This window comes from Frateuria sp. GZRR35 (assembly GCF_051900415.1).
GTDB lineage: Bacteria > Pseudomonadota > Gammaproteobacteria > Xanthomonadales > Rhodanobacteraceae > Frateuria_A.
Genome location: NZ_JBHZGL010000013.1, coordinates 1 through 109910 on the forward strand (window position 1 = coordinate 1; position 109910 = coordinate 109910).

A 109910-nucleotide genomic window follows, 5' to 3' on the forward strand; every position below is an offset into this window, starting at 1 on the left:
TTTTTTGCCCCCCCCCCCCCGCCCCCCCCCCCCCCCCCCCCCGCCCCCCCCCCGGCCCGCTCCTACAATGAGCGACTAGTGTCCGCCGCGGTACTTTTTCTCGCCGGCGGTCACGGCGACATCCAGCCGATTCTCCGGCGGCGCCAACGGGCACGTCGCGAACGGCGTGAATGCACACGGCGGGTTGTATGCCTTGTTGAAGTCCAGCTCCACCTTGCCCGGGTGCGACAGGCCGCCCGCGGGCAAGGCCGCATAGAAGAAGCGCGCCGCGCCGTAGGTCTGCTTGCCGGAGGTGCGATCGGCGATGACGAAGAACAGCTCGCCGCCCGGCTCTTCCTGGTAGGGCATCAGCTCGAAGGTGTGGCCGTCGCGCTGGAACACCGCCTTGCCGGGCACGTCCACCGCCTCGATCGTGCCGATCACCGAACCGATTTCCAGCTTGTGCCCGGATGCGAACGGCACCCAGTCGGCTTCGATGCGCCAGGACGGATCGATCGGAAAATAATCGATGCCAGCGAAATGTGCGCGGGTGGGCGCTTCCGGGTCTTTCACGCGCAGCGCCTTGCGGCCGTCACGATCGATCACGTAGAAGCTCGCGCTGCCGAAACGCACGAGCGTGGGTCCCGCGGCGCCGGCGTGCATGTCGTCGACCAGCGTCGCCTCGGCCACCGGCTTGCCGTCGACGGTGGCACCGGCGTCCTTGTCCAGCGCGATGCGCGCGGTGCCGTCCTGGCCGAGGGTCACCGTGGCCAGATGTGCAGGACCGGCGGTCAGCACGATGTCATTGTCGGCGGCGCTGCCGATGCGGTTGGCACCCTCGTGCAGCCATTCCAGCCCGATCAGGCTCAGCCAGCCGTCCGGCGCGGTCAGCCGCGCGACGCGGTCGGCCCGCCACTGCTCGATCTGGCGGGTGTACGGATCGGTATCGGCGGCGTGCACGGCAACGGCTCCCAGGGTGATGGCGGCGACGAACAGGCTGGCGCGAAGCATGGGCTCTCCAGCGTGGGGGATGGCCATCGAGTATAGACGAGCCTGCATCCCGCCCCTGTAGGAGCGCAGCTGTGCGCGACCGCCATGCATCCGGTCGCGCACAGCTGCGCTCCTGCGACATCAGCGACCGCGCAGGAACAGACGATCGAGCTCGCCCAGCGACAGTTGCACCCAGGTCGGCCGGCCGTGGTTGCATTGACCCGAGCGCTCGGTCGCCTCCATCTCGCGCAGCAGCGCGTTCATCTCGGGCAGCGTGAGCCGACGCCCGGCGCGCACGGAACCGTGGCAGGCCATCGTCGAGAGCAGCTCATTCTCCAGTTCCTGCAGGCGGCGCGAACTGCCGTGCTGGGCCAGCTCCGCCAGCACGTCGGTGACGAGCTGGCTGACGTCGGCGCCCTCCAGCAACGCGGGGATGCGCCGCACCACCACGGTGGACGGACCGCTGCGCGAAAGCTCCAGGCCCCAGTCGGCCAGCGCCTCCGCGTGCTCCTCCGCGGCTGCCGCCTCCTTCGCGCTGACCGACAGGTTGAGCGGCACCAGCAGCATCTGCGAGCGCAGGTTGCTACAGGCGCGACCGGCCTTGAGCTTCTCGTAGGTGATGCGCTCGTGCGCTGCGTGCATGTCCACCAGCACTAGGCCGTGCGCATTCTCGGCGAGGATGTAGATGCTTTTGAGCTGCGCGATGGCGAAGCCCAGCGGTGGCGCCTCGCGCTCGTCGGCCTCGGGCATGGCCACGGCAGCGCCCATCTGCGCCGCAGGCTCGCCGAGCAGCGTGGCGTAGTCGGCCAGCGGCTCGTCACGCAGACCAAGGCTGAGCCGGCTCTGCGCGAACTGCGCGGGGCGCGAACCGCCAGGGCTGCCGTAGGCGTACGCCGGTGCCGGCGGGAGCGGCGATTCGGGCGACGGCGGCGGCACGGCCAGTCCCGCCCGCGTCTGCGCCAGCGCCTCGTGCAGGCTGCGGAACAGGAAGTCGTGCACCAGCCGCTGCTCCCGAAAGCGCACCTCGTGCTTGGCCGGATGCACGTTGACGTCCACCCCGGCCGGGTCGAGTTCCAGGTACAGCACAAAAGCCGGATGCCGGCCGTGGAACAACACGTCGGCGTAGGCCTGGCGCACGGCGTGGGCGACCACGCGGTCGCGCACCAGCCGTCCGTTGACGTAAAAGTACTGCCCGTCAGCCTGCGCGCGCGACGCGGTCGGCAGCCCGACCCAGCCGGAGAGCTGCATGCCCGCCGCAGCGTGATCGATGTGCAGGCTCTGCGCCGGGAACCCCTCGCCGAGCACCTCGGCCACGCGCGCCAGCGCCGAGGGCTGATCCGGGCAGGCCCTGAACAGGCGCAGCGGCTTGCCGTTGTGGCTCAGGCGGAACTCCACCGAGCGGCGCGCCAGCGAGAGGGACTTCAGCAGGTCATCGATGTGCGCAAGCTCGGTGCGCTCGGCACGCAGGAATTTCCGCCGCGCCGGCACGTTGAAGAACAGGTCGCGCACCTCGACGCTGGTACCGACCGGATGCTGAGCCGGGCGCACCGGCTGCATGCGCCCGCCGTCCACTTCCAGGCGGAACGCACTGTCGGCGTCACGCAACCGGGAGGTCAGCGCGAAACGCGCCACCGAGGCGACGGAGGCCAGCGCTTCGCCGCGAAAACCCATGCTGGCGACGTGCTCGAGGTCGTCGAAGCTGCCGATCTTGCTGGTCGCATGCGAGGCCACCGCCAGCGCCAGGTCGTCGGGGCCGATGCCGCCGCCGTCATCGCGCACGCGGATCAGCCGCGCACCGCCCTGCTCGATGTCCACCTCGATGCGGGTGGCGCCTGCGTCGAGGCTGTTCTCGACCAGTTCCTTGACCACCGAGGACGGGCGCTCGATGACCTCGCCGGCAGCGATCTGGTTGATGAGGTCGGGGGGCAGCTGGCGGATGACGGGCATCGCGCAAGCTTAATGGGTGGGGGCGAGGTTGCCCACGTCGCCAGGCACTCTGTAGGAGCGCACCTGTGCGCGACCCGGATGCGTACGGTCGCGCACAGGTGCGCTCCTACAGGAGTTTCGGTTTTGGGTCAGCCGGCGGGGATGGCCAGTACCGCGCCGGCCTGCACCGTGTCGCTGCTCATGCGGTTGGCACTCTTGAGCGCGTTCACACTGACGCCGTACTGGCGCGCGATGCTGCCCAGGCTCTCGCCGCGCGCAACCCGGTGCAGGTCGCGTACGTTGGCATCGGCGCGCGTGTCCGCCACTGTCGGGGCGGGCTTGCTGGCGGACGCCAGGATGCCGCTGCGACGCATCGCCTGCGCGGCGAACCAGGTGCCCGGGGGCGGGGTCGCCTCGAAGTAGTTGCGCACGCCGCCCATCACCGCTTCGGCCAGCTGGCGCTGATGGGCCGGATCGCGCAGCTTACGCTCCTCGGCCGGATTGCTGATGAAGGCGGTCTCGACCAGGATCGAAGGCACATCCGGCGAGCGCAGCACCACGAAATTGGCGTGTTCGACATGCCCGCGATGGGTCGGCCCCAGCTTGGCCAGCGCCTTGAGCACGTTGCCGGCAATCGACTCGCTGGCCTGGATGGCGTAGCCCTGCTGCAGGTCCAGCAGGACCGCGGCGAGGCTGTCGTCCTTGTCGTCCAGTGAGACGCCGCCGATCAGGTCGGCGCGGTTTTCGCGGTCGGCCAGCCAGCGCGCCGCCTCGGAGGTCTTGCCGCGCGGCGACAGCACCCACACCGAGGAGCCCTTGGCGTCGCTGCTGGTGAAGGCGTCGGCGTGGACCGAGACGAACATGTCCGCGTTCTGCTCGCGGGCGATCTGGTAACGCCGCTTGAGCGGGATGAAATAGTCGCCGTCGCGGGTCAGCACGGCCTTCATGCCAGGCTGGCGGTTGATCTCGGCGGCCAGGGCGCGCGCCACGGCGAGGGTGACGTCCTTTTCCTGCGTGCCGCTGGGTCCGTGCGAACCGGGATCCTTGCCGCCGTGACCGGCATCGACCGCAACGATCACCTTGCGCTCGCCGCCGAGCAGGGCGGCAGCCTGTCTGGCGCCCTTGCCCACGCTGGAGGTGGGCTTGACGCCGGCCAGCACGCCGGGCGTGAGGTCGTCCGCCGCGTCCGCGATGGCTCCGGCCTTGCCGGGGTAGAGATCCAGCACCAGGCGATAGCCGTGCTCACCCGCGGGCTTGAGCAGGAAGCTCTTCGGTTGTGCACCCGCGGCAGCATGCGCCACCAGATCCAACTCGCCAGCGGAAACCCGGCTGTCCAGGCTCTTGTAGAGACCCTGCGCCGCGGGCGCGTCGAAGCCCTGCGCCAGGTCGCTGCTGTGCAGTTGCAGTTCGATCGTGTTGCCGTCACGGCGCAGCTTGTAGTCCACCGGGCCGGACAGGTCGAACACCACGCGCGTGTACTCGGGGCCCGCCCAGACGCGCGCGCCCTGCACGTCGGCCGCCTGCGCAGGGCATAGCGGCAACGCGGCGGCAAGGGCCACCGCAGCCAGACTTCCCAGGCGCGCAAACGTACGTGTCATGGCGCCGCATTGAAGCGCAGCAAAAACGCGATTGCAAGCGTTTTTCCCTTGGATATCCATAACCTGCGTTGCTTTTGTCATGCAAACCCAAGGTACCGGAGGCTAACCGCGCTTCCCCCGCGCAAACGCGCTGGAGATGGTTTTTTCTTACAGAACCGTAACTTAGCTTTCGCCCAGGCGTCCCAGCAGGACGCTGCCGCGGTCGCTACGCGGGTCGGCGCGCGCGCGCCGCCCATCGCCGGCGTGCTCCAGTTCGAGCACCAGGTCCGGTGCGGGCAAGGCGCCGGTGCCCCGTTCGGGCCATTCGACCAGCACCAGCGCCGCCGGATCGCCCAGGGCGTCCAGCCCGAGCCATTCCAGCTCTCCCGGATCGGCGATGCGGTAGAGGTCCAGGTGCCAGGCCGTGAGATCGCCAGCGCGGTAGGACTCCACCAGGCTGTAGGTGGGGCTCTTGACCCGCTCGCCCACGCCGAGCGCGGTGAGCAGCGCGCGGGCAAAGCTGGTCTTGCCGGCGCCCAGGTCGCCATGCAGGTAGATCACCAGGCCGCCGTCGACCGCCGAGGCGAAGCGCTGGGCCAGCGCCGTGGTGGCAGTTTCGTCGGGGAGGGTCCAGTAGCTCATGCATCCAGTCCGTTCAGAAGGTGGCGCAGCGGGACGAACAGGTCGCTGGCGAGCAGGCCGCGCTCACCTTCGCGGGCGGCCAGGTCGCCGGCACGGGCATGCAGGCCCACGCCCAGGCGGGCGGCATCCCGGGCGCTGCAGCCTTGCGCCAGCAAGGCAGCGACAAGGCCCGTCAGCAGGTCGCCCATGCCGCCCGAGGCCATGCCCGGGTTGCCCCAGGGGCAGACGTCCAGACGGCCATCCGCGTCGGCCACCAGCGAACCGGCACCTTTGAGCACCGCCACCGTGCCGAAGCGTTGTGCAAGCGCGCGAGCGGCGGCGAAGCGATCATGCTCGACGTCGGCAACGGAACACCCCAGCAGCCGCGCCGCCTCGCCCGGGTGTGGCGTGATCACCACCTGCCGCGTCGGATCAAAGCGCCGCGGCTCGGCCGCCAGCAGGTTGAGACCGTCGGCATCGAGCACCAGCGGCAGCGTGCTGTCCAGGGCGGTCAGCCAGAGCGCGTGCCCCCAGGCGCCTTGTCCCAGGCCCGGGCCGACCGCCAGTACGGTCGCCCACTCGAGCAAGGGCTCCAGTGCCTGGGGACCGTTGACCGCATGCGCCATCAGTTCGGGGCGGGCGGCGTTGAGCGAGACCAGCTGCTCGGCCCGCGTCGCCACGCTGACCAGGCCCGCACCGCCGCGGAGGGCGGCCTCCCCGCACAGGCGGACCGCGCCCGCGGTGCCGTGGTCGCCGCCGATGGCCAATACGTGGCCGTTGCGCCCTTTGTGCGCATCGCGCGGGCGTGGCGGCAACGTTGCCGCTTCGAGCAGGTGCGCATCGGGCGCTTCCTGCCACAGGCTTTCGGGCAACCCAAGCGTGGCCAGCTCGATGCGCCCGGTATGTGCGCTGGCCTGGCCGGTATGCAGGCCACGCTTGGCCGCGATGAAGCTGACCGTGAGGCTAGCGCGGATCGCCACGCCCGGGCAGCGACCGGTGTCGGCGTTCAACCCCGAGGGCACGTCCAGAGCCAGGATGGGCCTGCCGCCTAGATTGAGTCGCTCGATCAGCGCGGCCGCGGCCGGCTGCGGCGGGCGGTTCAGGCCGGTGCCATAGAGCGCGTCGACGTACACGTCCGCTTCGGGCAACGGTGACATGCCGTCCCAGTGATGGACCGGTACGCCTCCCTGCTCGCAGGCGGTCCGGGCGCGGGCTGCGTCCCCCTCGCCCGCAGCCTCGGCCAAGGCCAGCACGTCGGCCGCCATGCCGGCTTCGTGCGCCAGCAGCGCGAGCAGATAGCCGTCGCCGCCGTTGTTGCCTGGCCCGCAGTACACCGCGATGCGCTGCGCGTGCGGCCAATGCCGGCGAAGGCTGGCGAACGCCGCGGCCGCCGCGCGGCGCATGAGCTCGTAGCCGGGAATCCCCAGCACCTCGATCGCACGCCGGTCCAGCGCGCGCACTTGGGCGACGGTGTACAGGGCGTGGCGATGTGGCGCGGTCATCGGGCGATTATAGGTGCGGGCCCGCACTTACAATGGATGCATGTCCGTCGTTCCCTCCCCCGACTACGCCGCCCTGGCCCGCGAGATCAAACAGTGGGCGCACGAGCTCGGGTTTGCGCAAACCGCCATCAGCGGCGTCGAGCTGGGCGAGGACGAGTCGCACCTGGAACGCTGGCTCGAGGACGGTCTGCACGGCGAAATGGACTACATGGCCCGCCACGGCACCCGCCGCAGCCGTCCTGCCGAACTGGAACCGGGCACCCTGCGCGTGATTTCCGTGCGCATGGATTACCGCGCGCCGGGGACCCGGCACGCCTGGGACGTGATTAACGACGGCGAGGCCGGCTACGTGGCCCGCTATGCGCTGGGCCGCGATTACCACAAGCTGATGCGCAACCGGCTGCAGAAGCTCGCCGAGCGCATCCGCGCGGCGATCGGCGAGTTCGGCTACCGCGCGTACGTGGATTCGGCGCCGGTCCTGGAGAAGGCGCTCGCGCGCAACGCCGGGCTGGGCTGGATCGGCAAGCACACCGTGCTCATCAACAAGGACGCCGGCTCCTACTTCTTCCTCGGCGAGCTCTACACCGACCTGCCGTTGCCGATCGACGCGCCCGCCACGGCGCACTGCGGCACCTGCACGCGCTGCATCGACGTCTGCCCCACTCAGGCGATCGTGGGTCCTTACCGGCTCGACGCGCGCCGCTGCATCTCCTACCTCACGATCGAACTGAAGGGCTCGATCCCCGAGGATCTGCGCGCGCCGATGGGCAACCGCATCTTCGGCTGCGACGACTGCCAGTTGGTGTGCCCCTGGAACAAGTTCGCACAGGACGCCACGGAGCCGGACTTCGCGCCGCGGCACAGCCTGGACGGCGCGAAGCTGGTGGCGCTGTTCGCGTGGAGCGAGGAGGAGTTCCTGCGCCGCACCGAGGGCATGGCGATCCGCCGTACCGGCTACGAAGGCTGGCTGCGCAACATCGCGGTCGCGTTGGGCAATGCGCCCCCGACGGCCGAGGTGGTCGCCGCCTTGCGTACGCGGGAACAGCACCCCTCGCCCGTCGTCCGCGAACATGTCGCCTGGGCACTGGCACGCCACGGAACCGCGCCGCTGTAGGAGCGCACCCTGTGCGCGACCGCCAGGCGGGCAACTACCGGGTGTGCGGCGTCACCGGTCGCGCACAGGTGCGCTCCTCCACGTCAGGTGCGGCGCTCGTGGATGGCGCCGATCAGTGCGCAGGTCGCCGCATCCAGCGGCGGCACGTCCGACTGCTCGCCACGCAACGCCGGCAGGATTTGCCGCGCGATGCTCTTGCCCAGCTCCACGCCCCACTGGTCGAACGCGTTGATGCCCCACAGGTGGCCGAGCAGGAACACCTTGTGCTCATACAGTGCGATCAGTGCGCCCAGGCTCTCGGGGGTGAGCGCATCGAGCAGGATCACGGAACTCGGGCGGTCGCCCGGGAAGGTGCGCTGGGCTGCCAGCGTCGGGCCGCCAGCGGGGTTCTCGGCCAGCGCCTCCTCGGTGGTCTTGCCCAGCGCCAGCGCGGCCGCCTGCGCGAGCAGGTTGGACAGCAGCGCGTCGTGATTGCCATGCAGCGGATGCGCCGGGTTGACGATGCCGATCAGGTCCAGCGGCACCACCTCGGTACCCTGGTGCAGCGCCTGGAAATAGGCGTGCTGCGCATTGGTGCCGACGCTGCCCCAGACCACCGGCACGGTGGGCTGGCCCACTGGCTGGCCTTGCGGCGTCACCGACTTGCCCAGGCTCTCCATTTCCAGCTGCTGCAGGTAGCTCGGCAGGTCGCCGAGCAGGTCCGCGTAAGGCACCACGCCGCGCGTCGGGTAGCCCAGCACGTCGCGGTTCCATATCTCGACGAGCGCCAGCAGCGCCGGCAGGTTCTGCTGCCAGGGCGCGCTGCGGAAGTGGTCGTCCATGCGCGCACCGCCGGCCAGCACGGCGCGAAAGCCCTGCGTGCCGATCGCCAGGGCCAGCGACAGCCCGACCGCCGACCACAGCGAGTAGCGCCCACCGACGAAGTCCCACATCGGGAAGATCTGCCTGAGCGGCACGCCCCAGCTGCCTGCGACCTCCGTGTTGGCGCTGACCGCCAGGAAATGCCGCGCCACCTCGCGCTCGTCGCCGTTGCAGGCCTCCAGGATCCAGCCGCGCAGCACGTTGCCGTTGAGCAGCGTTTCCTGCGTGGTGAAGGTCTTGGAAACCATGATCACCAGCGTGGTCCTCGGATCGAGGCGGGTGATCAGGTCGTAGGCAGCCTGGCCGTCGACGTTGGTGAGGAAATGGCTGCGCACTTTCGGCGTGCGGAACGGGGCGAGCGCGGCAACGGCAAGCCGGGGCCCCAGGTCCGAACCGCCGATGCCGATGTTGACGATGTCGGTGACCGTGTCGGGCAGCCCCAGGGCCGCCTGCTGGCCGCCATGGATGGCGTCGACAAGCTGGCCGATGCGCTCGAGTGTCGCCTCGATCTCGCGGCGTGCCCCGGCCGGTGCCGGCGAGGGCATCGACGAAGCGCCCGCCCGCAGCGCCGTGTGCAGCACCGCGCGGTCCTCGGAGGTGTTGATCGGCTCGCCGGCGAACATCGCGTCACGCGCCGCTTCCCAGCCGCTCGCTTCCAGCTGCGCACCCAGGGCATCGAGTGCCGGCACGTCCAGCTTCTGCCGGCTGAGGTCGAGCAGCAGCGGGCCGGCGCGGTGGCGCAGGCGCGCCCCGCGGGCCGCATCGGCGATCAGCGTGCGCAGGTGGGTCTGCGAAAGGCGACGGGCGTGGTCGGCGAACAGCGAAGCGTACGTCGGGACGTTGGCGGGCATGGGCAGACGCGCTGGCGAGGGAAGCCTTGCATCTTAAGCCGGGCGCGCGTGAGGAACACGTCGGGCGGCACCACGCACCCGAGCCTCGCCGCGAACGTGGGGGGTGGTGCCGAGAGGCGATGGTGCTTTTCGGCGCGATGCCTGGGCGAGCCTTTCGCAAGGTACGCCCTGCGGGCACCTTCCCCGTAAACGAGGGAAGGTTCGCGGGGCTACGCCGACGCGGCGTCCAGGTCCGACACGTCGGGTGGCATCACGCGTTCGAGCCTTCCCCGGCGAACGCGGGGGAAGAATCACGGCACGGGCGGACGCGGAGGAAGGATCCGGTCAGGCGGCCGCCATCTGCTTTGGGATCGAGCGGTTGGTGTGGCTGATGCGATTGTCCGCATCCACGTACACCAGCGTCGGCTGGAACTTCTCCAGTTCCGCCTCGCTGAGCCCGACGAAGGCGGCGATGATGATCAGGTCGCCGGCCTGCGCGCTGCGCGCAGCGCTGCCGTTGACCGAGATGATCCCCGAGCCTTCCTCCGCGCGCAGCGCGTAGGTCACGAAACGCTGCCCGCTGTTGATGTTCCACGCGTGGATCTGCTCGTACTCGCGGATGCCCGAGGCATCCAGCAGCAGGCCGTCGATCGCGATCGAGCCCTCGTAGTGCAATTCCGCGTGGGTCACGGTTGCACGGTGGATCTTGGCCTTGAGCATGTTCAGGTGCATGACAGATGTGTTTCCGGCAGGAACAGCCTGCGTCCGCCAATTATCGAACCCCTGACGCTGCGCTGCAACATCGCCCCGCCCCTCTGTAGGAGCGCACCTGTGCGCGACCGGGATGCGCGCGGTCGCGCACAGGATGCGCTCCTGCGAGGGCTTCTGCGCGTTCGGCCATCCAAACCCCCGTGCCATAATGTGCGATCCCGCCGGAACGCCTGCCCGCCATGACCCGCCGCCTGCTCGTCACCAACGCCTTGCCCTACGCCAACGGCCCGCTACACATGGGCCACCTGCTGGGCTACATCCAGGCCGACATCTGGGTGCGCGCGCAGCGCATGGCCGGCAACGAGGTGGTGTACGTCTGCGCGGACGACGCGCACGGCACGCCAATCATGCTCGCCGCGCAGAAGGCCGGCATGACGCCGGAGGCGTTCATCGAGGGCATCCGCGCCGGGCACGAGGCGGATTTCGCCGACTTCGGCGTGCACTTCGACCACTACCACTCGACGCACTCGGAAGAAAACCGCGAGCTGGCGACGCTGATCTACACGCGCCTGCGCGACGGCGGTTTCATCGCGCGCCGCGACATCAAGCAACTGTTCGACCCGGAAAAGGAAATGTTCCTGCCGGACCGCTACATCAAGGGCACCTGCCCGCGCTGCGGCACGAGCGACCAGTACGGCGACAACTGCGAGAACTGCGGCGCCACCTACGCACCGACCGACCTGATCGAGCCCTACTCCGTGGTTTCCGGCGCTGCGCCGGTGCTGCGCGACTCGGAACACTACTTCTTCGAACTGTCGAAGTTCGAGGCCCTGTTGCGCGACTGGTTCGCCGGCCGCTACACCGGCGGCAAGCCGGTGGCCAACGCGGGCGTGGCGGCCAAGCTGCGCGAGTGGCTGGACGGCGGTCTGAAGGACTGGGACATCTCCCGCGACGCACCCTACTTCGGCTTCCCGATCCCCGACGCGCCGGGCAAGTTCTTCTACGTCTGGCTGGACGCGCCGGTCGGCTACCTGGCCAGCTTCAAGGCGTTGTGCAACGCGCGCGGCCTGAAGTTCGACGACTTCCTCGCGCCGTCCAGCCGCGCCGAGATGCACCACTTCATCGGCAAGGACATCATCAATTTCCACGGCCTGTTCTGGCCGGCGATGCTGCACGGCGCCGGCTTCCGCACGCCGACCGCGCTGCACGTCAACGGCTACCTGACCGTCAACGGCGCGAAAATGTCCAAGTCGCGCGGTACCTTCATCCAGGCGCGCGCCTACCTGGACGTGGGCCTGAATCCCGAGTTCCTGCGCTACTACTTCGCCAGCATGTTGGACGACGCACCGGTGGACGTGGACCTGGACCTGAAGGCCTTCGAGGAACGCGTCAACTCTCACCTGGTCGGTAAGTGGGTGAACATCGCCAGCCGCACCGCGGGCTTCGTGCACAAGTTCTTCGACGGCCGCCTGGGTGCGCGCTTCGGTGCCGCCGAACAGACGCTGTGGAACACGCTGCTGGAGCACTACGACGGCATCGACGCGCTGTACGACGCCGGCGATTTCGCCGAGGTTACCCGCCGCTTCGTGCTGATGGCGGACCTGGTCAACGGCCACATCGCCGCCACCGCGCCCTGGACCATGGCCAAGGACGAATCGCGTCGCGCCGAGCTGCACCAGGTGTGCTCGTTCGCGCTCGCCGCCTTCCGCCTGCTTGCCGGGCTGCTCAAGCCGATCCTGCCGGCCACCGTGGCCGCGGCGGAAAGTTTCCTGCAGGCGCCGATCGCCGACTTCGACGACGCCCGCGCGGAACTGCACAGCCACGCGATCGGTCCGTTCGAGCCGCTGCTCGCGCGCATCGATCCGAAGCGCATCGAGGCCATGATCGACGCGTCCAGAGAATCGCTCGCGCCCGCGCCGGCGGCCGCGCCCAAGTCATCCAAGGAAACCCGCAAGCCCATGATCGAGCCAGCAGCACCCGCCACCGACACGCCCGCCACCATTGCCATCGACGACTTCGCCAGGCTCGACCTGCGCATCGGCAAGGTCACCACCTGCGAGTTCGTGGAAGGCTCGGACAAGCTGCTGCGCTTCGAGCTGGACGCCGGCCCGCTGGGCACGCGGCAGATCTTTTCCGGCATCAGGGCCGCCTACGGCGAGCCGGAAAAGCTGGTCGGCCGCAACGTGGTGTTCGTCGCCAACCTGGCGCCGCGCAAGATGCGCTTCGGGCTGTCCGAGGGGATGATCCTGTCGGCCGGGGATGGCGGCAGCGACCTGTTCCTGCTGGATGCCGACCAGGGTGCGAAGCCCGGCGCAACGGTCCGCTGACACGCTCTTTGTAGGAGCGCACCTGTGCGCGACCGTGAGGCTTCCGGTCGCGCACAGGTGCGCTCCTACAGTTAAACCCGTTAGCGCGCGTAGGTGACGAAGAACCCGACCAGGTCGCCGTTCTCGTTGTAGGCCGACAGGTCCACCACGTGATAACCGCGCGCGGCGTACTCGGCGTGCGACTCGGTGAGCTTCTTGGCCATGTGGTTCTTGCGGAAGCCCAGCGTGGCATCGACGAACACCGTGACGGTATCGCCTTGCACGGTCTCCGCCCGTGCTGGCGTGGCGTGAGTGAGCAACAACGTGCCGCTCATGCCGATGGCGGCAGCCAGCAACAGCGATGCAGCGCGGAGGGAAGGACGGAAACGGGTCATGTGAAGCTCCTGCCAAGTTGCGGGACAATAGGGCGCTGATTATGCCGATGCCCGCCCGGCACGGCGCCCGGAACATCATGAACGACGTCACCGATCTGGTTACCCGCATCGACGCCCTGCTGCCGCAAACCCAATGCGAGCAGTGCGGCTTCCACGGCTGTCGCCCATACGCCGAGGCGATGGCGCGCGGCGACGCGCCGATCAACCGCTGCCCACCCGGTGGGGCGGCCGGCATTGCGAAGCTTGCGGCGCTGCTGGGCACGCCCGTGCTGCCGCTCGATCCCGCACACGGCGTGGAGAAGCCGCGCACACTCGCGCGCATCGTCGAGGCCGACTGCATCGGCTGCACCAAGTGCATCCAGGCCTGCCCGGTCGATGCCATCGTCGGTGCGGCCAAGCTGATGCACACGGTGTTGCCCGATCAGTGCTCCGGTTGCGAGCTGTGCGTACCGGCCTGCCCGGTCGACTGCATCGTGCTTGAACCCATGCCCCTGGCGCAGGTGGAAGACCCCGCCCACGCGGAGGCTTGCCGCGCGCACTTCCAGCGCCGCGAAGTACGCCTGGCCCGGGAACGGGGCGAGCGCGAAGCAGAACTGGCCGCGCGCAAGGCGGCGGTCGATACACCCTCCACCCCGCAGAACCCGGTGCTGGCGGCACTCGCGCGCGCCCGCGCCAAACAGGGTTCCCGGGCATGAAGCGCGCCGACGTCGTCGAGCTGTTCACCCGTCTGCGCGAGCTCAACCCGCACCCCACCACCGAGCTGGAATACCGCACGCCGTTCGAGCTGCTGGTCGCGGTCGTGCTCTCGGCGCAGGCCACCGACGTGGGCGTCAACAAGGCCACCCGCAAGCTCTACCCGAAGGCCAACACACCGCAGGCGATCCTGGCGCTGGGCGAGGAAGGCCTGAAGCGCTACATCAGTACGATCGGGTTGTACAACGCGAAGGCGAAGAACGTGATCGCGCTGTGCCGGCTCCTCATCGAGCAGCACGGCGGCGAGGTGCCGCGCACACGCGAGGCGCTGGAAGCACTGCCGGGTGTCGGGCGAAAGACGGCCAACGTGGTCCTCAATACCGCCTTCGGCGAGCCGACCATCGCGGTGGACACGCACATCTTCCGTGTCTCCAACCGTACCGGCCTGGCGCCGGGCAAGGACGTGCGGGCGGTCGAGGACAAGCTGGAAAAAGTGGTGCCGGCCGAATTCAAGAAGGATGCCCACCACTGGCTGATCCTGCACGGTCGCTACGTGTGCAAGGCACGCAAGCCCGACTGCCCGATCTGCCCGATCCGCGACCTCTGTCGGTACAAGCACAAGACATTGCCGGCGTAGGGCGGGTTCCTCGCAAGGCCTCCCCCATCCGCCCTTCGGGCACCTTCCCCCGTCAACGGGGGAAGGATCGGGGGCGCGGCGCCACGCTGCCGCGCCATCCCCAGCGAGCGGGAAAGGGTCAAAGGCCGCGACGCCACGCTGCCGAGCCTTCCCCCAGCGAGCGGGAAAGAGGCAAAGGGCGCGACGCCACGCTGCCGAGCCTTCCCCCAGCGAGCGGGAAAGGGGCAAAGGCCGCGGCGCCACGCTGCCGAGCCTTCCCCCGCGAACGCGGGGAAGGTGCCGACAGGCGGATGGGGGCGTTTTTGGGCGTGATGCCCCGGTAAGGCTGGTTTGGCCGTACGCCGATGGGCGCATGCACGCCCGCCAATGCCGCCTCAAGCCGCGTGGGTCAGCGACCGGTAGAGCATGTAGATCGCCACCACCACGATCACGCCGGCAAACACCACGTTGAGCGCGCCACGTGTGCCTGCCAGGCGACGCGCACCCAGGGCACCCAGCCAGCCGCCGATCACGCCACCGCCGATGAACTCGGCCGCGACACGCCAGTCGACCAGGCCCGAGGCCGCGTAGTTGCCCGCGGTCGTCGCGGCAAAGGTCCCGACGGAAAACAACGAGGTACCGATCGCGTTGATGATCTCCATGCCGCTGGCGAACATCAGCCCGGGCACGATCAGGAAGCCGCCGCCAATACCGAAGAAACCGGCCAGTCCGCCTGCGCCGATACCGACCGCGCCCAACCGCGGCAAGGTATGGGGCAACGGATAGCGGTCCCCTGCCCCACTACGCCGCCCGCGCAACATCAGGAACGCCACCACCAGCATCAGCAGCGCGAACAGCGCCAACAGGCGGTGGCCGTCCATCGCCTTGCCCGCGCTCGATCCCAGCCAGGCGCCGAGTACGCCGGCCGCGGCGAACACGAACGCTGCGCGCCAGCGCACGTGCCCCGCACGCGCATGCGGCAGCAGGTTGGCGAAAGCATTGGCCGATACCGCCACCGCACTGGTGCCGATCGCCATGTGCGGGTCGCGTACGCCGACGACGTACAGCAGCAAGGGCGTAGCGAGGATCGACCCGCCGCCGCCGATCAGCGCGAGCGAAAACCCCACGGCCGATCCGCACAGCACCGCCAGCAACTCGCCAGCTCCCGGCACCGGCATCACGCGAGGAACCGGCAACAGCAGAGGCGATCGACCTGCATCCGCTCAGGCATGCCGCATCGCCCGCAGCCGCGGCGCAAGCGCAGCGATGTCGTAACCGGCATCGCCCGCCGTCTTCACGATCGCTTCGGCTTCGCCCTCACGGGCCGCCTGCAGAGCCCACAGCGTGGTCGAACGCGTGCCGGTACGGCAGAAGGCGAGCACCGGCGCGGGCATCTCATCCAGCGCCTGTGCCATCGCGTCGACGACGTCGGCGTCGTAACGCCCCGGCACGACCGGAATGTCCCGGTAGGCGAGGCCGTTCGCGGCGGCCGCCTGCGCCATCTCCGAACTGGAAGGCTGGTCGTCCGCCTCCCCGTCGGGGCGGTTGTTGATCACGCTGCGGAAGCCGGCCGCTTCGAGGTCGGCCATTTCGCCGGGCAGGATCTGCGGTGACACGCTGACCTGGTCGGTGAGCTTGCGGATGTGCATGGAGACCTCCTGGCAAGTCCAAGGGCAGCGCGACGATAGCAGCACGGCCGTGCCTGCTCCATGCCCTCGTGCAGCCGCGAAACCGCGCAGCACGGTGTTCATTCGAGCCTCGCAGACAAAGTTATGCGAGGCCAAAAAAAATAACGGCGGGCTTGCGGCCCGCCGTTGTCCCTCCCTGGGTAGAACTCCCTTCCGATAACCACTCCTTGACACGGGGCTAATGATCCACGGCCCGCGTGAAGGTTTGTTCAAGAGCAGGCAAACGCAGCGGCTGCCTAGAACGCGACCTCGCCGAACACGCCGATCTCGTTCGTCTTGACGTTTTGTACATGCGGCGGCACCGGATCGGCGACCGAGCGCTCGGCCTTTTCGTGCTTCCACACCGCGGCCAGCTTGAAGCCCTTGGTCACCTGGTACTGCAGGCCGAGGTTGTAGTAGACGTCCTTGGCTTCGTCGTCCAGGTCCTTGCTCAGTTTCGCGTTGTCGTAGCGGGCGAACAGGGCGATGTCATCGGTGAGCGCGACCGAGCCCCACAGCGAGTAGCCGTCCGCCTTGTCTTCGACCGGGCTCAGGACGAGGTTGCCCCAGTTCTTCGCGGTGAAGTATTCGGCGCCCACGCGCACCTTCTTGTCCGCGTAGGCGACCATCAGGTCGCCGCGCTGGGCGGTCTGGGGCGCATCGATGCTCTCGGTCTCCTTGCCGAGGTGACCGCTGTAGCCGCCGACGGCGACGATCATGCCTTCGAACGGCACGAAGCCCACGCGGCCCTCGATGTCCACGCCCTTGCTGCGACCCGGGTTCTTGTAGCCGCCGCCGTTGACCACCGACACCGCGTAATTGGCGGCCTTGTTGGCGCCCAGGTTACCGAACAGGTGCAGGCCCCAGTCGGCCGAGTTGGCGTACTTCAGGCGGTCGGTCAGGGTGTTCTCGACATAGCGGAAGCCGTAGTAGCTCTCCACGAAGGGAATCCACGGCATGTCCGCCGAACCGATGCGCAGCACGGCCGCCGGGTCGAACTTGCCCTGCACGTACGCCTTCTTGACGAACAGGTTGGTCTCGCCGTCATTACTGACGTAGTTGAAGTCCGTCGTGAGGTTGGCCGACCAGATGTCGTTGAACTGGTGGTCCACGCCCAGGTAGAAGCGCTTGACGTCCAGGCCCGTGCCCGAGGCGTCGGTCTTGCCCGTGTCGCTGTTCTTCTGGTCGATGTTCGAGAAGTCGAAATACATCTTGCCGGAGAAGCTGGTGTCGGCCAGCGCCTTTTCCAGCGAGGGCGCCGCGGCCTGCGACTTCTGCAGCGCCTCGATGTTCTGGCCGGTGCTCACGTTGATGTCGGACTGCGCGTCGGTGCGCTGTTCCAGCTCGTCCATCTTCGCCTGCAGGGCGGCCAACTGGGCCTTCAGTTGCTCGACCTCCGCACTGCGCGCAGCCGACTGCGCATCCTGCGGGGCCGGTGCCGCATGCACGCCGGCGCCTGCCAGGCCCAAACCGGCGGCGATCGCCACCACGAGCATCTTCGAACGCATGTGTCTCTCCACTGTTGGTAGGAACCCCTCGACCGCCCCCTTTCGATCCGGAAGGCCAAGCTGGGATGGAGGCAGGATGCGTCGCTTCGTTTACGGTTCCATGCCGGTTGCGTGACAGAACGAAGACACTACGCATCAGGGTGCAGACGCGGACTTCGCGAGCGCCCCACCGGGCGCTGATATGCTCCGTCGATGGAATACGTAAGCAACAGCATGGCTGCCCGGATGTGCCAGCGGTTCCGCGGCTTCATGCCGGTGATCGTGGACGTGGAAACCGGCGGTTTCGATGCCGAACACGACGCATTGCTGGAGATCGCCGTGGTCACCCTGGGGATGGACGGCGAGGGTTACCTGCACCCGCGCGCGCCCGTGTTTACGCATGTGGAGCCCTTCCCCGGCGCCCGCATCGACCCGCGCTCGCTGGAGATCACCGGCATCGACCCGGACAATCCGTTGCGCGGTGCGCTGTCCGAACGGCAGGCGCTGGACCATGTGTTCAACCCGGTGCGCCAGGCCATGCGCGAGAGCGAGTGCCAGCGCGCCGTGCTGGTCGGCCACAACGCGGCCTTCGACCTAGCGTTCCTCAACGCGGCCGTGCGCCGCTGCGGGCACAAGCGCAATCCGTTCCACCCGTTCAGTTGCTTCGACACGGCGACGCTGAGCGGCCTGGCCTACGGACAGACCGTGCTCAGCAAGGCGGTGCAGGCGGCCGGCCATGCGTTCGACGGACGCGAGGCGCATTCGGCCATCTACGATGCCGAGCGCACGGCGGAACTGTTCTGCTCGATCGTCAATCGCTGGCGGCGGCTGGAAACGCTCGAGCGCGACCAGGTCGGACTGACCCTGATCTGACCGCTTTTCATGACAGCCGGATGCGGCGTGTCATCACGCTGCAACATTCATCTCATTTCATTGCAACACGCCTGACCTCAAATGCGTCCGCCGGGAATCCGCCCGCGACGCACACTTCCAAGAGGACCGACCGTGTTGAAAGCAACCACCACCGTTTCCCGCTTCGGCACCGCCGCCGTGCTGGCTGCCGCCACGCTGATGGGCGCCAACGCCGCCCAGGCCACCGACATCACCGGCGCCGGTTCCAGCTTCGTCTATCCGGTGCTGTCCAAGTGGTCCGCCGCCTATGCCGAAAAGACCGGCAACCAGCTCAACTACCAGTCGGTCGGCTCCGGCGCCGGCATCGCGCAGATCAAGGAAGGCACGATCGACTTCGGCGCTTCCGACGCGCCGATGAAGGCCGAGGACCTCGCGAAGTTCGGCCTGGGCCAGTTCCCGGTCGTGGTCGGCGGCATCGTGCCGGTGGTCAACATCGCCGGCGTGCAGGCTGGCCAGGTCAAGCTCGACGGCGCGACGCTGGCCGACATCTTCCTGGGCAAGATCAGGAACTGGAACGACCCGAAGATCGCCGCGCTCAACAGCGGCCTCAAGCTGCCGGCGGGCAAGATCACCGTCGTGCACCGCTCCGACGGTTCGGGCACCTCGTTCAACTTCACCAACTACCTGTCCAAGGTCAGCCCCGAGTGGGCCAGCCAGGTCAAGTTCGGTACCTCGGTCGACTGGCCGACCGGCGTGGGCGGCAAGGGCAACGAGGGCGTGTCGCAGTATGTCAAGCAGATCAAGGGTTCGATCGGCTACGTCGAATACGCCTACGCGGTGAAGAACAAGATCAGCTGGGTGGACCTGAAGAACGCCGCCGGCAACGTCGTCGCGCCGAACGCCGACAGCTTCGCCGCTGCGGCCGCCACCGCCGACTGGGCCAGCGCCAAGGACTTCAACCTGATCATGACCAACGCGCCCGGCGCCAAGGCCTGGCCGATCACCGCGACCACCTGGGTGATCATGTACAAGCAGCCGAAGAACGCCGAGCACAGCAAGGTCGCCTTCGACTTCTTCAAGTGGGCGCTGGAGAACGGCCAGCAGCAGGCGGCCGCGCTCGACTACGTGCCGCTGCCGCCGAACCTGGTGCAGAAGATCGAGGCCTACTGGGCTTCGGAATACAAGCACTGACACCCAAACGGCAGTCATACGCCAGCCGGCCCTTCCCCCGCCCGCGGGGGAAGGTGCCGACAGGGCGACAGGGATGCCTTTTCGCCGAACGTTCCCTTCAGTCCTTCGGACACCATCCTCCGCGCGCGGAGGAAGCAACCACTGGAGCCCGGCTCCCTTCATGCGACCCACTTGATGTCCACCATTCCCGCCACCGATATGCCCGAGCAGCGCGCCAGGCACGACGCCCGCCACGACCGCCTGTTCGCCGGCCTGCTCAAGGCCTGCGCGCTGATCGTCCTGGCCGCGCTGCTGGGCGCCGCGTTCGCCACGCTGTGGGGCGGGCGCGAGGCGTTTGGCACGTTCGGCTGGCACTTCCTGGTCAGTTCCGCGTGGGACCCCAGCAGCCAGGAATACGGGGCGCTGGTGCCGGTCTACGGCACGCTCGCCACCTCGTTCATCGCGCTGCTGATCGCCGTTCCGGTGAGCTTCGGCATCGCGCTCTATCTCTCGGAAGTCGCGCCGCGCTGGCTGCGCACGCCGGTCGCCTCGGCGATCGAGCTGCTGGCGGGCATTCCCTCGATCATTTACGGCATGTGGGGCCTGTTCGTCTTCGCGCCGTTCTTCGCCGAGCACGTCAAGCCGTGGCTGACCAACTACCTCGGCAACAACCCGGATGACGGCAACCCCTCGTGGGTGGCCACGCACGTGCCGTTCGTCGGCAAGCTGTTCGCCAGCGACTACCCGTTCGGCGCAAGCATCCTCACTGCCGGGATCGTGCTGGCGATCATGATCATCCCGTTCATTTCCTCGGTGATGCGTGAGGTCTTTCAGACCGTACCCACGCGCCTGAAGGAATCCGCCTATGCGCTCGGCTCCAGCACCTGGGAAGTGTCCTGGGACATCGTGCTGCCGTACACGCGCTCGGCGGTGATCGGCGGCATCTTCCTCGGGCTCGGCCGTGCGCTGGGCGAGACCATGGCGGTGACCTTCGTGCTCGGCAACGCGATGGACCTGTCCGCCTCGCTACTCGACCCCGGCTCCTCGATCGCCTCGACCATCGCCAACCAGTTCAGCGAGGCGGTGGGGCTGCAGAAATCGGCGCTGATGGCGCTGGCGTTCCTGCTGTTCGTGGTGACCTTCATCGTGCTGCTGATCGCGCGGCTGATGCTGCGCCGCCTGGCCAGCCGGGAGGGCCGCTGATGGATCTGCTGTACTTCCGCCGCCGCCTGACCAACGCCATGGCGCTCGTCCTCAGCACGCTCGCCACGCTGATCGGCCTGGCCTTCCTTGCCTGGATCCTGTGGGAAACCCTGCGCCAGGGCATCGCCGCGCTCGATCTGAAGCTGTTCACCAAGATCACTGCCTACGGCGACCAGGGCGGCCTGGCCAACGCCATGGTCGGCAGCCTGATCATCAACTTCGTGGGTATCGCCATCGCCACGCCGATCGGCGTGCTCGCGGGCACCTGGCTGGCCGAATACGCCAACCGCACGCGGCTGGGCGAGACCATCCGCTTCTTGAACGACATCCTGCTGTCGGCTCCCTCGATCGTGATGGGCCTGTTCGTCTACACCATCATCGTGTTGCCGAGCACCGCGCTGACCCACGGCAACACCACCTTCTCCGGCTTCGCCGGCGGCGTGGCGCTGGCGCTGATCGCGCTGCCGGTGATCGTGCGCACCACCGACGAAATGCTGCGGCTGGTGCCTTCCACCTTGCGCGAGGCCACGCTCTCGCTCGGCGTGCCGCAGTGGAAGCTGACCTCGCAGATCCTGCTGCGCGCGGCGCGTTCGGGCATCGTTACCGGCGTGCTGCTGGCGCTCGCGCGCATCAGCGGCGAGACCGCACCGTTGTTGTTCACCGCCTTCGGCAACAACTTCATGACGCTCAACCCGCTGGACAAGATGTCCAGCCTGCCCCAGGTGATCTACCAGTACGCCAACGATCCGGGCGAGACGATGCATGCGCTGGCCTGGGCCGGCGCCTTCGTGGTCACGCTGTTCGTGCTGCTGCTCAGCCTCGCCTCCCGCCTGCTGTTTACCCGCAAGGTGTCCCATGACTAACGCTGCCGCCCTCGCCCTGGCCCCCTCGATGGCGCCACCCGTGGCCGAGCCCAAGCTCAAGGTCCGCGACCTCAATTTCCACTACGACGGCTTCCATGCGCTGAAAGACATCGGCATGGACATTCCCGAAAAGCAGGTCACGGCGATCATCGGGCCGTCCGGTTGCGGCAAATCCACGCTGCTGCGGATCTTCAACCGGATCTACGCGATCTACCCGAAGCTGAAGGCGACCGGCTCGATCGAGCTGGACGGCGAAAATATCCTGGACCCGCGCTACTCGCTCAACCGCCTGCGCAGCAAGGTCGGCATGGTGTTCCAGAAACCGGTGCCGTTCCCGATGACGATCTTCGAGAACGTCGCCTATGGCATCCGCCACCACGAGCGGCTGTCGAAGTCCGACATGGAGGCGCGCGTGGAGCAGGCGCTGCGTGGCGCCGCGCTGTGGGACGAGGTCAAGGACAAACTCAAGCAGAACGCGCTGGGCCTTTCGGGCGGCCAGCAGCAGCGCCTGTGCATCGCGCGCGCGATCGCGCTCAGGCCCGAAGTGCTATTGCTGGACGAGCCAACCTCGGCGCTCGACCCGATCGCCACCGGCCGCATCGAGCAGCTGATCGAGGAGCTGAAAAGCCAGTTCACCATCGTGATCGTCACGCACAACATGCAGCAGGCGGCGCGCGTGTCCGACCGCACGGCCTTCATGTATCTGGGCGAGCTGGTCGAGTTCGACGAAACCGAGAAGATCTTCACCAAACCCGGCAAGAAGCAGACCGAGGACTACATCACCGGCCGCTTCGGCTGACGCGAGCTGCCTGCTCTGCCCCGGCCTTTGTCGAGGATGGGGAGGAGCGCTGGGCGAGGGCTGGGGTTGCCGTGATGTCCTTGCTCTGCCCGCCTAACGAACTACCCGAGACGAACCCATGACCAAAGACCACATCATCAAGAGCTACGACAGCGAACTGGCCCGCCTCACCGGCGAGATCGTCCGCATGGGCGAGCTCGCCGCCGCGCAGCTGGAGGCGGCCATCGACGTGGTCGAGCGCCGCGACGATCGCGCGGCCCAGCGCGTGGTTGCCAACGACGATGCGATCGACGCGCTGGAACAGGAAATCAGCCACGACGTGGTGCGCCTGCTCGCCCTGCGTGCCCCGATGGCCGGCGACCTGCGCAACGTGTTTGCGGCCCTGCGCATCGCCTCCGACATCGAACGCATCGGCGACTACGCGGCCAACGTCGCCAAGCGCTCGATCCCGCTGTCGATGGTCGCGCCCGTGACCCCTACCGGCGGCCTGGGCCTGCTCGCGAAGCTGGCGGCCGCCGAGGTGCGCGACGTGCTCGGTGCCTATGCCCGGCAGGACGCCGAGCAGGGCTACCAGGTGTGGAAACGCGACGCCGGGCTGGATGAGGCCTACACCGGTTACTTCCGGCAGCTGCTGACCTACATGATGGAGGACCCGCGCAACATCACGCCGTGCACGCACCTGTTGTTCATGGCCAAGAACATCGAGCGCATCGGCGACCACGCGACCAACATCGCGGAGAACCTCTGGTACCAGGTGTACGGCGAGCCGCTGGACAAGCAGCGCGACAAGCGCGACCTCACGTCGAATCCGGAAATGCCGAAGCTGGGGGGCTGAGGCAAGGTCTTCCCCCTCCGCCCTTCGGGCACCTTCCCCCGTGAACGGGGGAAGGAACACACCCCTTGCGTCACGCTTTCCGAGTGAGCCTTCCCCGTTCCATGGGGAAGCGCGACAAGCGACCTCACGTCGAATCCGGAGATGCCGAAGCTGGGGCTGAGGCGCGGCTTCCCCCATCCGCCCTTCGGGCACCTTCCCCCATGAACGGGGGAAGGAACTTACCCTTGCGTCATGCTTTCCGAGTGAGCCTTTCCCCGTTCCACGGGGAGGCGCGACAAACGCGACTTCACGTCTAATCCGGAGATGCTGAAGCTGGGGGCTGAGGCGAGGCTTCCCCATACGCCCTTCGGGCACCTTCCCCCGTAAACGGGGGAAGGAACACACCCCTTGCGTCACGCTTTTCCGAGTGAGCCTTCCCCCGTTTCATGGGGGAGCGCGACAAACGCGACTTCACGTCGAATCCGGAGATGCCGAAGCTGGGGGCTGAGGCAAGGTCTCCCCCATCCGCCCTTCGGGCACCTTCCCCCGTGAACGGTGGAAGGAACACACCCCTTGCGTCACGCTTTCCGAGTGAGCCTTCCCCCGTTCCACGGGGGAAGGTGCCGACAGGCGAATGGGGGCGGCCTTGCGCGGAGCTACAGATCCGGCCCCACCGTCCTTTCAACCCGCCGCCGCCGCGCGCTACGCACGATGCCGAAGATGCCGATCGCCATCCACGCCACCTCCAGCGCGAACGCGGACACGTTGAAGCTGCCGAACAGCAACGAAAGCGTCACTCCCAACGCACCGAAGACGTTCATCAGCTGGTAGGTAAGTCCATTACCGTGCAGCTTGTGCGCCTGTAGCAAGAGAAACGCCAGCAGCACCAGCACCACGCCGATGAAACCGGCCCAGTCGTACCAGAACAGCGCGCTCATCGCTTCGCTCCACGCTGGCGCAACGCCTCGAACAGCACCACGCCGGTGGCGACCGATACGTTGAGACTCTCCATCGTCCCCGGCATCGGGATCTTCGCCACGAAATCGCACAGTTCGCGGGTCAGCCGACGCATGCCTTCGCCTTCGCTGCCGAGCACCAGCGCCACCGGCCCGCGGAAGTCGACCTCGTAGACGGACGTCCCGGTCTCACCGGCCAGCCCCGTGATCCACACGCCGGCGTCCTTGAGTTCGCGCAGCGTGCGCGCCAGATTGGTCACCGCCACCAGCGGCACGCGGTCGGCGCCGCCGGCCGAAGCGCGGCGCACCACCGGCGTCAGGCCCACGGCGCGGTCCTTCGGCACGATCACGGCCGTGACCTTCGCGGCTGCGGCCGAGCGCAGGCAGGCGCCCAGGTTGTGGGGATCGGTGATGCCGTCGAGCACCAGCACCAGCGTTTCCATGCCGTCGCGTTCGATAAGCGCCGCCAGCTCGTCCTCGTGCGTCATCGGCGGCGGCTCGTAGAGCGCCACGATGCCCTGGTGACGCGCCTCGCCCGCGATTTTGTCCAGTTGCTCGCGCGGACGGTGGTGTACCGGGATATGGTGGCTGCGCGCCTGGTCGACGAGGTCCTTGATGCGCGCGTTGCGCTGCGCGGTGGCGACGTCCACCAACAACTCGCGCACGCGCGAGGCATCGTTGGCCAGAGCGCCCTCGACCGGGTTGATACCGACGATCCAACTCTCACTCATGCCTTGCCCTTCGGTTTGCGCTGGCGACCTGTGCGCTTGGTGGCGGCAGAAGCGGCCTCCAGCGCCTTGCGCTTGCCGCCCGTCTCGCCGGCCGCGCCTGGAGCGCGCCTGGGACGATCGCCCTTGGCCTTGGCGCCACCGGCCTGCTCGTCCCTGACCTGGCTACCCTTGCCTTGCCGCCTTGCTTCGGGAGGGAGGGCCGACCGGCCAACCGCCTCGGACGCCACCTTGGCCGCCTTGTTGCGAATCTTCGGCCGGCCTTCCTCGGGGGGGAGTGCCTGCCGCCCCATGGCTTCGGATACCACCTTGGTGGCCTTGCCGCGGGGCGCGCGATTATCACCCATCACAGGCGCCGGGGGAGCGGGCATCTGCGGCTCCGCCGGTGCCGGGGCACCGCGCCCGAAGGCCCGACCCACCGCCCTTGCCGCACGGCCGAACATGCCCGGCGGCTTGGCGGCCGGCGCACTGGCCGGCTTGGGAAGCGAATAGCGTTCGCCGCTCGCGCTGTAGTCGTAAGCCTTGCGCGGGGCGGTCGCCGGCTCGGCCTGAGCGCGCCGCGGCACCAGCCGGAAATCGATCTTGCGATCCTCCAGGCTGGCGCGCAGCACCTGCACGCGCACGTGGTCGCCCAGGCGGAACTGATCGCCGGTGCGCTCGCCCTTGAGCAGCTTCCGGATGGGGTCGAAGTGGTAGTAGTCGTTGGCCAGCTGACTGATATGCACCAGGCCGGACACGCGCGATTCCTCCAGTTCCACGAACAGGCCGAACGAGGTCACGCCGGTGACTACGCCGTCGAACTCGCTGCCGACGTGCTTGGACATCCACGCGGTCTTGAAGCGCTCGTCGACGTCCCGTTCCGCTTCCTCGGCACGGCGCTCACGCTGCGAACAATGCACCGCCATCGAAGCCATGTCGCTGGGCGAATAGACGTAGTCCGAGGGCTTGCCACCGGTCAGCGCGTAACGGATCGCGCGATGCACGAGCAGGTCCGGATAGCGGCGGATCGGCGAAGTGAAGTGTGCGTACGCGTCGAGCGAGAGCCCGAAATGTCCGCGATTCTCCGGCTGGTAGGCGGCCATGCTTTGCGAACGCAGCAGCACCGACTGGATCAGCTCGCGCTCGGGGCGGTCGTGCACCATGCGGAGGATGTCGGCGAAGTCCCCGGGCGTCACTTCCTCCACCGGCGGCATGCGCAGCTTGAACTCGCGCAGGAACTGCTGCAGATCCTCGTACTTCTCCGCCGGCGGCGGCTCGTGCGCACGGAACAACGCCGGGATCTTCTTCTTGCTGAGGAACGTGGCCGCCTCGACGTTGGCGGCGATCATGCACTCCTCGATCAGCTTGTGCGCGTCATTGCGTTCGGTGGCGCCCATGGCCTCGACTTCGCCGCGCTGGTCGAGGCGGAACTTCACCTCGGGCGTCTCGAAATCGATCGCGCCGCGGCGCTTGCGCTGCGCGGCCATCGCCTTGTACAGCGTGTGCAGGTGTTCGAGTTGCGGCAGCACGTCGGCGACCTGATCGCGCGCCTCCGGGTCGAGCAGGCCGACCGCCTGCCACACGATGTCGTAGGTGAGGCGCGCATGCGAGCGCATCACCGCGTCGTAGAACTTCGACTTCACTACCTCGCCGTCGTCATTGATCTGCATGTCGCAGACCATGCACAGCCGCTCGACCTTGGGGTTGAGCGAGCAGATGCCGTTGGACAGCGTCTCCGGAAGCATCGGCACCACGAAGCCGGGGAAGTAGGTCGAGGTACTGCGCTCGTAGGCCTCGCGGTCCAGCGGGCTGCCGACCTTGACGTAATGCGAGACGTCGGCGATCGCGACCACCAGGCGCCAGCCACCACCGCGGCGTGGTTCGGCGAAGACGGCGTCGTCGAAATCGCGCGCGTCCGCACCGTCGATGGTGACCAGCGGCAGCTTGCGCAGGTCGGTGCGTCCCTGGCGCTCGGCCGAGGTCACTTCCGGCTCGACCTGTGCGGCATCGCGCAGCACTTCAGGCGGCCACTCATGCGGCAGGTCGTGGCTGGCGATGGCCATCTCGACCAGCAGCGAGGGCTGCAGGCGCTCGCCAAGCACCGACACGATCGTGCCCAGCGGTCCGCGATGCGGCGTGGGCGGATCGGTGATTTCCGCGACCACGATCTGGCCGGCGCGCGCGCCCTGTTCCTTGCCCGGCGGGATCATCACGTCCTGGTGCAGGCGCCGGTCATCGGGCGAGACCAGCGTCACGCCGTTCTCGATCACCACACGGCCGACCAGCCGGGGCGAACGCCGCTGCAGCACCTCGGCGATCGCACCCTGGCGTCGGCCGCGCCGGTCGATGCCGACCACGCTGGCGAGCACGCGGTCGCCGTGCAGCACCATGCGCATCTGCTGCGGCGAGAGGTAGAGGTCATCGCCGCCCTCGTCCGGCCGCAGGAAGCCGTAGCCCTCGGCATTGGCCAGCACCACGCCCGGGATCAGGTCCAGCTTGCGCACGGGCGCGAAATCACCGCGCCGGCCCTGCAGCAGCTGGCCGTCGCGCACCATCGCGCCGAGCCGCTTGCGCAGCGCATTGATATCGCTTTCCTCATGGAGGTCGAGTGCCTCGGCAATGCGCGCCTCGCTCAGCATCTCGCCGCGTTCGTCCAGCAACGCCAGGATCGCCTCGCGGCTGGGAATCGGCCGCTCATAGCGTTGTGCCTCGCGCTCGGCGAACGGATCGCGTCCGCCCTTCGTGTGGGCAGGCGCGCCGGCCGGCGGCGTACGCCGTGAACCGCCCCGTGCGCGTGGTTTGGGGGCGCGCGGGGCCGCGGTATCGCCGCCCTTGCCGCTGCGGGATGTCTTCTTTCTGGTCACAAAAGATCCTTGTGTTGGAGCGCCGCGCAGCATGCCGCGCGTTGCGATGAATTTCCTATCAACGAAGTGTTGACAAGCTGGGGGGACATGCCTACTCTACGCGGCTCGCGCAGCCCGAACGGCTCGCGCGACACCTGCCCAGGTGGCGGAATTGGTAGACGCACTAGTTTCAGGTACTAGCGGGTAAAACCGTGGAGGTTCGAGTCCTCTCCTGGGCACCAATTGTAGATGAAGCCCGCCGCAAGGCGGGCTTTTTCGTTTCCGCATTCTGCAGCGCGCGGGCCTCTCGCTTCTGCGCCCTCTCCCCTCCGGGGAAAGGGCCGGGGCGCGCAGGGATGGTTCGCCACTGCCTGCTCTTGAAAGAGCAATCCCACGAAGCCGGCCCGTCGCAAGAATCCCCCGTCACCCAACCTTCTCCCCGGAGGGGAAAGGGCTCAAACAGGCGGCCCCTTGAGCTCCACCATGTTGCCCTGCGGGTCGTAGCAGTAGATCGAAGGTCCCTCGCCCTGCGCGCCATAACGGGAGCCGATATCGCCCACGCGCACGCCATGCGCCTTCAGGTGCGCCACGATGGCTGCCTCGTCGTAGTCCGCCACGCTCAGGCACAGGTGATCCATGTTGTGCCCTTCCCAGCCTGGCCCGGCACCACCCAGGCGCCCGAGCTTCCCGTCGATCGGCACCAGGTCGATCAGCGAGCTGCCGGCGCGAAGCTGGTACAGGCCGATGGCCTCCTGGCGACGCTCCTCGGTACAGCCGAGCACGTCGCGGTAGAAGGCCAGCGTCGATTCGAGATCGTGCACGCGTAACACGACGTGGTCGATGGCGACGATTCGAATCATTCGGGACTCCTCGGTGATTGCAGCGGATCGAAGAACGGCCGACCTTCGAGCATGGGCGGACTCGCCCGACTAGAACGCATCGAAGCGCCGCCGGAGGCGCGCGTTCATCTTACAAGTCGCCACAGGGGCGCCCCTTCCTTTACAACCACTCGCGTCGTTGTAATCACGAATCATTCTCATTTACGATGTGCCGGCTCAGTGGCGCCGGAGACCCGATGCGCCAGTCCAGACAACGCATATCAGGGAATTTCGATGCTCCTTCGCCACCGTCCGGTCAGCGCTCTCCGCCTGTCCCTGCTTGCTGCCAGCGTCCTGCTGGCTACCTTCGAGGCATACGCCGTCGACAGGCCCCACCCGCCGCAGACCGCTTCTTACACGCCTGCGGACGTCACTACCCTGGGCCAGGTACTGGTCGTCGCCCAGCGCGCCGAGCGCACCAGCGTCGGGGCAACCAATCTCGACCTGGCGATCAAGGACACGCCGCAGTCAATCAGCGAGATCACCAGCCAGCAGATGGATGATTTCGGCACGCACAGCGTCAACGACGCATTGCGCCTGGCCACCGGCGTGCAGGTGGACGAGTGGGAAACCAACCGCACCAGCTATGGCGCACGCGGCTTCGACATCCTCAATACGCAGATCGACGGTACCGGGCTGCCCAACAACTGGGGTGTGTCGACCGGCGCGATGGACAGCTTCGGCTACGAGAAGATCGAAGTGATCCGCGGCGCCAACGGCCTGCTTACCGGCGTGGGCAACGCTGCCGGCACCATCAACTATGTGCGCAAGCGCCCGACCAATCAGCGGCAGGGTTCATTCGGCCTGCGCTACGGCTCGTGGGGTACCACGCGCGCGCAGGCGGACTACTCCACGCCGCTGACCGCCGATCGCCGCTGGGCCGGGCGTGTGGTGGCCGCGCGCGAGGATGGCGGCTCCTACTTGCGCGACAACCACAACACGCGCACCTATCTGTATGGCGTGGTCGACGGCCAGGTCGGCGACAACGGCACGCTGACGCTGGGCTATTCCTACCAGCGCGCCAAGTCCAACGGCATCATGTGGGGCGCGCTGACCTTCATGAATGATGACGGCACGCAACGCGAGTGGCCCACCAATGCCACCACCACGCAGGACTGGACCTACTGGAACACCACCAACCAGGCCGCTTTCGCCGAGTACGTGCACCTGCTTGGCGGGAACTGGACGCTGAAGGTCTCGTACAACTACCGTCGATCCACCGGCGACGAAAAGATGTTCTACGCCTACGACGCGCTCGGCACCGGGTTGGATCCGACCAGCGGACTGGGCCTGTACGGCTACCCGTGGGGCGGCATCGACAAGGCCAACGCGCACCTGGGCGCGATCACGCTCAACGGCCATTTCGATGTGTTCGGCCGCGACCAGGAAGCGGTGTTCGGCGCGAGCCTGGCCAAAAGCTCCACCGATGGCTGGGAGCAGAACGCGGACCCGGATTCGCCGGCCTGGGGCGCGCTGCCGCCTTTCCCGTATTCGACGCACGCGATCGCCGAACCCTCCTGGGGCGCACCCTCGCTCTACTCCGAGCTCGACCAGCGACTGAAGCGCGCCTTCGGCGCTACCCGGCTCGCGCTCACCGACCGCCTGAAAGCGATCGTCGGCGTCAACTACTCGCAGTACCGCCGGCAGGGCCGCTCCTATGCGCTGGGCTTTGACCAGACCACCCGCCACACCACTCCCTACGGCGGGTTGACGTTCGACGTCAGCGACCACGTGCTGGGCTATGTCAGCTATTCGGACATCTACCAGCCGCAGGACCAGGTCGACGCGAACGACCGCTACCTCGACGCCAGCAAGGGCGTGAATTACGAGGCCGGCCTCAAGGCCGATTGGCTGGACCATCGCCTGCTCACCACGCTGGCCGTGTTCAAGGCCGACCAGGAAGGGCTGGCCACGCCCACCGGCGCATTCAACGAGTTCGGCCAGACCATCTATGCACCGGTCGACGTGCAGTCCAGGGGCGTGGAACTGGAGGCGACCGGCAAGCTTGGCGACAACGTCGATCTGGTGATCGGCTACACCGCCCTGGAGATGGACGGGCTCAACGGCAGCGGCACCTACCCGTGGGTGCCGCGGCGCACCGCCAACCTGTTGCTGGGCGCCCACCTGCCGGGCTACCGCGCGATCTCGCTGGGCATCGGCGGGCGCTGGCAGAGCGGTATCTCCAACACCGAGAGCAGCGGCTTCACCGTGCGGCAGGACAGCTACGCCGTGCTCAACGGCTTCCTCGCCTGGCAATTCCTGCCCGACGCGACGGTGCGTTTGAACGTGCGCAACCTCGGCAACGAGAAGTACATCAACACGCTGCGCTACAGCGGCTACTACGGCGCGCCGCGCAGCTACACCCTGAGCCTGGACTGGCGGTTCTGACGAGGCAACGGAGTCACCGACATGACCGCAACCTACCTGCTTCTTTCCACGCTGGCGTCGCTGGGCTTCTACCTTGCCAGCACACACCAGCGGCTGTGGCCCGGTGCCCGCACGCGGGCACGCGGGCTGCGCTTCGCGGCCTGGGCGGCCACGGCGCTGGCCGTGGCGGCAGCGATCCTCGCGCTCGGCCCGTGGGCCGGCGTGTTCGCCTCGCTCACCGCGCTGATGCTGGTGCTGGTGCTGCTGCCCTACCTGGATGCGTGGTGGTCGGCGCCCCGGGGAGACGATCATGTGGGCTAGGTACCTGGCAGCCGCCCTGCTCGGCCTGCCGCTCACCGTCGGGCTGATCGGCTTGCTCGCGCTGGCGTGGCCAGGCGATCCGACGGTCACCACGCTGCCGTGGGTGATGATGGCGTTCCCGGTCTGGATTGCGACGATGGCGCTGGCGTTCGTGGTCTCGAGCGCCAGGCGCGCGTGGCTGTGCCTGGGAGGCGCGACGGTGGTCTGCTTTGTCCTGCTGCATGGCTTCCGGGCGCTGGACTGGATCGGGGGACCGGCATGAAGGCCGCGACTCTGCGCCGGTTCCTGTCGCTGCATACCTGGGTCGGCCTGCTCGCGGGCATGGCGCTGTTCATCGCTTTCTACGCCGGCGCGATCACCGTGTTCAGCCACGAGATCGCCGATTGGAACCGTACCGGCTCCGCCGCGCGGGCGCCGTCCGACCCGGTGGTACGCTCGCAGCAACTGCTCGACGACCTGTTGAAACAACACCCGCACGCGGCCGAGAGCGTGTACCTGGTTCTGCCGGGCGAACACGGCCCGCAGCCCTCGGCCTACTGGTTCGAGGCCAGCACCGGCCAATCCCGCCGGTTCACCTTCGAGCGACAAGACAGGCTGAAGGAAGACGCCTTCGGCCAGGACTTCATCGAGTTCATCTACGACTTGCACTTCACCGCCGGCCTGCCCAAGCCCTTCGGCACCTACCTGTTCGGGGTGGTGTGCCTGCTGTACGGGCTGGCGCTGGTCAGCGGCGTGGTGCTGTACGCGCCCACACTGGTGAGGAGCCTGTTCGCGTTGCGCGCCGGCCGCAACGTCAAGCGCCTGTGGCAGGACGCGCACAACGCCATCGGCATGCTCTCGCTGCCCTTCCACGTGATCTTCGCCTGGAGCGGCGCGGTACTGGCGCTGGGATTGGCGCTGCTGATCCCGTTCCAGTACCTGGTCTACCAAGGCAAGCTGCTGCCGCTGGTCGAGCGCGATTTCTACGGTGCGCCGCAGGTCGCCGCCGCGCATGTGGCCAAGCCCACGCTGCCGCTGGCCGAACTGTTGCGGCGTACCCATGCGGCGATGCCGGCGCTCGAGGTCGAGGGTGTGTCGCTGGTCAACGTCGGTGATGCGAACGCGCGTGCCACGCTGTACGGCACCGTCGAGCAGCGCCGGCTCAACCAGTTGGGCTCGGTGACACTGGACGCCGCCAGCGGCGCGCTGGTCGACCAGGTGGCGCCCCGCACCATGACGCCGGGCGTGGTCATGCTGCGCGGCCTGCAGACGTTGCACTTCGGCAACTTCGGCCACGACGCGGTGAAGTGGCTGTACTTCGTGCTGGGCCTGGCAGGCGCTTTCCTGTTCTACAGCGGCAACCTGTTGTGGATCGAGACCCGGCGCAAGCGTCGTCAGGCCGAGCAGCCGCGGCGCACGCGGGTGATGGCGGCGCTCACACTTGGCGTGTGCCTGGGCTGCATCGCGGGTGTTTCGGCGGTGTTCGTTGCCGGCGCGCTGGCGCCGGGCCTGGGCCGGCCGGTGTACTACGCGGTGTTCTTCGCCTGCGTGCTGTGGGCCTGCCTGCGCCAGCCGGCCCGCGCGGGGCACGAGCTTTTGTGGCTGTGCGCGCTGGCGACCTCGGCCATCCCGCTGGCCGGCTGGCTCGGCTACGGCGAATCGCTGCTCGCCGCCGTGTGGCACGGGCATTGGCATCGCTTCTTTGTCGATGTCGTTGCGCTCCTGCTGGCGATCGCCTACGGGCGAATGGCCCGGGCGACCTTGCGCCGGGGCCGCGAAGGCGATCCGAACAGCGTCTGGGCGCTGCACTGAGGCCGGCCGCCGTGGCAAGGTTGCGCCCGGTCCGCGTGCCCATGGCGTTGACCATGTGCGGCTTCGGCTGGCTGTATAATCGCCGCTTCACCCGCAGGGTGGGAGAAGTGCCGGGTCAGGCGGACCGGACACTGCCGAAGGCGCAACGCCCGTAATCGCTCAGGCCCCATACCATCCTGCGTAAAGCACTCTGGAGAGAGCGGTTCGATCCGCCGCCGAAGGGGCACGAGGCGCCAAGCCTCCAAACTCTCAGGCAAAAGGACAGAGGGGCGCTCAGCGTGCGGCTTGCACGCGCCTTCGGACGCCCTTCATGAGCCAGACCAAGAACCCCTCGCTGCGCGACCTGGAAAACCACGACGCCTTCATCGCGCGCCACATCGGCCCCAACGACGCCGAGATCGCGCAGATGCTGCGCACGATCGGTTACGACTCGCTCGAGGCAATGACCGACGCCATCGTGCCGGGCAAGATCAAATCGCCCGCCGCGCTGGACCTGCCTTCGGCCATCAGCGAGGTCGACGCGCTGGCCAAGATCCGCGCCATCGCCGACAAGAACCAGGTCTTCAGGAGCTTCATCGGCCAGGGCTACTACGGCACCCACACGCCCAACGTCATCCTGCGCAACATCCTGGAGAACCCTGCCTGGTACACGGCCTACACGCCCTACCAGGCGGAAATCTCGCAGGGCCGCATGGAAGCGCTGATCAACTTCCAGACCATGTGCGCGGACCTGACCGGCATGGAGATCGCCAACGCCTCGCTGCTGGACGAAGGCACCGCGGCGGCCGAGGCGATGACGCTGGCCAAGCGCTCGGGCAAGTCGAAGTCGAATGTGTTTTTCGTCTCCGACCGCGTGCACCCGCAGACGCTGGAAGTGCTCAAGACCCGCGCCGAGGCGATGGGCATCGACCTGCACGTGGGCTCCGATGCCGACGCCGCCGCCGTCGACAGCTACGGCATCCTGCTGCAGTACCCCGACACTTTCGGCCACATCGGCGACTACAAGGCGCTGGCCGACACCGTGCACGCGCGCGGCGGCATCGTCTGCGTGGCGACGGACCTGCTGGCGCTCACCCTGATCGCCGCGCCCGGCGACTGGGGCGCGGACATCGTGGTCGGCAACACCCAGCGCTTCGGCGTGCCGTACGGCTTCGGCGGCCCGCATGCGGCCTTCATGGCCTGCCGTGACGCCTACAAGCGCTCGATGCCAGGCCGCCTGATCGGCGTGTCGATCGACGCCGAGGGCAAGAAGGCCTATCGCCTCACCCTGCAGACGCGCGAGCAGCATATCCGCCGCGAGAAGGCGACCTCCAACATCTGCACCGCGCAGGTACTGCTGGCAGTGATGGCGAGCATGTACGCCGTCTACCACGGCCCCGAGGGGCTGACCCGCATCGCCCGCCGCGTGCATCGCCTGGCCGCGATCCTGGCCACCGCGCTGGGCAAGGCCGGCGTCGCCGTCGGCAAGGACTTCTTCGACACGCTGCACGTCACCGGCATCGACGCCAAGGCCGTGCTGGCCAAGGCCGAGGCCACGCACATCAACCTGCGCCGCATCGACGACACCAGCGTCGGCATCAGCCTGGACGAGACCACCACGCGCGCCGACGTCGTCGCGCTGGCCGGCCTGTTCGGCGCGCAGGCGGACATCGACGCGCTCGATGCGGCCACCTCGGACGCCCTGCCCGCCGCGGCCGTGCGCCAGAGCGACTTCCTCACCCACCCGGTGTTCAACACCCACCACAGCGAGCACGAGCTACTGCGCTACATGCGTGCGCTGGCCGACAAGGACCTGGCGATGGATCGCACGATGATCCCGCTGGGCTCGTGCACCATGAAGTTGAACGCCACCGCGGAGATGATCCCGGTGACCTGGCCCGAGTTCGGCCAGATCCACCCGCTGGCACCGACCTCGCAGACCACCGGCTACCAGGAACTGATCGACGGCCTGGAAGCGATGCTGGTCGAGTGCACCGGCTACGACGCGGTCAGCCTGCAGCCGAACTCCGGCGCGCAGGGCGAATACGCCGGCCTGCTCGCGATCCGCGCCTACCACCGCTCGCGCGGCGAGGGCCATCGCGACATCTGTCTGATCCCCGAATCAGCCCACGGCACCAACCCGGCCTCCGCGCAGATGTGCGGCATGCAGGTGGTGGTGACCAAGTGCGACGCCAACGGCAACGTCGACCTGGAAGACATGCGCCGCAACGCGGAGAAGTATTCCGACCGGCTCGCCGCGCTGATGATCACCTACCCGTCCACGCACGGCGTGTTCGAGGAAGACATTGTCGCCATCTGCGACATCGTCCACCAGCACGGCGGCCAGGTGTACACCGACGGCGCCAACATGAACGCGCTGGTGGGCGTGGCCAAGCCGGGCAAGTGGGGCTCGGACGTCTCGCACCTCAACCTGCACAAGACCTTCTGCATCCCGCACGGCGGTGGCGGCCCGGGCGTCGGTCCCTGCGCGGTCAAGTCGCACCTGGCGCCGTTCCTGCCGCGCAAGCTCGGCCAGGAGACGCCGGTGGGCATGGTCTCGGCGGCGAGCTTCGGCTCGGCCTCGATCCTGCCGATCAGCTGGATGTACATCACGCTGATGGGGCGCGAGGGCCTGCGCCGCGCCACCCAGGTCGCGCTGCTCAACGCCAACTACATCGCCAAGCGCCTTAGCTCCCACTACGAGACGCTCTACACCGGCCGCAACGGCCTGGTGGCGCACGAGTGCATCCTCGATCTGCGTCCGCTCAAGGACGCGACCGGCATCAGCGCCGAGGACGTGGCCAAGCGCCTGATCGACTTCGGCTTCCACGCCCCGACCCTGAGCTTCCCGGTCGCCGGCACGCTGATGGTCGAGCCGACCGAGAGCGAATCGCAGCAGGAACTGGACCGCTTCATCGACGCGATGATCCAGATCCGCGACGAGATCCGCGCGATCGAAGACGGCCGCCTGGACCGCGAGGACAACCCGCTCAAGCACGCGCCGCACACTGCCACCCAGGTATCGGCGACCGAGTGGACGCACGCCTACCCGCGCGAACTGGCGGCCTTCCCTCTGCCGAGTTTGAAGTTCCAGAAATACTGGTCGCCGGTGGCGCGCGTGGACAACATCTACGGCGACAAGAACGTGTTCTGCAGTTGCGTGCCGATCAACGACTTCAAGGAAGAGATCGAAGCGTTCAGCGAACCGAACGTGTCCTGATCGCGAAAGAAGGCCCCGCACAAGCGGGGCCTTCTTCGTTTGGGGTACGCAAGGGCCGCCTTCCCGGTCAGCCCTCTTCGTCATCCGGCGGCACGTCCGCCAGGTCGCCGGCATCGAACTGGTAGTCGAGCAGGTCACCGGGTTTGCACTCCAGTGCCGCGCACATCTTCGCCAGCGTGCGGAAGCGGATGCCCTTGACCTTGCCCGAGCGGAACAGCGAAAGCTGCGTTTCGCTGATGCCTACCCGGGCGGCCAGCTCGCGCGCCTTGATGCCCTTGCGGGTGATCACCTCATCGAGCGTCACACGGATCGGCATCAGAGGATCTCGTCCAGTTCGGCCTGCATGCGCCGCGCCTGTTCCACCAGTCGCGCCAGCAGCACCAAGGCGGCCCCGATGATCACCAGCATGATGCCGGAGAGGTCGAAATACGCGTAGCCGCCGCGCCCGTGCTGGATCACCCGCGTGAGGTTGGTCACCGCGAACAGGTTGAACAACGCGCCGACCATCACCGCCCAGCCGATCTGCCGCAGCGCGCGCGCCACCGCGGCAGCGAACAGGCGGCCCTGCGCCAGTTCGCCGAGCGCGTGGCGCACTGCCCACAGGCCCCAGAGATAGAACGCCCCTGGCACCACGTGCACACCGGCCAGCAGCAAGTCACGCCAGCCGTGGCCGCTCGTGTCGCCACGCGCCAGCAGCGACGTCAACGGCACGACCAGATAGGGCAGCACCAGCAGCAGCGCGAGGCAAACCCAGGCGACGCCCGCAACGTGCCGCAACAGGCGGCACTGGCGTTGGAAGCGGTTTGGTCCAGACATGGCAGGCTCCAGAAACTTTATGTTTGACTTAAAACAGACGACGAGGATAACTTTAGCTCCAACTTAAAAACCGGGACACCCCCGTGTCACTCGCGATCCAGACGCAAGGCCTCTCCCGCCGCTTCGGCGACCGCCTGGTGGTCGACCAGGTGTCCATGCACGTGCCCCGCCGCGCCATCTACGGATTCCTCGGCCGCAACGGCGCCGGCAAGACCACCACGCTGAAGATCCTTCTGGGCCTGCTCCGCGCCGACGGCGGACGCGCGCTGGTCGATGGCATCGACGTGGCGACCGACCGCCTTGCCGCGGCCCGCCGGATCGGCGCCCTGCTCGAAGCACAGGGCTTCTACGTGAACCTGAGCGGCGAGGCCAACCTGGATCTCACCCGGCGCCTGCTCGGTTGCCCGGCCAGCGAAATCGCCCGCGTGCTCGCGGTGGTCGAGTTGAGCGCGCACGCGCACCGCCGCGTGGGCGACTACTCGCTGGGCATGCGCCAGCGCCTGGGGCTTGCGCGCGCCCTGCTGGGCGCACCGCCGGTGCTGGTGCTGGACGAGCCGACCAATGGCCTGGATCCGGAAGGCATGGCCGACATGCGCCGCCTCCTGCGCGAGTTACCCGAACGCGCGGGCGTCACCGTGCTGCTGTCCAGCCACCTGCTGGGCGAGATCGAACAGGTCGCCACGCACGTGGGCATCCTGAGCCAGGGCCGGCTGGTCATGGAGGGCGAACTGGCCGCGCTGAAGGCCAGCCTGGCGGCGGATATCCGCATCCAGGCCGACGACCTCGCACGCGCCGCCGGCGTGGCACGCACGCACGGCTTCGAGGTGGAGGCCACGGACGACGCCCTCGTCGCCCGCCTGGCACCCGGTGCGGACCCGCGGCCCCACGCAGCCGCCCTCAACCGCGCGTTGTGTGCCGCGGGCGTTGGCGTGCACGCGCTGCAACCGGGGCTGCCCTCGCTGGAACGGCTGTACACCGCCGCTTCGCACTCCCCCGCCGCGATGGAGGCCACGCCATGAGCCTGCCCACCGCCTTGCTGGTCGAACACCGCAAGCTGCGCCGTTCGCTGGCGCTGCTGCTGGCCGTGAGCGTGCCACTGCTGATCGCGGTGTTCCTTTTCTTCAACCTGCTGCGCATGCACCAGCCACGTCCCTGGCAGCAATGCATGCAGATGGGCGCGGCGATCTGGGCCTTCTTCATGCTGCCGATGGGCGTGACCGCGCTGACCGTGCTGGTGGCGCAGGTCGAGCATGGGCCACGCAGCTGGGACCACCTGCGCGCCCTGCCCGTCCCCCGCTGGCACCTCTATTTCGCCAAGGCAGCCTGGGTGCTGGGCACGGTGGCGCTGATGAGCCTGGGCGTGCTGCTGGGCAGCGCCGCGGCGCTGTACCTGGCCGGCCGGGTCGACCCGGCGGTGGCGCCGCAGGGGCGCTTCGACCTGGCGTACGGCGCGCTGCTGTACGCGAAGATGTATCTGTCATCGCTGTTGCTGGTGGCGGTGCAGCTGTGGCTGGCGCTGCGCTACGCGAGTTTCGTGCCCGCGCTGGCCGCCGGTATCGGCGGTACGTTCTTCGCCGTCGTGGCCAGTTCCGCCAAGGTCGGCGTGGTGCTGCCCTGGCAGGTGCCCATCAACATGCTGGCGAGCGACCCGCTGCGGGCAAGGCTCGCGCTGCTGTGGGGTTGTCTCGGTGGCCTGGTTGCGCTGGCATGGATGCTCTTGCACCTGGCGCGGCGCGAGGTGCCCGGCTAGACAGCCCGGTGAGGGCAGGCTCAAGGCGACGCCCCCCCGCATCAAAGCCTGAAACGCCGCATCACGGGAATGCCCACCGTGCGACTGACCGCCCCCAGGCCCACCACGGCCGCGCGCGTGGGCCTGGGCATGTGCTCGACCAGCACGGCGCTGTACTCGATCGCCGGCTTGCCGCCGCGCTGGCGTTTGAAGTGGGCCACGCCGGCGCTCAGGTTCACCGCGCATCCCTGCTCGATGGCCCGGTGCAGCACCGTGGCGGAAAGCAGCCGGTAGAGCGCCGCCGAACGCGGCAACGAGGTGTCATAACCGACGATCGGCGAGGTGATCAATTGGCCCATGCGGACCATCCCGACCACCCCGGCCAGTGTTCCCTGTTCGTCGCGCAGGCCGGTCAGTTCAAGCAGCCCCGCTTCGTGCCAGGCGCGCATCAGCTGCCCGCTGTACACGGGATTGCACGCCGAATACTTGCCGACGTACAGCGCGGCATACAGCCGGGCCGCGAGTTCGAATTCGTCGTCGCCGGAGAGCCGCACCATTCGATCCGCCTGTTCGGCCCGAGCCCGGAGGGCAAGGTCGCGCTTCAGGTCGGTGTGACGTCGCGCCAGGTCCGCGACGTGATCGAAGAGATAGACCTGGCGACTGGGAACCAGGACGAAGCCACGCTGGCCCAGCGCATGGAGCCACTCGGCGTGGTGTACGACATTCAGCGAGCGGAACCACAACGCATGCGCAGGCCAACGCTCGCGCGCCTCGGCGATCACCCGGTCCAGCGCGATATCGCGCAATGCCGGATAGACATTGGTCGAGACCAGCCAGTTGTTGATGGCCACCGCGCGGTCGATGCGCGATCGCTTCAGCACCCATCCCGCCGCCCCGGCCAACCCCCGCAAGGGCGCGGTCAGCCAGGGCCGGCCCAGTCGCAGGATTTCTTCCTGTGCATAGCGGCCGTAGGTCGTCGTCGGCGAGCAGATCCAGGCGTTGTCCACCTCGGCGTCATTGACCGTGACCGGGAAACGCACGCCGCCAGTCTCGATGGCGTCGACCTCCGTGCGGAGGTTGGCCACGTAGGGTGGCGTGGGACGATGGCGATGTATCTGCAGGAAGGCGGCAGCGGCGTCATTGAACGCTTGCAGCGGCACGTCCGGGACGGTCACGGCATCTCCAGCGCGCGGCCATCCCACTCGATGTCGCGGGTCGATGCCTCGCGCACGGTGCATTTCGCAGTGACGGCCGTTCGCGCATGCAGGCAAACGTCCACCAGGCCACCCAGCACCGGACGTCGGTCGCCGGCTTCCGCGATCACGTCACGCGCACGGCGCGCATCACGCCACCACGAACCGGCGCCGCCGGCACGCAGCGCCTGCACGCCGCCGGCAAGCAGCATCACGGACGAGAGCATCCGCGGAGCATCGTCGGGTTCCGCGCATCCCCCGCCCGTGCCGGCGAGGGCCGCCGGCAGGGCCGCGTCAGGACCGAACAGGTGCACCCCGCTCACTGCACGTGGATTGCATTCGAGCGCGTGAACCTGGCCATCGGCGGCTTCGATCCAGTCGAAGGCAATCTGCCCCGTGTAGCCCGTCGCGCGCCCGATCGCCTCCACGCTGTCGCGGACCGGTGCCGAAGCGCGGGGTTCGAAATAGAAGCTCGAGCTTCCGCCAAGGCGATAGGTCGGTCGGTACGCGACATGCGCACGCAGCCGTCCCTCGTCCAGGATGCTGTACGAGCACAGCTCGGTGCCACGGCAGAAGCGCTGCACCACCCAGGCGCCCTGATGACCGTCCAGAGGCGCCGCTTTCGCAGGTATGCCTTCCGGGTACAACCGCACATGCACGCCGAACCTCGAGTACTCCGGCTTGATCGCGACAGGCCGGCCCGCGGCCCATTCCCGCGCCTGGGCAAGTGTGGTCACCAGTGCGCTGTCAGGGACGGTCACGCCACACTGGCGCGCCAGTTCCAGGAAACGCCACTTGCTGTGCAGGTTGCGCATCGTGCCGGCATCGGCGACGGGTATGCGCACCTGCGCCGGCAAGCGTTTCCGATAGTGCGAGAGAAAGAACGCCTCTTCGCAGGTAGGTACGACCAGCCCGATCCCGTGCGCGAGGATCACCTCCTGCAGGGCCTGCACATAAGCACCCGGGGCGAAACGCGCAGACGGCAGGCGGACGGCTGCATGCACGGAGCGGGACCAGCCGGTCATGCGGCAGGAGACGCTGTCCCCGATGATCACCCGCCAGCCCTGGTGGAAGAACCGGCGTGCGTGGTCCAGCGCCACCGGCGCGCGCGCGCCGAGAATAAGCACGTTAGGCATAGGCGTGTTCCACCGGGATCAAGCGACGCACACGGCGGGTCTTGATCACGGCCGGCTGCTGCACCAGAGGCGCAAATTCGATCCGTGGCGGCAGGGCGCCAGCGCGTTCGGCACACGCCCGCAGCGCACCGGCAACCACCGGAACCCGCGACGGATCGAGCTGCGGCGAGACCGCCACGCGCAGGTGCTCCGGCCCCGTCTGCTCGATCCGGTAATCCTCGATGTGGGCCGCTGCGTTGAGCAGCGCACGCGAAAGGAGATCGGCAAAAAGCGGCACGTTGCGGCCACCTGCCGCCGCCCCCAGCCAGACGATGTCGTCCTCGCGACCTTCGACGCGCTCCAGCGCCAGGCAGGGTGAACCGCAGGGACAGGGCTCGGCGCGCTCGACCAGCACGTCGTTGAGGCGGTAGCGGATGACCGGTTGCGTATGCCGGTAAAGGTCGGTGACGACCGGCGCGAAGCGACCCGTGGAGCGGTCGATCCAGTCGCGTTCGACCACCAGGCAATCCTCATTCAGATGGATGGCGCCGTGTCCGCAGCTATGCCCCAGGAAGCCCTCGGTCGCCTGGTAGATCTGCTCCACCGGTACACCGAACGTATCGCTCACAAACCGGGCGTCGCCGGGTTCCAGCACCTCGGCCGCGGCGATCACGCGCGTCGGCGCGAGGTGGATTCTTCCGGCGCGGTGTTCCCGGGCGGCGAGGGCAAGCACGCTTGGCGGAGCCGCGAGGATCGTCGGGCCAAAGGCAGCCAGGTCCTGCCATACGCGCTCCAGCGGAAGTGCCAGGTCGAAGAACCTGAACTGGAGGCGCGCGCCGCCTGACAGCGTGTCATACAGGTTATTGCCGGCACGCAGCAGCATGGCGATGCGCGCCTTGGCCAACACCCCTTGCGGCAGCATTTTCGCCAGGAGCGTGCCGGCCCACCGCAGCCGCTCCTGGCGGCTGGCCAGGAACAGCCCTCGCGCACCCGACGTACCGGTCGAGAGCCCTATCGATATGCCGCCCAGCGTGGGGGTGAAATCCCTGGACCGTTCGGCCTCCTGCGCGATGTCGAAGGCGTCGGCACGGCGGATGCCGGCGGTATTGATGCGATCGAAGTTTGCCATCCAGCCGGACTTGTCGATCTGCGGCACCTCGCGCAGCGGGGCGCATGCGTATGGTGCGTAGAACGGCGAGCGCACCAACACGTTGGCGCACAGCCACTGCCAGCGACGTTGCTGGTGCCGCTCGATCTCCTCGCGCGAGGCCAACCGCTGCAGGCGGCGTGCCTGGGCGTAGTAGGCGAGCAACTGCAGGCCATCGACAAGCCGGTTCATGGGCCGCTTGCCTCCCTGCAGTGCGAAGGCAGCAACCGGATGGACGGCGCCTGTTTCGACAGTGCATGCAGGCGGGCGAGCGTTTCACGGTAGCAACGGGTATTGCCAAGCCAGGCGGTCACCACGGCCGGCGGTGGCGCGGCATCGCGAATGGCCTGGGTGGACCAGGCGGCATCGGCCACCAGGAACGTGGTCACGCCCGCCGCATCCGGAAACAACAATCCGTAGTGGCCCGCAGCGTGGCCAGGTAGCGCGACCGCCAACAGGCTGCCGTCTCCCAGCAGGTCATGGCCGCGACCGAATGGAGCCAGCGCGCCTTCCAGGCGGATCGTCGGCAGGTCTTCGATCCAGGTGACCCGCTGCAGGAAATCGCCCGGCAGCAGTGCGGGCAGCAGCCCCTTGCGCAGCGCGCCGAAACGGCTGCGTCCGCGCATGTCCTCCCACGCCTCCCGTGCACAGAACAGCGGCACCCGCGGAAAGTCCAGCAGGCCCCCCACATGGTCGCCATGCAAGTGGGACAGCACGATCGATCGAACCGGTTCGTCAGGCCAGTCGCTTTGAAGCTGCGCTTGCAGGGAACGCCCTTCCCCCAGGGACACGGGTGTCACCGTTCGATAAAGCCTTTCGGGCATGTGCGCGGTGCCGGCAAGAAAATGCTCCGAGTAGCCCGTATCGAACAACACCATGCCCCGTGCGGGATGGCGAAGCGCGAACGCCAATGCCGGAAACCGCGAAGGCGCCAGCGGTGCGCCTGCTCGCGTGGCGCATTCGGGATGAGTGCAATGCCCGGCTTCGTAGATGCGGTAGTCAATGCGGATCATGAGCTACCCACCAGCGCGCGAAACGCTCGATGCCTTCGGCCACGCTCACGTGAGGCGCGTACCCCAGTTGCTGGCGGGCCGCGCGGATATCCAGCGTTTGCGAAAAACCGAGCACTCCAACGCCGTACCGGGTCAGGCGCGGCTCCGGGCTGCCCGGCCGGACATGGGCGGCCCATTCGGCCATCCGCGCCAGGGCCAGCGCAGCACCACGCGAGAGCCGCACCGTGCGAACCTGCAAGCGCAATGACGCGAACAACATGGAGAGCAACTCGGCTACCGGCATCGGCTCTCCATTGGTGATGTTGAAGCTGCGGCCATCCGCCGGGACATGCGGTTTCAGCGCGGACTCCACCGCTGCCGCCACGTTACCGACATAGGTCACGTCCACCATCGCCTTGCCGCCACCGATCATGGGAAACCAGCCGCGGCGTGCCAGCGCCAGGAGCCGCGGGAAAATGGCCTGGTCCCGCTCGCCGAATACCGCGCGCGGGCGCAGGACAACGGCCGGCAGTCCGCGCTCGACGGCATCCCGCACGCGCTCCTCGGACAACCATTTCGTTTCCGCGTAGGCGTTGATCCAACGCTCGGGCGGCGCGAACGCTTCGGGGATATCCCGCTGATCCCGCAGCTGGAAATAGATACTCGGTGACGACAGGTGCACGAACCGCCGGACACCCGCTCTGCGCGCAACGTCCAGCAGCCGGCCGGTGGCCTCCACGTTCGCTCGCACGAAAGCCTCGCGCGGCCCCCATGGCGAGGCCAGTGCCGCACAATGCACCACCGCCTCCGCGCCATCGACCAGCGATTCGAGCGCCTCCGATACCAAATCGGCCGGCGCGACCTGCACGCCGTCCCGCTCGAGCGCGTCCAGGCGGGCCCTGTCGCGGCCACTTGCGACTACATCGTGGCCCGCATCGGCCAGCCGCCGCAGGACGTGCGAACCGATGAAGCCCGTCGCCCCCGTTACCAGTACGCGCGCCACGATCAGTACCTCAGTACCGAACCACCGAAGGACAGGCCCGCGCCGGATCCGACCAGCGCGACGAGCTGCCCGCGTTTCAACCGACCGCTGATAACCGCGTGATGCAGCGCCACGGGGATCGACGCGGCCAGTTGATTGCCGCGTTCATGCAACCTGCGGACCAGAAGATCGGCGGGCAGCCGCAAGGCCGCCTCCAGATGGGCCAGGCCCTTCACGCTGGCCTGGTGCGGCACGATGCAGGCAAGCCGCTCCAGGGTGACGTTGGCGCGCTCGAACAACTGGCGCAGGAACGCGGGCAGGCGCAGTGCCGCCATGCGGTACGTCGCCGGTCCGCGCATTTCGAAGTGCGCGCCCTGCATGAACGCGTCCATGCCTTCAGCCGGCCGGACCCGCGTCCCGCCCGACCGCACCCGGCAGAGCTCCGCGCCAGCGGAGAACGTCTGGAAATGGCTTCCCAATACGCCCGTTTCGCTGTCATCCGCACGGCCCAGCACAACCGCTCCGGCACCGTCGCCGAACAGCATGGCGGTGGCCGGGTCATGCCACGGCAGCCCGGCTGAGGCGACCTCGCTCGATACCAGCAGCACCCGCTGGTAGCGACCCACTGCAATGGCGGCGGTGAGCATGTCCAGCGCGGCCAGAAAGCTCAGGCAAGTGGCATTCACGTCGAAGGCGGCGATGCCGCTGTCGTGCAGCCCGAGCTCGCGCTGGACCAGCACCGCGGTGCAGGGAATGGCCTGCTCGGGCACGCTACAGGCCGACACGATGCAATCCAGCTCGCCGGCCTCCAGGCCAGCAGCCGCCAGGGCCCCGATCGCCGCCGACGCGGCCATGGAAGACGTCGTTTCGCCGGCACCGGCAAAATGGCGGTGGTCGATGCCCGAATGACGGGCCGTCCAGCCTGCCGGCTTGCCCCACCGCTTATCAAGAGCGGCCGAGCTCACCTGTTCGTGCGGAATGTGCTCGCCAGTGCCCAGAATGCGCACGGGAAGCGCAGGCATTGCCATGGTCATGTCGCGGTCCTCAAGCCCGGGTCCATTCAATGGACGCAGCCTGCAGGTCCCGGGCCGCCTGCCGCAAATCGGCGTGCAAGATTCCCCGCAAACGACCGTGCCGGTATCGTAACCTGATACCGGGCACCTGCCCGCACCATCGACGGAAGGCCATGGCCGGTTCCCGTATCGTCGTCGACGCCATTCGCGCGGTCCTGCGCGAACGAGCCATGAGCTACCGCGACCTGGCCGGGTTGTTGGGCCTGAGCGAAGCAACCATCAAGCGCGACCTCGGCAAGGGCGACTTTTCACTGCATCGGCTGGACCGCATCTGCGAGGCGCTTGGCGTCAGCGTGGACGAGCTGATCCGTCACGACCGGATCAATGGCGCGGCATTGACCGAATTGAGCCAGCGCCAGGAGGCGGCGCTGGTCGCCGATTCGAAACTGCTGCTGGTTACCTATCTGGTCGTGAGCGACTGGCGCTTCAGCGAGATCATGGCCTCGTTCCGCATCGACGAGAACGAACTGGTCTCGTTGCTTCTCAAGCTCGATGCCCTGCGCATCCTGGATTACCGCCCGCCTCGCCGGATCAAGAAGCTGACCGCGCGCAACTTCGCCTGGCGCAAGGATGGCCCGGTCCAGGTCTTTTTCCTCACGCGTGTGCTGCCGGAATTCTTCAACAGCCGCTTTGAAGGTGACGGCGACGCCCTTCACTTTGTAGGCGGCACGTTGTCCAGCGCATCGCGCGTGAGGATGAAGGCAGCGATCGAGCGCCTGGCAGCCGAGTTCGAGCACCTCGCCCGGGAGGACGCGCGCCTGCCACTGGAAGCCCGCGACGGATGCAGCGCGATCATTGCCCTGCGCAAGTGGGAGTTCTCGGAATTCACCCGTCTTCGGCGGCCTGGGGAACGCTAGCCGTCCGATATCGCCGCGCTGGCATGTGCCGGCATGCCCCATGGCACGGACCGCAACTCACGCGCCGGCGGGCGAGCAAAGCTCCCCTTGCATCGGGCCTGCCTGTGCCGCAACCAGGCAGCGCTGCTCGAACTCGGCAGCGGGCATGGGGCGAGCCAGCAGGTAGCCCTGTACCTGGTCGCAACCCATGGCGCGCAGCGCCGTGGCCTGCGCCTGGGTCTCCACGCCTTCGGCCACCACTTCCATGCCCAGAGTGTGCGCAAGCTCGATGATCGCGGCGATGATCGCGCGCGGCTCGTGCCCGCCCTGGTCCAGCGCCTGTACGAAGAACTGGTCGATCTTGAGCTGGCGCACCTGGAACTTCTGCAGGTAGGCGAGGCTGGAATAGCCGGTACCGAAGTCGTCGATGGCGAACTCGAAGCCGTGGGCGCGGAAATCCTGGAGGATCGCGGTGGTGCGCTCGGCGTCGCGCATGGCCATGCTTTCGGTCACCTCGAACATGATCTGCGAGGTTTCCAGACCCGCCGCGCCGACGATACCGGCCGCGGTCTGTACCAGTCCGGGTTGCTGGATCTGCATGGGCGAGAGGTTGATCGCGATGCGCACCGGCGCGAGGCCGCGATCATGCCAGTCACGCAATTGGCGGCAGGCTTCGCGGATCACCCATTCGCCGAGCCGCGCGATCTGCCCGCTGCGCTCGGCCACGCCGATGAATTCCAGTGGCGAGACCGCGCCCAGCTCGGGGTGGCACCAGCGCAGCAGCGCCTCGGCGCCGACCAGGGCGCCGGTGTCGCCGCGGTGCTTGGGCTGGAAGTGCAGCGACAGGCTGCCGTCCTCCACCGCGGTCTGCAGGCCGCGCTGGATCGCCAGCATGCGCATCGCGCGGTCGCGCATGGATGGGTCGTAGCAACGGTAGCCGTTGCGGCCGCCATCCTTGGCCTCGTACATCGCTGCGTCGGCGTGGGCGACCAGCTCCTCCACGCTCTCGCCGTCGCGAGGGTAATAGGCCACGCCGATGCTGGGGGTGACCCGCAGCGCCGTATCGCGCACGTCGAAACTGTCCTGCATCAGCCCGATCAATTGCTGCGCGATGCGCAACGCCGATTCCGGGCTGCGCATGTGTTCGAGCACCGCGACGAATTCGTCCCCGCCCATGCGCGCCAGGCTGTTGATGTGAAGCGCGCCGGCCAGTCGCCCGGACACGGCACGCAGCAGATCGTCGCCGAAGCTGTGGCCGAGCGTGTCGTTGATGGTCTTGAAGCCGTCCAGATCGATGTAAAGCACGGCCAGGTGACCATGTCCCGCGCGGGCGCGCGCCAGCGCCCGCTCCATGCGTTCGGCCAGCAGGTGGCGGTTGGGCAATCCGGTCAAGGGGTCGTGCGTGGCCAGATGGCGCAAGCGGTTGTTGAGGTGGTCGAGCGAACCGGAAAGCCGTTGCGCGCGCACGTACAACCTCGCCACGAGCTCGGACAAGGCCAGCGCCGAACCCATCGCCAGCACGGCCACCATGCTCACCACGCTGCCGAGCCATATGGCCCCGGGTGAGGCTTCCAGCGCGGACACCGGCCGGTCGCCGTAGGAAAGCCGGGTAGTGAAGTCCATCAACACCACGATCAACAGCCCCATCAGGGCCGACAAGTACGCCCGACGGGCATACAGCGCGCGCATTGGCCGCGGGCGGAACGCATGCATCAGGCGCAGGCCGGCGGCCACCCCGAACGTGCACAGCAGCACCCAGTAGAGCCATACCCGCGGCTGGTAGCTGATGCCGCCGGCGATATGCAGCGCGCCCTCGCTGAACATGTGGATGAGGGCTACGCCCACACCCAGCATCAGCGAGCCGCCCAGCCAGCGCACCCGCCCCATGACCTGGCAATCGGCCACCCATAACAGGCCCGCGCCGACCGCCAGTGCGGCGATTCCCGACGCCGTGCTCAGCACCGGATCGAACGTGCCCACCGCCTGCGGGAGGCGCGCAAGCATGCCCACGAAATGCACTGACCACAGGCCGAGCCCGACCATCCAGGCGCCGACGGCGTACCAGATCACGCGGTGCGCGGCTGCGCGCGAGGCGGCGATGCGCCCTGTCGCATCGATCGCCTGATAGGCGATCAGGCAGCCAATGAGCAGCGAGAGCAGCTCCAGACTGAGGCGATAGCTACCGACCATGGCGTCCCCGAAGCCGACAAGCCGGCATTTCTCCGTGCTATAGCGGCCACCGCGCCTGTTCCTTTAACTCTGCCGCGGCGCCAGGGGACCACGGAAAGGCTTGCCATCGTCAGCCACCCACGTCACCGACCAGCTGTCGATCACGAACGGCTTGGTCAGCACCTGCATCCCCGGCTCGATCCGGCCGCTGCGCATCGCTGCGTTTGCTCCCCGCGTGATCGCCTGCACGCGGCCGGCCCGTGACCGGCACGCGATGCCGATCACTGCTCGCGTGCACCCTCGCGAGGTTCGGGGCGCGGGCCGAGAGGGCTAGCGAACATGGGAGGCACGCCGCCGGGCACGGCCGGCTCCCTCGCCGAGGCTGGCGCGGGACGTTGCGCTCCGGAGTGGCTGCTGCCGCTGGCGGTCGGGCGGATGGCGGGCAAGGACTCGTCGATAGGCATGGCGGTGGGTTCCGCGTTTCAAGTCAGGCCACCATGCCTGGGTAGCAGTAGAGCGGGCGTGTGTGTGGCGAGCGTCACGCGGGCCGGCCTGGCCCCTGCTTTCACGCCAGCGAGCGAAGCGCGCCGCCGCCTGACCGCCTGCTCAGGCGCGGCCGCCGCGGGTCGGCGCGCCCGGCGGCGGATCAAGCCCACCGTCACCCTTCCCGCCAACGCCATGGCCCTTGGTCGAGCCGACGCCGCTTTCCCGATGCTTGCGCTCTTCAATCTGCTGCTGCAGATCCAGGCCCGTGCCGCCGGTCTGGTAGGTGGGGCCATTTTCGGGCACCGGCAGGATCGCCTCCGGATCGACCGGCTCGCCCATCGCCTTCTGCCCGTGCGGATCGCCGAAACCGTGGTGCGGGCGCATCTGGCCATTGCCACTTTCCCCACCGGTGCCGCCCGCCGGCTCGATGGATTCACGGGTTTCGCCTTCGGCCTGAACCTGGCTCTGCTCGGCCCGCTTGCCGATGGCGTCCTGCAGGTTCGCGTTGGTTCGACCGCGCGGGTCGTCGATGCTGCCCATGGGGTTCTCCCGTTCCGGTTGCTGGGTTTGATGGTGCCCGAGCGAAGGTCAGCAGGGCGTGCAGCGACAATGGCCGGAGCGTTAGTCGATTCGTGCACATGCGCCACGGCAAGCTCGCGCGACGCCATGCACAGGCCAACAACCATGCAGACCGAAGCCTTCCGGCTCGCGCCCCACGACTGGGTCCCCAACCACCCGCGCCTGCCCGTGCTGCTCTACCACGAGGCGATCGACGACCTCGGGGACGATGCCGCATCGACTTTCGAGACGCGCTTCGACGACAACGGATGGCCGCCGCAGTGGCGCGCAGGCATCTACGACTTCCACCACTACCACTCGACCGCGCATGAAGTGCTCGGCGTGGCCAAGGGCACGGCGCAACTGGTGCTTGGCGGCCCGGGAGGTCGCGAGGTCAGGGTCGGCGCGGGCGACGTGGTGCTGCTGCCCGCCGGCACCGGACACTGCAGCATCGGGGCGAGCGATGACTTGCTGGTCGTCGGTGCCTATCCGCCCGGGCAGAAGTGGGACGTCTGCCGTGTCGCGCCCACGCAGGAGATGGTCGATCGCATCGCGCAACTGCCCTTCCCCGCGTGCGACCCGGTCAGCGGCGAACACGGCCCGATGCTCGCGTGCTGGAACCTGTCCTCCTCCTAGCCGCTGCTCGTGGCGCCTACGATGATCGGGACCGGAGGTGATCGAGGATGCGCGGCACGGGCCCGGGAATCTCCCGCGCCAGGAAGCCGAGCGACCCGACCGAGGATTCCAGCGCGCGCCCGGCCTCGGCATGCACGAACACGCCCCACAGCGCAGCCTGCACCGGGTCGCCACAGCGCGCGGCCAACCCCGCGATCACGCCGGCCAGCACGTCGCCCGAACCGGACGTGCCCAGCCCATGGCAACCGCCATGGTGGATCCACAGCCGACCGTCCGGTGCGGCGACGTAGGTGGTGGCGCCCTTGAGCACGAGCACGCTGCGCGTGCGCCGCGCGAAGCTGCGCGCCAGAGCCTGCGGTTCCTGCTGGACCTGCGCTTTTTCCTGCCCGGACAGTTTGGCCATCTCGCCCGCGTGCGGGGTCAGCACCCAGGGCTTGCCAGGCGGCGCGCGCAGCTCGGGCGAGAGCGCACCGGCGTCGATCACCAGCGTGCCCGCGGCACGGCGCAACACCCGCTGCACCAGCGTGGCGGTCGCCCGCGAGGGACTCATCCCGGAGCCGACCAACGCCGCATCGCAGCCGTCGAGGGCCTGATCCAGGGCCGCGCTGCCGCGCACGAGCTCGCCCTGCGCGTCGACCGGCAGACCAAGCACCAGCGCCTCGGGCATCGCTACCGCGAACGGCAGCGCCACGTCCTCGGCGGTGGCTACCTGCAGCTTGCCGGCACCGGCGCGCAGGGCCCCGGTACCGGCAAGCAAGGCCGCGCCGGGCACGCGGCGGGAGCCGCCGATGACCAGCACCCTTCCGCGCTGTTCCTTGCCACCGTCCGGATCGGGCAACGGCATGCCGCGCAGGAGCCGCGCGGTGAGGCGCTGCGGCTTGGCCTCCGCCGGGCTCACCGCGCGCCCTTGGGCCGGTCCGATTCGATCGTCACCGGCGAGCCGGCTTCCACCAAAGGCGCCACATTGGTGCGCTGGAGCAGCAGGCCGCAGCCGTCGGGCGCCTCCAGGTACTCGGTGATGCCGCAGTTGGGCACGTCGCCGTTGCGGTCGATCGCCAGGATGGTGCTCTCGTCCATCCGCTCCAGCAGATAGCGGAAGCAGTTCACGATGACCTGATGGGCGACGATCATCACCCGTTCGCCCGCGTGGTTGCGCTGCAGGTCGCCGAGCATGCTGCGCAGGCGCAGCACCACGTCGCACCAGCTCTCCCCGCCGGGCGGGCGGAAGTAGAACTTGCCGACCAACTGGCGTTGCTCGGCCAGCTCCGGGAACTTGGCGCGGATGCCGGCGCGCGTGTAGCGGTCGAGCACGCCGAATTCCTTCTCGCGCAGACGCTCGTCGACCACCACGTCCTCACCCACATGCCCCAGCGCGGCGGCGACCGCGACCGCGGTCTCTCTGGCGCGCTTGTACGGCGAGGCCATGAAGGTGGTGGGCCGGTCATCCTCCGGCAATGCCCGCACCCAGGCGCCCAGGGCCTGCGATTGCTCCAGGCCGAGCGGCGACAGCGGCACGTCGGCATCGCGATGCTTGAGGTCGATCAGCGGCGCGCCCGACGCCTCCGCATGGTCGCGCGCGACGTTTCCTGCGCTCTCGCCGTGGCGGATGATCCACAGCCGCTGTGGCCAGCCCACGTTGCCCTGTATGACCGCTGCTCCCACGCCACTCTCCCGCTCTGCAACAGGGCGAGCTTTGGCACGCCGCGCGTGAATGGCCGGTCGACCGGCGGCAGGCAGGCGCCGCCCCTGTCCCGACCGTCTCGCGCCTGAGCTTTTTCCTAGCGTCCGTTAGACGATGGCCTCACGGTCGTCCGGCCAACATCACCTCACGGGCGGCGACCGCGTTGGCGCCCGTGCCGCATGTCCGCCCACCGCGCCTGACCGTCGAACGAGACCCACGCCATGCGAAATCCCCTGCAACTGCGCTGCAACCAGTTGGAGCGCTCGATGCGCGCCCTGCACGACGAGTGCGACCGCCTGATGCGCGAGAACGCCATGCTGCGCGAGCGGATGCAGGGCGCCGGCCAGTCGGTGCAGCGGCTGGACGACGAGCTGGCGCGCATCGCTTCGGGGCCTGAGGCGGAACAGGAGCGATTCGTGATCCGCGCTTCGTCGATGCGGATGTACTGACCCCTCCTCTTACACGCGCTGATCCGGTTCGCTCGCTAGCCGTCGAGCCGCCTGCCGGATGCCCTGTGCAACCACTTCGAACAGAGGCGCTGGAAAGCCCTCGGGTAGCCGCAGCGCTACGCGCTCGAGGGCACCGAGCACCTCGTCGGGCAGGCTCTCCAGCCATGCAAGGTCGGTAAAGCCGCCCAATTGCTTGCCCATCGCAACCCAGTGCCAGCGGTGGATGTCGTGAAGCACGTAATGGCGGTTGCGGCTCTCGACTGCCATCGCAAGCCTGGCTTTGCGGGGGTCCAGCTGATTGGCTCCCCGCCCCATCAACGGGTAGATCGACAGGATGTCGTACAACGGCGCGAGCCGATAAGCGCCGCCAGGAAGCAGCCGCAGGCTGAAGTTCTTGGCATGGCCGTCGGTGGCGGCGAGCAGCCAGAACAGCACCTGTGCCTTGAAGAAAGTCGCACGATCTTCCAGAGCAGTTGCCGAGCCACGCAGCAGTTCCATGATGCGGCGAATTCCAGGACCGCCGTCAGCCTCATATTTATGCGAAGGAGGCAGGCCGAAGGCCTGGCAGCCATCCTCCTGGGGAATGCGTTGCCACCATGTGCCGTCGCGCGACAGGACCCGGTCGAAACGCTCGACGATCAGCGCTTTTTGATCCTCGAAGCGGCCGATTTCGACCTTGGCCACCGGCAGCCCGCACTCGCGGACGATCTCCATGCACAGCCATTCCAGCTCGACCGAGGCGCTGAGGTCCGCACGAAAGTTTCCGACCAGTCCGAGCGGCAACTTGAAGATGTGCGTGCTGGGGGTGGCGCCCTGCGGGACACACCAGCGACCGCGGTGCTTGAGCAGTGCGGTTTTTTCTTGGGCGCCGGCGATGGAAAGGCGGAATGCATCGGCCTCCCTCGCGCCCAGCGGGCCGCCGGTGGTCGCATCGCGCAGGAGCTGGGCGACCCCTGTCTCGTCGAGCGCGAACGCGTCGATGCGGCGTGGATCGCGCGGCTCCTCACCGGCCGACACCAATTGGACGGCACCGGCACAGTCACGCCCGATCGCTGCCAGCAGGTCGAATGCCGAGCCGGAAGCCACCCGGTAGCGGTCGCGCAGGCGCCTGAGAATGCGTTCGTTGTCGGGAATCAGGTTCTCGAAGTAGGCGGCCACCCTTGGCGAGCGCAGCGGCACGCCACCCTGCGTGAATGGCAGCGACAGCGACAGCGGGCGCCCCTCGGGCGCGCCCATCCATGCCGGGTCGTAGACGAATTGGTCAGCGCCACTGCGCGTGCGCTCCCAGCGGCCTACGTGAAAGCCGTTCATCCAGGCGTCCAGCGCAATGATCCGCGAGGCCACGTCCTACCACTCCGGCCGCGACTCGGTGGCACCACCCGCGCGCGGGCGATCCCTCGGCTGCAAGGCCAGGTCCAGGCCTAGCAGCAGGCACAGCCGGTGGATGCGGTCGAAGGAAGCACGGCCCGCGTTGGCCTCCAACCGGGAAACCGCCTGCACGGTCACGCCGAGCTGGCGCGCGACGTCGGCCTGGGTAAGGCCACGTTGCATACGCACGGCGCGGAGCTTTGGGCCAAGCTGGTCGGGGACCCGGATGATATCCATCGGAAGATCAACCTTCGTGTTGATATGGCAACAATCAACATAGAGCTTGAACTATGAGGAATCAACACACCAGTTTAAAAAGACCGGCGCCCCCCCCCTACCGCCAAGGCGTTAGCCGCTGTCGGGCTACCGGGACGATCTGCGCAAAAAGAAAAGCCCGCCGAGGCGGGCTTTTCTTGTCGGACGGGGGCCAGCAGGCGGCCGCTCAGGCGAACGGATCGTCCAGCACGATGGTGTCGTCGCGGTCGGCGCCGGTGGCCACGATGGCCAGGCGGCAGCCGGACAGCTCCTCGACCGCGCGCAGGTAGGCGCGAGCCGCGGCGGGCAGCTTGTTCCAGTCGCGGATGCCGGCGGTGGATTCCTCCCAGCCGGGGAACTCCAGGTAGACCGGCTTGCACTCGGCCCAGCCGTCGGCGTCCAGCGGCGCCAGCTCGCGGCGCTTGCCGCGGTATTCGTAGGCGACGCAGACCTTGATCGACGGCAGGCCGTCCAGCACGTCCAGCTTGGTGATCGCCAGGCCGTTGATGCCGTTGATCTGCACCGCGCGCTTGAGCGCCACCAGGTCGATCCAGCCGCAGCGGCGCGGACGGCCGGTGCTGGCGCCGTACTCGTTGCCCTTCTTGCGCAGCAGCTCGCCCATCTCGTCCTCGAGCTCGGTCGGGAACGGGCCGCCGCCCACGCGCGTGGCGTAGGCCTTGCAGATGCCCAGCACGTAGTCGATGTCGCCCGCGCCCACGCCGGTGCCGGCCAATGCGCCGCCAACGGTGGTGTTGGACGAGGTGACGTACGGGTAGGTGCCGTGGTCGATGTCCAGCAGCGCGCCCTGCGCACCTTCGTACAGGATGTTGCCGCCCTCGGCGCGCACGTCGTGCAGGATGGTGGCGACGTCGTCGACCATCGGACGGATGTACTCGCCCCAGGCCAGTGCGTCGTCGAGCACCTTCTGGTAGTCGACCGGCTCGGCCTTGAGCCACTGGGTAAGGATGAAGTTGTGGTACTCGACCGCGGCCTTGATCTGCGCCGGCAGCTCGTGCGGGTACATCAGGTCCGCCACGCGGATCGAGCGACGCGCGACCTTGTCTTCGTAGGCCGGGCCGATGCCGCGGCCGGTGGTGCCGATCGCGCCCTTGCCGGCGGCGGCCTCGCGCGCCTTATCCACGGCGATGTGGTAGGGCATGATCAGCGGCGTTGCCGGACTGATCTTCACGCGCGAGCGCACGTCCACGCCGTTGCCTTCGAGCTCGGCGATTTCTTCCATCAGCGCCGCCGGCGAAAGCACCACGCCATTGCCGATCAGGCACAGCGCGTCGTCGCGCAGGATACCCGAGGGGATCAGGTGCAGTACCGTCTTCTTGCCCTTGATCACCAGCGTGTGGCCGGCATTGTGGCCGCCCTGGAAGCGCGCCACGGCACTGACCCGCTCGGTCAGCAGGTCGACGATCTTGCCTTTGCCCTCGTCGCCCCACTGGGCTCCAAGGATGACGACTGACTTGCCCATGAAAGTTCTCGCTCGTTGGGTGCTCCCGCGGGAGCCGTGAGTGTGGGAAACAGGAAAAGCTTCAGCGCACCAATTGCAGGACGGCGAGCCCCGCCACCACCGCCACCGCGCCGAACACGCGCAGCGTGCGCGGCGAAAGCTCCAGCGCCTGGCGCACCATCGACTGCCAGTGGCGCGGCGCAGCGAACAGCATCAGGCCTTCGAGCACCAGCACCAGGCACAGTGCCACGGACAGTTCGTGCGGCATCGATTTTCAGCGCTTGGCGCTGTCCTGGAAATAACGCAGCAGTTCGGAATCCGGCTTGAGCACCAGCGTGCCATGGCCATCGGCGAAACCGGTCTTGTACGCCGAAAGGCTTCGATAGAACGCGAAGAACTCCGGGTCCTGGCCATAGGCGCCCGCATAGATCGCGGCCGCCTGCGCGTCGCCCTGGCCACGCACGGCAGCCGCGTCGCGCTCGGCGTCGGCACGCAGCACCTGGCCCTGGCGGTCGGCGTCGGCGCGGATCTTTTCCGCCTGTTCCTGGCCGGTGTAGCGCAGTTCGTTGGCCAGTTGCAGGCGCTCGGCGCGCATGCGCTTGTAGACCGATTCGCTGACTTCCTCCGGCAGGTCGATGCGCTTGATGCGCACGTCGGCCACGGCGATGCCCAGGTTCTTGCGGGCGGCGGCATCGGTCTGCTTGCGCACGCGCTCGGTGATGTCCTTGCGGCCGCCGGCAATCAGGTCCTGCAGGCTGCGCGAGTTGAATTCGAAGCGCAGCGCGTCCTTGACGACCGGGCTCAGCCGCTGTGCCGCCTGGTTGGCGTCGCCGCTGGTGGCGCGGTAGTAGGCGGCGTTGTCGGCGATACGCCACTTCACGTAGAAGTCGACGTTGACGCTCTTCTTTTCCGAGGTGAAGTAACGCTCCGGCGGCGCGTCCAGGCCCTGGATACGGCTGTCGAAACGCATGACCTGCTGGATCAGCGGCGCCTTGAAGTGCAGGCCGGGCTGGTAGTCGGTCTGCACGATGCGGCCGAACTGCAGCAGCAGCGCGCTCTGCCCCTCGCGCACCACGAAAGCGCTGTTGAGGCCCAGCAGGACCAGCAGGACGACGATCACGGCCCAGACGATCTTCATGGCTGGCTCCCCTTGTCGCTGGCGTCATCGGTGGTGATGGCGGCCGCGGCCGGGCTCGCCGACGCGGCCGGCGGCAGGTTGATGATGGTGCGGCCGTTGGAACCGTCGATGACCTTGCGATTGCCGGCCATCACCTGCTCCATCGTTTCCAGCCACAAGCGCTTGCGGGTGACTTCGGGAGCGGCCTTGTATTCCTTCAGCAACAGGCTGAAGCGCTCGGCATCGCCCTTCGCGCGGGCGATGCGCTCGGCCTTGTAGCCGGCCGCTTCGGCGGCGATGCGGGAGGCGTCACCACGCGCCACCGGCACCACCTTGTTGGCGTAGGCCAGTGCGTTGTTCTCGATGCTCTGCTTGTCTTCGCGCGCCTTGTTGACGTCGTCGAAAGCGTCCTTGACCTCGGCCGGCGGCGCGACGTTCTGGAAGCTAACGGCGGTCACCTGCAGGCCGCAGTGGTAGCTGTCCAGGGTCTTCTGCAGCGCCTGGCTGGCCTCGCCGACCAGCGCGGCACCCTCGCCGGAGAGGATCGTGTCCATGTCGCTGCGGCCGATCACCGAGCGCACGGCGGCCTCCGAGGCGGCGGCGATGGTGTCTTCCACGTCGTCCACCGCGAACAGATAGGCGCGCGCATCGTTCACTTGGTACTGCACGGTGAAGTCGATGGTGATGATGTTCTCGTCGCGGGTCAGCATGCGCACGCTGTCCTGCAGCGAGCGCACGCGGGTGGTTTCGACCTTGGTGACGGTCTCCACCGGCTGCGGCAGCTTGAAATGGAAACCGGGCGGCAGCGTGCGGCTGTACTGGCCGAAACGCAGCACGACGCCAGCCTGGCGGGCATCGACGATCGTGTAGCTGCTCAACAGCAGCCAGGCCAGCACCAGCGCGAGCACGATCGTGATGATGCCGCCGGGGCCGCCGTGCTTGCCCAACCGGGCGCGCAGACGCTGGAAAACATCGTCCAGTCCGTTGCCATTGCTGCCGGGGCGCTTGCTGTTCCAGGGATCGCGCTGGCCGTTGCCGGGTTCGTTCCAGGCCATTTCAGTCTCCTTGGGACAAGCGGCAGGCCGGCGGGACGAGCCGGTGAATGCATTGCGGAATCAGGGTCATGGAAACGCGGCGTCGAGGTCGGGGATGGGTGAACCGCGGCACGCCGCGATCGATCTCGGTGCGGGCGGAGCAAACGCCGCACAAACGCCGGTTAGTCTAGCAGAGGTGAATTGGGGCGTGGCTCCAGCTTTCCCCGGTCGACCCGCATCTCCTTAGCAGGAGACGGCGACCGAAGCGCTCAGGGGACGTCGGGCGACCCGAGCACGCCCCGCAACAACGCCGCATCCTGCGGATGGCCGCCGCCCAGCGGCGCGATCACGCTGCGCGGCGCATCGATCTGCAGGCGCCACCCGTGCTCGTCCACTGATTCTTCGGCGATGGCGCCGGCGGCGCGCAGGCGCGCGTGCAGGCGACCGGCCGACAGCGGCAGTTGCAGTTCGGTCTGCACGCGTTCGCCGCCGAGCAATTCGCCCAGCGCCTGGCGCAGCAGGTCCAGCCCCTCGCCGGTGCGGGCGGAGAGCCAGACCTGGGTCGGCCGTCCCTCGCCATCGCGCACGATCCGCGGCTCGGTGCCCGCGCGCGTCCCTTCCTCGCCTTCGCGCAGCATGTCGATCTTGTTCATGACATGCAGTTGCGGCACGTCACCAGCGCCAATCTCCTCGAGCACACCGTCGACCACCCGGTGCAGGCGCACGCGTTCCTCGTCGGCGGCATCGCTGACGTGCAGCAGCAGGTCGGCATCGCGCGCTTCGGCCAGCGTGGCGCGGAAGGCGGCGACCAGGTCGTGCGGCAGCTCACGGATGAAGCCGACGGTGTCGGCGAGCACGGCCGGCCCGCAGGAAAGATCCTCGATCTTGTGCACCGTCGGATCGAGCGTGGCGAACAACAGGTTCGCCGCGAACACCTCGCCCTCAGTCAATACATTGAAAAGCGTCGACTTGCCGGCATTGGTGTAGCCGACCAATGCCACCCGCGGCACCGTGTTGCGCAGGCGCGCACGGCGCTGCTGGGTGCGCTGCACCTGCACCTTCTCCAGGCGTTTGGTGAGCATCTTCACGCGCTCGCCGAGCAGGCGGCGGTCGGTTTCCAACTGGGTTTCGCCGGGGCCGCGCAGGCCGATGGCACCGCCGCGCTGGCGCTCAAGATGCGTCCAGCCACGCACCAGGCGGGTGGCCAGGTGCTTGAGCTGCGCCAGCTCCACTTCGAGTTTGCCCTCGTGCGAGCGCGCACGCTGGGCGAAGATGTCCAGGATCAGCCCGGCGCGGTCGACCACGCGCACGGCGAGCAGCTTTTCCAGGTTGCGTTCCTGCACCGGCGTGAGCAGGTGATCGACCAGCACCACGTCGGCTTCGGTCGCGCGCACGGCCTCGGCCACCTCTTCGGCCTTGCCGGTACCGATGTAGTAGCGGGGATTGGGATCTTCGACACGCGCGGAAACGCTGGCGAGCACCTCGGCACCGGCCGAACGCACGAGCTCGGCGAATTCCTCCGCGCGGCGGGCGGCGTCGCCCTCGCCGCGGGCGTGCGGCAGGACCAGCACGGCGCGCTCGCCCTTCTTCTGTCTATCGAACACTGGGTTGGCGTGGCCTGTGGGAACGGGTTCGCGCCATCGACGGTGCGACGGCGCGGGGCCGGCATTGTATGCCCATCAGCGCGCAGCCGTCGGCAAAGGCGCCACGGGCCCTGGCCGCCGGCGGGCCAGACAGCCCGCCAGCGGCGCGTGGAACCATCCGTGGGTTCAGTCTTCGCCCTCGGCGGGCGCGTGGTTGTCGACGTGGCCTTCGTGGCCATTGCCCATGCGCACGTTGCGGCTGGGCACGACGGTGGAGATGGCGTGCTTGTAGACCATCTGGCTCACCTGGTTGCGCAGCAGCACCACGAACTGGTCGAACGACTCGATCGTTCCCTGCAGCTTGATGCCGTTGACGAGATAGATGGCCACTGGAACGCGCTCACGGCGAAGTGCGTTGAGAAACGGATCCTGCAAAGACTGCCCTTTGGACATGTTGTTGTACCCCCTCGCGAACCTTCGCGGGCCGGAGAAAAGACGCGCGCGTGGCGGCCGGCCCAAGTCGCCGCGATCTTAACCGCTTTTAAATGGCGGGCGGAAGCTCGGGAACCACGACGTGCGTCGCGGCATCGCCGGCCGCTCCGTCGGAACCCGGTGAACGGGCAATGGCGAAGTGCTGGCTGAGGCCCGCCCTCGAGCGCGTCTTCCGAGGAACCAAGCGGACGCTACAGGAACAGATCCAACGCACCACACGCGAGGTCGAGCAGGCACGGCCGGTCCGGGTCCAGCGCGCGCGCGTCAAGCTCCGCCCGCAGCCAGGTGATCTGCCGTTTGGCCAGCTGACGGGTGGCGAAAATGCCTCTGTCGCGAAAGGTGGCCGCATCGGTGGCGCCATCCAGGTGCTCCCATGCCTGGCGGTAGCCGACGGCGCGCAGCGCCGGCAGATCCGGGTCGAGGTCACCGCGCGCACGCAAGGCGCGTACTTCGTCCAGAAAACCGGCTGCCAGCATGGCGTCAAAACGCTGTGCGATGCGCGCGTGCAACTGGCCGCGGTCGGCAGGCAGGAGCGCCAGCTTGAGCACGCGCCAGGGAAAGCGCTCGCCGCTGCCACCGGTCTGCTGTTCGGAGAGCGGCCGTCCCGTCAGCTCGATCACTTCGAGCGCGCGCTGGAGGCGTTGCGCGTCATTGGGGCCAATGCGCGCCGCCGCCGCGGGGTCGTGGGCCGCCAGCCGCGCGTGAAGCGCGGGCCAGCCATGCGTCGCCGCTTCTTCGGCAAGCCGCGCACGGATGTCTGGCGCCGCGTCCGGCAGCGCCGAAAGGCCGCGCTGCAGGGCGCGGAAATACAGTCCGGTGCCGCCTACCAACAGCGGAACTCCACCCTGGGCATGGATGCGTGCCATGGCGGCGAGCGCGTCGGTGCGGAAGTCGGCGGCCGAATACGGCTCGGACGGGTCGCGCAGGTCCAGCAAGGCATGGGGATGACGGACCAGCGTGGCCGCATCGGGCTTTGCCGCGCCCACATCCAGCCCGCGATAGACCAGCGCCGAATCCACGCTCACCAGTTCCAGCGCGAAGCGTTCGCGCAGCGCGCAGGCCAGCGCCGTCTTGCCCGACGCGGTCGGACCCATCAGGAAAACGGCAAGCGGTCGGGCATCGGCAGGCATCGGCTCATTGTACCGGCCGCCTTGCGGCGGCTACGGGGTCGGCGCCGGACGGGAACAAATCCCTCATCCGGCAACTTGACGGATTTCGATGAGGTACACCCGGTCTGTCGGCACAGGGGCCTCGCGGCCGGGACGGTCCGAAGTCAAAACAACGTGAAACCCATCACGCCATGGGTGATAATCGGCCTACCGCCCTATGCCACGACTTGCCCGCGACCTTGCACGGGCTCACCATCGGGGTACGGCACAGCCACATAGAATTCACGCGATGGCGCACCGAATCGATGCGGAACACGACCAGGACGGCGGGCACGCCGTCGTCATGCTGCGACCCGGCGCGTCCGCACCACGCATCCGCCCGGCAGCCCAGCCCCAGCCTTCGCACCCGACACGGCAAACCCCGGCACCGGGCCGCAAGCCGATCTGGGACAAGGACAACTTCGGCTTCTGGCTGACGGTCTGCATTCTCATCAGCCTGATCTTCTCGATCGTCTGGCGCGCCCTCGGCTGAGTGCACGGCCGCTCCCGCGGCAAGGTCCTATAATCGTCCGCTTCCCCGCCCGCCCACGCGGGCCAGACGATGGTGGTCCCATGCCGCAGACGATGAAAGCCCTGGTCAAGCGCAAGCCCGAACAGGGCATCTGGATGGAAGAGGTGCCGGTTCCCCAGATCGGCCCCAACGAGGTGTTGATCAAGGTTGAGAAAACCGCCATCTGCGGCACCGACCTGCACATCTACAAGTGGGACGAATGGTCCCAGCGCACGATTCCCCAGGGCCTGACGATCGGCCACGAGTTCGTCGGCCGCATCGCCGAGCTCGGCAGCGCGGTGACCGGTTACAAGGTCGGCGACCGCGTCTCGGCTGAGGGTCACATCGTCTGCGGCCATTGCCGCAACTGCCGCGCTGGTCGCCAGCACCTGTGCCCCAACACGGTGGGCATCGGGGTCAACCGCAACGGCGCCTTCGCCGAGTACGTGGCGGTGCCGGCCTCCAACCTGTGGCCGATCCCTGACCAGATCCCGAGCGAACTGGCCGCCTTCTTCGACCCCTACGGCAACGCGGCGCACTGCGCGCTGGAATTCGACCTGATCGGCGAGGACGTGCTGATCACCGGCGCCGGCCCGATCGGCGTGATCGCCGCGGGCATCGCCAAGCACGTCGGCGCGCGCAACGTGGTGGTCACCGACGTCAACGACTACCGGCTCAAGCTCGCCGCCGACATGGGTGCGACCCGCGTGGTCAACGTGTCCAATCAGTCGCTCAAGGACGTGGTCAAGGACCTGCACATGGAAGGCTTCGACGTTGGCCTGGAAATGAGCGGCAACCCGCGAGCCTTCAACGACATGCTCGAGGTGATGTACCACGGCGGCAAGGTCGCCATGCTCGGCATCATGCCGCGCGGCGCAGGCATCGACTGGGACAAGGTGATCTTCAAGGGTCTCACCCTACAGGGCATCTACGGCCGGCGCATGTACGAGACCTGGTACAAGATGACCCAGATGGTGCTGACCGGCTTCCCGCTGCAGAAGGTGCTGACCCACCAGATCGCCATCGACGATTTCCAGAAGGGTTTCGACCTAATGGATGCGGGCCAGTGCGGCAAGGTCGTCTGCTCCTGGACCTGAGCCTGGGCCGCCTGCCCGACCACCCGACTCACCTTTGACCGGGCCTCATTCCCGTTTTCGCGGGAATGACGCCGCGGCGACGTTGAAACGAGCGCTCTGCCGCCCCTCCCCGAGACTGGAGACCACCGTGACCTACACCGCCCGCGACCGCTACGCCGCCGAACTGGACTCCATCCGAGACCAGGGCCTGTTCAAGGGCGAGCGCATCATCGTTTCGCCGCAGTCTTCGGAAATCACGCTGGCCAATGGCCGCAAGGTGTTGAACTTCTGCGCCAACAACTACCTGGGCCTGGCCGACCACCCCGACGTGATCGCCGCGGCCAAGGAAGCGCTGGACACGCACGGCTTCGGCATGGCCTCGGTGCGCTTCATCTGCGGCACACAGGACCTGCACAAGCAGCTGGAAGCGAAGATCGCCGAGTTCTTCGGCACCGAGGATACCATTCTCTACGCCGCCTGCTTCGACGCCAACGGCGGCCTCTACGAGCCGCTGCTGGGCGAGGAGGACGCGATCATCTCCGACGCGCTCAACCATGCCTCGATCATCGACGGCATCCGCCTGTGCAAGGCCAAGCGCTTCCGCTACGGCAACTGCGACATGGCGGACCTCGAGAAGCAACTGCAGGCCGCCGATGCCGCCGGGGCGCGCACCAAGCTGATCACTTCCGACGGTTCGTTCTCGATGGACGGTTTCATCGCGCCGCTGGACCAGATCACCGCACTGGCGAAGAAGTACAACGCGATGGTGCACATCGACGAGTGCCATGCCACGGGCTTCCTGGGCGCCACCGGCCGCGGCTCGGCCGAGGTGCACGGGGTGATGGACCAGATCGACATTTTCACTGGCACGCTGGGCAAGGCGTTGGGCGGCGCCCTGGGCGGCTTCACCACCGGGCCGAAGGAAGTCATCGAGTTGCTGCGCCAGCGCTCGCGCCCGTATCTGTTCTCCAACTCGCTGCCGCCGCACGTGGTCGCCGCCGCAATCAAGGTCTTCGACATGCTGGTGTCCGCCGGCGAGCTGCGCACGCGCGTGCAGGAGAACACCGCCTACTTCCGCAAGGCGATGACCGAGGCCGGTTTCGACATCAAGCCAGGCGTGCACCCGATCGTGCCGGTGATGATCTACGACGCGCCCAAGGCGCAGGCGATGGCGGCGGCGCTGCTGGAAGAAGGCATCTACGTCACCGGCTTCTTCTACCCGGTGGTGCCGCAGGGCCAGGCCCGCATCCGCACGCAGATGAGTGCGGCGCACACGCGCGAGCACCTGGACCGGGCGATCGCGGCGTTCACCAAGATCGGCAAGCAGCTCGCCGTGATCTGATCTTTCGGAGCCCTCTCCCCGCAGTGGAGAGGGCTCAGATCCGGCCGCCAGTGGCTCGGGTTCTCACGCGCAGCGCCTGGACTTCTTCCACGGCCAGGTGACGCCACTGACCTTTCGGCAGGTCGCCGAGCGTGAGCCGGCCGATGGCCACGCGTACCAGCCGCAGCACGCCGATGCCGTGGGCCTCCAGCAGGCGGCGGATGTGCCGGTTGCGTCCCTCGTCCAGCACGATTTCCAGCCAGGCGTTCTTCTCGCCCGCACGCAGCAGGGCGGCCCGTAGCGCGGCCAGCCGTTCGCCGTGGTCGACCACGCCCTCGCCAAGGCGTGCCAGCAGTGCCGCATCGGGCACGCAGCCGACCTGTACGTGGTAGGTCTTCTCCTGGTGGGTCGCCGGGTCGGTGATGCCCGCCGCCCAGGCGGTGTCGTTGCTCAACAACAGCAGGCCCTCGCTGGCCTTGTCCAGCCGTCCGACCGCGCCCAGCCACGGTAGGCCGGCCTGGGCCAACGCATCGTAGACCGTGGCGCGGCCTCGCTCGTCCGACGCGCTGACTACCAGGCCGCGCGGCTTGTTGAACATCACGTACACCGGCGCGGCCTGGCCGATCGGCTGGCCATCTACAGTAATGCCGCCCTGCCCCGGCGCCGTCGGATGCTCCGGGTCGCGCACCACGCGACCGCCCACCGCCACCCGGCCGGCGCGTATCCACTGCTCCGCCTGGCTGCGCGAGCACACGCCGCGTTTGGACAGGACCCGCGCCAATCCATAACGGGGACCGGTGGGAGCGGAAGCAGACGAAGGGCGGTGGGGCGCGGGCATCGTGGAAGCGTATCGACCGGGCCGGAAAACCGGCAAGCGGTTTGGTGCATCCGCCTGCGCGGCTCGTCCGTATTCACATGGGCAAGACGCATCGACAGGGCCACCCATGAACGACACCGCCGAAGCTGTTCCCGGATTCACCCGACGCCTGGCGACCGGCCTGCTGCGCTGGTTCGATACCCGTGCCGTCGAGGCGGCCGATGACGACCGCATCGACTGGGCCCGCGTGTTGCCCTTCATCGGCATGCACGTGGCCTGCGTCGGCGTGGTGTGGGTAGGTTTCTCCTGGTTCGCGTTCTGGGTAGCGCTGGCGCTCTACGCCATACGGATGTTCGCGGTGACCGCGTTCTACCACCGCTATTTCTCCCACCATGCCTTCCGCGCCTCGCGTGGCGTGCAGTTCGTGTTCGCCGTGATCGGTGCAAGCGCGGTCCAGCGCGGTCCACTGTGGTGGGCCGCGCACCACCGCAACCATCATCGCCACGCCGACACCCCGGCCGATGTGCACTCGCCGGTCCAGCACGGTTTCTTCCGCAGCCACGTCGGCTGGTTCCTGAGCCGCAACGGTTTTCGCACGGACTGGAAAGTCATTCCTGACCTCGCGCGCTTTCCCGAGCTGCGCCTGCTCGACCGCTTCGACCTGCTGGTGCCGGTGGCGCTGGCGGTGGGCCTGTACCTGCTCGGTGCCTGGCTGCGTACGGCCCACCCGGAACTGGGGACGGACGGCCCGCAACTGCTGGTGTGGGGTTTCTTTGTCTCGACCATCGTGCTGTTCCACGTCACCGTGACGATCAACTCCCTGGCTCACCGCTTCGGCAGCCGGCGTTTCGTCACGCGCGACAACAGCCGCAACAACTGGCTGCTGGCGCTGCTCACCTTCGGCGAGGGCTGGCACAACAACCACCACTTCTTCCCCGGGTCGGCGCGGCAGGGCTTTCGCTGGTGGGAGGTGGACCTGACTTTCTATCTGCTCCGGTTGCTTGCGCTGTTCGGCGTCGTGCGCGAGCTCAAGGCCGTTCCCGCTGGTTTCAAGCGCGGCGGTGGTTGAACCATGCGCATTGCAGTCATCGGATCGGGCATCGCCGGCATGGCCAGTGCGTGGCTGCTTTCGCGCCGGCACGAGGTCACGCTGTACGAGGCCAACGCCTATATCGGCGGGCACACCCACACGCACGACGTCACGCTGGGCGGGCGCAACTACGCGGTGGATACCGGCTTCATCGTCTTCAACCGGACGCATTACCCGCTGTTGAGCCGCCTGTTCGACGAACTGGAAGTGCTCACGCAGCCGACCACGATGAGCTTCGCGGTGCATGACGAGCGCAGCGGGCTCGAGTACGGTGCCGCGTCGCTGCGCACGCTGTTCTGCCAGCGACGCAACCTGGTGTCGCCACGCTTCCACGGCATGGTGCGCGACATCGTCCGTTTCTATCGCGAGGCGCCCGCGCTACTGGAGCAGGACGGCGAGGGCCCGACGCTGGGCGACTATCTCGACGCCCATGGCTACGGGGCGATGTTCCGCGACGACCATCTGGTGCCGATGGCCTCAGCGCTGTGGTCCTCGCCTTCGCGGCAGATCCTCGCCTTCCCTGCCAAGTACCTGGTCACCTTCATGGCCAACCACCAGATGCTGCAGGTGGAAGGCCGGCCGCAGTGGCGCGTGGTCAGCGGCGGTTCGCGCCGCTACGTCGACACACTACGCTCGCGCTGGCAGGTTCGCGAGCGCCTGGCCTGCCCCGTGCTGGCCGTGCATCGGCCGGCGGTCGGTGGCGTGGAGGTGCAGAGCCTCGCCGGATCCGAGCGCTTCGACCAGGCCGTGCTGGCCTGCCACAGCGACCAGGCCCTCGCCCTGCTGGCCCAGCCAAGCCCGGCCGAACGCGAGCTGCTGGGCGCGATCACCTACCGCTCCAACGATACGGTGCTGCACACCGATACGCGCCTGCTGCCACGGCGGCGCAGCGCGTGGTCGGCCTGGAACGCGCTGGTGCCGCGCGACCGCGACGACGCGTGCACGGTCACTTACTGCATGAACCTGCTGCAGTCCATCCGTGCCCCCCAGACGTTCTGCGTGTCGCTCAACTGCACCGACCGTATCGACCCGGCGAAAGTCCTGCGCCGACTGAGCTACGCGCACCCCGAATACACCCACGCCTCAGTCGCGGCGCAGCGGCGCAAGGCGGACATCCAAGGCACCGACCGACTGTGGTACGCGGGCGCCTACTGGGGTTGGGGCTTCCACGAAGACGGCATGCGCAGTGCAGTGGCCGTAGCCGAAGCGCTGGGGGTGCGCTGGTAATGGGCGCGCCCCTGGCCAGTGCGATCTACGAGGGCTGGGTGCGCCATCGGCGCCACGCGCCGCGGCCGCATGCGTTCCGCTATCGCATCGCGCTGCTTTACCTGGACCTGGGCGAGTTGCCCCGATTGTTCCAGGGCCGCTGGCTGTGGTCGTACGGTCGTACCAACCTGGCCCAGTTCCGCCGCAGCGATTACCTCGGCCCCGTCGAGCTGCCGCTCGACGAGGCGGTGCGCCGACGCGTGGCCGAACACACCGGCCGGCGCCCCGAGGGGCCCATCCGCCTGCTCACGCATCTGCGCTACGCCGGTCACTGCTTCAACCCGGTGAGCTTCTACTACTGTTACGGCGCCGATGGCCACACGCTCGAGGCGATCCTCGCCGAGATCACCAACACGCCTTGGAAAGAACGCCACGCCTACGTGCTGCCACTGGCCGAGGCCGAACGGCACGGCCGCGTATGCGCATGGCGCTTCGCCAAGACCTTCCACGTATCCCCGTTCATGCCGATGGCGCGCGGCTACGACTGGCGCTTCTCCGAGCCGGCTGAAGTCCTGCGGGTGCACATGAACGTGCTGCGCGACGGCGGCCGCGACTTCGACGCCACGCTCGTGCTCCAGCGCCGTCCCTTCGACGGCACGCAGCTGGCACGCGTGCTGTGGCGCTTCCCGCTGATGACCCTGAAGGTCGTCGCCGCCATCCACTGGGAGGCGCTGAGGCTCTGGCTCAAGCGCAACCCGGTTTACGACCATCCACGCCACCACGGGACCTGACATGGATCTGGAACTGAATTCGTCCGAACAGCGCACCGTCGATGGCGTCGTCGATCCGCCCCGCTACGCGGACGTGGCCCCGGTCGCGAAGCTGCCTCGTCCGTCCGCGCCCGTCGGGTATGGCCGATTCGACCGCGCGCTGCGTTCGCGTCTGCTGGGACAGATGGCGCAACTGCAAGGCGCGCGCGTCGTGATCGTCGATGCACTCGGCCGCGTGGAACTGGGGCGGCATGCCGATGGCGAAGTCCCGCTTCGCGTGCAGGTCCACGTGGACGATCCGCGCTTCTATCGCCTGGTCGCCGCCAACGGAAGCGTGGGGGCCGGCGAGGCCTACATGGAGGGCCTGTGGCGCTGCGACGATCTCGTGGCGCTGATCCGCGTCATGGTGCGCAACCGTGACCTGCTCGACGGCATGGAAACCGGCGTGGCGCGCCTGGGTGGCTGGGCGCTCAGGGCCTGGCACGCGCTCAACCGCAACACCAGGCAGGGCAGCCGGCGCAACATCGCCGCGCACTACGACCTGGGCAACACGCTGTTCGACCTTTTCCTCTCAGACGACCTAATGTATTCGTCGGCGATCTTCGCGCACGAGGATGAGCCGCTCGAGGTCGCCTCACTGCGCAAGCTCCAGCGTATCTGCGACAAGCTCGCGCTCGGTCCCGATGATCACGTGCTGGAAATCGGCAGCGGCTGGGGCGGCTTCGCGCTGCACGCGGCCACCCAGCATGGCTGCCGCGTCACCACCACCACGATCTCGCAGGAACAGTACGACCTGGCCTGCGAGCGCGTGCAGGCTGCCGGGCTGGGCGACCGGGTCACCGTGCTGCTGCAGGACTACCGCGAACTGCGCGGCCGGTACGACAAGGTGGTTTCAATCGAAATGATCGAGGCGATCGGTGCGGCCTACATGCCGACGTACTTCGCCACCATCACGCGACTGCTGAAGGACGACGGGCAGGCGCTCATCCAGGCCATCACGATCGAAGACCATCGCTACGCGAGGGCATTGAAGTCAGTCGATTACATCAAGCGCTACATTTTCCCGGGCAGTTTCATTCCCGCGGTCAGCGCCATGCTCGAGGCCGCACGACAGGCGAGTGACCTGCGCCTGTTCCACCTGGAAGACATAGGGCCAAGTTACGCGCTGACGCTCAAGCACTGGCGCAAGCGCTTCCTGGCCAAGCGCGACCACGTGCTGGCGGCCGGTTACGACGAACGCTTCGTGCGCATGTGGGAGTTCTACCTGGCCTACTGCGAGGGCGGGTTCCGCGAGCGCTCCATCGGCGACGTGCAGATGCTGCTCACCCGGCCCGGCTGCCGGCGCGAGTCCTACCTGCCGGACCTGGGGCCGCGATGAACCCCTGGCTCAACGCCATCGGCTACCAGGCGGTCTGGATGGCCGCGGTCTGGGGCGCCTCGCACCAGCGGGCCTGGCTCGGCCCGCTGGTGCTGCTCCCGTTCGCGCTGATCCATCTGCGCGGGCGCGACGGGCGGCTGGACGCGTGGCTGCTGCTGGCCGCCGCGGGCGCGGGCACGGCGCTCGATTCGCTCTATGCAGCGACCGGCACCATTGCCTACGCATCGCCCTTCCCTACCGCCCATGCCGCGCCGCCGTGGATCATCGCCCTTTGGGCGGCCTTCGCGCTGACGCTGCGGCACAGCCTGCGCTTCCTGCAGGGGCGCTGGCTGCTGGCGATGGTGTTCGGTGCCGTCGGCGCGCCGCTGGCCTACTTCGCCGCGGCCCGCGGCTGGCGGGCGGTCAGCTTCCCGCAGGGCCCGGTGGCGGCCATCGGCGCACTGGCGCTGGGCTGGGCACTCATCCTGCCGTTGCTCGTACGCCTGGCGATGCTCATTGAAGCCCAACCACGTCCGCAGGCAAAACATGTCCACGGCTGAACTCTTGCACCCGCCTGGCTGGGTCTGGGCGGCGAGCGCCATCGCGATGGGTCTTGGCTGGCTGGTCCAGCGACGCACGCGCAACGCAGGCATCGTCGACGCGATCTGGACGGCGGGCATGGGCGGCAGCGCGCTCTACTACGCCGCGATGGGCGAAGGACTGCCGGACCGCCGCCTGGCCTTGGCGTTGCTCGGCAGCCTGTGGGCGGCGCGCCTGGGATTGCACCTGGGCCTGCGCATCCTGGGCGAAGCGGAAGATGGCCGCTATCGCCATCTGCGCCGGCACTGGCACGACGACCAGCGGAAATTCTTGCTGTTCTTCCAGGCACAGGCGCTGCTGGTAGCCCTGTTCTCGCTGCCGTTCCTGGCGGTGGCCGCCAACCGCGCTCCGTGGTCGGGCTGGGACGGGGCCGCCGTCGCGGTGTGGCTGGTGGCCATGATCGGCGAGAGCCTGGCCGACCGCCAGCTCGCACGCTTCCGCGCCGACCCGGCGAACCACGGCCTCACCTGCCGTCAGGGCCTGTGGCGCTACTCGCGCCACCCCAACTATTTCTTCGAATGGCTGCAGTGGTTCGCGTACCTGCTTCTGTCGGTGGGTTCGCCGCTGTGGTGGCTGGCGCTGCTGGGGCCGGTGCTGATGCTGGCCTCGCTGTACTGGATCACCGGCATTCCGTTCACCGAGGCACAGGCGCTGCGCAGCCGCGGCGAGGACTACCGCGACTACCAGCGCCGCACCAGCCCCTTCTTCCCCTGGTTTCCCAAGGATCCTTCGCCATGACCGAGAGCCTCGCGCTCGACACTCCCGCCGCTGCCGTTCCCGAGCGCGGCCTGATCCATCTCGCCGAGCGCGGGCTGGTTCCCGATGCCGTGCTGCGGCTGGGCATCCGGCGCCTGTGCGCGCAGCGGCTTCGGGAGGAGCGACAGGGCGGCACCGAGGCGAGCTGGGAACGCTTCCGCGCCCTGCTGGACGAATTGCGCCACAGCCCGCTGGCACTGCACACGGACGCGGCCAACGCCCAGCACTACGAACTGCCGCCCCCTTTCTTCCAGCTCTGCCTCGGTCCGCGGCTGAAGTACTCGAGCTGCTACTACCCGCTCGGCACCGAAAGCCTTGAGCAGGCCGAAGAGGCGATGCTCGGGCTCTATGGCGGCCGCGCGCAGCTGGCCGACGGGCAGGACATCCTGGAGCTGGGCTGCGGCTGGGGCTCGCTGACGTTGTGGATGGCCGAACGCTATCCCGGCTCACGCATCACTGCCGTGTCCAACTCGCGCCTGCAACGCGAACACATCCAGGCGCGCTGCCGCGAGCGCGGGCTGCACAACGTGACGGTGGTTACCTGCGACGTCAACCGACTGGCATTCGACGCTGCGACCTTCGATCGAGTCGTGTCGGTCGAGATGTTCGAACACGTGCGCAATTACCACCGCCTGTTCGAGCGGATCGCGCAATGGCTGCGGCCTGACGGCAAGCTGTTCGTGCACATCTTCTGCCATCGCGAACTGATGTACCCGTTCGAGACCGCCGGCGGCGACAACTGGATGGGGCGGCACTTTTTTACCGGCGGATTGATGCCCGCGGCCGACACGTTCCTGCATTTCCAGGATCACCTTGCCCTCGAGCACCAGTGGCGCCTTCCCGGCACCCACTACCAGCGCACCGCGAACGCCTGGCTGGATCGCCAGGATGCCAACCACGGGCAGGTCCTGCGCGTGCTGGCCGAGGCCTATGGGAAGGCGGCCGCGCCGCTTTGGCACCAGCGCTGGCGCATGTTCTGGATGGCCTGCGCGGAGCTGTTCGGCTACGACAACGGCAACGAGTGGCTGGTGGGCCATTACCGTTTCAGCCGGCGCGGCTGAGCGTTTGCGGCGCGGGCTTCAGCCGACGCCCCGGCCTCTTCCTTCGAAACCTTCGGTTGGGCGGGAGCCCAGCCTGCGGTTGATGTCTCAAGCGCGATACAAAAGAAAAGCCCGGCTTGCGCCGGGCTTTTCCTGTTGCGTTGCAGTTCCGGTTACTGCTGGACCTGCAGCTCCGTGCGGCGGTTGCGCGCGCGGCCTTCGTTGGTGTCGTTGGTGTCGATCGGATCGGCTTCGCCGTGGCCGATCGGGCCTTCCAGACGGCTGGCATCGATGCCGTGGGCGGTCAGGTAGTCGTACACGATCTTCGCACGACGCTCCGACAGCGCCTGGTTGTAGGCGTCGGTACCGACCGAGTCGGTGTAGCCGGCGACGGTCACGTGCACCTGCGGGTAGCGCTGCAGGGTGTCGACGGCCTGGTCGAGGATGGCCAGCGAGTCGGAGGTCGGCTCGGCCAGCGCCTTGCTGATGTCCATCTCGCCCTTCGACGGACGGTCGAACTTGAAGTTGACGCCACGCAGGTCGATCACGACCTTCTGCGGGCAACCGTCCGGACCGACGATGGTGCCGGCGGCGGTAGCCGGGCACTTGTCTTCGCAGTCGTTCACGCCGTCGTTGTCGCTGTCCTGCGTGGAGCAGTCATTGGCCGGCGGGGGCGGCGGCGGAGCAGCTGCCGGCTCCGGCGCAGCCGCCGGCTCGCCAAAGCGCGAGACGATGCTGAAGCCCAGGAACCAGTCGCCGTAGCCGTCTTCCGTCGGCTGGCTCTTGTCGTCCCAGTCGTAGCGGTAGCCGGTCTCGATACGGATGTCCGAGCTTTCCGCGACGGTCTTGGACACGCCCACGCCCAGTTCGGCCGCCGGCGCCCAGCCGTGCTCGGCCGGATTCTTGTGGTAGCTGCCCATCACGCCAGCGAGCACGTACGGACGCCAGGCGTTCCAGTCGCCGGCGTAGAAACGCGCGGCCACACCGTAGTTGGTGTTCGACCAGTTGCTGCCGCCCACCGCGGTATCGCGATCGCGGTTGGTGCGATCGATGAAGAGGTCGATCGAAGCGTTCGGAGCGATGAAACGACCGACGCCCAGCCCGTAATAGAACTGGCGGCTGTTGGTGTTGCGATCGGTGTCGTTGTAGTAACCGCCAAAGGTCGGGGCGATATACCAACGGCCGTCATAATCGCCGGTGGTACTCATCGGCGCGGTGTCGGCCGCGGTGTCAGCGGTATTGTCCTGCGCGTGAACGGCACCTACGCCGCCCAGGGCCAAGGCAATAAGGAAATACAAGCCCTTACGTTTCATCAGGTGTCTCCTTCATTTATTGGTTTTCGCAGCCGTTTCACCTCATACGGACCGCGCGTCAAACTCACTTTGACTTCCGGAAGCTTGAGCCGCCCCCTCGCTTTATGTCCCTACGGGCAAGCGGCACGAGTGTAGCAAAACCGTTAAGCCGTTCTCACAACGGCGCGGGTTCCCCGGTGAGGCGTTGTTCAGCAAAGCCTCCGCATCCATTGCCACCCGAATGGCGTGGAACTGGCGTGAATACGCGAAAACCCGGCCACTGGGACCGGGTTTTCGGGGGTGTGTGCATTACAGGCGCCAGCCTGCTTTCATCGCACCGCAATAGCTATTGCGGGGCTAATTGTGGTTAAAGCGTGAAAAGCGCGAGGAAATGCTGGATCGGCATGGCATCCAGCGCCGCCGGATCGGCGGTCGCCTCCAGAATGGCCTTGACCCGATGCGCAGGCAGGTGCCCGCGCAGCGCCGCCTCGAACTTCTTCAGCAGCACGGGGATACCTTCTGGGCGGCGCTTGCGGTGGCCGATCGGGAAATCGATCGACACCTTCTCGGTGGACGAGCCGTCCTTGAAGAACACCTGTACCGAATTGCCGATGTAACGCTTGTCTGGGTCGAAATAATCCTTGGTGAACTGCGGGTTCTCGCGCACTTCCATCTTGCCGCGCAGCGCGTCGATGCGCGGGTCGGACGCGACCTCGTCGTTGTAGTCCTCGGCAGTGAGACGGCCGAAGATCAGCGGTACCGCCACCATGTACTGGATGCAGTGGTCGCGATCGGCGTAATTGGCCAGCGGGCCGGTCTTGTCGATGATGCGCACGCCCGCTTCCTGCGTCTCGATCACGATCTTCTCGATCTGGTCGAGCTTGCCGGCGACCTGCGCGTGCAGCTGCATGGCGCACTCCACGGCCGTCTGCGCATGGAATTCGGCCGGGAAGCTGATCTTGAACAGCACGTTCTCCATCACGTAGCTGCCGAAGGGCCGCTCGAACTCGAACGCGTTGCCCTTGAAGGCAACGTCGTAATAACCCCAGGTCTTCGCACTGAGCGCCGACGGATAACCGACCACGCCGCGATAGACCGCATTGATCGCGTGGGTCACGGCGCGACGGCAGGCATCGCCCGCAGCCCAGCTCTTGCGCGGCCCGGTGTTCGGCGCGTGGCGATAGGTGCGCAGCGCGCCGTTGTCGATCCAGCTGTGCGACACGGCGGTGGTGATCTGCTCCTTGGAGCCGCCGAGCATCGCCGTGGACACGGCGGTGGATGCCAGGCGCACCAGGATCACGTGGTCCTGGCCGACGCGGTTGTAGCTGTTCTTCAGCGCGTAGCAGCCCTGGATCTCGTGTGCCTTGATGGCGTAGCCGAGCACGTCGCGCACGGTGAATGGCTGGCCACCCTCGCGTTCGGCCTTGCGGCTGAGGTAATCGGCGACCGACAGGATCGCGCCCAGGTTGTCCGACGGGTGGCCCCACTCGGCCGCCAGCCAGGTGTCGTTGAAGTCCAGCCAGCGGATCTGCGTGCCGATCGCGAAGGCGCCCTGCACCGGATCGAGCTCGTGGCTGGTGCCCGGCACGCGGGTGCCGCCCGGCAGCGTGGCGCCCGGCACCATGGGGCCCAGGTGCTTGACGCACTCGGGGAACTTCATTGCCAGCATGGCGGTGCCCAGCGAGTCCAGCAGCATGTAACGGGCGGTGTCGAAGGCCTCCTTGGACTCGATCCGGTAGTCGGCCACGTAGTTGGCGATGTCGACCATCGGCTGGTCGGGATCGGGGCGAACGGCGGAGCGGATGTCGTGGGCACTCATGGAGGGCTTCTCGCGGGAGGAAAAACCGCCATTGTATCCGGCCGGCCGCGTGGCCGCCTCCTCTGTCTGCAAGAGTGCACCCGTGCGCGACCGCCATGTGCGGCTGTCTGGAGACGGCAGTCGCGCACGGGTGCGCTCCTACAGCTTTCTGCTTGACCGCCGCGGGCGTCGCCCTCGACAATCGCCGCACACCCAAAGGGGAGTAGTTCCGGCGCCGCGGTTTTCGTGCGGTGCCGTGCGGTGATCGTCATCACGGACGCCTTCGCGTCCCGGTCACGCCGGCGAGGTCCCTCGCGAACGAGACTTTTGCGGTGGTGTCGGGCCTCTGCGCGTGTCCGCCGCCATCGCCATGAGTCACGCGCGGGAGTTCTGCATGGACATCAGCGGTACCGATTTCGTCTCCGGCCTCCTGGCCATCATCCTGCTCGACCTCGTGCTCGCCGGCGACAACGCGATCGTGATCGCGCTGGCCGCGCGCAACCTGCCCAAGGCCCTGCAGAGAAAAGCGGTGTTCTGGGGCACCTTCGGTGCGGTGGCGGTGCGCGTGGCATTGACCGCGGTCGTGGTCTATCTGCTCAAGTTGCCCGGCCTCATGCTTGCCGGCGGCCTGCTGCTGTTGCCGATTGCGTGGAAGCTGATCAAGCCGGAAGCGGAAGGCGGCCATGAGGTAAGCGCAGCCGACAGCTTCTGGGCCGCGCTGCGAACGATCGTGGTGGCCGACGCCCTGATGGGCCTGGACAACGTACTGGCGATCGCCGGTGCGTCCAAGGGCCACCTGGGTCTGGTCGTGCTGGGCCTGCTCATCAGCGTGCCGCTGGTGGTGTGGGGCTCGACGCTCATCCTCAAGCTCATCGAGCGCTTCCCGGCGATTGTCTACATCGGCGCTGGCGCAATTGCCTGGACGGCGGGCCGCATGATCGCGCACGACCACCTGCTACGCGCGTGGTTCGACGCCCACCCCTGGTATGGCTACATGCTGGACTTCCTGTTGATCGCGCTGATCTGTGGCGGCGGCTGGCTGGTTCAGCGCCGCCGCGCCAGGGCCGGCTGACACGAAGGGCCGCGACCGCACCCGGTCGCGGCCCTGCCTTACCAGCGCAGCTTGACGAAAGCGGATGGCCCGCTGAGCGTCATGTCGAGGTCGGCGTCGTAGGCACTGCGGTTCCAGTGCAGCTTGATCTGGCTGTAACCGTATTCCAGCCCGAAGCCGAGGTTCTCCAGCGGCAGCCATTCCAGGCCCAACGCGGCGTTGTAGATATGCCCGCTGATGCGGCCGCCGTTCTTGCGCACGCCCGAGGCGTCCAGGTACATGCGCCACTGGTCGTTGTACAGGTGTCGCCAGCCCAGCTGCAGCATGGGCGCCCAGGCGCTGTCGTTGCTGCCCGTGGCGACCGATACCGTTTGCTCGCCTCCCTGCCCCAGGTCGTAGGCACCCTCACCCACCAGTTCGGTCTTCACGCGGTACCAGCCCGCGCCCAGGCCAACGCCGTAGGCATCGTTACCCTCGCCGAACCACCAGCGCCAGGCGACGCTGCCGAAGTCGAAATCCAGTTTGGCGCGCACGTCGGCGTTGGCGCTGTAATCCACACCGTCGTAGCTGATGTCGCGTGCAAGCGTCTGATGGCTGGCGCGGTCGATGCTGTAGTAGTCCAGCGCCAGGCCCTGATGCTCGCCGAACAGGAAGTCGGCGCGCACGCGCGGCACGGTCTTGTTCTTGTCGAAGCCCAGGTCGTCTTCGAGGTTGATGGTGCCGCTGAGCGTGTCGCTCGGATCGGCCATCCGGACGTCCGTGTCCACGCTGGCGTAGTAACCGCCCAACCGCACACTGGCACGGTCGAGGATGGACGCGTCCTGCGCCATGGCGGTGGTGCTCGCGAGGACGAGCGGAACCAGGACAAGGCCTGCGCCGAGCGCGGGCCGCGAGGGATGCTTTGCGGGATGTCGCATGCTGGGCTCTCTCCGGGGATCTCGGGCCATGGTAGCCAGCGCCCCCGTCGACAGGCCGTGGATGGTGCAGCGGTGATGTGGTGTGGATCGTCCCCTTCGGGTACGGCCAAGGCGCTTCGTTCCCGCGACATTCCCGCGCACCCGGCACCTCACCCAAACCCTCTCCCCGATGGGGAGAGGGCTCCCAGGCAGGCGTCAGCGCTTTTCGATCGGCACGTACGTCTGGTCTTCCGGCCCGGTGTAGTTCGCGCTCGGGCGGATGATCTTGCCGTCCTGACGCTGCTCGATCACGTGTGCGCTCCAACCGGAGGTGCGCGCGATGACGAACAGCGGCGTGAACATCGCGGTCGGCACGCCCATCATGTGGTAGGCGCTGGCCGAGTACCAATCGAGGTTGGGGAACATCTTCTTGAGGTCCCACATCAGCTTCTCGATGCGCTCGGACACGTCGAACAGCGTCGGGTTGCCGCCCTCGGTGCAGAGCTTGCGCGAGATTTCCTTGATGATCTCGTTGCGCGGATCGGACACGGTGTACACCGGATGGCCGAAGCCGATGATGATTTCCTTCTTCTCCACGCGTGCGCGGATGTCCGCTTCAGCCTGGTCGGCGTCGCGGTAGCGGGCGATGATCTCCATCGCCACCTCGTTGGCGCCGCCGTGCTTGGGACCGCGCAGCGCGCCGATCGCGCCGGTGATGGCCGAATACATGTCCGAGCCGGTGCCGGCGATCACGCGCGCGGTGAAGGTCGAGGCATTGAACTCGTGCTCGGCGTAGAGCACCAGCGACTTGTCCAGCGCCTGCGCGTGCAGTTCGCTCGGTGCCTTGCCGTGCAGCACGTGCAGGAAGTGCGCGGCGATCGAGTCGTCGTCGGTCTGCGTCTCCACGCGCTTGCCGTTGTGGCTGAAGTGGTACCAGTACAGCAGCATCGAGCCGAAGCTCGCCATCAGGCGGTCGGCGATGTCACGCGCGCCGGTAAGGTTGTGGTCCTCCTTCTCCGGCAGCACGGTGCCCAGCACCGAACAACCGGTGCGCAGCACGTCCATCGGGTGGGTCGCGGCGGGCAGCAGCTCCAGCGCACCCTTGACCGGCGCCGGCAGGCCACGCAGGCGCTTGAGCCTGGCCTTGTAGTTCTGCAGCTCGGTCCAGTTGGGCAGCGTGCCGTACACCAGCAGGTAGGCCACTTCCTCGAAGCAGCCCTTGGCGGCCAGGTCGTGGATGTCGTAACCGCGGTAGTGCAGGTCGTTGCCGCTGCGGCCGACCGTGCACAGCGCGGTGTTGCCGGCCGCGACGCCGGACAGCGCGACGGATTTCTTGGCCTTGGGGAGGACTTGCTCGGTCATCGGGTGTCTCCTGAGGTGCAGGTGGTGTTCCGTGTCTTGTTTTCGCAGGAGCCCGCTTGCGGGCGATGCGCCCCTAGCCGGTCAAGCAAGGGTGTCGCCCGCAAGCGGGCTCCTGCGAAGGCGGGGGTGGTTTTCAGCCTTTCTTCGCGAACAGCGCGTCGAGCTTCTGCTCGTAATCGTGGTAGCCGATGCGCTCGTACAGTTCTTCGCGCGTCTGCATCTGGTCGATCACGTTGCGCTGGTGGCCGTCGCGGCGGATCGACTCGTACACGTTCTCGGCCGCTTTGTTCATGGCGCGGAAGGCGGACAGCGGATAGAGCACGATGCCCACGCCCGCGGTGCGCAGTTCGTCCACGCTGAACAGCGGCGTCTTGCCGAACTCGGTGATGTTGGCCAGGACCGGCACTTTTACCGCGTCGACGAAGCGGCGGTAGGTCGGCAAGTCGTAGGCGGCCTCGGCGAAGATGCCGTCGGCGCCCGCTTCCACACACTTGATGGCGCGCTCGATGGCGGCATCGACGCCGTCCACCGCGATGGCGTCGGTGCGGGCAATCAGGAAGAAGTCCGGATCGGTCTTGGCGTCGGCAGCGGCCTTGACGCGGTCGGCCATCTCGCCGGTGCTGACGATTTCCTTGCCCGGGCGATGGCCGCAACGCTTGGCGCCGACCTGGTCCTCGATGTGGCAGGCGGCCGCGCCGAACTTGATCAGGCTCTTGACCGTGCGCCCGATGTTGAACGCGCTCGGGCCGAAGCCGGTGTCGATGTCCACCATCAGCGGCAGGTCGCACACGTCGGTGATGCGGCGCACGTCGGTGAGCACGTCGTCCAGCGTGTTGATGCCCAGATCCGGCAGCCCCAGCGAGCCGGCCGCGACGCCGCCGCCGGAGAGGTAGATCGCGCGATAGCCGGCGCGTTTGGCCAGCAGTGCATGGTTGGCGTTGATCGCGCCGATGACCTGCAGGGGCTGTTCTTCGGCCAGCGCGGCGCGGAAGCGGGCGCCGGGAGATGCGGTGGGGGACATGGAAGGCTCCGCGGGAAAAGCGCCATTTTAGCGCACCGCCCGCCCTGCCCCCTGTCCGGGGGCTTGACCCTCACGTAACGTGAGGCCGGAACCTGCCGGCACGCACCGAGGAGACCCTGCCCATGCCGCTGACCGTCGGCGAGCTTGCCCGCCGCTGCGGACTGACCGTCCGCACGCTGCACCACTACGACGCCATCGGCCTGCTCAAGCCCTCGCTGCGCTCCGATGCCGGTTACCGCCTTTACGACCGCGCCAACGTGGAACGCCTGCACCGTATCCAGGCACTACGCCAGCTCGGCCTTTCCCTGGCCGACATCGGAACCGTCCTGTCCGGACCCGAGCAGCCGCTGGCCGAGGTCATCGACCGCCAGATCGCCCAGCTCGATCAGGAACTCGCGCAGGCCACCCGGCTGCGCGGGCGGCTGGTCGCGCTGCGCGGACAGCTCGCCGCCGGACAGTCCCCCGACCTGGCCGACTGGCTGGACACGCTGGAACTGATGACCATGTACGAGAAGTACTTTTCGCCGGAAGAACTGAAGCAGTTGCCGATGCACCACGACCGCGACGCGCAGGCCGAGTGGCAGGCGCTGGTGGCCGCGGTGCAGGCAGCGGTCGACCGGGGCGCGCGACCTGAAGACCACGACGCCCAACTACTCGCGCTGCGCTGGATGCAGACCCTGCAGCGGGATACCGCGGGCAATCCGGATTTCCTGCTGCGGCTCAACGCGATGCACGAAAGCGAGCCAGGAATGGTGGCGCTGTCCGGAATCACGCCGGCGCTGAAGCAGTTCGTCGAGCAGGCGATCGTGGAGGCCCGGCTGGCGATCTATGCGCGTTATCTGGAGCCGCAGGAACTCGCGTTCATGCGCGAGCACTACCGCGAGCAGATGTACGCCTGGCCGTCGCTGATCGCCGAATTGCGCAAGGCGATGGATACGGGGGTTTCGCCCGCGTCGCCCGAGGTGCAGGCGCTGGCGCGGCGCTGGATGGCGATGTTCCGCACCTACGCCGGCGATGATCCGGCCACGCATGCGCGCATTCGCGAGGCGAACATGAAGGAGCCGGATCTGATGAACGGGACGTGGGTGGATGAGGCGCTGCTGGCTTATCTCAGGGAGGCGATGCGCGCGGCGTCCTGACGTTTCCAGGCACTCGCACGAGGAGCGCTTGCCGCGAGAGTGGCCCTTACCCCAACCCTCTCCCCGGAGGGGAGAGGGGGCCGATCAGGCAACTGCGGGATGTCCGATTGCCCGAGACTTTGCTCCCTCTTCCCTCCGGGGAGAGGGCTGGGGTGAGGGGCCAAGGCTTGCGGGAGTCCCGGCAGAAGAAAAAAAGGGCGGCCCAAGGCCGCCCCTTTTCAAACCACATGAGGTGGCCTTACTTCTTCGCGAACAGATGCTCCACGCCACCGCGCTCCTCGCGCAGTTCCTTGTCGGTGGCATCCATGCGGCCACGCGAGAAATCGTTGATTTCCAGGCCCTGCACGATCGCGTACTTCCCATCCTTCACGGTGACCGGATAGCCATAGATCACCCCCGGCGCGATGCCGTAGGAACCGTCCGACGGGATGCCCATCGACACCCAGTTGCCCTCTTCGGTACCCAGCGCCCACGAGCGCATGTGGTCGATCGCGGCCGAGGCGGCCGAGGCGGCCGAGGAAGCACCGCGGGCCTTGATGATCGCCGCGCCGCGCTGCTGCACGGTCGGGATGAAGTCGTTCTCGTACCAGGCCTGGTCGACCAGCGAGAGCGCCGGCTTGCCGTCGACGGTGGCGTGGTGCAGGTCCGGGTACTGGGTCGAGCTGTGGTTGCCCCAGATGGTGACCTTCTTGATCTGGGTGGTGTGCTTGCCGGTCTTCTCGGCCAGCTGCGACAACGCGCGGTTGTGGTCCAGGCGCACCATCGCGGTGAAGCATTTCGGATCGAGGTCCGGCGCGTTCTGCTGGGCGATCAGCGCGTTGGTGTTGGCCGGGTTGCCGACCACCAGCACCCTCACGTCGCGCTTGGCGTGGTCGTTCAGCGCCTTGCCCTGCGGGCCGAAGATCGCGCCGTTGGCTTCCAGCAGGTCCTTGCGCTCCATGCCCGGGCCGCGCGGACGGGCGCCGACCAGCAGCGCGTAATCGACGTCCTTGAAGGCGACGTTGACGTCATCGGTCGCCACCACGCCGGCGAGGGTCGGGAACGCGCAGTCGTTGAGCTCCATCACCACGCCCTGCAGCGCGGGCAGCGCCGGGGTGATCTCCAGCAGGTGCAGGATCACCGGCTGGTCGGGACCCAGCATGTCGCCGGCGGCGATGCGGAACAGCAGCGCGTAGCCGATCTGGCCAGCGGCACCGGTGACGGCAACTCGAACGGGGGCTTTCATAAGTTTCTCCGGGAATCGGGAATGGAAAATCGGGAATCGGAAAAGCGGGCGATCCCGGGTTTACTGAAGTTCGGCGAAGAACTGCTGGATGCGTTCCAGGCCCGGCTGCAGCTGGGCCGTCGGGCAGGTGTAGGAAATACGCAGCGAATGCGGCTCGCCGAAGGCGGAGCCGGGCACGCAGGCCACGCCCTTGGCTTCCAGCAGGGCCGCGCAGACGTCCACGTCGCTGTTGATCGGCGTGCCGTTGTGCGACTTGCCGAAGGCGACGGAGATGTCAGGGAAGGCGTAGAACGCGCCCTGCGGACGCGGGCAGATCACGCCGGGAATCGCGCGCAACGCGGCAACCACGATGTCACGCTTCTGCGCGAACTCCGCACACCTGGCCTGCGGCACGTCCTGCGGGCCGCTGAAGGCGGCCACCGCGGCGGCGGTGATCACTTCCGGCACGCTGGTGATGTGGTTGGAGTTGAGCGTGGTCACCGCCTTGGCCACCGACTCGGGGCCGGCCAGCATGCCCACGCGCCAGCCCGGCATGCCGTAGGTCTTGGATACCGAATCGACGAACACCAGCCGCTCGCGCAGCTCCGGCCGGGCGAACACGAAGTTGTGGTAGCCGATTCCGTCGAACACCATCGAGTTGTAGATGTCGTCGGTGATGATCCAGGTGTCCGGATAGCGCACCAGCACGTCGGCCAGCGCGGCGATCTCCTCGCCCGTGTAGACCATGCCGGTCGGGTTGGACGGGTTGTTGAACAGGAACACCTTCGGCTTGCGCTTGAGCGCTTCCTCGAGCTGCGCCGGTGTGAGCTTGTAGTTCTGCGTCGACGGGCACGGCAGCACGTTGATCCTGGCGCCGACGATGTCCGCGATGTCGCGATAGGTCGTCCAGTACGGCGCGGCGAAGCAGATCTCCTCGCCCTCGTCCAGCAGCGCTTCGGCGAGGTTGTAGAGCACCTGCTTGGCGCCGATGCCGATCGAGAGGTTCATGCGGCCGTAGCCGCTGAAGCCGAGCGCCTCGATGTGCCTGAGGAAGGCGTCCAGCAACGGCTCGGCGCCGCGGTTGCTGCCGTACTGGCCGGAGTCTCGCTCAAGCGATTCGCGCGCCGCGGCGTAGACGTGCTCGCCGGGCAGGAAGTTGGGGACGCCGATCGAGAAGCTGATGATGTCCCTGCCCTGCGCCTTCAACTGCTTGGCCTTCTCGGCGATGACCATGATCGCGCTGGGCTTGGCGCGGCCGACACGCTGGGCGAGCTGGGGCATGGCTTCCTCGGGGGGTGTGGGTGAGGTAACCGGCGGATTTTAGCACGCGGCCGGGAAGCTCCCTCTCCCTTGGGGGCAGCACCAGGAAACGAGGTTTGGTTCCGGGCATACGGACCGGGCGGGGATGGGATGGCTTGCCGCCCTGAGGGCGGGCGCCGGCCCGGCGTGTAGGAGCGCACTTGGGCGCGACCGCGTGGCCCGATCGCACATGGCGGTCGCGCCCAAGGGCGCTCCTACAAGGGACGTTGCGTCCGCCTCGGAGAGCCCCAGGGGAGTGGCCCAGGTGACTGGCCTTCCTCTCCCCGACTGTGTCGAGGAGAGGATCCAGATCAGGCGAAGAGGGCTCAACCGCGCTGGTCGAGCTTCTCGTTCCAGTCCTTGATGCGATCGGCTTGCGCGGCCATCAGCGCGTCGACGTCGCCTTCGACGGCCACCCGTTCGATCGTGTCGCCCTGGCGGATCGCATTGACGACCTTCTGGTCGTCCCCGCTGACCACTTCGCCGAATACGCTGTGCTTGCCATCCAGCCACGGGGTCGGGCCGTGGGTGATGAAGAACTGGCTGCCGTTGGTGTGCGGGCCGGCGTTGGCCATGGACAGCACGCCCGGCTTGTCGTGGCGCAGCGAGGGGTGGAACTCGTCCTCGAACTTGTAGCCCGGGCCGCCGGTGCCAGTGCCCAGCGGGCAGCCGCCCTGGATCATGAAGTCGTTGATGACGCGGTGGAACGACAGGCCGTCGTAGTAGCCGCGGCGGGCCAGGTTAACGAAGCTGGCGACCGTGACCGGCGCCTTGTCTTCGTGCAGGCGCAGGTGGATCGGACCGCGGTTGGTCTCGAAGGTGACGTTGATGGTCATGGGCAAACCCTTGGGACGTGAGCGAAAGGCCGGCAAGAATAACGCAGCCGCCGGCCGTCGCCCGTGAACTACCGTTTCAATGCACCGCGGGCACCTGTGTGCTCTGCGCGGCGGCGGGCGCCTGCGCGGGCGCGCCCTGCAGCAACTGATGCAGTTTCAGGTACACCGCGTTGGTCCAGCCGAAGCCGATCACATTCGTCGTGTACCCGGCGGTGATCTTTACGTCCGCGTTGCCCAGCACCATGTTGTATTTCTCGCGGATGGTGCCGTCGTGGGCGAAGCCGGTTTCCACGGTGCCCATGAACTTGCGCGCGAGGCGCTGCGCATCGTCGTGGAAGCCGTAGGCGTCCAGGCCGGAGATCGCCAGCCAGTTGGTCGGCGCCCAGCCGAACGGCTCATCCCATTGCGCACCGCTGCTGAGGTTGTCCATCGACAGCCCGCCCTTGCGCTCGAATACGGGCAGGTGCCTGTCCAGCGCGGTGGCCTGCGCCTTGGAGGCGAGCCCCGCCCAGAGCGGCCAGTAGGTAGTGACGTAGGGTTGCTCCGAGGTCTTGCCGCGGATGAAGTCGTAGTCCATGAACATGCCGCGCTTGTCGTTCCACAGGTACTTGCCCATGGCCGCCTTCCGCTTCGCTGCGGCATCCGCCCACTGCTGCGCTTCGGCCACCTTGCCCAGCTGCAGCGCGAGGTCATGCAGATCGCGCTCGTAGCGGTAAAGCAGGCTGTTCAAGCCCACGCCGGCGTAGTGGTGAGTGGTGCCGCCGTAGGGGCCGAAGTGGAAGTTGGTGTCGAAGCCGGACTCACGCATGGCGCGGTCGCCCAGGTAGTAGTCGGCGCTCAGCCGGTAGCCACTGGCCCAGGCACCGGCGCAGACGGTTGAGGCTTCGATGTCGCAACTGCTGGCTTTCAGCTTTGCCATCTCGGCGGCATCCGGATGCTCGGACGCTTTCACCAGGTAGCCGGGATCTCGCTGCGGATGCGCCAGCACCCAGCCGATCACGCCACGGTAGTACTCGCTGCCGTGCATCTCCGGCACCGGCCCCTGGCCAAGGTCGAAATAGCGCGCCAGGCCGGTGTCGCCGGCGCGGTGCTCGGCTCGCGTCCAGATGTGGTAGTTCGCGACGACCAGCGGATAGGCGTGTGCCAGCCAGGCATGCCGTTCGGCCTCGTCCTTGAAGGCCTTCGGCGCGGCCAGCACGTCGGACACCATGCGGCTCAGGAACGGCGGCTGCGAGCGGGTCAGGTAGTAGGTGCGGTTGGCGTTGAGCACGCCGCCGTAGTGCTCGACCTCGAACAGCATGTTGTCGGTCATGTCGCGCGCCAGATCGTCGCGGTGGTCGGCGAGCAGACCCAGCTGGATGAAGTAGCTGTCCCAGCCGTACATCTCGTTGAACTGGCCGCCGGGCACTACGTAGGGCCGGGGCAGGTAGAGCAGGCCTTCGGCCGGAAGCTCCGAGGGCATCAGGTCGCCGAGCCGCTCGATGCGCTTGGGTAGCGTGCGTACCTCCACCTTGCAGCGTTTGGCGATGTCATCGATGCCGGCGGGCTTGTCCAGGTCGGCGGGCAGGTAGAGCACCGGGCGCGCGTCCATCTTCGGATCGTGCAGCGCCGAGCAATCGTCCAGCGAGCGCGTGAGGGTGTCCCAGGCCTTGTGGATGTAGGCCTGCGTCTTCGCCGGACTGGGCGTGGCGGCGCTGGCCGCGGTGGAGAGGACCAGCGCCGTGGCGCCGAGCAGGGAGACGATCCGCGGACGGGTCTTCATGGATGGGCTTCCTCTTGCGGTGGGGCGAGGTGGCGCTCGAAGAACGCCACGATGGTGCGGTAGGCCTGCTCCGATTCGGGCAGCTCGGGATCGGAGAAGAACGAATGCCACATGCCTTCCCAGACGTGCAACTCGGCGTCGACACCCGCCTGCGCCAGCAGCGCGTGGCTGTGGACGACGGAGCTCATCGCCATGTCGCGCGTGCCGGTGATCAGCAGGGTCGGCGGGAAGTGTTTCAGCAGCGCGGGCGACAGGCCCGGCTGCACCATCGGGTCGCGCGCATCGATGCCGTGGAAGTACGGCAGCGTGGCGAGGTCCAGCGGCTCGTCCGGTACGCCCTGCCCGTTGAGCAGCGGGCCCACGTAGGCCGAGTCACCGGCGATGGTCACCAACGAGCCGCAGAAGGTGCCGATCGCGCCCGGCACCGGCAGCTTGTCCGCGATGAAGCGCGCCACCGCCTCGCCGGCCAGGATGCCGCCGGCGGAGCAGCCATAGATGCCGATCTCGCCGGGCCGATGGCTCTCCAGCAACTTGCGATAGACCGCCTCGACATCCTCGCTGGCGGCCGGGAACGTGTGCTCCGGCCCCTGGCGATAGTCCAGCGTGATCACCTCGATGCGGCCGAGGCTGGCAATCGGAATCGCCTCGACCAGCCCACCGCTGCCCGCACCCCAGAGGAAAGCGCCACCGTGCAGGTTGATCAGCACGCGATGGCGGTTGACCGGGCTCACGCCCTGCGCCGGCAGCACCACGTCGGCACCCACGCCGGCGATGGTTTCGTGGCGCACGGTGACCGGATAGAGCTTGCGCATGCGCGCGGCGCGGTCGCTGTTGAGGCGATCGTAAAAGCGGCGGCTCTGCTCGATCGGGGCGCTGAGCGGTGGCGCCTGCGCGCCCGCGGCAAGCATCTTCGGAAAGAACGCGCGCGCCTGCGGCGAGGCGAAGCGCGAATACGGGATCGCCACCGAGGCGGCAGTCACCGTGCCATCGGGTTTGATCCCGGCCTGGCCACTGGCCAGGGCCGTGGCGGCGCACAGGCAGGCCAGCAGGATGGACATCAGGGTGCGCGATTTCATGGCCCCTCCTGCGCGGGTCGCCGCGTGAGCACGGCGCGACCGTCGCGGCCGCGGCTCACGGTGATGTCGTAGTACGCGCCACGCAAGGCTACGTGCGTGAGCGTGAAGGCGTACCACGTAGGCGGCAGCACCGGCGGATAGGCTTCGACCAGGCCGTCCGGTTGCAGGCGTAGCCCGGTGAAGCCGTACTCGATGGTCTGCAGCAGGCCGCCGGCGGCGGTGACGAAGTAGCCGGTGTTGTTGTTCGGCGTCTCGGTGCGCACGTTGAACGGCGGCTGCATCACGCCCGCGTGGCGGTTGCGCTGGAACCAGGCATTGGCTTCCGCGGCGTCGCCCAGCGTGGCGGCGTAGATCGCCATCGGCGCCAGGCCCATGCTGTTCGGATCGCGGCGCGACTGGGTGATCGGCGCCATCGCGTAGTCGTAGTCGCGCCGGCGCACGCCCGGCTCCATCGGCAGGTCGAGCGAGGGATAAGCCAGCATCGGCAGCGAACTGCCGCCCCAGGAATCGATGTCGTGCGGCACAGACGGATCGAAGTCCAGATGGTGGCCCGCCTTCGCATCGAACGGTACGTAGAGCGTGTCCGCGACCTCCGCCCAGCGTGGGTCGGCCGGGTCGCCCAGCACATCGGCGGCCTGCGCCGCCAGTTGCAGGGCCTTGCGCGCCGAGACGTTGGTGAAGGTGTCGTTCGGTACGTCGTTGTAGTCCTCGTCCACCGAGGTGACGTGCGCGATCTCGTAGCGCTTGCGTTCGGGCACCCAGGTCGCGCGGCTGGTCCAGAAGTCCGCCACCGCACGGATCACCGGCCAGCCGTGCTCGCGCAGCCAGCCCTTGTCGCCGCTAGCCAGCCAGTACTGCCACTGCGCAATGGCCACGTCGGCGTTGACGTGGATCTCGCGCTCGCCCAGCACGTAGGCGAAGTGCGGCGTCTGTTCGGTGCCGTGCTGCGGATCGGACTCCCACGGATACATCGCCCCGCGCAGTCTGCGCTCCCGGGCGCGGGCTTCGGCGGCAGGCAGCGTGCGGCTGCGGAAGTCGACCAGCGAGCGGGCGCGCTCCGGATGCAACAGCAGTAAGGCCGGAAACACCCAGGTGTCGTTGTCCCAGAACACGTGCCCGGCATAGCCCGGCGTCAACCCACACGCACCGCTCGGCCAGGCGGTACCGGGCGTGACGTTGGACAAGAGGTAGTAGAGGTCCGAATGCACCATGCGCTGGGACTCGGGATCACCTTCGATGCGGATGTCCGAGCGCCACAGGTCGTGCCAGGCGGCAACGTGGTCCGCGCGCAGGCGCGCGAAGCCGTCCGTGCGGGCCTGTCGGGCAAGCGCCAGATCCGCCTTCGCGTTGCCGCCCCAGCCTTCGCGCGACAGCGCCACGAACTTGGCGAAGGAGTAGGTACGGCCCTTGCGCAGCTTCGCCTTGAGCTCGAGGGAAAACCGCCACGGGCTACGGTAGACGCGCGCATCGCTCGGCACGAGGCCATCGGGTAAGGCTACGGCGACCGCCTCGGCCATCGCCAAGCCCTGTTCGGCGCGCCCGTCCAGTGACAGGGTCAGTGCCTTGGCGTCCCCGTGCGCGTCGAGCACGTGGGTGTCGCCGTGGTACCACAGCGGCGCGCGATCGGGGGTCGCCGGCGGGATCGCCTGCAGCTTGAGGTTGTTGGCCGCCACGGCCTCCTGCATCTGCTCGCCGCTGAGGCGGGCCAGCGCAAAGCGCGGCTGGTGCGGCGCCCACAGCGCCAGCGGGAAGGACAGCTCCACCTCGCCGTCGAACTCCGGCGTGATCGACAGTTGCGTGGCCGCCAGGTGCGGCGAGGCCTGGCTGACCAGCGAGACGACCTCGATGCGCGTGGCGCGGCCGTGGTCGACGTAGCGGTAGCGCGTGGTAAGCGTGCCGTCGTGCAGGTCGAGCACCTGTCGGTAATCGCCGAACACGGCCGGATCGAGCGCGACCTGGTTGAGCCAGAAATGGCCCGCCGCCGAGTTGCCTGTGCTGTAGTCGACGCCGCTCCATCCGGGTATCGCCGCAGGGCGAGAAATGTCGCCCTTGGCGTAGTCCATGAAGGCGACCATGTAGGCCAGGTTGTCCTCGGTGCCGCGCGGGGCGCTGAGCGTGGCGACAAAGCCGTTGCCCAGCTGGGTGGGAAAGTAGCTCTGGAAGTCGCGCGCGGTGGCGGTGAGCAGGAAGCTCGGGTCGGTGGCGGCGGCCGGCGCGGAGAGCGCGAGCGCGGTGCAGGCGATCAGCCATAGCAGCCATAGGGCGAAGCCCTCGAGCGATCCCCGGCCGGCCAATAACATTCCTGTAGGAGCGCCCTTGGGCGCGACCCGGATATCCCGGTCGCGCCCAAGGGCGCTCCTACAGGGTTCCGGCCTCACGGCAAGGCCTCGCGCACCAGCTTCGCCTCGCCATCGGCGCCGCGTTCGACGTGGACGTCAAACCGCTGCCCGCGGAAGTGCACACCCTTGAGGGTCAGCCCGTTCCAGCCCGGCGGAAGCACCGGCGCGTACTTCTCGCTCAGGCCCTCCTCGTCGATGCGCAGGCCGGTGAGGCCGTAGAGCATGCTCTGCACGAAGCCCGCCGACGTCGCGAGGATGTAGCCGGCGTTGTTGGCCGCCGTCTCGGTACGCACGTTGAACGGCGGCTTGAGGAACCCGACCAGGTTGCGGTCGATCCAGGCGCCTGCGGCCCTGGCATCGCCCAGTTCCGCGGCACCGACGGCCAGCATCACCATCATCATCTCGTTGGGATCGTCGCCGTGGCTCTTGAGCGCATCGAGCTGGAACTGGAAGTCGTTGCGCCGCACCTGCGTCGACATCGGCAGGTCAAGGTTCGGATACATCAGCCAGGCCAGCGAGGAGCCCATCCAGGTGATCTTGTCGTGCGGCACCGACTTGTCGAAGTCCAGATGGCGCTGGCCGGCCGCATCGAAGGGGATGTACATCTTCGAGGCTATCTCGCTCCAGCGCGGATCGGCCTTCGCGCCGACCACGCCCGCGGCCTTCACGGCGATGTCCAACGCCTTGCGCGCGGCGGCGTTGGTGAACGAGTCGTTCGGCACGTCGTTGTAGGCCTCGTCGGGCGAGGTGACGTGATGGATCTCGTAGCGGTCGTGCGCCTTGTCGTAGGTGACGCGGCTGGTCCAGAAGGTGGCGATGCCTTCCAGTACCGGCCAGGCGTGGGTCTTCAGCCAGGCCTTGTCACCGGTCGCGAGGTAGTACTGCCACTGCGCGATGGCGATGTCGGCGTTGACGTGCACCTCGCGGTAGACCTCCCAGGCGAAGTGCGGCGTGACGTCCACGCCGGTCTGCGGATCGGCCTCCCACGGGTACATGGTGCCTTCGACGCCGTACTGGCGGGCGCGGGCGCGCGCCGGCTCCGTGGTGCGGTCGCGGAACATCACGATGGGCTTGGCACGCTCCGGATGCAGCAGCAACAGCGCGGGGAACACCCACGAGTCGCTGTCCCAGAACGCGTGGCCCGCGTAGTTGGGCGTCAGCGCGCAGGCGCCCATCGGCCAGGCGGTGCCGACGGTGCTGTTGGACAGCAGGTAGTAGAGGTCCGAGTGCACCGCCTTCTGCACCGCCGGGTTGCCGTCGATGACGATGTCCGACTGCCAAAGCGCATGCCAGGCGGCCTGGTGGTCGGCGAGCAGGCGCTCGAAACCGGTGGTGCGCGCGGCGCTCGCCAGCGCCAGCACGTCCTGGTCCTCGCCCCAGCCCTCGCGCGAGAGCGCCAGGTACTTGGTGAAGACATAGCGCCGCCCCTTGTGCAGCGTGGCGGTGATCTCCAGCGACAGCCGGGTCGGCGTCCGCTCGAGCTTGACCGCATCCGGCGAGAGCCCTTCTGGTAGTCCGATCGCGGCCGCCTCGGCCATGCCGAGCCCGTGTTGCGCCCTGCCCTTCAGCGCGAGCGTCAGCGCCTTGGCGTCGCCGTCGGCGGAAAGCACCTGCGTGTAGCCCGGATACCAGACCGGCGCGCGATCGGGCGTGGGTACCGGCTTGTTGTCCAGCGTCTGCCCGCTGGCGATCACCGCGGAGATCATCTCCTCGCCGCCCATGCTGGCGATCGGGAAGCGCGGCTGGTGCTCGGACCACAACCGCAGCGGGAAGCTGAGCTGCACCGGCCCGTCGAACCGGGGCGTGATCGCGATCTGCGTGGCCGCCAGGTGCGGCGAGGCCTGGCTGACGAAGGTGGTGACCTGGACATCGCTGGCCTTGTTGGCGTAGGCGAAGCGATAGCGCGTGGTCAGCGTGGCGCCCTGCATGTCCAGGGTCTGCGCGTAGCCCTGGAAGATGCCCGCATCCAGCCGCGTGCGGTTGAGCCAGCCGCCGCCCGGGTTGTAGTCGATCTCGCTCCAGCCGGGGATCGCCGCGGGACGGGAAATATCCCCCGGCTTGTAATCCATGAACGCGACCATGTACGCGGCGTTCGGCTCGGTGCCGCGCGGCGAGGTCATGGTGGAGAAATAGCCGTTGGCCAGGTAGCTCGGGAAGTAGCTGCCGAAATCCCGGGCCGTGGCGGTGAACAGGAAACTCGGATCGGTGGCGGCGAGCACCGGCGTGGTGCTCGCCGCCGCGATGCAGAACGAGGCCCGGAACAACAGGGCAAGCAGGCGACCGGATTTCATCGCGCCTCCGTCGTGAGGTCGAAAAAAGATGCCTGCACCCCGCCATCGGGCGCGGGGTGCAGGCAATCCGGGGTTGCTTCAGAACAGGTACTTGACCTGCAGGTTGACCTCGCGGCCTTCCAGCGGACGGGCCAGGATCACGCCGGTGGTACCCGCGGCCGAGCCGAAGATGCGCGAGTTGCTCTCGGTCAGGCCCAGCTCGTTGGTCATGTTGGTGCCCTGCAGCCGCACCTGCCAGCTCTGCTGGATGTTGGCGACCACGCCGAAGTCCCAGGTGTGGTAACTGCCCAACTGCTGCAGGCCGGAAATGTCCTGCGTATGCGGGCCGACGTGGGTAAAGGTGACGAAGGCAAGGATGTCACCCCAACCGAACGGCATCCTGTAGCTGGGCGTGAACATGTAGCGCACCTTCGGCTGGCGCTGCAGTTGCACGCCATTGATGAACGCGCAGCCGTCGCCGGCGACCGGGTTGGTATAGGGCAGGCATGAGCGGTTGTGCGAGTAGTGGCCGTCCAGGTAATTGCCGACCAGCTGGAACTTCAGGTTCTCGGTCGGGCTCCAGGCGGTATTGACGTTGATGCCCTTGGAATCGGAACCGTAGGTGCTCTGCGGACCGTTGGGTACGCCAGCAGCGTCGGTGGGCTGGTACAGAAGACCGATGAACTGGCGGTGGTAGGCGCTCAGGTCGAGGAACCACTGCTCGCTCTGGTATTTGAAGCCGCCCTCGAAGTTCTGGATCTTCTGCATCGGTGCGGTATTGCCAGTGGTGTTGCCGCGGATGCCGTTGTCGAAGTCGTCGAAGTGCCCGCCCTGGTTGGCGCGGAAATACACGCTCATGTTGTCGGCAAGCTCGTAGTTCACGCCGAAGGTCCACGACGGATGCGTCTTGTCGTAGCGCGTACGCGCGAATGTGCCGTCGCACACCGGCACGGCGTTGTTGTAGAGCGTGTACGGGTTGCCGTCGGTGTCGATCACACCGTTGACGGGGTTGCCGTCGGCGTCGACGCGCCCGTCGCTCTGGAAGTTGCACACGTTGTTGGTGGCGTCCTGGTTCTCGATGCGGCCGGAGAGGTCGATCAGCCACTTGCCCATGCGCCAGATGTCGGACAGGTAGAACGCCTTGTTGGTCGCGCTGCCGTGCTGGGCGATGTTGAAGCCGCCGTTGTCCAGGAAGCCCTGGCCGTCGGTCAGGTAGTAGGTCTGGCCGCCATCGGCGTAGGTGACGGTAATGGGCCGCGCATTGGGGGTATTGGTCATCAGCATCTGGTTGCCCAGCGCCCACTCGTCATCCATGGTGTAGTGCGCCAGGTAGACGCCCGCGGTGAGCGTGTTGCCTTCGAAGATTTCCTTGCTGAGCCGGAAGTCGTTGCTGATGTTTTTCAGGTGCTTGTGGATGAACCACCAGCCCTGGTGGATCACGCTCTGGTTGGGATCCACCGCGCCGCCGCCGACATAGCTGGCGGTGGCCGAGCCGGGCGCGAGGTTGAACGCGCCGATCTGGCTCTGGTCGGTGTAGAGCATGTCGTTGAGGCTGCCCGGGTTGGTGCCGGAGAACAGCGCGTTGGTGTCGGCGTCGCCGCCGTCGATCAGGAACTTGTCCGAGATGCTCCAGCCGTTGCCCAGGTCGTAATCGAAGTTGCCGCCGAAGAAGCCGAACTGCGCACCGCGCCCGTTGGCGAGGTTCGCGTCGCGACCGCCACCGGGATAGCCGTCCAGGAACACGTGCTGGATGGCCGGGCCGTTGTAGGTGTCCGTGAGCGGGTCGAAGCCGGGATAGGCGCTGAAGTGGTCCGTCCCGCTCTGCAATAGCGGGATCGGCGTGATGAACTGGTTGCGGTCGTTGAGGTAGCGCGCGTACAGCATCATCGTGCCGTTGTCGCTGTCGTGGGTGAACGTTCCGGTGAGCTGGCCACCCTTGTCCGCCGCGAATCCCGGATCACGCACGCCGTCGGAGTCGCGGTAGAAGCCGCCGATGCTGCCGTAGGTGTCCTTGCCCAGCGGGAATCCGAAGAAACCGTCGATGCGCTTGAGGTTCTCGCTGCCGTAGGTGACCCCGACGCTGCCCGAGGGCACCTCCGTGCCCTGCTTGAGAATGAAGTTTTCGCTGGCGCCGATCTGGCCGTCGGCAAACACCACCGACGGGCCGCCCTGGATGATTTCCGCGCGATCGACGGTGTCGTCGAGCCGGAAGATGGACGTCTGTTCGAAGAACGACAGCGTGGGCATGCCATAGAGCGGCGAACCCATCAGCTGCACCGTGTTGAACGGTGCGTCGCCGCCGCCGGGAAAGCCGGCGATCTCGATGTTGGCGCCGGTCTGGCCGCCGGTGGATTCGGGCCATAGGCCCGGGGCGATCTTCAACAGGTCCGCCGTGCTCTTGGGGTTGGCCATGCGGATCTGCTCGGCGGTGGCCGTGGTCACCGTGTAGCTGGTATCGATCTTCTTCAGGCCGCCAGTGGCGGTGTTGCCGGTGACCACCACCTGTTCGAGGCTCTTGGCATTGGCGGCGCTGGGCGCCTGTGCCTTGGATTTGGCCGGTTGCGTGGTGTTCGACTGCGGCGTGGTGTCCTGCGCCGCGTCGTCGTTCTGCGCCAGCGCAAGGCCGGGCATCAGGCAGGCGGCAATCGCCGCGGATAAGGCCAGTCGCACGTGCTTGTTCATCAGCTTCGCTCCCCGCATAAGTGATGTTCAGACGGCCTGGGACCGCGCGTGCAGCCCTGCCGCTCCGCCTACTTGCGCCCACTTGTGTGCCTTGCGCCTGCGCATCTTTTGCGCAGGCCCGGGCATGTTTGCCCTGCTTTGACAGCGCTGTCAATTTGCCGTGCAACAAATTTCTTACACGCACCTTTCCTTCACGCCGCCGGCGCGGTCGACTCGCGCAGCTCCAGCGAAAACGCGGCCTGGACCATGGCTCCGGGTCGTCCGCGCAGGGTGTCGAGCAACTGCAGCGCGGCAATGCGGCCCATCTCGCGACTGGGCTGGTGGATGGTGGTGAGCGTGGGCCAGATCTGGCGTGCGATCGGGGTATCGTCGAAGCCGCAGACCGAAACGTCCCCGGGCACCGCCAGGCCGTGCTCGCCGGCGGCCCAGATCACGCCGGCGGCCATGTCGTCGTTGGCCGCGAACACCGCGGTGGGGCCATGCGGCAACGAAAACAGCCGGCGCGCCGCAGCCACGCCGCTGCCGAAAGAGAAATCCCCAGCCACTTCCAGTTCCGGGTCGCGCGGCAGTCCGGCGGCCGCCAGCGCCTGGCGATAGCCGGCCAGGCGCCACTGGCTGGCGCCGTGGTCCGGATGACCGATCACGTGCGCGATCCGCCGATGCCCCAGTTCGAGCAGTCTCGCCATCATACGGCGCGCCGCTTCCGGCTCGTCGATGAAGGCGCCAATGCTACCCGTATGGTCGATCGGCGAGATGCTCGCGTACAGCACGCGCCGCTCCCGCAACCGCTGCAGCAGCGCGGGGTGATCGGTGATCGGCGGAGTCAGCACAAGGCCGTCGGGGCGGTGGTGCGTTATCAGCCGGTCGACGCGCTCGAGGAAGTCCGCCTGCTCCATGTGCAGCGGGCGCACCATCATGCTGTAGTGGTGCAGGTCGCAGGCTTCCAGCACGCCGGCCTGGATCTCGGTGAGGTAATTGGCCGAAGGGTTGTCGTACAGCATGGCGACCAGGAAGGAGCGGTTGCTCGCCAGGCTGCGCGCCGGCTGATGCGGGCGATAGTCCATCGCCGCCATCGCCGCGAGCACCTTCTCGCGCGTGGGGGCACGCACGTTCGCTTCGTCGTTGAGCACGCGGGAGACGGTCTTGGGCGATACCCCCGCGGCGCGTGCCACATCTTCCAGGCGTACCCGCATGGTGCGTCCCGCATCGACTGCTGGTGGCGGTCGACTATGCGTGTTGCGTCCGCCTTGCACAAGCGCGGTCGCGGCTACTCCAGGTCGAGCGTTGCCTTCGTGAGCGCCTGCGTGCCGCGCGGATGTCCGGCCGGGGTGCGGATGTCGGCCGGCCACGTCGCGTCGGCTGCCAGGTGCGCCCACAGCCGGTCGAGCGCGGCGTAGCCATAGGGCAACAGCGGCAGGTGGCGCTCGCCGAAGCCGGGCAGCGGCAGGAACGCATCGAAGTGCTGCGCGTGCGGCACTTTCCAGTACAGCGGGTGCCGGCCCTCCGCGCGCAACCAGGCGATGTAGGGCTCGGAGGTAAAGGCGGTCGGCAGCAGGCCGTCGTCGGCGCCGTGCACGACCCACAGTGGCAGGTCCGCGCGCGGCAGGCGGGCGGCGGTCGCCTCGATGCCGGTGTGCAGCGCGCGCGAGATGGCGTCGTCGCCGGTCCAGAGGGCGCGCAAACACTGCTCGCCGACCAGTGTGGGGTCGGTCGAGCGGTTGACGCCGCCGAACAGGCCGATGCCGTTGCCGGGCGGGATGCCGCCGCTGTCCGACCACCACGCGGCGCGCGTCGCGGCATCGGCCACGCCGGGTGTACCGTCGGCTTTCGTCGCGGCGTAATGGAAGCCGCAGGGCATGTTCGCCGGGCCGCGGCGCAGGTACGCCGAGGCATAGCCGGCACTGATCGCGCGCCACAGGTCGAACGCGGTAGAGGTGGCCGCGACCTGCATGGCCGCGTCGGTCCAGCCGGCGCTGCGCAGGTGTTCGTACGCTTCGGCCGCCTGGGCCGCGGGCGTGTCGGCCTTGATGAGCCCTTGCGCATGCAGGCTGGCGCAACGCTGCGCCCAACCCTGGGTCGTCGGCGCGCGGGCGAACGGCACGGCATCGAAGCGCGCGCCGCTCAGCGCGCACGGCAGCCAGATCGCCGCCTCGGTGGCGTAGTCGTAGAGCTGGCGGCCCTGCCCCGCCAGTTGCACGTTCGGCTCCAGCGCGACCACGCCGTCCAGCAGATGCCCGTCGTCGAGGCCCGCGGCCTGCAGCACCGCGCCGCCGCCGTTGGACAGGCCGGTGGCGATGATGCGCGTGTTCTGTGGCGTGAACGGCGCCAGGTCGGGATAGGCGCGGTCGAGCATGGCCAGTCCGAAGCGGGCCGCCTGCAACACGTGGCGGCCCCAGTCCGCTTCCGGATTGTCGCCCGAGTGCAGGTGCTTGACCGCGATGCCGGCGCCGGCAGGCAGCGGCGGCGGGGTGAACTCCAGCGGTGCCGTGCCGCGCTTCGCGCGCCGGCCGTCCAGCGTGACGCCGCTGTCGTCGGCGTAGTCGAAGAAGCCGGTACCCGCGCCCTTGTCGGTGTAGGCCACCGCGCAACCCTTCGGCAGGCCCCAGGCGCCAGCCAGCGCGATCGCGCCGTAGATGCCGCGCGAGCCGGACGAGGCGGTGACGACCAGGCAACGCCTGGCCTTGTCGAAATGGTCGGGCGCCTGCAGCAGCACGCGGTGGGGCTGGTGCGCACCGGGGATCCACGCGAACGCCTGGTACTCGCGCCCGGGCACGCTCGGCACGCCACCGTAGACCTGCCCGTACCCACCCAGCGGGCCAAGGTCGGCGATACCCTTCCAGCTCATCTGGATCGCGCGGCGGCGCAGTTCGCCGGCGGTGGGGTTCGCCGGATCGGCGAACGGCACCGGCGCACCGGCCAGTCCCGCCAGGCCAAGACCGGCGCTGAGCAGGTCGTCACGGTCGCGATGGGTGGTCACGCGCACCTCGCCGGGGACGAAGTCGATTGATGGCATGGCAGGCTCCATCGCCGCGGCGTGGGCGGCACCGCCGGCCAGGGCCGGCACCAGCAACAGGGTCAGGCGCTTGAGCAACGCGTTCATCCTGAGCACCTTAGCAAGCGTGCACGCGGCCGCCATGGTACGAAAGTCCATGCCGGCACCGATCCTGTAGGAGCGCCTGTGCGCGACCGCGGACCACCAGCTCACCATGGGCATCCTGCTTGCGTCACCTTCGCGGTCGCGCACAGTGCGTTCAGCTCGACGCCAAGGCGCCAGCCCGCTACTTTCACCGCCATGCCTTCCCTGCTGATCGCCGACGACCACCCGCTGTTCCGCGCCGCGCTGCGCCAGGCGGCGCTCGCCTGCGTCGCCGATGGCCAGGTGAACGAAGCGGCGGACCTCGCCGACGCCCTGGCCGCGCTCACCGCAGCGCCTGACACCGACCTTGTGCTGCTGGACCTGCACATGCCCGGCAGCCAGGGCCTGTCCGGCCTGGCCGCGCTGCGTGGCCAGCATCCGGGCGTGGCGGTGCTGGTGGTTTCGGCGCACGACGAGCCGCGCACCGTGCGCCGCGTGCTCGACCACGGCGCGGCCGGCTTCATCCCCAAGAGCGCCAGCCCCGCGCAGATCGGCGAGGCGATCCGCACCGTGCTCGATTGCGGTACCTGGGTTCCTCCGGAACTGGCCAGGGCCGTCGACGCACTCGCGCCCGACCCGCAGGACACCGACCTCGCCGCCCGGCTGGCGCGCCTGACCGAACAGCAGTACCGCGTGCTGGCGCTGATCGGCGAGGGCCTGCTCAACAAGCAGATCGCCGATCGCCTGGCGATCCAGGAGCGCACGGTCAAGGCGCACGTGACGGCGATCTTCGAGAAGCTCGGCGTGCGCAACCGCACGCAGGCCGGCTTGCTGCTGCGCTCGCTGGACCTCGGCGAGCCGGCGCGGGTGTCGTAGGCGGTTCGAGGCAAGGCTTCCCCCATCCGCCTGTCGGCACCTTCCCCCGCGCAGCGGGGGAAGGCTCGCTGGCTACGCTGCGGGAAACCGGTCTTGCCGCTTCGCGCGGGAAGGATCACTGGTCACGCTGCGGGAAACCCGTCCTTCCCCCGTTCGCGGGGGAAGGTGCCCGGAGGGCGGATGGGGGAAGCCTTGCCTCAGCCCCACCCCAGCGACACCGCGCTGCGGAACTCCCGCGGATGTCCGCTCAGCGGATCGACGAACGCCAGCCCGCACGCCAGCAACTGCAGTGGCCGACTGAAATCGTCTTCTGCCTGCTCCTGCAGCACCGGATAGAAACGGTCGTTGGAAATCGGCGCGCCGAGCGCGGCCATGTGCACGCGCAGCTGATGCTTGCGTCCGGTATGCGGTTCCAGCGCATAGCGCCACAGCGACGGCCCGCGTTCGATCACGTCCACGCGCGTCTCGCTGTTGGCCTCACCCTCCACCTCACCCATTCGGAAGAACGGATCGCCCGACTCCAGCCGCGACCGGCGCACATGCGGAAACGAAAGCTGCGGCAACGGCCCGGCCAACGCTTCGTATCGCTTGGCGATGCGCCGCTCGCGGAACAGCGCCAGGTACGCATCGCGCGTCGCCGGCTGCGCCGAGAACAACACCAGCCCGGCGGTATCGCGATCGAGCCTGTGCAACGGCACCAGCGCCGGATTGCCCAGCCGCTCGATGACCCGCGCCAGCAACGTCTGCTGCACGTAGCCGCCGCCCGGGATCACCGGCAGGAAGTGCGGCTTGTCGACCACCACAAGATGCTCGTCCGCGTGCAGCACCACCACCTCGCCGGGGATGGCCGGCTCGCTCGCGACCTCGCGGAAGTAGCGCAGTTTCATGCCCGCGCGGAAGGGGGTGTGCTCATCGATCGGCCGGTCGTGGGCATCGAGCACGCGGCCTCGGCGCACGCGGTCCAGCCACCGTTCGCGGTCGATGCGCGGGAAGCAGGCACACAGGCCCTCGAGCGCAGTCGCCCAGTCGCCTTGAGGCAGGTGCACGGTGCTGGGCGCGGTGGCGTGGATCATCCGGCCAGCTTAGCGCCCGCCGAGGCGTACAATGACCGATTGACCCGCACCAGGCACGACCATGGCCCTCAACGCCACCATCCACAAGGCCGAGCTGTCGATCAGCGACATGGACCGGCACTACTACGCCACCCACGCGCTGACCCTCGCACGCCACCCTTCCGAGACCGAGGAACGGCTGATGGTGCGCCTGCTCGCCTTCGCGTTGCACGCGGACGAGCGGCTGGAGTTCGGCAAGGGCCTGAGCGACGAGGACGAGCCCGCGCTGTGGCGGCGCGCGTACACCGACGAAGTCGAACAGTGGATCGAGCTCGGCCAGCCGGACGAGGCGCGCATCCGCAAGGCCTGCGGCCGGGCGCGCCAGGTCGTGGTGGTCAACTACGGCGGACGCGTCGCCGACATCTGGTGGGACAAGGTGGGCGTTTCGCTCTCGCGCAACGACAATCTCACGGTGCTCGACATCGACGAGGCTACCGTGGGCGAGCTCACCGCCCTGTGCGAACGCGGCATGCGGCTGCAGTGCCTGATCCAGGATGGCGAGCTGCAGCTGATCAGCGGCGACACGACCCTGGCGATCCGACCGCGCGCCCGCATGGGCGAATACGCCGCCGCCTGACGCCCGACCTCCGCATGTAGGAGCGCACCTGTGCGCGACCGCATGCATAACCGTGCCCCGCGGTCGCGCACAGGTGCGCTCCTACATCAGCGCGGCCACCGCCCAGCAACTACCGCAACGACAGCGTTTTGCGGCCTGTAGAGCACGGATTCCCGCATCGTTGTAGGAGCGCACCCTGTGCGCGACCGCCATGCACAACCGTGCCCTGCGGTCGCGCACAGGTGCGCTCCTACATCAGCACGGCCAACGCCCAGCAACTACCGCAACGACGTTGAGCGGCCTGTAGGGCACGCGGATTCCCGCATCGTTGTAGGAGCGCACCCTGTGCGCGACCGCCATGCACGACCGTGCCCCGCGGTCGCGCACAGGTGCGCTCCTACGCGCGCACGGCTGCTGCCACCCGCTGCAGCAGTTGCCGCAGGGCCAGCGGCTTGAGCGGTTTGTAGAGCACGCCGATTCCTGCATCGATCAGCCGCTGGCGCAACTCGCCGTCACGGTCGGCGGTGAGCATCACCGTCGGCACGTCCGGGTGGCGTCCGCTCAGTTCGCGCCACACGTCCCAGCCGGTGCGCCCGGCGTCGAGGTGGTAATCGAGGATGTGCAAGTCGGGCTGCCACGGCGCGGCCAGCGCCTGCGCGGCATCGCGCGCGGCATGTACCTGCCAACCCCAACCGGTGAGCAGCGCACTGAGCGCCGCGAGCGCGGCCGGTTCGTTGTCCAGCACCAGCGCACGCCCGGCCGGCAGCGGTTGCGGCGGGGCCATGACGGCCGGCAGGCTGGCCGGCCGCCGCGCCAGCGGCACGCCCAGGTCGAACACACTGCCCTCGCCCGGCCACGAGCGCAGGCCCAGTGGATGCCCCAGCAGCCCGGCCATGCGGCGGGCGATCGACAGGCCAAGCCCCAGCCCCTGCCCGCCGGCGGCGCTGCCACGCCGGAACTCCTGGAAGATCATCGCCCGCTCCTCCGGCGCGATGCCCGGCCCGGTGTCCCACACCTCCACGCGCAACTGCGGGCCGCATCGACGCACGCCCAGCAGCACGCGGCCACGCTCGGCATAGCGCAGCGCGTTGGACAGGAAGTTTTGCAGCACGCGACGGAGCAACTGCGGATCGGAATGCACCCAGGCGCGCGTGCCGACCACGTCCAGACGCACGCCGCGGTCGTGGGCGATGGCGCGGAACTCGGCAGCCAGCGGGTCGAGCACCTCGGCCAGCGCGAACACGCGCGGCTGGGGCTGCAGGCGCCCGCCTTCGAGCCGCGCGATATCGAGCAGGCCGGCGAGCAGGCCTTCCGTCGCCGCAAGCGCGCCGTTGAGGTTGGCCGCGGTCGCTGCGTCGGCGCCGTGTTCGGTCAGTGTGTGGGCGAACAATTGCGCCGCGTGCAGCGGCTGCATCAGGTCATGGGTGACGGCCGCCAGGAAGCGGCTCTTCGCCTCGTTGGCCCGTTGCGCCTCGGCGCTGGCGGCGGCCAGGGCACGGGTGCGCTCCTCCACGCGAAGTTCCAGCGTCTCGTTGACCTTCTTCAGCGCTTCCTCGGCGCGGCGAAAGGCGGTGACGTCGGTGAACGTGGCGACGAAGCCGCCGCCCGGCATCGGGTTGCCGCGGATCTCGACGATGGTGCCGTCGGGAAAGCGTCGCTCGGAGAGGTGCCGCGTACCGGCCTGCATGTGGGTGAGCCGACGCTGCACCCGCGTTTCCACGTCGCCCTCGCCGATCAGGCCCTCGCCGATGATGAAGCGCGTCAGGTCGGCGACCGGGCGTCCCACCTGCAGCATGTCCTGCGGGTACTGGAACAGCCGCGCGTAGCAACGGTTCCAGGCGACGACGCGCAGCTCCGCATCGACCACGCAGATGCCCTGGCTCATGTTCTCCAGCGCCGCCTCCAGTACGCGCTGGTTGAAGCGCAGGTCCTGGGTGGCCTCGCCCACGATCGCCGCGACCGTATCCAGTTGCGCACGGCCCTGCTTATGCACCACCTCCAGCAGAAGTCGCGCCGAGGCCGCGCCGATCACCGCAGCCAGCTCATGTTCCACTGCATCCACGCGCGCATGCCCCGCGGCGCCCTGTGCCGGGGCCGAGGCGAACAGGTGAGCGACGCGATCGGGCGGCAGGAAGCGTTCGGCCAGCGCACGCAGTTCGGCCACGCCTACATCGCCGACGCCGGCCACGCGCGTGGCCTGGCCGAAGCGCGATTGCGCCACCAGCCACATCACCGCCACGTTCGCCGCCAGGCTCAGCACCACGGCGCGCCCCAGCTGGCTCCAGTCGCCCAGGCCGAGCAAACGCCCGGGCGACAGCCAGGCGATGCCGAACGGGCCGTGCCGCAATGCCGCCGGCATCGCCGGCCACAGCGAAGGCAGCACCACGTAGAGCCATACCAGCGTCCCGCAGGCCAGTCCCGCGGTGACTGCGCGCGGTCCCACCTGCGGCCGGTAGACCGCGGCGAGCAACGCCGGCGCCAGACCGGCCAGCGCCGAGAACGAGATCGCCCCGATGTCGGCCAGCGCCTCGTGGCTGGCCAGCACACGGCTGTAGCCCCAGGCCAGCAGGATCACCACCACGATCGCCACGCGGCGCTGGTTGATCACTTCGCCGCGCAGGTCACCGCGCTCGTCGCGGCCCCAGCCGGCGCGTACGCGCAGCGGGGCGATGAAGTGGTTGACGATCATCAGGCTGAGCGCCAGCGTCGCGACCACCACCATGCTGGTGGCGGCGCTCAGGCCGCCGAGGAACGCCACCAGCGCCAGAGCGTGCTGCTCGCGCGCCAGCGGCAGGGCGAGCACGTAAAGGTCTGACGGCACGCCGCTGGGCCCGAGCCAGGCGTCGCCGAGCTTCGCCAGCGGCAGGATCGGCAGCGCGATCAGCAGCATGTACAGCGGAAACAGCCAGCGCGCGGTGCGCAGGTGACTGCCGTCGCGACACTCGACCACGCCGGCATGGAACTGGTGCGGCAGGGTGAACATGGCCAGCGCGCCGAGCAGGATCAGCGCGGGAAACCCGTTGGCTTCGTGCGGCACAGCCACCGGCGGCGGCAGGCCGGCCGGCAACGGCGTGAACAGCAGCGTGCCCAGCGCCAACATCGCGCCGAGCTTGAACAGCGACTCGAACGCCATCGCCAGCACCAGTCCGCGGTTGTGCGCCGTGGTGCTGGCGCGGCGAGTGCCGAACAGCATCGCGAACAGCGCCATCAGCAGCGCGATGTAGAGCGCGCTGTCCTGCCACGGCTCGGATTCGGCCAGTTGCCCGTGGCTGAGCAGCATGTAGCTCATTGCCACGGCCTTGAGCTGAAGCGCGATGTAGGGAACGATCCCCAGCACCACCACCGCGGTGACCAGCGCCGCCAGCCCGGAGTGGCGACCCAGCCGCACCGCGATCAGGTCGGCCAGCGAGCCGGCGTTGTACTCGCGTGCCAGCTCCACCAGCCGCCGCAGCACGGCGATCGCCAGCAGGTACATCAGGATCGCGCCGACGAAGGTCGGCGGCAGCCACCAGCCCGAGCGGCTGGCCTGGGTCACCGTGCCGTAGAAGGTCCAGGAGGTGCAGTGGATCGCCAGCGACAACGCGTAGACGATCGCCCAGCGTTTCTCGAACAACCGCGGGCGGCGCTCGCCGAGCAGTGCGACGCCGAACAGCAGGCCGAGCCAGCACGCGGCGGCGAGGGCGATCAGGGTGGGGCTGGGCATCGAATCACACGCCGCGCGATGTGCTGCCTCTCCCCTGCGGGGAGAGGGTCGGAGTGAGGGGCCGGGGCTTGCGGGAAAGGATGGTCATCCCTTGTAGGAGCGCACCTGTGCGCGACCGGGATGCATGGCGGTCGCGCAAAGGATGCGCCTCCACGGCAGGTCGCTCGTACATCGAGTGGCTCACGGAAACCTCCTGTAGGAGCGCACCTGTGCGCGACCGGGATGCCTGGCGGTCGCGCACAGGTGCGCTCCTACAAGGGGTCGCAGGCACGTGGGGTCGCAGGCACGAGGTTGGGGTTCGGGCCACTCCCTGCCCCTCTCCCCCATCTTTGAACAGGGACGGGGAAAGGGAACACAGCAGGTCATCGGGTGGTGGGAGGAAGCCCCAACGCCCGCACGGCATCGACCAGCCAGCGCAGCTGCACGCCCTGGCGCGTGTCGTAATCGGCTCCGGAGTATCCCCACCAGTCCCAGCATGCCTGCGGATTCAAGGGCGCGAAGCTCGCGCGTGCCTGAGGGTACAGCACGGCCATGTCGTAGGCGTCGGCCCAGCGATTGAAGCCGGCGTCGCGCACGAACGCCTCGCCCACCGCCTCGGCGTTCTGCTTGCAGCCGTGCAGCACGACCAGCAAGCCGCAGGGTTTGCCGGCGGCGCAGGCAGGCGGCAGGTAGAGGTAGCCCTGGTCGGCGAGGAAGGCGTCCTGGCCGCCCGGGCGCAACGCGTCCTGGTCGAACGTACGCAGCTCGCCGCGCGGCGCGGCCACGGCATGCGCCGGCTTGCCGAACAGTTCCGCGACGATCGCGCCCGCGGCATCGAAACCGCAGTGGCCCAGGAACGGCGACACCGACTTGCCGCAGTCATCGCCCTTCCCCGTCACTGGCAGGTTGTGCGCGAAGGCGCGTCCGCCGTCGTCGTGCACCTGCATGCCCTTCAGGCCCGGCACGCCGTCACGCAGCGCTTCATAGAAGCGTGCACCGGCCTCGGCCACCGACGGCGCGACCATGGCGTCGTCCCTGCCATGCAGCAGGTACACGTGCGCGTCAGCGAGATCGGCAAGCTCGCCGATGCGTCCTTCGGCCGACTGCTTGCGCGCGCGGGCGACCAGCGCACCCACGTCCGGCGCCGGCGTTCCCTTCATGCAACTGCCGAGCGCGGTGGCGAGCTGCCCGCCGGCGCAGCCGTAGGGGCCGCCAGCGACGAGGGCGGCGCCATGGAAGATTTCGGGGTAGGCGATCTGCGCCTGGGTGGCCATGTAGGCACCGGAGGAGAGGCCGGCGACGGCGACGCGCGCCGGGTCGAGCTTGAGCTTTGGCAGCGACGGGGCATCGCCGGCATGGGCGAGCGCGCTGGCGAAGAGGAGGGCCAGCAGGCCGAGGGTCTTGCGCATGTCGATCTCCAGCGCGGATTTCTTTGCAGGAGCGCACCCTCTGCGCGACCGGGTGGATGGCGGTCGCGCACAGGGTGCGCTCCTACAGGATGACATCCCCCGCGAGCAGGAAAGGAGCCGGGTGGCGGGGAGTGGCTGTGCCAGCCCCTCCCCTGCTGCAGGAGAAAGGTGCGAGCTCAGAACCTGTACTTGGCACTCAGCGTGACCATCCGCGGCGCGCCGTAGAAGCCCGTGTAGATGCCCAGCGCGCCGACGTTGTAGCCAGTGGTGCGGTAGGACTTGTTGGCCAGATTGGTGCCCTGCAGGCTGAGCGACCAGGGCTCATTGATCTGCCAGATCACGCCGGCGTTCCACAGGCCGTAGGCGGGCTGCGCGATCAGCGGCGACAGCGTGGTCTCCGGGTAGACCATGGTCTGGTAGGTGTAGTTGACCCGCGCCGAAATGCTGCCGCCATTGGCCAGCGGCGTGGTGTTCTCCAGCGACAGGCCGCCGGACCACTTGGGCGCATTGGTGAATTTCTGCTGGTCGGCGATGTTGACGCCACCGGTCATGTACTCGGTGTACTTGGTGTGCAGGTAGGCCACGTTGCCGCGCAGCGTCCAGTTCTCCGACGGCTTCCAGGCAAACTCCTCCTCCAGGCCGTCGATGTGGCCCTCGCCGGCGTTGGTGAAATCGCCGAAGAAGCCCTGGCTGCCGTTGGGCAGGGTGTAGGAACTGAACACCGACAACTGGATGTCCGAGTAGACATTGTGGAACAGCGCCGTGTTCATCATCAGCGCGTCGTCGAAGAAGCTCATCTTGCTGCCCAGTTCGAACGACTGCACCTTCTCGTCGTCGATCGGGCGGCACGAGGCGGGCACCGCCACGCAGTTGGCGCGGATGTTGTAGCCGCCCGAATGGAAGCCCTCCGAGTAGCTGGCGTAGAGCTTGACCTGCTCGCTCACGCTCCAGTCCAGCGAGACCTTGGGCGAGACGTTGTTGGTCGCGTGCGAACCGCTGAAGTCGGCCAGCGTGGCGATCGGCGTGGTGAAGGTATCGTCCGAGTAGCCGTAGTTCTGGATCAGCGCCGTCTTCGTTTCGTGGGTGTAGCGAAGGCCCACGTCCAGGCTCCAGTCGGGACTGATGTCCCAGGTGAAGTCGCCGTAGCCGGCGTAGCTCTTGGTGCCCATGCTGCCGCCGGTGCCGCCGTACTGGGTCAGGCCCAGCGTCGAATACGGCGGCGAGCCCAGGAAGATGTTGTGGATGTGGCCATTGGCGGTGCCGTCGAAGTAGTACACGCCGAACACGCCGTGCACGGTGCCACCGGCGTCGTAGTTGGCCTGGAATTCCTGGCTGAACTGGTGGTCGGTGTAGACCGCGTTCACGTCGGCGATCTTTTCCGGCAGCGTGTCGAAGTCGATGTTGGTGTCGGTGGAGGAACCACGCACGGCGGTGACGGACTTGAGCGACCAGTCCTGGCTGGCGATCCAGTTCATCGTCAGCGCGGTGCCGTAGAGCTTGGTGTGGTTGAGCTGGGCGAAGCCGCTGCGGGTGTCGAAGTCGCTTTCCAGCGGCGGGTAGGCCGGGTCGAGCGCATTGACCGTGAGCATCTTGGCGCCGCGCGGATTGGAGTTGTCGCGCACGCCGTCCACGGACAACTGCATGTTGAACGAGCTGGTCGGGAAGAAGCCGACCGTCGCGCGCGCGGCATTGGTGTTCTTGTTGCCGTTGCGGCTGCCGGTGAGGATGTCCTCGCCGAAGCCGTCGTTGTGCCCGCTCGCGTAGGCGATACGGCCACGCCACACGTGGTCGGCGCTGGCGCCGCCGACGCTGGCCTTGATGTCCTTCTCGCCGTGCGTGCCGGCAGTCACTTCCACCGAGCCCTCGGTCTTCACCGGCAGCGGGTTGGAGACGTACTTGATCGCGCCACCGATGGTGTTCTTGCCGTACAGCGTGCCCTGCGGGCCGCGCAGCACCTCGATACGGCTGACGTCGAATACATCCAGCACGGCGCCCTGCGGGCGGGCCAGGTACACGTCATCCAGATAGATGCCCACGCCCGGATCGAAGCCCCAGGTCGGGTCGGCCTGGCCCACGCCGCGGATGTAGGCGGTGAGCGTGGTGTTGGAGCCGCGCGCGGCGTAGATCTGCAGCGAGGGCACCTTGCCCTGCAGGTCGGAGAGGTTCTGCACGTTCTGCTTTTCCAGCGCCTGCGCGGTAAAGGCGCTGACCGCGATCGGCACGTCCTGCAGAGTCTCCTCGCGCTTGCGCGCGGTGACCGTCACCTGTTCGAGCTGCCTGGCGTTGACCGGCTTGCCGGCTTCCTGCGGCGCCGTGCCGTCGGACTGCTGCGCCAGCGCGGGCGAGGCGAAAGCCAACCCGATCACCATGCCGATGGCCAGACTCAGATGCGTGCGTTGCATGACTCCCCCTTCCCTTCTGAAACGCAACCATCAAGGGTTGCCGTGGACGCAGCCATCGACGATGGATGCCTTGTGATGCATCGATCCTAGGCAGCGGACGGCGGCGGGGCACTTGTACCTTCGTACAGTGCCCGGCTGCCGCCGCGCTGCCGATACTCGCCGGGCATTGATGATTCCGGCGCGGGAACGCGTCGCTGGGGGAAAAAGCTCGATGGCATTCCTGATCGTTCTGGTCGCGCTGGCGTTCCTGATGGCGGCGGCCTACCGCGGCTACAGCGTGATCCTGTTCGCGCCGATCGCGGCGCTGGGCGCCGTGCTGCTGACCGATCCGGCGTTGGTGGCGCCGATGTTCACCGGCCTGTTCATGGACCGGATGGTGGGCTTCCTCAAGCTCTACTTCCCGGTGTTCATGCTCGGTGCGGTGTTCGGCAAGCTGATCGAGCTGTCGGGCTTCTCCAAGGCGATCGTGGCGGCGACCATCGGGCTGGTGGGCCGAAGCCGCGCGATCCTGTCGATCGTGCTGGTCTGTGCGCTGCTGACCTACGGCGGCGTGTCGCTGTTCGTGGTGGTGTTCGCGGTCTATCCGTTCGCGGCGGAGCTGTTCCGCGCCAGCGACATCCCGAAGCGGCTGATTCCCGGCACCATCGCGCTGGGCGCGTTCACCTTCACCATGGACTCGCTGCCCGGCACGCCGCAGATCCAGAACATCATCCCGACCTCGTTTTTTGGCACCACCGCCTGGGCAGCGCCATGGCTGGGCACGATCGGCTCGGTGTTCATCCTGCTGGTTGGCCTGGCTTACCTGGAATCACGCCGGCGCAAGGCGGCCGCCGCGGGCGAAGGCTACGGCACGGACCTCGCCAACGAGCCGGCGCCGTTCGAGCACGGCAAGCTCGCCAACCCGCTGGTCGCGCTGCTGCCGTTGGTGCTGGTGGGCGTGGCGAACAAGTTGTTCACCGACTGGATCCCGCGCGCCTATGGCGAAACCGCCGCGTTCGAGCCGAGCGTGGTGGGCAAGGCCGAGCCGGTGGTGCAGCAGGTGTCCAAGGTCGCCGCGATCTGGGCGGTGGAAGGCGCGCTGCTGCTCGGTATCCTGTGCGTGCTCGCGTTCGCGTGGCGACCGGTAGTGCAACGGTTCGCCGAGGGCAGCAAGGCGGCGGTCGGTGGCGCGCTGCTCGCCTCGATGAACACCGCCTCGGAGTACGGCTTCGGCGCGGTGATCGCCGCCCTGCCCGGCTTCAAGCTGGTGGCCGACGCGCTGCATGCGATTCCCAACCCGCTGGTCAACGAGGCGGTGACGGTGACGGCGCTCGCCGGCATCACCGGCTCGGCGTCGGGCGGCATGGGCATCGCACTGGCGGCGATGGCCGACACCTTCATCGCCAACGCGCAGGCGGCGGGGATTCCGATGGAGGTGCTGCACCGCGTGGCGGCGATGGCGTCCGGCGGCATGGACACCCTGCCGCACAACGGCGCGGTGATCACGCTGCTGGCGGTGACCGGGCTGACGCATCGGCAGTCCTATCGGGACATTTTCGCGATCACGGTGATCAAGACGCTGGCGGTGTTCGTGGTGATCGCGGTGTTCGCGCTGGCCGGGGTGGTCTGAGGCAAGGCTTCCCCCATCCGCCCTTCGGGCACCTTCCCCCGTGAACGGGGGAAGGATCCTGCCATGCGCTCCTTGCGAGCCTCGGTCCTGCCGTACGCCCCCTAGCGAGCCTTCACCCGTTTACGGGGGAAGGTGCCGACAGGCGGAAGGGGGGGACCCGCCACGCAGCCCCATTCATGCGCGGCACGGGCAAAAAGTCCCGCAAGTCCGTATAATTGCGGAGTTTACCCCTCCGAAACTTACGTGGCGGCTGACCAAGCGCCGCCCGGGCCTGTGCCATGTCCATCGAAAAACTGCGCAATATCGCCATCGTCGCCCACGTCGACCATGGCAAGACCACCCTCGTCGACCAGCTGCTGAAGCAGTCCGGCACCCTGTCCGAACGCACGGTGCTCGCCGAGCGCGTAATGGACTCCAATGACCAGGAAAAGGAACGCGGCATCACCATCCTGGCCAAGAACACCGCCATCAGCTGGCAGGGCAACCGCATCAACATCGTCGACACGCCCGGACACGCCGACTTCGGCGGCGAGGTCGAGCGCGTGCTGTCGATGGTCGACACCGTGCTGATCCTGGTCGACGCGATGGACGGCCCGATGCCGCAGACCCGCTTCGTCACCCAGAAGGCCTTCGCGATGGGCTTCAAGCCGATCGTGGTGGTCAACAAGATCGACCGCCCCGGCGCGCGTCCGGAGTGGGTCGTCGAGCAGGTGTGGGATCTGTTCGATCGCCTGGGCGCCACGCCCGAGCAGATGGACTTCCCGATCGTCTACGCTTCGGCGCTGAATGGGTACGCCTCGCTGGACGAGAATGCCCGCGAAGGCGACATGACCCCGCTCTATGAGGCGATCATGCAGCACGCGCCCAAGCCGGAGGTCGATCCGGAAGGCCCGTTCCAGATGCGCATCAGCCAGCTGGACTACAACAACTTCGTGGGCGTGATCGGCATCGGCCGCATCCAGCGCGGCACGCTGAAGAAGAACATGCCGGTCGCGGTGATCGACCGTCACGGCAAGAAGCGCCAGGGCAAGGTGCTGCAGGTGCTCGGCTTCATGGGCCTGGAGCGCATCGAGCAGGACAGCGCCGAGGCCGGTGACATCGTCGCCATCTCCGGCATTGCCGAGCTGACGATTTCCGACACGGTCTGCGCGCTCGATACGCCGGAGGCATTGCCGGCGCTGACCGTCGACGAGCCGACCATCTCGATGACCTTCCAGGTCAACAACTCGCCGTTCGCCGGCAACAAGGACCTCTCCGGTGGCAAGTTCCTGACCAGCCGCCAGCTCAAGGACCGCCTGGACCGCGAGCAGGTGCACAACGTCGCGCTGAAGGTCGAGCAGGGTTCGGATGCGGACAAGTTCCTGGTGTCCGGCCGCGGCGAGCTGCACCTGTCGGTGCTGATCGAGAACATGCGTCGTGAGGGCTACGAACTGGCCGTGTCGCGCCCGGAAGTGATCATCAAGGAGATCGACGGCCAGAAGATGGAGCCGATCGAGCAGCTGGTGGTCGACGTGGAAGAAATCCACCAGGGCCCGGTGATGGAGCGCCTGGGCATCCGCAAGGGCCAGTTGAAGAACATGGAGCCCGACGGCAAGGGTCGCGTGCGCCTGGAGTATATGATCCCGGCGCGCGGCCTGATCGGCTTCCAGAACCAGTTCAAGACCCTGACCCAGGGTTCGGGCCTGCTGTTCCACGTGTTCGACCACTACGGTCCGAAAGAAGAAGGCCAGATCGCCAAGCGCCAGAACGGCGTGATGATCGCCAACGCCGGCGGCACCACCCCCGCCTACTCGCTGGGGCCGCTGCAGGAGCGCGGCAAGCTGTTCGCCGCCGAGGGCGACAACGTGTATGAAGGCCAGCTGGTCGGCATCCACGCCAAGGACAACGACCTGACCGTCAACGCGATCAAGCCCAAGCCGCTGACCAACATGCGCGCCTCGGGCAAGGACGATGCGATCCAGCTCACCCCGGCGATCAAGTTCTCGCTGGAACAGGCGCTGGACTTCATCGACGACGACGAGCTGGTCGAGGTCACGCCGAAGGAAATCCGCCTGCGCAAGAAGCACCTGACCGAGAACGACCGCAAGAAGGCCTCGCGCGCGGCGTAACGCGCTCGAATCGGTGAAGGAGAGCCGCCGCGAGGCGGCTCTTTTTTGGCTCGCCGTGTCCCGCCGCGCCGGAGCCCAGCACACCGCTTTTGTAGGAGCGCCCTTGGGCGCGACCGCGGGTTTCGATGCGACATGGCGGTCGCGCCCAAGGGC

The 109910-nt window shown here is 68.0% G+C and carries 93 protein-coding genes, 1 tRNA gene and 1 riboswitch; of the genes, 37 read left to right on the forward strand and 57 right to left on the reverse strand.

Annotation, left to right across the window (positions count from 1 at the left end):
* Nucleotides 1–75: 75 nt before the first annotated feature.
* The 5 genes from ACFWZ3_RS14185 to ACFWZ3_RS14205 form a co-directional block, all read right to left on the reverse strand.
* The gene (locus ACFWZ3_RS14185; RefSeq protein ID WP_439708331.1) at nucleotides 76–990 is read right to left on the reverse strand and encodes a DUF1684 domain-containing protein; all 915 of its coding nucleotides are present in this window, start codon (nucleotides 988–990) and stop codon (nucleotides 76–78) included.
* A 120-nt stretch (nucleotides 991–1110) separates the two neighbouring features.
* Nucleotides 1111–2916 carry a DNA mismatch repair endonuclease MutL gene (gene mutL, locus ACFWZ3_RS14190; RefSeq protein WP_439708332.1) on the reverse strand — a complete coding sequence of 602 codons (1806 nt, stop codon included), beginning with the start codon at nucleotides 2914–2916 and terminating at the stop codon, nucleotides 1111–1113.
* 128 nt (nucleotides 2917–3044) lie between these two features.
* A complete protein-coding gene (locus ACFWZ3_RS14195; protein ID WP_439708333.1) occupies nucleotides 3045–4493 on the reverse strand; it encodes an N-acetylmuramoyl-L-alanine amidase in 1449 nt (482 codons plus the stop codon).
* A 162-nt stretch (nucleotides 4494–4655) separates the two neighbouring features.
* On the reverse strand, nucleotides 4656–5114 hold the full coding sequence (gene tsaE, locus ACFWZ3_RS14200; protein WP_439708334.1) for a tRNA (adenosine(37)-N6)-threonylcarbamoyltransferase complex ATPase subunit type 1 TsaE: 459 nt from the start codon (nucleotides 5112–5114) through the stop codon (nucleotides 4656–4658).
* The gene (locus tag ACFWZ3_RS14205) at nucleotides 5111–6595 is read right to left on the reverse strand and encodes an NAD(P)H-hydrate dehydratase (RefSeq protein ID WP_439708335.1); all 1485 of its coding nucleotides are present in this window, start codon (nucleotides 6593–6595) and stop codon (nucleotides 5111–5113) included. The genes tsaE and ACFWZ3_RS14205 overlap by 4 nt, the downstream gene beginning before the upstream one ends.
* Nucleotides 6596–6635: 40 nt before the next feature.
* Here ACFWZ3_RS14205 and queG point away from each other — a divergent pair, with 40 nt between their 5' ends.
* Nucleotides 6636–7709: a tRNA epoxyqueuosine(34) reductase QueG gene (gene queG, locus ACFWZ3_RS14210; RefSeq protein WP_439708336.1), complete on the forward strand. Its 1074-nt coding sequence runs from the start codon at nucleotides 6636–6638 to the stop codon at nucleotides 7707–7709.
* An 83-nt stretch (nucleotides 7710–7792) separates the two neighbouring features.
* Here the strand turns inward: queG and pgi are convergent, their stop codons facing one another.
* Nucleotides 7793–9421: a glucose-6-phosphate isomerase gene (gene pgi / locus ACFWZ3_RS14215; protein ID WP_439708337.1), complete on the reverse strand. Its 1629-nt coding sequence runs from the start codon at nucleotides 9419–9421 to the stop codon at nucleotides 7793–7795.
* 324 nt (nucleotides 9422–9745) lie between these two features.
* Nucleotides 9746–10132 (reverse strand): aspartate 1-decarboxylase, encoded by a 387-nt coding sequence (gene panD, locus ACFWZ3_RS14220; protein WP_209614577.1) that lies wholly within the window; start codon nucleotides 10130–10132, stop codon nucleotides 9746–9748.
* Nucleotides 10133–10350: 218 nt separating this feature from the next.
* On the opposite strand from panD, the gene metG reads away from it, so the two are divergent.
* Nucleotides 10351–12438: a methionine--tRNA ligase gene (gene metG / locus ACFWZ3_RS14225; RefSeq protein WP_439708338.1), complete on the forward strand. Its 2088-nt coding sequence runs from the start codon at nucleotides 10351–10353 to the stop codon at nucleotides 12436–12438.
* A gap of 80 nt (nucleotides 12439–12518) precedes the next feature.
* Here the strand turns inward: metG and ACFWZ3_RS14230 are convergent, their stop codons facing one another.
* Nucleotides 12519–12812, reverse strand: a complete 294-nt coding sequence (locus ACFWZ3_RS14230) for a hypothetical protein (protein ID WP_439708339.1) — start codon at nucleotides 12810–12812, stop codon at nucleotides 12519–12521.
* A gap of 77 nt (nucleotides 12813–12889) precedes the next feature.
* On the opposite strand from ACFWZ3_RS14230, the gene ACFWZ3_RS14235 reads away from it, so the two are divergent.
* Nucleotides 12890–13507: an RnfABCDGE type electron transport complex subunit B gene (locus ACFWZ3_RS14235; RefSeq protein ID WP_439708340.1), complete on the forward strand. Its 618-nt coding sequence runs from the start codon at nucleotides 12890–12892 to the stop codon at nucleotides 13505–13507.
* Nucleotides 13504–14142 carry an endonuclease III gene (gene nth, locus ACFWZ3_RS14240; protein WP_439708341.1) on the forward strand — a complete coding sequence of 213 codons (639 nt, stop codon included), beginning with the start codon at nucleotides 13504–13506 and terminating at the stop codon, nucleotides 14140–14142. Before ACFWZ3_RS14235 ends, nth begins: the two co-directional genes overlap by 4 nt.
* Nucleotides 14143–14516: 374 nt before the next feature.
* Here the strand turns inward: nth and ACFWZ3_RS14245 are convergent, their stop codons facing one another.
* From ACFWZ3_RS14245 to ACFWZ3_RS14255, 3 genes are all read right to left on the reverse strand, one after another.
* Nucleotides 14517–15299, reverse strand: a complete 783-nt coding sequence (locus ACFWZ3_RS14245) for a sulfite exporter TauE/SafE family protein (RefSeq protein WP_439708342.1) — start codon at nucleotides 15297–15299, stop codon at nucleotides 14517–14519.
* 45 nt (nucleotides 15300–15344) lie between these two features.
* On the reverse strand, nucleotides 15345–15770 hold the full coding sequence (locus tag ACFWZ3_RS14250; protein WP_439708343.1) for a TIGR01244 family sulfur transferase: 426 nt from the start codon (nucleotides 15768–15770) through the stop codon (nucleotides 15345–15347).
* 275 nt (nucleotides 15771–16045) lie between these two features.
* Nucleotides 16046–17296 (reverse strand): porin, encoded by a 1251-nt coding sequence (locus ACFWZ3_RS14255; protein ID WP_439708344.1) that lies wholly within the window; start codon nucleotides 17294–17296, stop codon nucleotides 16046–16048.
* Nucleotides 17297–17488: 192 nt separating this feature from the next.
* On the opposite strand from ACFWZ3_RS14255, the gene rnt reads away from it, so the two are divergent.
* From rnt to phoU, 6 genes are all read left to right on the forward strand, one after another.
* Entirely contained in the window at nucleotides 17489–18148 is a 660-nt protein-coding gene (gene rnt / locus ACFWZ3_RS14260; protein ID WP_439701222.1) for a ribonuclease T, read from the forward strand.
* Nucleotides 18149–18283: 135 nt separating this feature from the next.
* Nucleotides 18284–19318, forward strand: coding sequence for a phosphate ABC transporter substrate-binding protein PstS (gene pstS / locus ACFWZ3_RS14265; protein WP_439708419.1), 1035 nt, complete (start codon nucleotides 18284–18286; stop codon nucleotides 19316–19318).
* Nucleotides 19319–19492: 174 nt separating this feature from the next.
* Nucleotides 19493–20500 (forward strand): phosphate ABC transporter permease subunit PstC, encoded by a 1008-nt coding sequence (pstC, locus tag ACFWZ3_RS14270; protein ID WP_439708345.1) that lies wholly within the window; start codon nucleotides 19493–19495, stop codon nucleotides 20498–20500.
* On the forward strand, nucleotides 20500–21363 hold the full coding sequence (pstA, locus tag ACFWZ3_RS14275; protein WP_439708346.1) for a phosphate ABC transporter permease PstA: 864 nt from the start codon (nucleotides 20500–20502) through the stop codon (nucleotides 21361–21363). The genes pstC and pstA overlap by 1 nt, the downstream gene beginning before the upstream one ends.
* Complete coding sequence (pstB, locus tag ACFWZ3_RS14280) at nucleotides 21356–22162, forward strand: phosphate ABC transporter ATP-binding protein PstB (protein ID WP_439708347.1); 807 nt, start codon at nucleotides 21356–21358, stop codon at nucleotides 22160–22162. The genes pstA and pstB overlap by 8 nt, the downstream gene beginning before the upstream one ends.
* 118 nt (nucleotides 22163–22280) lie before the next feature.
* Entirely contained in the window at nucleotides 22281–22997 is a 717-nt protein-coding gene (gene phoU, locus ACFWZ3_RS14285) for a phosphate signaling complex protein PhoU (RefSeq protein ID WP_439708348.1), read from the forward strand.
* A 635-nt stretch (nucleotides 22998–23632) separates the two neighbouring features.
* Here the strand turns inward: phoU and ACFWZ3_RS14290 are convergent.
* Genes ACFWZ3_RS14290 through rnr form a run of 3 tightly spaced genes read right to left on the reverse strand, consistent with a single transcriptional unit; the run spans nucleotide 23633 to nucleotide 27503 of the window.
* On the reverse strand, nucleotides 23633–23914 hold the full coding sequence (locus tag ACFWZ3_RS14290) for a CBU_0592 family membrane protein (protein WP_439708349.1): 282 nt from the start codon (nucleotides 23912–23914) through the stop codon (nucleotides 23633–23635).
* Complete coding sequence (gene rlmB / locus ACFWZ3_RS14295) at nucleotides 23911–24663, reverse strand: 23S rRNA (guanosine(2251)-2'-O)-methyltransferase RlmB (protein WP_439708350.1); 753 nt, start codon at nucleotides 24661–24663, stop codon at nucleotides 23911–23913. Before rlmB ends, ACFWZ3_RS14290 begins: the two co-directional genes overlap by 4 nt.
* The gene (gene rnr, locus ACFWZ3_RS14300) at nucleotides 24660–27503 is read right to left on the reverse strand and encodes a ribonuclease R (protein WP_439708351.1); all 2844 of its coding nucleotides are present in this window, start codon (nucleotides 27501–27503) and stop codon (nucleotides 24660–24662) included. Before rnr ends, rlmB begins: the two co-directional genes overlap by 4 nt.
* Nucleotides 27504–27639: 136 nt before the next feature.
* On the opposite strand from rnr, the gene ACFWZ3_RS14305 reads away from it, so the two are divergent.
* A tRNA-Leu gene (locus ACFWZ3_RS14305) sits at nucleotides 27640–27724 on the forward strand.
* 213 nt (nucleotides 27725–27937) lie between these two features.
* On the opposite strand, the gene ACFWZ3_RS14310 is transcribed toward ACFWZ3_RS14305, so the two are convergent.
* Nucleotides 27938–28342 carry a VOC family protein gene (locus ACFWZ3_RS14310; protein WP_439708352.1) on the reverse strand — a complete coding sequence of 135 codons (405 nt, stop codon included), beginning with the start codon at nucleotides 28340–28342 and terminating at the stop codon, nucleotides 27938–27940.
* A gap of 252 nt (nucleotides 28343–28594) precedes the next feature.
* On the opposite strand from ACFWZ3_RS14310, the gene ACFWZ3_RS14315 reads away from it, so the two are divergent.
* From ACFWZ3_RS14315 to gcvP, 5 genes are all read left to right on the forward strand, one after another.
* On the forward strand, nucleotides 28595–30748 hold the full coding sequence (locus ACFWZ3_RS14315; protein ID WP_439708353.1) for a TonB-dependent siderophore receptor: 2154 nt from the start codon (nucleotides 28595–28597) through the stop codon (nucleotides 30746–30748).
* Nucleotides 30749–30769: 21 nt separating this feature from the next.
* Nucleotides 30770–31048, forward strand: a complete 279-nt coding sequence (locus ACFWZ3_RS14320) for a hypothetical protein (protein WP_439708354.1) — start codon at nucleotides 30770–30772, stop codon at nucleotides 31046–31048.
* Entirely contained in the window at nucleotides 31038–31310 is a 273-nt protein-coding gene (locus ACFWZ3_RS14325) for a hypothetical protein (RefSeq protein WP_439708355.1), read from the forward strand. The genes ACFWZ3_RS14320 and ACFWZ3_RS14325 overlap by 11 nt, the downstream gene beginning before the upstream one ends.
* Nucleotides 31307–32839 carry a PepSY-associated TM helix domain-containing protein gene (locus tag ACFWZ3_RS14330; protein ID WP_439708356.1) on the forward strand — a complete coding sequence of 511 codons (1533 nt, stop codon included), beginning with the start codon at nucleotides 31307–31309 and terminating at the stop codon, nucleotides 32837–32839. Before ACFWZ3_RS14325 ends, ACFWZ3_RS14330 begins: the two co-directional genes overlap by 4 nt.
* A 180-nt stretch (nucleotides 32840–33019) precedes the next feature.
* A riboswitch (glycine riboswitch) is annotated at nucleotides 33020–33114 on the forward strand.
* Between the two features lie 35 nt (nucleotides 33115–33149).
* Nucleotides 33150–36038, forward strand: coding sequence for an aminomethyl-transferring glycine dehydrogenase (gene gcvP, locus ACFWZ3_RS14335; protein ID WP_439708357.1), 2889 nt, complete (start codon nucleotides 33150–33152; stop codon nucleotides 36036–36038).
* Between the two features lie 67 nt (nucleotides 36039–36105).
* Here the strand turns inward: gcvP and ACFWZ3_RS14340 are convergent, their stop codons facing one another.
* The gene (locus ACFWZ3_RS14340; protein WP_439708358.1) at nucleotides 36106–36354 is read right to left on the reverse strand and encodes a helix-turn-helix domain-containing protein; all 249 of its coding nucleotides are present in this window, start codon (nucleotides 36352–36354) and stop codon (nucleotides 36106–36108) included.
* A complete protein-coding gene (locus ACFWZ3_RS14345) occupies nucleotides 36354–36854 on the reverse strand; it encodes a DUF2975 domain-containing protein (RefSeq protein ID WP_439708359.1) in 501 nt (166 codons plus the stop codon). Before ACFWZ3_RS14345 ends, ACFWZ3_RS14340 begins: the two co-directional genes overlap by 1 nt.
* Nucleotides 36855–36937: 83 nt before the next feature.
* Between ACFWZ3_RS14345 and ACFWZ3_RS14350 the strand changes: the two genes are divergently transcribed.
* Together ACFWZ3_RS14350 and ACFWZ3_RS14355 are read left to right on the forward strand one after the other, a co-directional pair.
* Entirely contained in the window at nucleotides 36938–37873 is a 936-nt protein-coding gene (locus ACFWZ3_RS14350; protein ID WP_439708360.1) for an ABC transporter ATP-binding protein, read from the forward strand.
* Nucleotides 37870–38604: an ABC transporter permease gene (locus tag ACFWZ3_RS14355; RefSeq protein ID WP_439708361.1), complete on the forward strand. Its 735-nt coding sequence runs from the start codon at nucleotides 37870–37872 to the stop codon at nucleotides 38602–38604. Before ACFWZ3_RS14350 ends, ACFWZ3_RS14355 begins: the two co-directional genes overlap by 4 nt.
* 41 nt (nucleotides 38605–38645) lie before the next feature.
* Here ACFWZ3_RS14355 and ACFWZ3_RS14360 read toward each other — a convergent pair whose 3' ends face one another.
* From ACFWZ3_RS14360 to ACFWZ3_RS14385, 6 genes are read right to left on the reverse strand one after another with little or no spacing between them, the layout of a single operon-like run.
* Nucleotides 38646–39758 carry a GNAT family N-acetyltransferase gene (locus ACFWZ3_RS14360; protein ID WP_439708362.1) on the reverse strand — a complete coding sequence of 371 codons (1113 nt, stop codon included), beginning with the start codon at nucleotides 39756–39758 and terminating at the stop codon, nucleotides 38646–38648.
* Nucleotides 39755–40876, reverse strand: a complete 1122-nt coding sequence (locus tag ACFWZ3_RS14365) for an ATP-grasp domain-containing protein (protein ID WP_439708363.1) — start codon at nucleotides 40874–40876, stop codon at nucleotides 39755–39757. Before ACFWZ3_RS14365 ends, ACFWZ3_RS14360 begins: the two co-directional genes overlap by 4 nt.
* A gap of 28 nt (nucleotides 40877–40904) precedes the next feature.
* Nucleotides 40905–42230 carry a F390 synthetase-related protein gene (locus tag ACFWZ3_RS14370; RefSeq protein WP_439708364.1) on the reverse strand — a complete coding sequence of 442 codons (1326 nt, stop codon included), beginning with the start codon at nucleotides 42228–42230 and terminating at the stop codon, nucleotides 40905–40907.
* Entirely contained in the window at nucleotides 42227–43051 is an 825-nt protein-coding gene (locus ACFWZ3_RS14375; RefSeq protein WP_439708365.1) for an MBL fold metallo-hydrolase, read from the reverse strand. The genes ACFWZ3_RS14370 and ACFWZ3_RS14375 overlap by 4 nt, the downstream gene beginning before the upstream one ends.
* The gene (locus ACFWZ3_RS14380; protein ID WP_439708366.1) at nucleotides 43038–44033 is read right to left on the reverse strand and encodes an NAD-dependent epimerase/dehydratase family protein; all 996 of its coding nucleotides are present in this window, start codon (nucleotides 44031–44033) and stop codon (nucleotides 43038–43040) included. Before ACFWZ3_RS14380 ends, ACFWZ3_RS14375 begins: the two co-directional genes overlap by 14 nt.
* A gap of 2 nt (nucleotides 44034–44035) precedes the next feature.
* A complete protein-coding gene (locus tag ACFWZ3_RS14385) occupies nucleotides 44036–45046 on the reverse strand; it encodes a beta-ketoacyl-ACP synthase 3 (RefSeq protein ID WP_439708367.1) in 1011 nt (336 codons plus the stop codon).
* Between the two features lie 152 nt (nucleotides 45047–45198).
* Here ACFWZ3_RS14385 and ACFWZ3_RS14390 point away from each other — a divergent pair, with 152 nt between their 5' ends.
* Nucleotides 45199–45942 (forward strand): helix-turn-helix domain-containing protein, encoded by a 744-nt coding sequence (locus ACFWZ3_RS14390; protein ID WP_439708368.1) that lies wholly within the window; start codon nucleotides 45199–45201, stop codon nucleotides 45940–45942.
* A 57-nt stretch (nucleotides 45943–45999) separates the two neighbouring features.
* On the opposite strand, the gene ACFWZ3_RS14395 is transcribed toward ACFWZ3_RS14390, so the two are convergent.
* The 3 genes from ACFWZ3_RS14395 to ACFWZ3_RS14405 form a co-directional block, all read right to left on the reverse strand.
* Entirely contained in the window at nucleotides 46000–48111 is a 2112-nt protein-coding gene (locus ACFWZ3_RS14395) for a putative bifunctional diguanylate cyclase/phosphodiesterase (RefSeq protein ID WP_439708369.1), read from the reverse strand.
* 63 nt (nucleotides 48112–48174) lie between these two features.
* On the reverse strand, nucleotides 48175–48375 hold the full coding sequence (locus ACFWZ3_RS14400) for a hypothetical protein (RefSeq protein ID WP_439708370.1): 201 nt from the start codon (nucleotides 48373–48375) through the stop codon (nucleotides 48175–48177).
* A 321-nt stretch (nucleotides 48376–48696) separates the two neighbouring features.
* Complete coding sequence (locus ACFWZ3_RS14405) at nucleotides 48697–49116, reverse strand: hypothetical protein (RefSeq protein WP_439708371.1); 420 nt, start codon at nucleotides 49114–49116, stop codon at nucleotides 48697–48699.
* 144 nt (nucleotides 49117–49260) lie between these two features.
* On the opposite strand from ACFWZ3_RS14405, the gene ACFWZ3_RS14410 reads away from it, so the two are divergent.
* Entirely contained in the window at nucleotides 49261–49770 is a 510-nt protein-coding gene (locus tag ACFWZ3_RS14410; protein WP_439708372.1) for a cupin domain-containing protein, read from the forward strand.
* 16 nt (nucleotides 49771–49786) lie between these two features.
* Here ACFWZ3_RS14410 and ACFWZ3_RS14415 read toward each other — a convergent pair whose 3' ends face one another.
* Together ACFWZ3_RS14415 and ACFWZ3_RS14420 are read right to left on the reverse strand one after the other, a co-directional pair.
* Nucleotides 49787–50614, reverse strand: a complete 828-nt coding sequence (locus ACFWZ3_RS14415; RefSeq protein WP_439708420.1) for an NAD(P)H-hydrate dehydratase — start codon at nucleotides 50612–50614, stop codon at nucleotides 49787–49789.
* A gap of 50 nt (nucleotides 50615–50664) precedes the next feature.
* On the reverse strand, nucleotides 50665–51432 hold the full coding sequence (locus ACFWZ3_RS14420; RefSeq protein WP_439708373.1) for a histidine phosphatase family protein: 768 nt from the start codon (nucleotides 51430–51432) through the stop codon (nucleotides 50665–50667).
* Nucleotides 51433–51672: 240 nt separating this feature from the next.
* On the opposite strand from ACFWZ3_RS14420, the gene ACFWZ3_RS14425 reads away from it, so the two are divergent.
* Nucleotides 51673–51900, forward strand: coding sequence for a hypothetical protein (locus tag ACFWZ3_RS14425; RefSeq protein WP_439708374.1), 228 nt, complete (start codon nucleotides 51673–51675; stop codon nucleotides 51898–51900).
* A 9-nt stretch (nucleotides 51901–51909) separates the two neighbouring features.
* Here the strand turns inward: ACFWZ3_RS14425 and ACFWZ3_RS14430 are convergent, their stop codons facing one another.
* The 9 genes from ACFWZ3_RS14430 to miaA all read right to left on the reverse strand — a co-directional run bounded on the left by ACFWZ3_RS14430 (nucleotide 51910) and on the right by miaA (nucleotide 60338).
* Nucleotides 51910–53244 carry a type II toxin-antitoxin system HipA family toxin gene (locus ACFWZ3_RS14430; RefSeq protein WP_439708375.1) on the reverse strand — a complete coding sequence of 445 codons (1335 nt, stop codon included), beginning with the start codon at nucleotides 53242–53244 and terminating at the stop codon, nucleotides 51910–51912.
* Between the two features lie 3 nt (nucleotides 53245–53247).
* On the reverse strand, nucleotides 53248–53505 hold the full coding sequence (locus ACFWZ3_RS14435; RefSeq protein WP_439708376.1) for a helix-turn-helix domain-containing protein: 258 nt from the start codon (nucleotides 53503–53505) through the stop codon (nucleotides 53248–53250).
* A gap of 205 nt (nucleotides 53506–53710) precedes the next feature.
* Nucleotides 53711–55003 carry an adenylosuccinate synthase gene (locus tag ACFWZ3_RS14440; protein WP_439708377.1) on the reverse strand — a complete coding sequence of 431 codons (1293 nt, stop codon included), beginning with the start codon at nucleotides 55001–55003 and terminating at the stop codon, nucleotides 53711–53713.
* A 61-nt stretch (nucleotides 55004–55064) separates the two neighbouring features.
* Nucleotides 55065–55250: a DUF2065 domain-containing protein gene (locus ACFWZ3_RS14445; protein WP_439701242.1), complete on the reverse strand. Its 186-nt coding sequence runs from the start codon at nucleotides 55248–55250 to the stop codon at nucleotides 55065–55067.
* Nucleotides 55251–55256: 6 nt separating this feature from the next.
* Nucleotides 55257–56120, reverse strand: coding sequence for a protease modulator HflC (gene hflC, locus ACFWZ3_RS14450; protein WP_439708378.1), 864 nt, complete (start codon nucleotides 56118–56120; stop codon nucleotides 55257–55259).
* The gene (hflK, locus tag ACFWZ3_RS14455) at nucleotides 56117–57154 is read right to left on the reverse strand and encodes an FtsH protease activity modulator HflK (RefSeq protein WP_439708379.1); all 1038 of its coding nucleotides are present in this window, start codon (nucleotides 57152–57154) and stop codon (nucleotides 56117–56119) included. Before hflK ends, hflC begins: the two co-directional genes overlap by 4 nt.
* A gap of 248 nt (nucleotides 57155–57402) precedes the next feature.
* The gene (hflX, locus tag ACFWZ3_RS14460; protein WP_439708380.1) at nucleotides 57403–58737 is read right to left on the reverse strand and encodes a ribosome rescue GTPase HflX; all 1335 of its coding nucleotides are present in this window, start codon (nucleotides 58735–58737) and stop codon (nucleotides 57403–57405) included.
* Nucleotides 58738–58902: 165 nt separating this feature from the next.
* Nucleotides 58903–59169, reverse strand: a complete 267-nt coding sequence (gene hfq, locus ACFWZ3_RS14465; RefSeq protein ID WP_439708381.1) for an RNA chaperone Hfq — start codon at nucleotides 59167–59169, stop codon at nucleotides 58903–58905.
* Nucleotides 59170–59399: 230 nt separating this feature from the next.
* A complete protein-coding gene (gene miaA / locus ACFWZ3_RS14470) occupies nucleotides 59400–60338 on the reverse strand; it encodes a tRNA (adenosine(37)-N6)-dimethylallyltransferase MiaA (protein WP_439708382.1) in 939 nt (312 codons plus the stop codon).
* 268 nt (nucleotides 60339–60606) lie between these two features.
* On the opposite strand from miaA, the gene ACFWZ3_RS14475 reads away from it, so the two are divergent.
* The 3 genes from ACFWZ3_RS14475 to kbl all read left to right on the forward strand — a co-directional run bounded on the left by ACFWZ3_RS14475 (nucleotide 60607) and on the right by kbl (nucleotide 63285).
* Nucleotides 60607–60849, forward strand: coding sequence for a hypothetical protein (locus ACFWZ3_RS14475; RefSeq protein WP_439708383.1), 243 nt, complete (start codon nucleotides 60607–60609; stop codon nucleotides 60847–60849).
* A gap of 80 nt (nucleotides 60850–60929) precedes the next feature.
* Nucleotides 60930–61964 (forward strand): L-threonine 3-dehydrogenase, encoded by a 1035-nt coding sequence (gene tdh, locus ACFWZ3_RS14480; protein WP_439708384.1) that lies wholly within the window; start codon nucleotides 60930–60932, stop codon nucleotides 61962–61964.
* Nucleotides 61965–62091: 127 nt separating this feature from the next.
* Nucleotides 62092–63285 carry a glycine C-acetyltransferase gene (gene kbl / locus ACFWZ3_RS14485; RefSeq protein WP_439708385.1) on the forward strand — a complete coding sequence of 398 codons (1194 nt, stop codon included), beginning with the start codon at nucleotides 62092–62094 and terminating at the stop codon, nucleotides 63283–63285.
* A 34-nt stretch (nucleotides 63286–63319) separates the two neighbouring features.
* Here kbl and ACFWZ3_RS14490 read toward each other — a convergent pair whose 3' ends face one another.
* Nucleotides 63320–64102, reverse strand: a complete 783-nt coding sequence (locus ACFWZ3_RS14490; protein WP_439708386.1) for a pseudouridine synthase — start codon at nucleotides 64100–64102, stop codon at nucleotides 63320–63322.
* Nucleotides 64103–64208: 106 nt separating this feature from the next.
* On the opposite strand from ACFWZ3_RS14490, the gene ACFWZ3_RS14495 reads away from it, so the two are divergent.
* The 7 genes from ACFWZ3_RS14495 to ACFWZ3_RS14525 are packed head-to-tail and all read left to right on the forward strand — an operon-like array spanning nucleotide 64209 to nucleotide 70921.
* The gene (locus tag ACFWZ3_RS14495) at nucleotides 64209–65150 is read left to right on the forward strand and encodes an acyl-CoA desaturase (protein WP_439708387.1); all 942 of its coding nucleotides are present in this window, start codon (nucleotides 64209–64211) and stop codon (nucleotides 65148–65150) included.
* Nucleotides 65151–65153: 3 nt separating this feature from the next.
* Nucleotides 65154–66398 carry an NAD(P)/FAD-dependent oxidoreductase gene (locus ACFWZ3_RS14500; protein WP_439708388.1) on the forward strand — a complete coding sequence of 415 codons (1245 nt, stop codon included), beginning with the start codon at nucleotides 65154–65156 and terminating at the stop codon, nucleotides 66396–66398.
* Nucleotides 66398–67168, forward strand: coding sequence for a DUF1365 domain-containing protein (locus ACFWZ3_RS14505; RefSeq protein WP_439708389.1), 771 nt, complete (start codon nucleotides 66398–66400; stop codon nucleotides 67166–67168). Before ACFWZ3_RS14500 ends, ACFWZ3_RS14505 begins: the two co-directional genes overlap by 1 nt.
* 1 nt (nucleotide 67169) lies before the next feature.
* On the forward strand, nucleotides 67170–68525 hold the full coding sequence (locus ACFWZ3_RS14510; RefSeq protein WP_439708390.1) for a class I SAM-dependent methyltransferase: 1356 nt from the start codon (nucleotides 67170–67172) through the stop codon (nucleotides 68523–68525).
* Complete coding sequence (locus ACFWZ3_RS14515) at nucleotides 68522–69064, forward strand: DUF2878 domain-containing protein (protein WP_439708391.1); 543 nt, start codon at nucleotides 68522–68524, stop codon at nucleotides 69062–69064. Before ACFWZ3_RS14510 ends, ACFWZ3_RS14515 begins: the two co-directional genes overlap by 4 nt.
* Complete coding sequence (locus ACFWZ3_RS14520) at nucleotides 69051–69842, forward strand: DUF1295 domain-containing protein (RefSeq protein WP_439708392.1); 792 nt, start codon at nucleotides 69051–69053, stop codon at nucleotides 69840–69842. The genes ACFWZ3_RS14515 and ACFWZ3_RS14520 overlap by 14 nt, the downstream gene beginning before the upstream one ends.
* Nucleotides 69839–70921: an SAM-dependent methyltransferase gene (locus ACFWZ3_RS14525; RefSeq protein ID WP_439708393.1), complete on the forward strand. Its 1083-nt coding sequence runs from the start codon at nucleotides 69839–69841 to the stop codon at nucleotides 70919–70921. The genes ACFWZ3_RS14520 and ACFWZ3_RS14525 overlap by 4 nt, the downstream gene beginning before the upstream one ends.
* A 152-nt stretch (nucleotides 70922–71073) precedes the next feature.
* Here ACFWZ3_RS14525 and ACFWZ3_RS14530 read toward each other — a convergent pair whose 3' ends face one another.
* Nucleotides 71074–72213, reverse strand: a complete 1140-nt coding sequence (locus ACFWZ3_RS14530; RefSeq protein ID WP_439708394.1) for an OmpA family protein — start codon at nucleotides 72211–72213, stop codon at nucleotides 71074–71076.
* 346 nt (nucleotides 72214–72559) lie between these two features.
* Nucleotides 72560–74011, reverse strand: a complete 1452-nt coding sequence (locus ACFWZ3_RS14535; RefSeq protein ID WP_439708395.1) for a bifunctional 2-methylcitrate dehydratase/aconitate hydratase — start codon at nucleotides 74009–74011, stop codon at nucleotides 72560–72562.
* A gap of 373 nt (nucleotides 74012–74384) precedes the next feature.
* Here ACFWZ3_RS14535 and ACFWZ3_RS14540 point away from each other — a divergent pair, with 373 nt between their 5' ends.
* Nucleotides 74385–75062, forward strand: coding sequence for a TerC family protein (locus tag ACFWZ3_RS14540; RefSeq protein ID WP_439708396.1), 678 nt, complete (start codon nucleotides 74385–74387; stop codon nucleotides 75060–75062).
* Between the two features lie 38 nt (nucleotides 75063–75100).
* Here ACFWZ3_RS14540 and ACFWZ3_RS14545 read toward each other — a convergent pair whose 3' ends face one another.
* The 3 genes from ACFWZ3_RS14545 to prpB form a co-directional block, all read right to left on the reverse strand.
* Nucleotides 75101–75958 carry a hypothetical protein gene (locus ACFWZ3_RS14545; RefSeq protein ID WP_439708397.1) on the reverse strand — a complete coding sequence of 286 codons (858 nt, stop codon included), beginning with the start codon at nucleotides 75956–75958 and terminating at the stop codon, nucleotides 75101–75103.
* 195 nt (nucleotides 75959–76153) lie between these two features.
* Nucleotides 76154–77299 (reverse strand): bifunctional 2-methylcitrate synthase/citrate synthase, encoded by a 1146-nt coding sequence (prpC, locus tag ACFWZ3_RS14550; protein ID WP_439708398.1) that lies wholly within the window; start codon nucleotides 77297–77299, stop codon nucleotides 76154–76156.
* A 133-nt stretch (nucleotides 77300–77432) separates the two neighbouring features.
* Nucleotides 77433–78320, reverse strand: a complete 888-nt coding sequence (gene prpB / locus ACFWZ3_RS14555; RefSeq protein WP_439708399.1) for a methylisocitrate lyase — start codon at nucleotides 78318–78320, stop codon at nucleotides 77433–77435.
* A gap of 122 nt (nucleotides 78321–78442) precedes the next feature.
* On the opposite strand from prpB, the gene ACFWZ3_RS14560 reads away from it, so the two are divergent.
* Nucleotides 78443–79459: a MerR family transcriptional regulator gene (locus ACFWZ3_RS14560; protein ID WP_439708400.1), complete on the forward strand. Its 1017-nt coding sequence runs from the start codon at nucleotides 78443–78445 to the stop codon at nucleotides 79457–79459.
* Between the two features lie 238 nt (nucleotides 79460–79697).
* Here the strand turns inward: ACFWZ3_RS14560 and ACFWZ3_RS14565 are convergent, their stop codons facing one another.
* From ACFWZ3_RS14565 to ACFWZ3_RS14610, 10 genes are all read right to left on the reverse strand, one after another.
* Nucleotides 79698–80684, reverse strand: a complete 987-nt coding sequence (locus ACFWZ3_RS14565; RefSeq protein ID WP_439708401.1) for a malate dehydrogenase — start codon at nucleotides 80682–80684, stop codon at nucleotides 79698–79700.
* A 60-nt stretch (nucleotides 80685–80744) separates the two neighbouring features.
* On the reverse strand, nucleotides 80745–81944 hold the full coding sequence (locus tag ACFWZ3_RS14570) for a pyridoxal phosphate-dependent aminotransferase (protein WP_439708402.1): 1200 nt from the start codon (nucleotides 81942–81944) through the stop codon (nucleotides 80745–80747).
* A gap of 344 nt (nucleotides 81945–82288) precedes the next feature.
* Nucleotides 82289–82798: a peptidylprolyl isomerase gene (locus ACFWZ3_RS14575; RefSeq protein WP_439708403.1), complete on the reverse strand. Its 510-nt coding sequence runs from the start codon at nucleotides 82796–82798 to the stop codon at nucleotides 82289–82291.
* Nucleotides 82799–82874: 76 nt separating this feature from the next.
* Entirely contained in the window at nucleotides 82875–84560 is a 1686-nt protein-coding gene (locus tag ACFWZ3_RS14580) for a trehalase family glycosidase (RefSeq protein WP_439708404.1), read from the reverse strand.
* Nucleotides 84557–85636: an alpha/beta hydrolase gene (locus tag ACFWZ3_RS14585; protein WP_439708405.1), complete on the reverse strand. Its 1080-nt coding sequence runs from the start codon at nucleotides 85634–85636 to the stop codon at nucleotides 84557–84559. Before ACFWZ3_RS14585 ends, ACFWZ3_RS14580 begins: the two co-directional genes overlap by 4 nt.
* Nucleotides 85633–87930 carry a glycoside hydrolase family 65 protein gene (locus ACFWZ3_RS14590; protein ID WP_439708406.1) on the reverse strand — a complete coding sequence of 766 codons (2298 nt, stop codon included), beginning with the start codon at nucleotides 87928–87930 and terminating at the stop codon, nucleotides 85633–85635. Before ACFWZ3_RS14590 ends, ACFWZ3_RS14585 begins: the two co-directional genes overlap by 4 nt.
* A gap of 80 nt (nucleotides 87931–88010) precedes the next feature.
* Nucleotides 88011–90266 carry a glycosyl hydrolase family 95 catalytic domain-containing protein gene (locus tag ACFWZ3_RS14595; RefSeq protein ID WP_439708407.1) on the reverse strand — a complete coding sequence of 752 codons (2256 nt, stop codon included), beginning with the start codon at nucleotides 90264–90266 and terminating at the stop codon, nucleotides 88011–88013.
* Nucleotides 90267–90344: 78 nt separating this feature from the next.
* A complete protein-coding gene (locus tag ACFWZ3_RS14600; RefSeq protein WP_439708408.1) occupies nucleotides 90345–92927 on the reverse strand; it encodes a TonB-dependent receptor in 2583 nt (860 codons plus the stop codon).
* A 191-nt stretch (nucleotides 92928–93118) separates the two neighbouring features.
* On the reverse strand, nucleotides 93119–94120 hold the full coding sequence (locus ACFWZ3_RS14605; protein WP_439708409.1) for a LacI family DNA-binding transcriptional regulator: 1002 nt from the start codon (nucleotides 94118–94120) through the stop codon (nucleotides 93119–93121).
* Between the two features lie 74 nt (nucleotides 94121–94194).
* Nucleotides 94195–96027, reverse strand: a complete 1833-nt coding sequence (locus ACFWZ3_RS14610; protein WP_439708410.1) for a 3-hydroxybutyrate oligomer hydrolase family protein — start codon at nucleotides 96025–96027, stop codon at nucleotides 94195–94197.
* Nucleotides 96028–96219: 192 nt separating this feature from the next.
* Between ACFWZ3_RS14610 and ACFWZ3_RS14615 the strand changes: the two genes are divergently transcribed.
* Complete coding sequence (locus ACFWZ3_RS14615; protein WP_439708411.1) at nucleotides 96220–96879, forward strand: response regulator transcription factor; 660 nt, start codon at nucleotides 96220–96222, stop codon at nucleotides 96877–96879.
* A 197-nt stretch (nucleotides 96880–97076) separates the two neighbouring features.
* Here the strand turns inward: ACFWZ3_RS14615 and ACFWZ3_RS14620 are convergent, their stop codons facing one another.
* Entirely contained in the window at nucleotides 97077–97952 is an 876-nt protein-coding gene (locus ACFWZ3_RS14620) for a pseudouridine synthase (protein ID WP_439708412.1), read from the reverse strand.
* A 61-nt stretch (nucleotides 97953–98013) separates the two neighbouring features.
* On the opposite strand from ACFWZ3_RS14620, the gene ACFWZ3_RS14625 reads away from it, so the two are divergent.
* Nucleotides 98014–98568, forward strand: coding sequence for a YaeQ family protein (locus ACFWZ3_RS14625; RefSeq protein ID WP_439708413.1), 555 nt, complete (start codon nucleotides 98014–98016; stop codon nucleotides 98566–98568).
* Between the two features lie 376 nt (nucleotides 98569–98944).
* On the opposite strand, the gene ACFWZ3_RS14630 is transcribed toward ACFWZ3_RS14625, so the two are convergent.
* From ACFWZ3_RS14630 to ACFWZ3_RS14640, 3 genes are all read right to left on the reverse strand, one after another.
* Nucleotides 98945–102250, reverse strand: a complete 3306-nt coding sequence (locus ACFWZ3_RS14630; RefSeq protein ID WP_439708414.1) for a hybrid sensor histidine kinase/response regulator — start codon at nucleotides 102248–102250, stop codon at nucleotides 98945–98947.
* A 362-nt stretch (nucleotides 102251–102612) separates the two neighbouring features.
* Nucleotides 102613–103638 (reverse strand): extracellular catalytic domain type 2 short-chain-length polyhydroxyalkanoate depolymerase, encoded by a 1026-nt coding sequence (locus ACFWZ3_RS14635; protein ID WP_439708415.1) that lies wholly within the window; start codon nucleotides 103636–103638, stop codon nucleotides 102613–102615.
* A 176-nt stretch (nucleotides 103639–103814) separates the two neighbouring features.
* Complete coding sequence (locus ACFWZ3_RS14640) at nucleotides 103815–106040, reverse strand: TonB-dependent receptor (protein ID WP_439708416.1); 2226 nt, start codon at nucleotides 106038–106040, stop codon at nucleotides 103815–103817.
* A gap of 211 nt (nucleotides 106041–106251) precedes the next feature.
* Here ACFWZ3_RS14640 and ACFWZ3_RS14645 point away from each other — a divergent pair, with 211 nt between their 5' ends.
* Together ACFWZ3_RS14645 and typA are read left to right on the forward strand one after the other, a co-directional pair.
* Entirely contained in the window at nucleotides 106252–107649 is a 1398-nt protein-coding gene (locus tag ACFWZ3_RS14645) for a GntP family permease (protein WP_439708417.1), read from the forward strand.
* Nucleotides 107650–107927: 278 nt separating this feature from the next.
* Nucleotides 107928–109757 carry a translational GTPase TypA gene (gene typA, locus ACFWZ3_RS14650; protein WP_439708418.1) on the forward strand — a complete coding sequence of 610 codons (1830 nt, stop codon included), beginning with the start codon at nucleotides 107928–107930 and terminating at the stop codon, nucleotides 109755–109757.
* Nucleotides 109758–109910 lie beyond the last annotated feature (153 nt).

What these genes read in the sequence shown, in the direction of transcription:
- ACFWZ3_RS14230 (WP_439708339.1), bottom strand. Translation starts at nt 12,812, where the DNA reads ATGACCCGTTTCCGTCCTTCCCTCCGCGCTGCATCGCTGTTGCTGGCT.
- ACFWZ3_RS14320 (WP_439708354.1), top strand. Translation starts at nt 30,770, where the DNA reads ATGACCGCAACCTACCTGCTTCTTTCCACGCTGGCGTCGCTGGGCTTC.
- ACFWZ3_RS14475 (WP_439708383.1), top strand. Translation starts at nt 60,607, where the DNA reads ATGGCGCACCGAATCGATGCGGAACACGACCAGGACGGCGGGCACGCC.
- ACFWZ3_RS14370 (WP_439708364.1), bottom strand. Translation starts at nt 42,230, where the DNA reads ATGAACCGGCTTGTCGATGGCCTGCAGTTGCTCGCCTACTACGCCCAG.
- pstA (WP_439708346.1), top strand. Translation starts at nt 20,500, where the DNA reads ATGGATCTGCTGTACTTCCGCCGCCGCCTGACCAACGCCATGGCGCTC.
- hfq (WP_439708381.1), bottom strand. Translation starts at nt 59,169, where the DNA reads ATGTCCAAAGGGCAGTCTTTGCAGGATCCGTTTCTCAACGCACTTCGC.
- ACFWZ3_RS14330 (WP_439708356.1), top strand. Translation starts at nt 31,307, where the DNA reads ATGAAGGCCGCGACTCTGCGCCGGTTCCTGTCGCTGCATACCTGGGTC.
- hflC (WP_439708378.1), bottom strand. Translation starts at nt 56,120, where the DNA reads ATGAAGATCGTCTGGGCCGTGATCGTCGTCCTGCTGGTCCTGCTGGGC.
- ACFWZ3_RS14390 (WP_439708368.1), top strand. Translation starts at nt 45,199, where the DNA reads ATGGCCGGTTCCCGTATCGTCGTCGACGCCATTCGCGCGGTCCTGCGC.
- ACFWZ3_RS14195 (WP_439708333.1), bottom strand. Translation starts at nt 4,493, where the DNA reads ATGACACGTACGTTTGCGCGCCTGGGAAGTCTGGCTGCGGTGGCCCTT.
- ACFWZ3_RS14640 (WP_439708416.1), bottom strand. Translation starts at nt 106,040, where the DNA reads ATGCAACGCACGCATCTGAGTCTGGCCATCGGCATGGTGATCGGGTTG.
- queG (WP_439708336.1), top strand. Translation starts at nt 6,636, where the DNA reads ATGTCCGTCGTTCCCTCCCCCGACTACGCCGCCCTGGCCCGCGAGATC.
- pgi (WP_439708337.1), bottom strand. Translation starts at nt 9,421, where the DNA reads ATGCCCGCCAACGTCCCGACGTACGCTTCGCTGTTCGCCGACCACGCC.
- ACFWZ3_RS14515 (WP_439708391.1), top strand. Translation starts at nt 68,522, where the DNA reads ATGAACCCCTGGCTCAACGCCATCGGCTACCAGGCGGTCTGGATGGCC.
- ACFWZ3_RS14635 (WP_439708415.1), bottom strand. Translation starts at nt 103,638, where the DNA reads ATGCGCAAGACCCTCGGCCTGCTGGCCCTCCTCTTCGCCAGCGCGCTC.
- ACFWZ3_RS14235 (WP_439708340.1), top strand. Translation starts at nt 12,890, where the DNA reads ATGAACGACGTCACCGATCTGGTTACCCGCATCGACGCCCTGCTGCCG.
- ACFWZ3_RS14545 (WP_439708397.1), bottom strand. Translation starts at nt 75,958, where the DNA reads ATGCGACATCCCGCAAAGCATCCCTCGCGGCCCGCGCTCGGCGCAGGC.
- rlmB (WP_439708350.1), bottom strand. Translation starts at nt 24,663, where the DNA reads ATGAGTGAGAGTTGGATCGTCGGTATCAACCCGGTCGAGGGCGCTCTG.
- rnt (WP_439701222.1), top strand. Translation starts at nt 17,489, where the DNA reads ATGGAATACGTAAGCAACAGCATGGCTGCCCGGATGTGCCAGCGGTTC.
- ACFWZ3_RS14185 (WP_439708331.1), bottom strand. Translation starts at nt 990, where the DNA reads ATGCTTCGCGCCAGCCTGTTCGTCGCCGCCATCACCCTGGGAGCCGTT.
- ACFWZ3_RS14540 (WP_439708396.1), top strand. Translation starts at nt 74,385, where the DNA reads ATGGACATCAGCGGTACCGATTTCGTCTCCGGCCTCCTGGCCATCATC.
- ACFWZ3_RS14375 (WP_439708365.1), bottom strand. Translation starts at nt 43,051, where the DNA reads ATGATCCGCATTGACTACCGCATCTACGAAGCCGGGCATTGCACTCAT.
- ACFWZ3_RS14565 (WP_439708401.1), bottom strand. Translation starts at nt 80,684, where the DNA reads ATGAAAGCCCCCGTTCGAGTTGCCGTCACCGGTGCCGCTGGCCAGATC.
- ACFWZ3_RS14290 (WP_439708349.1), bottom strand. Translation starts at nt 23,914, where the DNA reads ATGAGCGCGCTGTTCTGGTACGACTGGGCCGGTTTCATCGGCGTGGTG.
- ACFWZ3_RS14410 (WP_439708372.1), top strand. Translation starts at nt 49,261, where the DNA reads ATGCAGACCGAAGCCTTCCGGCTCGCGCCCCACGACTGGGTCCCCAAC.
- miaA (WP_439708382.1), bottom strand. Translation starts at nt 60,338, where the DNA reads ATGCCTGCCGATGCCCGACCGCTTGCCGTTTTCCTGATGGGTCCGACC.
- ACFWZ3_RS14245 (WP_439708342.1), bottom strand. Translation starts at nt 15,299, where the DNA reads ATGCCGGTGCCGGGAGCTGGCGAGTTGCTGGCGGTGCTGTGCGGATCG.
- ACFWZ3_RS14385 (WP_439708367.1), bottom strand. Translation starts at nt 45,046, where the DNA reads ATGACCATGGCAATGCCTGCGCTTCCCGTGCGCATTCTGGGCACTGGC.
- ACFWZ3_RS14340 (WP_439708358.1), bottom strand. Translation starts at nt 36,354, where the DNA reads ATGCCGATCCGTGTGACGCTCGATGAGGTGATCACCCGCAAGGGCATC.
- ACFWZ3_RS14495 (WP_439708387.1), top strand. Translation starts at nt 64,209, where the DNA reads ATGAACGACACCGCCGAAGCTGTTCCCGGATTCACCCGACGCCTGGCG.
- typA (WP_439708418.1), top strand. Translation starts at nt 107,928, where the DNA reads ATGTCCATCGAAAAACTGCGCAATATCGCCATCGTCGCCCACGTCGAC.
- ACFWZ3_RS14600 (WP_439708408.1), bottom strand. Translation starts at nt 92,927, where the DNA reads ATGAACAAGCACGTGCGACTGGCCTTATCCGCGGCGATTGCCGCCTGC.
- ACFWZ3_RS14535 (WP_439708395.1), bottom strand. Translation starts at nt 74,011, where the DNA reads ATGAGTGCCCACGACATCCGCTCCGCCGTTCGCCCCGATCCCGACCAG.
- ACFWZ3_RS14355 (WP_439708361.1), top strand. Translation starts at nt 37,870, where the DNA reads ATGAGCCTGCCCACCGCCTTGCTGGTCGAACACCGCAAGCTGCGCCGT.
- ACFWZ3_RS14345 (WP_439708359.1), bottom strand. Translation starts at nt 36,854, where the DNA reads ATGTCTGGACCAAACCGCTTCCAACGCCAGTGCCGCCTGTTGCGGCAC.
- ACFWZ3_RS14585 (WP_439708405.1), bottom strand. Translation starts at nt 85,636, where the DNA reads ATGAAATCGCGCACCCTGATGTCCATCCTGCTGGCCTGCCTGTGCGCC.
- phoU (WP_439708348.1), top strand. Translation starts at nt 22,281, where the DNA reads ATGACCAAAGACCACATCATCAAGAGCTACGACAGCGAACTGGCCCGC.
- ACFWZ3_RS14605 (WP_439708409.1), bottom strand. Translation starts at nt 94,120, where the DNA reads ATGCGGGTACGCCTGGAAGATGTGGCACGCGCCGCGGGGGTATCGCCC.
- ACFWZ3_RS14580 (WP_439708404.1), bottom strand. Translation starts at nt 84,560, where the DNA reads ATGAAGACCCGTCCGCGGATCGTCTCCCTGCTCGGCGCCACGGCGCTG.
- gcvP (WP_439708357.1), top strand. Translation starts at nt 33,150, where the DNA reads ATGAGCCAGACCAAGAACCCCTCGCTGCGCGACCTGGAAAACCACGAC.
- ACFWZ3_RS14525 (WP_439708393.1), top strand. Translation starts at nt 69,839, where the DNA reads ATGACCGAGAGCCTCGCGCTCGACACTCCCGCCGCTGCCGTTCCCGAG.
- ACFWZ3_RS14645 (WP_439708417.1), top strand. Translation starts at nt 106,252, where the DNA reads ATGGCATTCCTGATCGTTCTGGTCGCGCTGGCGTTCCTGATGGCGGCG.
- ACFWZ3_RS14610 (WP_439708410.1), bottom strand. Translation starts at nt 96,027, where the DNA reads ATGAACGCGTTGCTCAAGCGCCTGACCCTGTTGCTGGTGCCGGCCCTG.
- ACFWZ3_RS14570 (WP_439708402.1), bottom strand. Translation starts at nt 81,944, where the DNA reads ATGCCCCAGCTCGCCCAGCGTGTCGGCCGCGCCAAGCCCAGCGCGATC.
- nth (WP_439708341.1), top strand. Translation starts at nt 13,504, where the DNA reads ATGAAGCGCGCCGACGTCGTCGAGCTGTTCACCCGTCTGCGCGAGCTC.
- pstB (WP_439708347.1), top strand. Translation starts at nt 21,356, where the DNA reads ATGACTAACGCTGCCGCCCTCGCCCTGGCCCCCTCGATGGCGCCACCC.
- tdh (WP_439708384.1), top strand. Translation starts at nt 60,930, where the DNA reads ATGCCGCAGACGATGAAAGCCCTGGTCAAGCGCAAGCCCGAACAGGGC.
- ACFWZ3_RS14505 (WP_439708389.1), top strand. Translation starts at nt 66,398, where the DNA reads ATGGGCGCGCCCCTGGCCAGTGCGATCTACGAGGGCTGGGTGCGCCAT.
- prpC (WP_439708398.1), bottom strand. Translation starts at nt 77,299, where the DNA reads ATGACCGAGCAAGTCCTCCCCAAGGCCAAGAAATCCGTCGCGCTGTCC.
- ACFWZ3_RS14625 (WP_439708413.1), top strand. Translation starts at nt 98,014, where the DNA reads ATGGCCCTCAACGCCACCATCCACAAGGCCGAGCTGTCGATCAGCGAC.
- ACFWZ3_RS14445 (WP_439701242.1), bottom strand. Translation starts at nt 55,250, where the DNA reads ATGCCGCACGAACTGTCCGTGGCACTGTGCCTGGTGCTGGTGCTCGAA.
- ACFWZ3_RS14325 (WP_439708355.1), top strand. Translation starts at nt 31,038, where the DNA reads ATGTGGGCTAGGTACCTGGCAGCCGCCCTGCTCGGCCTGCCGCTCACC.
- ACFWZ3_RS14530 (WP_439708394.1), bottom strand. Translation starts at nt 72,213, where the DNA reads ATGAAACGTAAGGGCTTGTATTTCCTTATTGCCTTGGCCCTGGGCGGC.
- ACFWZ3_RS14405 (WP_439708371.1), bottom strand. Translation starts at nt 49,116, where the DNA reads ATGGGCAGCATCGACGACCCGCGCGGTCGAACCAACGCGAACCTGCAG.
- ACFWZ3_RS14630 (WP_439708414.1), bottom strand. Translation starts at nt 102,250, where the DNA reads ATGCCCAGCCCCACCCTGATCGCCCTCGCCGCCGCGTGCTGGCTCGGC.
- ACFWZ3_RS14500 (WP_439708388.1), top strand. Translation starts at nt 65,154, where the DNA reads ATGCGCATTGCAGTCATCGGATCGGGCATCGCCGGCATGGCCAGTGCG.
- ACFWZ3_RS14435 (WP_439708376.1), bottom strand. Translation starts at nt 53,505, where the DNA reads ATGGATATCATCCGGGTCCCCGACCAGCTTGGCCCAAAGCTCCGCGCC.
- ACFWZ3_RS14560 (WP_439708400.1), top strand. Translation starts at nt 78,443, where the DNA reads ATGCCGCTGACCGTCGGCGAGCTTGCCCGCCGCTGCGGACTGACCGTC.
- tsaE (WP_439708334.1), bottom strand. Translation starts at nt 5,114, where the DNA reads ATGAGCTACTGGACCCTCCCCGACGAAACTGCCACCACGGCGCTGGCC.
- metG (WP_439708338.1), top strand. Translation starts at nt 10,351, where the DNA reads ATGACCCGCCGCCTGCTCGTCACCAACGCCTTGCCCTACGCCAACGGC.
- ACFWZ3_RS14595 (WP_439708407.1), bottom strand. Translation starts at nt 90,266, where the DNA reads ATGAAATCCGGTCGCCTGCTTGCCCTGTTGTTCCGGGCCTCGTTCTGC.
- ACFWZ3_RS14510 (WP_439708390.1), top strand. Translation starts at nt 67,170, where the DNA reads ATGGATCTGGAACTGAATTCGTCCGAACAGCGCACCGTCGATGGCGTC.
- ACFWZ3_RS14490 (WP_439708386.1), bottom strand. Translation starts at nt 64,102, where the DNA reads ATGCCCGCGCCCCACCGCCCTTCGTCTGCTTCCGCTCCCACCGGTCCC.
- ACFWZ3_RS14205 (WP_439708335.1), bottom strand. Translation starts at nt 6,595, where the DNA reads ATGACCGCGCCACATCGCCACGCCCTGTACACCGTCGCCCAAGTGCGC.
- ACFWZ3_RS14310 (WP_439708352.1), bottom strand. Translation starts at nt 28,342, where the DNA reads ATGATTCGAATCGTCGCCATCGACCACGTCGTGTTACGCGTGCACGAT.
- prpB (WP_439708399.1), bottom strand. Translation starts at nt 78,320, where the DNA reads ATGTCCCCCACCGCATCTCCCGGCGCCCGCTTCCGCGCCGCGCTGGCC.
- ACFWZ3_RS14395 (WP_439708369.1), bottom strand. Translation starts at nt 48,111, where the DNA reads ATGGTCGGTAGCTATCGCCTCAGTCTGGAGCTGCTCTCGCTGCTCATT.
- hflK (WP_439708379.1), bottom strand. Translation starts at nt 57,154, where the DNA reads ATGGCCTGGAACGAACCCGGCAACGGCCAGCGCGATCCCTGGAACAGC.
- ACFWZ3_RS14315 (WP_439708353.1), top strand. Translation starts at nt 28,595, where the DNA reads ATGCTCCTTCGCCACCGTCCGGTCAGCGCTCTCCGCCTGTCCCTGCTT.
- panD (WP_209614577.1), bottom strand. Translation starts at nt 10,132, where the DNA reads ATGCACCTGAACATGCTCAAGGCCAAGATCCACCGTGCAACCGTGACC.
- ACFWZ3_RS14615 (WP_439708411.1), top strand. Translation starts at nt 96,220, where the DNA reads ATGCCTTCCCTGCTGATCGCCGACGACCACCCGCTGTTCCGCGCCGCG.
- ACFWZ3_RS14255 (WP_439708344.1), bottom strand. Translation starts at nt 17,296, where the DNA reads ATGCGTTCGAAGATGCTCGTGGTGGCGATCGCCGCCGGTTTGGGCCTG.
- ACFWZ3_RS14620 (WP_439708412.1), bottom strand. Translation starts at nt 97,952, where the DNA reads ATGATCCACGCCACCGCGCCCAGCACCGTGCACCTGCCTCAAGGCGAC.
- mutL (WP_439708332.1), bottom strand. Translation starts at nt 2,916, where the DNA reads ATGCCCGTCATCCGCCAGCTGCCCCCCGACCTCATCAACCAGATCGCT.
- ACFWZ3_RS14425 (WP_439708374.1), top strand. Translation starts at nt 51,673, where the DNA reads ATGCGAAATCCCCTGCAACTGCGCTGCAACCAGTTGGAGCGCTCGATG.
- ACFWZ3_RS14520 (WP_439708392.1), top strand. Translation starts at nt 69,051, where the DNA reads ATGTCCACGGCTGAACTCTTGCACCCGCCTGGCTGGGTCTGGGCGGCG.
- pstC (WP_439708345.1), top strand. Translation starts at nt 19,493, where the DNA reads ATGTCCACCATTCCCGCCACCGATATGCCCGAGCAGCGCGCCAGGCAC.
- ACFWZ3_RS14575 (WP_439708403.1), bottom strand. Translation starts at nt 82,798, where the DNA reads ATGACCATCAACGTCACCTTCGAGACCAACCGCGGTCCGATCCACCTG.
- ACFWZ3_RS14250 (WP_439708343.1), bottom strand. Translation starts at nt 15,770, where the DNA reads ATGCACATCCGCAAGCTCACCGACCAGGTCAGCGTGTCACCGCAGATC.
- ACFWZ3_RS14440 (WP_439708377.1), bottom strand. Translation starts at nt 55,003, where the DNA reads ATGGGCAAGTCAGTCGTCATCCTTGGAGCCCAGTGGGGCGACGAGGGC.
- ACFWZ3_RS14415 (WP_439708420.1), bottom strand. Translation starts at nt 50,614, where the DNA reads ATGCCGTTGCCCGATCCGGACGGTGGCAAGGAACAGCGCGGAAGGGTG.